Annotated in this window: 93 protein-coding genes and 4 tRNA genes; 25 read left to right on the plus strand and 72 right to left on the minus strand. The window is 55.2% G+C overall.

Annotated features, from left to right (window positions below; genetic code table 11):
* Positions 1-241: 241 nt before the first annotated feature.
* The 4 genes from hemG to pepQ are packed head-to-tail and all read right to left on the minus strand — an operon-like array spanning position 242 to position 4,226.
* Complete coding sequence (gene hemG, locus ACPUC8_RS00005; protein ID WP_039329285.1) at positions 242-778, minus strand: menaquinone-dependent protoporphyrinogen IX dehydrogenase; 537 nt, start codon at positions 776-778, stop codon at positions 242-244.
* Positions 779-799: 21 nt separating this feature from the next.
* Complete coding sequence (gene trkH / locus ACPUC8_RS00010) at positions 800-2,251, minus strand: Trk system potassium transporter TrkH (RefSeq protein WP_039329284.1); 1,452 nt, start codon at positions 2,249-2,251, stop codon at positions 800-802.
* Between the two features lie 26 nt (positions 2,252-2,277).
* Entirely contained in the window at positions 2,278-2,895 is a 618-nt protein-coding gene (locus ACPUC8_RS00015; protein ID WP_039329282.1) for an IMPACT family protein, read from the minus strand.
* Complete coding sequence (gene pepQ, locus ACPUC8_RS00020) at positions 2,895-4,226, minus strand: Xaa-Pro dipeptidase (protein ID WP_039329281.1); 1,332 nt, start codon at positions 4,224-4,226, stop codon at positions 2,895-2,897. The genes ACPUC8_RS00015 and pepQ overlap by 1 nt, the downstream gene beginning before the upstream one ends.
* A 186-nt stretch (positions 4,227-4,412) precedes the next feature.
* Between pepQ and fadB the strand changes: the two genes are divergently transcribed.
* Positions 4,413-6,596, plus strand: a complete 2,184-nt coding sequence (gene fadB, locus ACPUC8_RS00025; protein ID WP_494925388.1) for a fatty acid oxidation complex subunit alpha FadB — start codon at positions 4,413-4,415, stop codon at positions 6,594-6,596.
* A gap of 10 nt (positions 6,597-6,606) precedes the next feature.
* Entirely contained in the window at positions 6,607-7,770 is a 1,164-nt protein-coding gene (gene fadA / locus ACPUC8_RS00030) for an acetyl-CoA C-acyltransferase FadA (RefSeq protein ID WP_039329296.1), read from the plus strand.
* Positions 7,771-7,841: 71 nt separating this feature from the next.
* Here fadA and fre read toward each other — a convergent pair whose 3' ends face one another.
* From fre to pepE, 3 genes are read right to left on the minus strand one after another with little or no spacing between them, the layout of a single operon-like run.
* On the minus strand, positions 7,842-8,543 hold the full coding sequence (gene fre / locus ACPUC8_RS00035; RefSeq protein WP_039329278.1) for an NAD(P)H-flavin reductase: 702 nt from the start codon (positions 8,541-8,543) through the stop codon (positions 7,842-7,844).
* A gap of 30 nt (positions 8,544-8,573) precedes the next feature.
* Positions 8,574-10,058: a 4-hydroxy-3-polyprenylbenzoate decarboxylase gene (gene ubiD, locus ACPUC8_RS00040; protein ID WP_039329276.1), complete on the minus strand. Its 1,485-nt coding sequence runs from the start codon at positions 10,056-10,058 to the stop codon at positions 8,574-8,576.
* A gap of 49 nt (positions 10,059-10,107) precedes the next feature.
* Positions 10,108-10,839 (minus strand): dipeptidase PepE, encoded by a 732-nt coding sequence (gene pepE, locus ACPUC8_RS00045; RefSeq protein WP_494925389.1) that lies wholly within the window; start codon positions 10,837-10,839, stop codon positions 10,108-10,110.
* 215 nt (positions 10,840-11,054) lie between these two features.
* Between pepE and rfaH the strand changes: the two genes are divergently transcribed.
* Positions 11,055-11,543, plus strand: a complete 489-nt coding sequence (gene rfaH, locus ACPUC8_RS00050) for a transcription/translation regulatory transformer protein RfaH (protein WP_039329275.1) — start codon at positions 11,055-11,057, stop codon at positions 11,541-11,543.
* On the opposite strand, the gene tatD is transcribed toward rfaH, so the two are convergent.
* The 10 genes from tatD to udp form a co-directional block, all read right to left on the minus strand.
* Positions 11,540-12,322 carry a 3'-5' ssDNA/RNA exonuclease TatD gene (gene tatD / locus ACPUC8_RS00055; protein ID WP_494925390.1) on the minus strand — a complete coding sequence of 261 codons (783 nt, stop codon included), beginning with the start codon at positions 12,320-12,322 and terminating at the stop codon, positions 11,540-11,542. The two genes, rfaH and tatD, sit on opposite strands and share 4 nt — an antisense overlap.
* 83 nt (positions 12,323-12,405) lie before the next feature.
* Positions 12,406-13,167: a Sec-independent protein translocase subunit TatC gene (gene tatC / locus ACPUC8_RS00060; RefSeq protein WP_039329272.1), complete on the minus strand. Its 762-nt coding sequence runs from the start codon at positions 13,165-13,167 to the stop codon at positions 12,406-12,408.
* Positions 13,168-13,169: 2 nt separating this feature from the next.
* A complete protein-coding gene (tatB, locus tag ACPUC8_RS00065; RefSeq protein ID WP_039329271.1) occupies positions 13,170-13,700 on the minus strand; it encodes a Sec-independent protein translocase protein TatB in 531 nt (176 codons plus the stop codon).
* 9 nt (positions 13,701-13,709) lie between these two features.
* A complete protein-coding gene (gene tatA, locus ACPUC8_RS00070; protein ID WP_038643775.1) occupies positions 13,710-13,955 on the minus strand; it encodes a Sec-independent protein translocase subunit TatA in 246 nt (81 codons plus the stop codon).
* Between the two features lie 110 nt (positions 13,956-14,065).
* The gene (gene ubiB / locus ACPUC8_RS00075) at positions 14,066-15,703 is read right to left on the minus strand and encodes a ubiquinone biosynthesis regulatory protein kinase UbiB (protein WP_039329269.1); all 1,638 of its coding nucleotides are present in this window, start codon (positions 15,701-15,703) and stop codon (positions 14,066-14,068) included.
* On the minus strand, positions 15,700-16,305 hold the full coding sequence (ubiJ, locus tag ACPUC8_RS00080) for a ubiquinone biosynthesis protein UbiJ (RefSeq protein ID WP_039329268.1): 606 nt from the start codon (positions 16,303-16,305) through the stop codon (positions 15,700-15,702). Before ubiJ ends, ubiB begins: the two co-directional genes overlap by 4 nt.
* 6 nt (positions 16,306-16,311) lie before the next feature.
* Positions 16,312-17,070 carry a bifunctional demethylmenaquinone methyltransferase/2-methoxy-6-polyprenyl-1,4-benzoquinol methylase UbiE gene (gene ubiE, locus ACPUC8_RS00085; RefSeq protein ID WP_039329266.1) on the minus strand — a complete coding sequence of 253 codons (759 nt, stop codon included), beginning with the start codon at positions 17,068-17,070 and terminating at the stop codon, positions 16,312-16,314.
* Positions 17,071-17,145: 75 nt separating this feature from the next.
* Positions 17,146-18,657, minus strand: a complete 1,512-nt coding sequence (gene rmuC, locus ACPUC8_RS00090) for a DNA recombination protein RmuC (protein ID WP_494925391.1) — start codon at positions 18,655-18,657, stop codon at positions 17,146-17,148.
* Between the two features lie 115 nt (positions 18,658-18,772).
* Positions 18,773-20,053: a tetratricopeptide repeat protein gene (locus tag ACPUC8_RS00095; protein WP_494925392.1), complete on the minus strand. Its 1,281-nt coding sequence runs from the start codon at positions 20,051-20,053 to the stop codon at positions 18,773-18,775.
* Between the two features lie 98 nt (positions 20,054-20,151).
* Complete coding sequence (udp, locus tag ACPUC8_RS00100; protein WP_494925393.1) at positions 20,152-20,913, minus strand: uridine phosphorylase; 762 nt, start codon at positions 20,911-20,913, stop codon at positions 20,152-20,154.
* A gap of 286 nt (positions 20,914-21,199) precedes the next feature.
* On the opposite strand from udp, the gene ACPUC8_RS00105 reads away from it, so the two are divergent.
* Positions 21,200-22,036 (plus strand): dienelactone hydrolase family protein, encoded by an 837-nt coding sequence (locus tag ACPUC8_RS00105; RefSeq protein ID WP_494925394.1) that lies wholly within the window; start codon positions 21,200-21,202, stop codon positions 22,034-22,036.
* Between the two features lie 37 nt (positions 22,037-22,073).
* Here ACPUC8_RS00105 and metE read toward each other — a convergent pair whose 3' ends face one another.
* Complete coding sequence (gene metE / locus ACPUC8_RS00110; RefSeq protein ID WP_494925395.1) at positions 22,074-24,344, minus strand: 5-methyltetrahydropteroyltriglutamate--homocysteine S-methyltransferase; 2,271 nt, start codon at positions 24,342-24,344, stop codon at positions 22,074-22,076.
* Between the two features lie 205 nt (positions 24,345-24,549).
* On the opposite strand from metE, the gene metR reads away from it, so the two are divergent.
* Positions 24,550-25,482 carry an HTH-type transcriptional regulator MetR gene (gene metR, locus ACPUC8_RS00115; RefSeq protein WP_039329256.1) on the plus strand — a complete coding sequence of 311 codons (933 nt, stop codon included), beginning with the start codon at positions 24,550-24,552 and terminating at the stop codon, positions 25,480-25,482.
* A gap of 92 nt (positions 25,483-25,574) precedes the next feature.
* The gene (locus tag ACPUC8_RS00120) at positions 25,575-26,057 is read left to right on the plus strand and encodes a YehS family protein (protein ID WP_494925396.1); all 483 of its coding nucleotides are present in this window, start codon (positions 25,575-25,577) and stop codon (positions 26,055-26,057) included.
* Between the two features lie 70 nt (positions 26,058-26,127).
* Here ACPUC8_RS00120 and ACPUC8_RS00125 read toward each other — a convergent pair whose 3' ends face one another.
* Positions 26,128-26,988: a carboxylate/amino acid/amine transporter gene (locus tag ACPUC8_RS00125; protein WP_039329253.1), complete on the minus strand. Its 861-nt coding sequence runs from the start codon at positions 26,986-26,988 to the stop codon at positions 26,128-26,130.
* Between the two features lie 344 nt (positions 26,989-27,332).
* On the opposite strand from ACPUC8_RS00125, the gene glpT reads away from it, so the two are divergent.
* Positions 27,333-28,673, plus strand: coding sequence for a glycerol-3-phosphate transporter (gene glpT / locus ACPUC8_RS00130; RefSeq protein ID WP_039329252.1), 1,341 nt, complete (start codon positions 27,333-27,335; stop codon positions 28,671-28,673).
* A gap of 29 nt (positions 28,674-28,702) precedes the next feature.
* Here glpT and yigL read toward each other — a convergent pair whose 3' ends face one another.
* Together yigL and pldB are read right to left on the minus strand one after the other, a co-directional pair.
* Positions 28,703-29,503 carry a sugar/pyridoxal phosphate phosphatase YigL gene (gene yigL, locus ACPUC8_RS00135; RefSeq protein WP_494925397.1) on the minus strand — a complete coding sequence of 267 codons (801 nt, stop codon included), beginning with the start codon at positions 29,501-29,503 and terminating at the stop codon, positions 28,703-28,705.
* A gap of 32 nt (positions 29,504-29,535) precedes the next feature.
* Positions 29,536-30,528 carry a lysophospholipase L2 gene (gene pldB, locus ACPUC8_RS00140; RefSeq protein WP_039329249.1) on the minus strand — a complete coding sequence of 331 codons (993 nt, stop codon included), beginning with the start codon at positions 30,526-30,528 and terminating at the stop codon, positions 29,536-29,538.
* 104 nt (positions 30,529-30,632) lie between these two features.
* Here pldB and rhtB point away from each other — a divergent pair, with 104 nt between their 5' ends.
* Positions 30,633-31,256, plus strand: a complete 624-nt coding sequence (gene rhtB / locus ACPUC8_RS00145) for a homoserine/homoserine lactone efflux protein (RefSeq protein ID WP_039329247.1) — start codon at positions 30,633-30,635, stop codon at positions 31,254-31,256.
* Between the two features lie 148 nt (positions 31,257-31,404).
* On the opposite strand, the gene rhtC is transcribed toward rhtB, so the two are convergent.
* The 3 genes from rhtC to pldA are packed head-to-tail and all read right to left on the minus strand — an operon-like array spanning position 31,405 to position 34,763.
* Complete coding sequence (gene rhtC, locus ACPUC8_RS00150) at positions 31,405-32,028, minus strand: threonine export protein RhtC (RefSeq protein WP_039329245.1); 624 nt, start codon at positions 32,026-32,028, stop codon at positions 31,405-31,407.
* A gap of 12 nt (positions 32,029-32,040) precedes the next feature.
* Complete coding sequence (gene recQ, locus ACPUC8_RS00155) at positions 32,041-33,864, minus strand: ATP-dependent DNA helicase RecQ (RefSeq protein ID WP_039329244.1); 1,824 nt, start codon at positions 33,862-33,864, stop codon at positions 32,041-32,043.
* A 20-nt stretch (positions 33,865-33,884) separates the two neighbouring features.
* The gene (gene pldA / locus ACPUC8_RS00160; RefSeq protein WP_039329242.1) at positions 33,885-34,763 is read right to left on the minus strand and encodes a phospholipase A; all 879 of its coding nucleotides are present in this window, start codon (positions 34,761-34,763) and stop codon (positions 33,885-33,887) included.
* 166 nt (positions 34,764-34,929) lie between these two features.
* Here pldA and ACPUC8_RS00165 point away from each other — a divergent pair, with 166 nt between their 5' ends.
* Together ACPUC8_RS00165 and rarD are read left to right on the plus strand one after the other, a co-directional pair.
* The gene (locus ACPUC8_RS00165; RefSeq protein ID WP_039329240.1) at positions 34,930-35,400 is read left to right on the plus strand and encodes a thioesterase family protein; all 471 of its coding nucleotides are present in this window, start codon (positions 34,930-34,932) and stop codon (positions 35,398-35,400) included.
* A 21-nt stretch (positions 35,401-35,421) separates the two neighbouring features.
* Positions 35,422-36,321 carry an EamA family transporter RarD gene (rarD, locus tag ACPUC8_RS00170; RefSeq protein WP_494925398.1) on the plus strand — a complete coding sequence of 300 codons (900 nt, stop codon included), beginning with the start codon at positions 35,422-35,424 and terminating at the stop codon, positions 36,319-36,321.
* Here rarD and ACPUC8_RS00175 read toward each other — a convergent pair.
* The 9 genes from ACPUC8_RS00175 to ACPUC8_RS00215 all read right to left on the minus strand — a co-directional run bounded on the left by ACPUC8_RS00175 (position 36,292) and on the right by ACPUC8_RS00215 (position 47,120).
* Entirely contained in the window at positions 36,292-37,344 is a 1,053-nt protein-coding gene (locus ACPUC8_RS00175; protein WP_039329236.1) for an AbrB family transcriptional regulator, read from the minus strand. The genes rarD and ACPUC8_RS00175 overlap by 30 nt on opposite strands.
* A gap of 94 nt (positions 37,345-37,438) precedes the next feature.
* Entirely contained in the window at positions 37,439-38,392 is a 954-nt protein-coding gene (gene corA / locus ACPUC8_RS00180; RefSeq protein WP_039329235.1) for a magnesium/cobalt transporter CorA, read from the minus strand.
* A gap of 320 nt (positions 38,393-38,712) precedes the next feature.
* Entirely contained in the window at positions 38,713-40,875 is a 2,163-nt protein-coding gene (gene uvrD, locus ACPUC8_RS00185; RefSeq protein WP_039329233.1) for a DNA helicase II, read from the minus strand.
* 168 nt (positions 40,876-41,043) lie between these two features.
* The gene (gene yigB, locus ACPUC8_RS00190; RefSeq protein ID WP_039329231.1) at positions 41,044-41,760 is read right to left on the minus strand and encodes a 5-amino-6-(5-phospho-D-ribitylamino)uracil phosphatase YigB; all 717 of its coding nucleotides are present in this window, start codon (positions 41,758-41,760) and stop codon (positions 41,044-41,046) included.
* On the minus strand, positions 41,757-42,668 hold the full coding sequence (xerC, locus tag ACPUC8_RS00195; RefSeq protein ID WP_039329229.1) for a tyrosine recombinase XerC: 912 nt from the start codon (positions 42,666-42,668) through the stop codon (positions 41,757-41,759). The genes yigB and xerC overlap by 4 nt, the downstream gene beginning before the upstream one ends.
* Positions 42,665-43,369 (minus strand): DUF484 domain-containing protein, encoded by a 705-nt coding sequence (locus ACPUC8_RS00200; protein WP_039329228.1) that lies wholly within the window; start codon positions 43,367-43,369, stop codon positions 42,665-42,667. The genes xerC and ACPUC8_RS00200 overlap by 4 nt, the downstream gene beginning before the upstream one ends.
* Positions 43,366-44,190, minus strand: coding sequence for a diaminopimelate epimerase (gene dapF, locus ACPUC8_RS00205; protein ID WP_039329293.1), 825 nt, complete (start codon positions 44,188-44,190; stop codon positions 43,366-43,368). Before dapF ends, ACPUC8_RS00200 begins: the two co-directional genes overlap by 4 nt.
* A 29-nt stretch (positions 44,191-44,219) precedes the next feature.
* On the minus strand, positions 44,220-44,423 hold the full coding sequence (gene lptM / locus ACPUC8_RS00210; protein WP_039329226.1) for an LPS translocon maturation chaperone LptM: 204 nt from the start codon (positions 44,421-44,423) through the stop codon (positions 44,220-44,222).
* A gap of 135 nt (positions 44,424-44,558) precedes the next feature.
* Positions 44,559-47,120 carry a class I adenylate cyclase gene (locus tag ACPUC8_RS00215; protein WP_494925399.1) on the minus strand — a complete coding sequence of 854 codons (2,562 nt, stop codon included), beginning with the start codon at positions 47,118-47,120 and terminating at the stop codon, positions 44,559-44,561.
* Positions 47,121-47,432: 312 nt separating this feature from the next.
* On the opposite strand from ACPUC8_RS00215, the gene hemC reads away from it, so the two are divergent.
* From hemC to ACPUC8_RS00240, 5 genes are all read left to right on the plus strand, one after another.
* Positions 47,433-48,374, plus strand: coding sequence for a hydroxymethylbilane synthase (gene hemC, locus ACPUC8_RS00220; RefSeq protein ID WP_494925400.1), 942 nt, complete (start codon positions 47,433-47,435; stop codon positions 48,372-48,374).
* Positions 48,371-49,111, plus strand: a complete 741-nt coding sequence (gene hemD, locus ACPUC8_RS00225; protein WP_039329221.1) for a uroporphyrinogen-III synthase — start codon at positions 48,371-48,373, stop codon at positions 49,109-49,111. The genes hemC and hemD overlap by 4 nt, the downstream gene beginning before the upstream one ends.
* A gap of 23 nt (positions 49,112-49,134) precedes the next feature.
* Positions 49,135-50,265: a uroporphyrinogen-III C-methyltransferase gene (gene hemX, locus ACPUC8_RS00230; protein ID WP_039329219.1), complete on the plus strand. Its 1,131-nt coding sequence runs from the start codon at positions 49,135-49,137 to the stop codon at positions 50,263-50,265.
* 2 nt (positions 50,266-50,267) lie between these two features.
* Positions 50,268-51,464, plus strand: a complete 1,197-nt coding sequence (gene hemY, locus ACPUC8_RS00235) for a protoheme IX biogenesis protein HemY (RefSeq protein WP_039329217.1) — start codon at positions 50,268-50,270, stop codon at positions 51,462-51,464.
* 500 nt (positions 51,465-51,964) lie between these two features.
* A complete protein-coding gene (locus ACPUC8_RS00240) occupies positions 51,965-52,099 on the plus strand; it encodes a hypothetical protein (RefSeq protein ID WP_267886290.1) in 135 nt (44 codons plus the stop codon).
* Positions 52,100-52,176: 77 nt separating this feature from the next.
* Here ACPUC8_RS00240 and ACPUC8_RS00245 read toward each other — a convergent pair.
* The 18 genes from ACPUC8_RS00245 to trxA form a co-directional block, all read right to left on the minus strand.
* Positions 52,177-52,253: transfer RNA gene (locus tag ACPUC8_RS00245), tRNA-Pro, on the minus strand.
* A gap of 36 nt (positions 52,254-52,289) precedes the next feature.
* Positions 52,290-52,376 (minus strand) — tRNA-Leu (locus ACPUC8_RS00250).
* A 15-nt stretch (positions 52,377-52,391) separates the two neighbouring features.
* Positions 52,392-52,467 (minus strand) — tRNA-His (locus ACPUC8_RS00255).
* A gap of 88 nt (positions 52,468-52,555) precedes the next feature.
* Positions 52,556-52,632: transfer RNA gene (locus tag ACPUC8_RS00260), tRNA-Arg, on the minus strand.
* A 158-nt stretch (positions 52,633-52,790) separates the two neighbouring features.
* On the minus strand, positions 52,791-53,525 hold the full coding sequence (wecG, locus tag ACPUC8_RS00265; RefSeq protein WP_039329215.1) for a lipopolysaccharide N-acetylmannosaminouronosyltransferase: 735 nt from the start codon (positions 53,523-53,525) through the stop codon (positions 52,791-52,793).
* Positions 53,526-53,543: 18 nt separating this feature from the next.
* Positions 53,544-54,887, minus strand: coding sequence for an ECA oligosaccharide polymerase (gene wzyE, locus ACPUC8_RS00270; RefSeq protein ID WP_494925401.1), 1,344 nt, complete (start codon positions 54,885-54,887; stop codon positions 53,544-53,546).
* Entirely contained in the window at positions 54,884-55,954 is a 1,071-nt protein-coding gene (gene wecF / locus ACPUC8_RS00275) for a TDP-N-acetylfucosamine:lipid II N-acetylfucosaminyltransferase (protein WP_039329210.1), read from the minus strand. Before wecF ends, wzyE begins: the two co-directional genes overlap by 4 nt.
* Positions 55,951-57,204 carry a lipid III flippase WzxE gene (gene wzxE, locus ACPUC8_RS00280; protein ID WP_494925402.1) on the minus strand — a complete coding sequence of 418 codons (1,254 nt, stop codon included), beginning with the start codon at positions 57,202-57,204 and terminating at the stop codon, positions 55,951-55,953. Before wzxE ends, wecF begins: the two co-directional genes overlap by 4 nt.
* Complete coding sequence (gene rffA, locus ACPUC8_RS00285) at positions 57,204-58,334, minus strand: dTDP-4-amino-4,6-dideoxygalactose transaminase (RefSeq protein WP_494925403.1); 1,131 nt, start codon at positions 58,332-58,334, stop codon at positions 57,204-57,206. Before rffA ends, wzxE begins: the two co-directional genes overlap by 1 nt.
* Positions 58,331-59,029, minus strand: a complete 699-nt coding sequence (gene rffC, locus ACPUC8_RS00290; protein ID WP_494925404.1) for a dTDP-4-amino-4,6-dideoxy-D-galactose acyltransferase — start codon at positions 59,027-59,029, stop codon at positions 58,331-58,333. Before rffC ends, rffA begins: the two co-directional genes overlap by 4 nt.
* Positions 59,007-59,888 carry a glucose-1-phosphate thymidylyltransferase RfbA gene (rfbA, locus tag ACPUC8_RS00295; RefSeq protein ID WP_039329201.1) on the minus strand — a complete coding sequence of 294 codons (882 nt, stop codon included), beginning with the start codon at positions 59,886-59,888 and terminating at the stop codon, positions 59,007-59,009. Before rfbA ends, rffC begins: the two co-directional genes overlap by 23 nt.
* 23 nt (positions 59,889-59,911) lie before the next feature.
* Entirely contained in the window at positions 59,912-60,988 is a 1,077-nt protein-coding gene (rffG, locus tag ACPUC8_RS00300) for a dTDP-glucose 4,6-dehydratase (RefSeq protein ID WP_494925405.1), read from the minus strand.
* A complete protein-coding gene (gene wecC, locus ACPUC8_RS00305; protein WP_494925406.1) occupies positions 60,985-62,244 on the minus strand; it encodes a UDP-N-acetyl-D-mannosamine dehydrogenase in 1,260 nt (419 codons plus the stop codon). The genes rffG and wecC overlap by 4 nt, the downstream gene beginning before the upstream one ends.
* Positions 62,245-62,246: 2 nt before the next feature.
* The gene (gene wecB, locus ACPUC8_RS00310; protein WP_039329195.1) at positions 62,247-63,371 is read right to left on the minus strand and encodes a non-hydrolyzing UDP-N-acetylglucosamine 2-epimerase; all 1,125 of its coding nucleotides are present in this window, start codon (positions 63,369-63,371) and stop codon (positions 62,247-62,249) included.
* Positions 63,372-63,381: 10 nt separating this feature from the next.
* Entirely contained in the window at positions 63,382-64,431 is a 1,050-nt protein-coding gene (wzzE, locus tag ACPUC8_RS00315) for an ECA polysaccharide chain length modulation protein (RefSeq protein ID WP_494925407.1), read from the minus strand.
* A gap of 35 nt (positions 64,432-64,466) precedes the next feature.
* Positions 64,467-65,543: a UDP-N-acetylglucosamine--undecaprenyl-phosphate N-acetylglucosaminephosphotransferase gene (gene wecA, locus ACPUC8_RS00320; RefSeq protein ID WP_039329289.1), complete on the minus strand. Its 1,077-nt coding sequence runs from the start codon at positions 65,541-65,543 to the stop codon at positions 64,467-64,469.
* Between the two features lie 278 nt (positions 65,544-65,821).
* Entirely contained in the window at positions 65,822-67,081 is a 1,260-nt protein-coding gene (rho, locus tag ACPUC8_RS00325; protein ID WP_039329193.1) for a transcription termination factor Rho, read from the minus strand.
* Between the two features lie 344 nt (positions 67,082-67,425).
* The gene (trxA, locus tag ACPUC8_RS00330; RefSeq protein ID WP_039329191.1) at positions 67,426-67,758 is read right to left on the minus strand and encodes a thioredoxin TrxA; all 333 of its coding nucleotides are present in this window, start codon (positions 67,756-67,758) and stop codon (positions 67,426-67,428) included.
* A gap of 116 nt (positions 67,759-67,874) precedes the next feature.
* Between trxA and rhlB the strand changes: the two genes are divergently transcribed.
* A complete protein-coding gene (gene rhlB, locus ACPUC8_RS00335) occupies positions 67,875-69,170 on the plus strand; it encodes an ATP-dependent RNA helicase RhlB (protein ID WP_494925408.1) in 1,296 nt (431 codons plus the stop codon).
* Positions 69,171-69,177: 7 nt separating this feature from the next.
* Positions 69,178-70,662: a guanosine-5'-triphosphate,3'-diphosphate diphosphatase gene (gene gppA / locus ACPUC8_RS00340; protein ID WP_039329189.1), complete on the plus strand. Its 1,485-nt coding sequence runs from the start codon at positions 69,178-69,180 to the stop codon at positions 70,660-70,662.
* Positions 70,663-70,819: 157 nt separating this feature from the next.
* Here the strand turns inward: gppA and rep are convergent, their stop codons facing one another.
* Positions 70,820-72,841, minus strand: a complete 2,022-nt coding sequence (rep, locus tag ACPUC8_RS00345; protein WP_494925409.1) for a DNA helicase Rep — start codon at positions 72,839-72,841, stop codon at positions 70,820-70,822.
* Positions 72,842-73,022: 181 nt separating this feature from the next.
* On the opposite strand from rep, the gene ppiC reads away from it, so the two are divergent.
* Positions 73,023-73,304: a peptidylprolyl isomerase PpiC gene (gene ppiC / locus ACPUC8_RS00350; RefSeq protein WP_034827827.1), complete on the plus strand. Its 282-nt coding sequence runs from the start codon at positions 73,023-73,025 to the stop codon at positions 73,302-73,304.
* On the opposite strand, the gene ACPUC8_RS00355 is transcribed toward ppiC, so the two are convergent.
* Positions 73,305-75,365 (minus strand): AsmA family protein, encoded by a 2,061-nt coding sequence (locus ACPUC8_RS00355; protein WP_494925410.1) that lies wholly within the window; start codon positions 75,363-75,365, stop codon positions 73,305-73,307. It abuts the gene before it with no gap.
* A 62-nt stretch (positions 75,366-75,427) separates the two neighbouring features.
* On the minus strand, positions 75,428-76,201 hold the full coding sequence (gene pdeH / locus ACPUC8_RS00360) for a cyclic-guanylate-specific phosphodiesterase (RefSeq protein WP_058970334.1): 774 nt from the start codon (positions 76,199-76,201) through the stop codon (positions 75,428-75,430).
* Positions 76,202-76,485: 284 nt separating this feature from the next.
* On the opposite strand from pdeH, the gene kdgK reads away from it, so the two are divergent.
* On the plus strand, positions 76,486-77,421 hold the full coding sequence (kdgK, locus tag ACPUC8_RS00365) for a 2-dehydro-3-deoxygluconokinase (RefSeq protein WP_039329181.1): 936 nt from the start codon (positions 76,486-76,488) through the stop codon (positions 77,419-77,421).
* Between the two features lie 475 nt (positions 77,422-77,896).
* Positions 77,897-78,766: an alpha/beta hydrolase gene (locus ACPUC8_RS00370; protein WP_039329180.1), complete on the plus strand. Its 870-nt coding sequence runs from the start codon at positions 77,897-77,899 to the stop codon at positions 78,764-78,766.
* A gap of 173 nt (positions 78,767-78,939) precedes the next feature.
* Here the strand turns inward: ACPUC8_RS00370 and ACPUC8_RS00375 are convergent, their stop codons facing one another.
* The 6 genes from ACPUC8_RS00375 to bcsE form a co-directional block, all read right to left on the minus strand.
* The gene (locus ACPUC8_RS00375; RefSeq protein ID WP_039329178.1) at positions 78,940-80,454 is read right to left on the minus strand and encodes a M16 family metallopeptidase; all 1,515 of its coding nucleotides are present in this window, start codon (positions 80,452-80,454) and stop codon (positions 78,940-78,942) included.
* 245 nt (positions 80,455-80,699) lie between these two features.
* Complete coding sequence (locus ACPUC8_RS00380; RefSeq protein WP_058972856.1) at positions 80,700-81,980, minus strand: dicarboxylate/amino acid:cation symporter; 1,281 nt, start codon at positions 81,978-81,980, stop codon at positions 80,700-80,702.
* A 231-nt stretch (positions 81,981-82,211) separates the two neighbouring features.
* Complete coding sequence (gene hmsP, locus ACPUC8_RS00385) at positions 82,212-84,224, minus strand: biofilm formation regulator HmsP (RefSeq protein WP_494925500.1); 2,013 nt, start codon at positions 84,222-84,224, stop codon at positions 82,212-82,214.
* A gap of 242 nt (positions 84,225-84,466) precedes the next feature.
* Positions 84,467-86,107, minus strand: coding sequence for a cellulose biosynthesis protein BcsG (gene bcsG, locus ACPUC8_RS00390; RefSeq protein WP_494925411.1), 1,641 nt, complete (start codon positions 86,105-86,107; stop codon positions 84,467-84,469).
* On the minus strand, positions 86,107-86,295 hold the full coding sequence (gene bcsF, locus ACPUC8_RS00395; protein ID WP_494925412.1) for a cellulose biosynthesis protein BcsF: 189 nt from the start codon (positions 86,293-86,295) through the stop codon (positions 86,107-86,109). Before bcsF ends, bcsG begins: the two co-directional genes overlap by 1 nt.
* Complete coding sequence (gene bcsE, locus ACPUC8_RS00400) at positions 86,295-87,842, minus strand: cellulose biosynthesis protein BcsE (RefSeq protein WP_494925413.1); 1,548 nt, start codon at positions 87,840-87,842, stop codon at positions 86,295-86,297. The genes bcsF and bcsE overlap by 1 nt, the downstream gene beginning before the upstream one ends.
* Before the next feature lie 193 nt (positions 87,843-88,035).
* Between bcsE and bcsR the strand changes: the two genes are divergently transcribed.
* The 5 genes from bcsR to bcsC are packed head-to-tail and all read left to right on the plus strand — an operon-like array spanning position 88,036 to position 97,340.
* The gene (bcsR, locus tag ACPUC8_RS00405) at positions 88,036-88,230 is read left to right on the plus strand and encodes a cellulose biosynthesis protein BcsR (protein ID WP_039329169.1); all 195 of its coding nucleotides are present in this window, start codon (positions 88,036-88,038) and stop codon (positions 88,228-88,230) included.
* Positions 88,230-88,961, plus strand: a complete 732-nt coding sequence (bcsQ, locus tag ACPUC8_RS00410; RefSeq protein WP_494925414.1) for a cellulose biosynthesis protein BcsQ — start codon at positions 88,230-88,232, stop codon at positions 88,959-88,961. The genes bcsR and bcsQ (ACPUC8_RS00410) overlap by 1 nt, the downstream gene beginning before the upstream one ends.
* Complete coding sequence (gene bcsA, locus ACPUC8_RS00415; RefSeq protein ID WP_494925415.1) at positions 88,958-91,573, plus strand: UDP-forming cellulose synthase catalytic subunit; 2,616 nt, start codon at positions 88,958-88,960, stop codon at positions 91,571-91,573. Before bcsQ (ACPUC8_RS00410) ends, bcsA (ACPUC8_RS00415) begins: the two co-directional genes overlap by 4 nt.
* A 15-nt stretch (positions 91,574-91,588) precedes the next feature.
* Positions 91,589-93,886, plus strand: a complete 2,298-nt coding sequence (gene bcsB / locus ACPUC8_RS00420) for a cellulose biosynthesis cyclic di-GMP-binding regulatory protein BcsB (protein WP_494925416.1) — start codon at positions 91,589-91,591, stop codon at positions 93,884-93,886.
* Positions 93,879-97,340 (plus strand): cellulose synthase complex outer membrane protein BcsC, encoded by a 3,462-nt coding sequence (gene bcsC, locus ACPUC8_RS00425; protein ID WP_494925417.1) that lies wholly within the window; start codon positions 93,879-93,881, stop codon positions 97,338-97,340. Before bcsB (ACPUC8_RS00420) ends, bcsC begins: the two co-directional genes overlap by 8 nt.
* 110 nt (positions 97,341-97,450) lie before the next feature.
* Here bcsC and ACPUC8_RS00430 read toward each other — a convergent pair whose 3' ends face one another.
* From ACPUC8_RS00430 to dppA, 12 genes are all read right to left on the minus strand, one after another.
* Positions 97,451-98,455 carry a family 8 glycosyl hydrolase gene (locus ACPUC8_RS00430; RefSeq protein ID WP_494925418.1) on the minus strand — a complete coding sequence of 335 codons (1,005 nt, stop codon included), beginning with the start codon at positions 98,453-98,455 and terminating at the stop codon, positions 97,451-97,453.
* A 9-nt stretch (positions 98,456-98,464) separates the two neighbouring features.
* The gene (gene bcsD / locus ACPUC8_RS00435; protein ID WP_494925419.1) at positions 98,465-98,911 is read right to left on the minus strand and encodes a cellulose biosynthesis protein BcsD; all 447 of its coding nucleotides are present in this window, start codon (positions 98,909-98,911) and stop codon (positions 98,465-98,467) included.
* A complete protein-coding gene (locus ACPUC8_RS00440) occupies positions 98,911-102,717 on the minus strand; it encodes a cellulose biosynthesis protein BcsC (protein ID WP_039329156.1) in 3,807 nt (1,268 codons plus the stop codon). The genes bcsD and ACPUC8_RS00440 overlap by 1 nt, the downstream gene beginning before the upstream one ends.
* Before the next feature lie 11 nt (positions 102,718-102,728).
* Complete coding sequence (bcsB, locus tag ACPUC8_RS00445) at positions 102,729-105,257, minus strand: cellulose biosynthesis cyclic di-GMP-binding regulatory protein BcsB (protein ID WP_494925420.1); 2,529 nt, start codon at positions 105,255-105,257, stop codon at positions 102,729-102,731.
* Complete coding sequence (gene bcsA / locus ACPUC8_RS00450) at positions 105,254-107,359, minus strand: UDP-forming cellulose synthase catalytic subunit (protein ID WP_052205981.1); 2,106 nt, start codon at positions 107,357-107,359, stop codon at positions 105,254-105,256. Before bcsA (ACPUC8_RS00450) ends, bcsB (ACPUC8_RS00445) begins: the two co-directional genes overlap by 4 nt.
* A gap of 57 nt (positions 107,360-107,416) precedes the next feature.
* A complete protein-coding gene (gene bcsQ, locus ACPUC8_RS00455; protein ID WP_039329151.1) occupies positions 107,417-108,217 on the minus strand; it encodes a cellulose biosynthesis protein BcsQ in 801 nt (266 codons plus the stop codon).
* Positions 108,208-108,945, minus strand: a complete 738-nt coding sequence (bcsO, locus tag ACPUC8_RS00460; protein WP_494925421.1) for a cellulose biosynthesis protein BcsO — start codon at positions 108,943-108,945, stop codon at positions 108,208-108,210. The genes bcsQ (ACPUC8_RS00455) and bcsO overlap by 10 nt, the downstream gene beginning before the upstream one ends.
* A gap of 474 nt (positions 108,946-109,419) precedes the next feature.
* Positions 109,420-110,430, minus strand: a complete 1,011-nt coding sequence (gene dppF / locus ACPUC8_RS00465) for a dipeptide ABC transporter ATP-binding subunit DppF (RefSeq protein ID WP_039329147.1) — start codon at positions 110,428-110,430, stop codon at positions 109,420-109,422.
* Positions 110,420-111,406, minus strand: coding sequence for a dipeptide ABC transporter ATP-binding protein (gene dppD / locus ACPUC8_RS00470; protein WP_494925422.1), 987 nt, complete (start codon positions 111,404-111,406; stop codon positions 110,420-110,422). The genes dppF and dppD overlap by 11 nt, the downstream gene beginning before the upstream one ends.
* Before the next feature lie 12 nt (positions 111,407-111,418).
* Entirely contained in the window at positions 111,419-112,321 is a 903-nt protein-coding gene (gene dppC, locus ACPUC8_RS00475) for a dipeptide ABC transporter permease DppC (RefSeq protein ID WP_058972841.1), read from the minus strand.
* A gap of 9 nt (positions 112,322-112,330) precedes the next feature.
* Complete coding sequence (dppB, locus tag ACPUC8_RS00480; RefSeq protein WP_039334996.1) at positions 112,331-113,350, minus strand: dipeptide ABC transporter permease DppB; 1,020 nt, start codon at positions 113,348-113,350, stop codon at positions 112,331-112,333.
* A 322-nt stretch (positions 113,351-113,672) separates the two neighbouring features.
* On the minus strand, positions 113,673-115,283 hold the full coding sequence (gene dppA / locus ACPUC8_RS00485; protein ID WP_039335000.1) for a dipeptide ABC transporter periplasmic-binding protein DppA: 1,611 nt from the start codon (positions 115,281-115,283) through the stop codon (positions 113,673-113,675).
* Between the last annotated feature and the right edge of the window lie 60 nt (positions 115,284-115,343).

The following is a 115,343-nucleotide window of genomic DNA, read 5'->3' on the forward strand; positions in this document are numbered from 1 at the left end:
CGCCTTAAGCTGCTGTTGCGAGGTGGCGTATATTACGCTTTCCTCCTTCAGAGTCAAACACTTTTTTCAGCGTTTTTCTCCGGCGGGGTGAATCACTTCACACCCTGCTGAGCCGTCTGCGTTGCCGCTTTGCCGCTTTGCCGTCTCAGTGGTGGCGCATTATAGGGAGTTAATTCTGGCTGACAAGGGTTTATTGCAAAAAAATGATCGTTCGACCTAAATTTAGCCACAACGCTCTATTTCACAACGATTTGCCTGGTAACTGTGCAAAATCCTGGGCAAAAACTGCGACTTTATCCCAATCGGTGTACTCCACTTCTTTAGATGTGTCCGTCTCACCTCCAGTCATACGCATGATCAGTTGAATCATGATGCGATCAAACCAGCGATAACGTGGATAACGCAGAGCGCCAGCAAACACAGCACAGCAATCGGGCTGCCACGGTGACTGTTCCAGAAACTTACGAGTATACGCATTGGTCACAGGCGTGCACTTCTCTGCCTTACGCGCCGTCAGGTTGACGCTAAAGAAGCCGCTAACACGCTGCTGCAACTCGGCCTTGTGCTGCGAGACAAACTTAATCAATGCAGGATGGAAATGACCGTAACGAATGGATGCGCCAATCAACACACGATCATACTGTGACCACTCCACCTTCTCAGCCTCAAGCAGGTCAATCACATCACACAGCTGCTGTGGCGCTAACGCCTGCGCCATACGTGCCGCGATCTCACGGGTTTGCCCATCGCGACTGGAATAAAGAATTAATGCTTTCATCAAATAATCCTGTTTCTCTTTTTATTCACGCCAGAAAGTCGGCGTAAACAGCACCAGCAGTGTGAACACCTCAAGGCGGCCAAACAGCATGGTCAAAATCAAAATCCACTTAGCGACATCATTCATTGAAGTGAAGTTATCGGCCACCACCCCCAACCCCGGTCCGAGGTTATTCAGCGTTGCCGCCACCGCCGCAAAAGCAGAGAAGTCATCCACGCCGGTCGCAATAATCGCCAGCATACTCAGTAGAAACACCAGCGCGTAAGCGGAGAAGAATCCCCATACCGCTTCAAGAATGCGTTCCGGCAGTGCACGATTGCCCAATTTGATGGTGTAAACCGCGTTAGGATGCACCAGGCGCTTCAGTTCACGTGAACCCTGCTTAAACAGCAGCAGGATACGAATCACTTTCAAACCACCACCGGTTGATCCCGCCATGCCACCGATAAAAGCCGAGCAAAGCAGCAGCACCGGTAAGAACAGCGGCCAACGTGCGATGCTGTCAGTAGTAAAGCCTGCCGTGGTGGCCATCGACACCACCTGGAAAAACGCCTGATTCAGAGTTTGCCAGCCGCTGGCGTAGACGTTGTGGAACCACAGCACTATCGTACAGATCAGCACTAACGTCAGTTGTACGCCAATAAACATGCGGAATTCGGGATCGCGCCAGTAAACTTTAAGGCTGCGCCCGCTTAACAGAGAGAAATGCAGGCCATAGTTACAGCCCGAGATCAGCAGGAATACCGCCACGATGGTATTAATAGTGGGGCTATTGAAGTAACCGATACTCGCATCATGTGTCGAGAAGCCACCAATGGCGATGGTGGAGAAACTGTGGCCGATAGCATCAAACACCGGCATCCCCGCCAGCCATAACGCTACCGCGCACGCCACGGTCAGCAGGACGTAGATCAGCCACAATGTTTTAGCCGTTTCAGCAATACGCGGACGCATTTTATTATCTTTCAGCGGTCCTGGCATTTCAGCGCGATACAACTGCATACCGCCGACGCCCAGAATAGGCAGGATGGCGACGGCCAAAACGATGATCCCCATACCGCCAAGCCACTGCAGCATCTGACGATAAAACAGAATCGCTTTGGGCAAGGTATCCAGCCCGACTAAGGTGGTTGCACCCGTGGTCGTCAGGCCAGAAAAGGACTCAAAGAACGCATCAGTCACCGACAAATGCGGCTGCTCGGCAAAGATAAAAGGCATGGCCCCCACGCTGCCCAGCACGGTCCAGAACAGCACCACAATCAGGAAACCTTCACGCGGTTTGAGTTCGGTTTTCTTTTTGCGGTTAGGCCACCACAACAGCGATCCAATCACAATCGCCATCATAAATGTCTGGCTGAATGCGCGTCCGGCACCGTCGCGGTAAATTAAGGCCACCAGCCCCGGCAGGATCATGGTCACCGAGAATAAAATCACCAACAGGCCCACGATGCGGGTAATGGCGCGAAAATGCATTCAGCCGTTTCCTTTAACAGATGCTTTTAATGGTCCAGCGGGATCAGCGTCAGCGCGCCCCGGCTGTAATCAGAAAGGTTTTGCCGAAAGCCATCAATCTGTGGATGCGGCAGCGCTAACCGTAGCGCAATACGATCCTGATAATGGCTCTCTTCGATGATGCCGTCAAAACGTTGCAGCAAGCGCTCGATATCGCTCAACTGGGCATAGTCACATTGCAGAGTAAAAGATTGCATCGGCACTTTACGTTGACGCGCTAACTGCTTCAGACCCTGTTGCACGCCGCCACCGTAAGCTTTTACCAGCCCACCCGTGCCCAGCATAATGCCGCCATAGTAGCGCACCACCACGGCGGTAATTTCACCGACACCGCTACCCATCAACTGGGCCAGCATAGGTTTGCCTGCGGTACCTGAAGGTTCTCCGTCATCAGAGAAGCCCAGTTGCTGCGAATCTGACGGAGAACCCGCGACCCACGCCCAGCAGTGATGGCGGGCCGCGGGATGCTCCTGCTTCACCTGCTGCACAAAAGCCCGCGCCGCCTCAACGCCATCGGTATGCGCCAGCAACGTAATAAAGCGGCTCTTCTTGATGGTTTCCTCGCTGAGGCTCACGGTCTCAGCGGGAATATCGTAAGCATCCATTAGGCCAGATGCAGATCGCGCGTCATATTTTCAACACGATTGGCGTGAATCACCACATTATCCTCAATACGAATACCGCCGTACGGTTTCAATGCGTCAATCGCCTGCCAGTCAAAGTATTGGCTGTACTTGCCGCCGCGCAGCGCGGCCAGCAGCGAATCAATGATGTAGAAGCCAGGTTCGATGGTCAGCACCATGCCCGGCTCCAGCACGCGGGTGCAGCGCAAATAAGGATACTGGGCTGGCGCAGCCAGATGCGTGCCGTTGTCGTCCTGCATAAAGCCCGCCACGTCATGTACCTGCAAGCCTAACGGATGGCCAAGACCGTGCGGCATAAATGGACCGGTTAAATCTTCCGCCACCAGCGTCTCTTCGGTCAGCCCCTTCACCAAGTCAAACTTCAGTAACAGGCGCGCAATGCGCTGGTGCATCTGCAGGTGATAATCGGTGTAGCGCACACCGGCTTTCAGCGTGGCAATCAGCGCCAGCTCTTCTTTATTCATCGCGTCCACCATTTCGGCATAGCGAGACTTACTTTGCGCCGCATAGCTGCGCGTCAAATCAGCGGCATAGCCAAGGTATTCTGCACCTGCATCAATCAGGAAACTGTGGCGCTTCGCCGGTGGCTGATGGTCAAGTTTGGTGTAATGCAGCACGGCGGCGTGTTCGTTGAGCGCGATGATGTTGCCGTAAGGCACATCGGTGTCGCGATGACCGGTAGCCGTCAGATAGGCGATGTTGATATCAAACTCGCTCATACCCGAGAAAAAGGCCTCTTTCGCCGCACGATGGCCCGCGACGGCCAGCTTCTGCGCTTCACGCATACAGGCCAGCTCGTACTCAGTTTTGATACTGCGATGGTAATGCAGGAAGTCGATCACGCCTTTGGGATTGACACGATCGCTATTGATACCCAGTTGCGTGGCACGCGATGGCACCGGACCAATGTAAGCCACATTATCGCGCTGAGCAGGCAGAAGCTGGGCAATCTCATCGGCATTTTTCAGGCCAATAACATCCACATCGTGGGTCCAGAAGCTATTAGGTAACGGCTCGACGTTATGCCAGTAATCCACCGGAGAGTAGAACCACAACTTGGGTTTATTGACGCCATCGATCCATAACCAGCAGTTGGGCACCTGCGTGACCGGCACCCAGGCTTTAAATTGCGGATTAACTTTAAACGGATAGTCGTGATCGTCGAGAAAAACGGTCAACAGCTCGCCAGAATGAATCAACATGGCATCAAGTTTAAAGCGTGCCAGCACCTGTTGCGCCCGCTGTTGCAGCGTATTGATATGCGCGTGATACAGGGTTTTCAGTGAATCCATGGACTTGTCTCCGATGTCGCGAAATTGGCGGCAGTGTAGCACAGCCGCGTCTGGGTTGCCGTGCTGCACACGCTGTGATCGGCGTACCAAATAAGCAAAGACTCGTTTGCAAAAAATTAACATGCCGCCCACACTCCCATTCATCTGGTATGACCAGATCACCTTTCGCGGTTTCAGGAGACGGACATGCTCTACCAAGGCGATACCCTTTCAGTTCACTGGCTCGACGATGGCATCGCCGAGTTGGTGTTTGATGCACCCGGTTCAGTGAATAAACTCGACACCAAAACAGTAGCTTCATTGGGCGAGGCCCTCGCCGTGCTGGAAAAACAGCCGGATCTGCGCGGCCTGCTGCTCACGTCGGCCAAACCGGCGTTTATTGTCGGTGCTGACATCACCGAATTCCTGTCGCTGTTTGATGCGCCAGAAGAGAAATTGAGCCAGTGGCTGGCGTTTGCCAATAGCATCTTTAATCGCCTGGAAGAACTGCCCGTCCCGACCGTGGCAGCGATTGATGGCTATGCGCTGGGCGGCGGCTGCGAGTGCGTGCTGGCAACCGATTTCCGTGTTGCCACACCAACCACACGTATCGGCCTGCCAGAAACGAAACTGGGTATCATGCCTGGATTCGGCGGCAGCGTGCGTTTGCCACGCCTGCTGGGTGCCGATAGTGCACTGGAAATCATTGCGGCCGGAAAAGATATTGATGGCACCAGCGCACTCAAACTCGGTCTGGTCGATGCCGTAGTGAGTAGCGAGAAACTGCGCGCTGCCGCACTCACCGTGTTGCAAGATGCGATAGCACAAGGCAGTTGGCAGGCCCGCCGCGCACCAAAACTGGCCCCCTTGAAACTCAGCCCGATTGAAGCGGCGATGAGCTTCACCATTGCCAAAAGCATGGTGATGCAAACCGCAGGCAAGCACTATCCCGCACCGATCACCGCAGTGAAAACCATTGAGGCCGCAGCGGGTTTGGGCCGTGATGATGCACTGAAACTGGAAACGGCCGCCTTCGTCCCGCTGGCGCAGAGCGATGTGGCACGCGCGTTGGTTGGCATCTTCCTCAATGACCAGTATGTCAAAGGGTTGGCGAAGAAACACAGCAGTGCAGCCGGTGCTCCGCAACAAGCGGCGGTATTGGGTGCCGGTATCATGGGCGGCGGCATTGCTTATCAGTCGGCATGGAAAGGCGTGCCGGTGAAAATGAAAGATATCAACCCACAGGCGCTGACGCTGGGCATGACGGAAGCCAGTAAACTGCTGAACAAGCAACTGGAGCGCGGTAAAATCGACGGCGCTAAGCTGGCGAGCGTACTCACCACCATTCAGCCCACGCTGGATTACGCCGGATTTGAACGGACGGATGTGGTGGTTGAAGCCGTGGTAGAAAACCCGCAGATCAAAGCCAAAGTGCTGGCCGAAACTGAGCAGCATCTTCGTGACGATGCCATTCTCGCCTCCAACACCTCCACCATTCCGATTAGCCACTTGGCGCAGTCGTTGCAGCGCCCAGAGAATTTCTGTGGCATGCACTTCTTTAATCCCGTGCCACGCATGCCGTTGGTTGAAGTGATTCGCGGTGAGCAGACTTCAGAAGCCACGATCAGCAAAGTGGTGGCTTGGGCCAGTAAAATGGGCAAAACGCCGATTGTGGTAAATGATTGCCCCGGCTTTTTCGTTAACCGCGTGCTGTTCCCCTACTTTGCCGCGTTCAGTCTGCTGCTGCGTGATGGCGCTGACTTCCGCCAAATCGACAAAGTGATGGAGAAACAGTTTGGCTGGCCAATGGGCCCGGCCTGGCTGCTGGATGTGGTGGGTATTGATACCGCTCACCACGCGCAACAAGTCATGGCGCAGGGTTTCCCTTCTCGCATGCAGAAAGATTACCGCGACGCGATTGATGTGCTGTTCGAGGCGAAACGTTACGGCCAGAAAAACGGCCTGGGCTTCTATCAGTGGGAGCAAGACAAAAAAGGCAAAGCACAGAAGAAAACCGATCCGGCTGTTGATGCCCTGCTGGAGCCGATTTGCGAACCCAAACGCGTATTCAGCGATGAAGACATCGCTAACCGCATGATGCTGCCGATGCTCAACGAAGTGGTGCGTTGCCTGGAAGAGAAGATCATCGCCTCACCCGCTGAAGCCGATATGGCACTGGTGTACGGTCTGGGGTTCCCTCCTTTCCGAGGTGGCGCTTTCCGCTACATGGACACGCTCAGCACCAGCAACCTGGTCGATCAGGCTAAACGTTACACCGCGCTTGGCCCTCTCTATGCCATACCCGAGCTGTTAGTACAGAAAGCCCATCAGCATCAGAGCTGGTATCCAGCGGCCCAACCGATTGACGAAGCAGCACTGCAAAGTGCCTGAGGTGAACAAAATGGAAAATGTAGTGATTGTTGATGCGGTACGCACACCCATGGGCCGTTCCAAAGGCGGTGCGTTTCGTCAGGTGCGCGCGGAAGATCTCTCTGCGCATCTGATGCGCGAACTGCTGAGCCGCAATCCTGGTGTCGATCCCGCAGCGCTGGACGACATCATCTGGGGCTGTGTCCAGCAAACGCTGGAACAGGGCTTCAACATTGCACGTAACGCGGCGTTGCTGGCGGAGATTCCTCACCGCGTCCCGGCCAGCACCGTCAATCGTCTGTGCGGTTCATCGATGCAGGCACTGCACGACGCCGCGCGCGCCATTATGGTCGGCGATGCGCACAGCTGTCTGATCGGCGGCGTCGAGCATATGGGCCATGTGCCGATGAATCACGGCGTTGATTTCCATCCTGGCTTAGGCCGCACCGTTGCGAAAGCGGCGGGCATGATGGGATTAACTGCTGAAATGCTGGCACGTATGCACCACATTAAACGTGAGCAGCAGGATGCCTTTGCCTTGCGTTCGCATCAGCGCGCCTGGGCTGCTACACAGCGCGGTGACTTCAAACGTGAGATTGTGCCCACATACGGCCACGATGCGGATGGCGTACTGAAGCGCTATGACATCGATGAAGTGATCCGCGAAGATACCACGCTGGAAGGATTAGCCGCGCTGCGTCCGGCATTCGATCCGGTCAACGGCACTGTGACAGCGGGCACCTCCTCTGCACTCTCTGACGGCGCTGCCGCGATGCTGATCATGAGCGAAAGCCGTGCCAGAGAACTCGGCCTGACACCACGTGCACGCATTCGCAGCATGGCCGTGGTGGGTTGCGATCCCTCCATCATGGGTTACGGTCCGGTTCCCGCCAGTAAGCTGGCGCTGAAACGGGCAGGATTAAGCGTGCAAGATATCGACCTGTTTGAGCTTAACGAAGCCTTTGCCGCGCAGACGCTGCCGTGCATTAAGGATTTGGGGCTGCTGGATCAGTTGGATGAGAAAGTGAATCTGAACGGCGGCGCCATTGCTCTGGGCCATCCGTTGGGATGCTCTGGCGCGCGAATCAGCACCACGCTGCTGAATCTGATGGAACGCCGTGATGCGCACTTTGGTCTGGCGACCATGTGCATTGGTCTAGGTCAGGGCATTGCGACGGTGTTTGAACGGGTTTAATCAGTTGCCATCAGCACGATGAATCGCGCCGCTACAGGGTGAGCGGCGTGATTTATCGTACGCTGATGACTTTAGATAAACGCAAACGCATCGCCGAACATCTGCGCTTCTACCGCACCGCGCTCCGCACAGAAACGCTCGCGTGCAATCTTCGCCATCTCAAAACGACCAGCGATATAGATGTCGTGCTCGCTAAGGGTCGTGTAATCCTGCATCACGGCAGTCAACACCGTGCCACTGCGACCTTCCCAACCTTCCGCTGGCTGCTCGACGACCGGGATCACCTTCAGATTAGGATGCTTCACCGCCAGCGCATTCAGCTCATCCAGATCGTAGAGATGCATCAATTCACGTCCACCCCAGTAAATGGCGATATCGCGCTCTGGCTGCTGGGCCAGCGCCGTCAGCAGAATGGAACGTGCATAAGAGAAACCCGTGCCACCGGCAATCAAAATGATCGGGCGATCACTCTCTTCTCGCAGCCAGGCATCGCCATGCGGCATGTCCACGGTGATTTGACGATCGTTTTTGATGCGATCCATCACCGCCATGGCATAGAGATTGAGGTCAGATGCGCCGATGTGCAGCTCGATGATGTCCTTTTCCATCGGCGTTGAAGCCAGTGAAAACGGGCGCTTGTCACGCTCATCCATTACCACCATCAGATACTGTCCCGCGCGGAAGCTGAAATCCGCTGCTGGAATCAATCGGACGCGGAATACCGTATCCGTAATCGCTTCAACCGAAGTGACTTTGCAGCTTAACGTCGTCATAGGTGCCCTTTTTTATGGTTCTGGCCGCCGTTAGCGCTGCGGCGGCTCGGCAAAGATAGCTAACTCATCCCAAATTGCGTCAATGCGCGCGGTGACGGCCGGATCTTTGACAATCGGCGTCCCCCACTCACGGGTGGTTTCACCAGGCCACTTGTTGGTGGCATCGAGCCCCATCTTCGAGCCCAAACCGGAAACCGGTGAGGCGAAATCAAGATAGTCGATAGGCGTGTTCTCCACCATCACGGTATCGCGCGCCGGATCCATACGTGTCGTAATGGCCCAAATCACATCGTTCCAGTCGCGTGCGTTAACATCGTCATCGCACACAATCACAAACTTGGTGTACATAAACTGGCGCAGGAAAGACCAGACGCCAAACATCACGCGCTTGGCATGGCCGGCATACTGTTTCTTTATCGTCACCACCGCGAGGCGATAAGAACAGCCTTCAGGCGGCAGATAGAAATCAACAATCTCCGGGAACTGCTTGATCAGAATCGGCACCAGCACTTCATTCAGCGCAACGCCTAACACCGCAGGTTCATCCGGTGGACGACCGGTGTAAGTCGAGTGATAAATCGGGTTACGTCGCTGCGTTACGTGCGTCACGGTAAATACCGGGAAACTATCTACTTCATTGTAGTAGCCCGTGTGATCGCCGTAAGGGCCTTCAGGTGCCATGTCGCCAGGCTCGATATAACCTTCCAGCACGATTTCCGCACTCGCCGGCACTTCCAGGTCGTTGGACAAGCACTTCACGACTTCGGTTTTGTTGCCGCGCAGTAAACCGGCAAAAGCGTATTCGGACAGCGTGTCAGGCACTGGCGTCACGGCACCGAGAATCGTCGCGGGATCGGCCCCCAGCGCTACCGAGACGGGGAAACGCTCGCCGGGATGGGCTTTACACCACTCCTGGAAATCCAGTGCGCCGCCGCGATGGGACAACCAACGCATGATAACGCGATTCTTACCGATCACCTGCTGGCGATAGATGCCGAGGTTCTGGCGCTCTTTGTGCGGTCCACGCGTCACGGTGAGGCCCCAGGTGATCAGCGGTGCCGCATCACCCGGCCAGCATTTCATTACCGGAATACGCGACAGATCGACATCATCGCCGCTAAATACCTCTTCCTGACACGGCGCATTACGCAGACGCTTGGTCGGCATATTTAGCACTTGCTTGAACTGCGGCATCTTGTCGAACAGATCGCGGAAACCTTTTGGTGGCTCGGGTTCTTTCAGGAACGCCAGCAGTTTACCCACTTCTCGCAGGGCACTGACCTCTTCCTGGCCCATGCCCATCGCCACACGTTTTGGCGTACCGAACAGATTACACAGCACCGGCATGTCGTACCCTTTAGGGTTCTCAAACAGCAGTGCCGGGCCACCCGCACGGAGGGTGCGATCGGCAATTTCAGTCATCTCCAGCTCAGGATCGATTTCCTGAGTGATGCGCTTTAGCTCGCCTCGCTGCTCAAGCAACGCGAGGAAGTCTCGTAAATCCTGATATTTCATGCGGCGTTAGCTTCCGGCCAAAGTGAATCGGGAAGTATATACCCAAACATTAAACGGGCTGACAGGAGAATGGCACCAGCGATTGAATCGCCAGCACATCGTGATACGCCGCGACAGGCTCGCCATGACGGAAAACTTTAAAATCTTCACCACGTGCGCTGTAGTAACGCAGGCGGTTTTCACTCACGTGCAGGAAACTGGCTTCACGCAGCGCAATCACCGACTCATGCGGATTAACCGCGCAGAACTCGGCCAGACGCTCGTCACGGGTTTCGCCCATATGGCCACTGACGTGCGCATCCAAATAGTGCGGATTGATCTGTACCGGGAACAAGCCCAACGCAGGCAACACCACGCTGCTGCGCACCGGCATATCGTTGGTGGTGCGGATCGAAGGTGTGGCGACATTACAACCGGCGCTCCAGCCCACGTAAGGCACATCACGCTCACGTACCGCACGCTGAATCGCCACAATCAGACCTTGTTCATGCAGCATCTGATTGAGGAACCAGGTATTGCCACCGCTCACCAGGAGTAACTCCGCCTGTTCAATCGCCGCCACCGGCGAAGAGAATTCGTGCACGGTGCGCACCTGAATACCCAGAGAGTCGGATAAGTCTTGCGCGCGCTGTGCGTGATCACCACGAATGATGGCATACGGCACCAGCACCGCCGAGGTAATGCCCCGCTGCGCGATCATCGCGTGCAGTTGCGGGTGTGCGTAGCTCAGCAAAGGCGCATCATCAGCCACTTTGCCATTACTCAACAAGAACAGTTCCATCAGCCAGCCCTTTTCAAATTCATGCGAAAGATGGAGAGGGAGTCTGATACAGATGGTCATCAGCCGTCAATTTTCTTGCAAGAAAGCGTTAATAAGCCGCACCAATCGGAAAATTCGTAGTGATTTTTATTTCTCAGCCGCGTTTCCGCTGGCCGATGCGCTATAACTCTGACAGCAGGTTTGTTATTCTTAGCGTCCAATATTTGGGAGCAGTTATGGAATCCTGGTACTTACTCTATTGCAAACGTGGACAGCTATTGCGCGCGAAAGAGCATCTTGAGCGGCAAGAGGTGAATTGCCTCAGCCCAATGATCGCTCTGGAGAAGATTGTGCGCGGCAAACGCACCACGGTGAGTGAGCCGCTGTTTCCAAACTATCTGTTTATCGAGTTTGACCCCGAAGCGATTCACACCACCACAATCAGCAGCACGCGCGGCGTCAGCCACTTCGTGCGCTTTGGTGCGCAACCGGCCACCGTATCCAGTGAAGTGATCGAAGCGCTGCAAACCGATGTGCCGCAAATTATGCTGGACCCGGAAACGCCACAAAGCGGTGATGAAGTGATCATCACCGAAGGCACCTTTGAAGGGCTGCGCGCCATCTTTGCCGAACCCGATGGCGAAACCCGCTCAGTGTTACTGCTGAATTTGCTGAACAAGCAAGTGATGCGCAGCGTCGACAACAAACAGTTCCGTAAGGTCTAAGCCAGCTTAAACAGTTGGCGCGCGTTGCTATCCACCCGTAAGCCTAACGCTTCCTCCTCTTCCCCACGCCAGTTTGCCACTTGCTGCACAATATGCGGCAGGAAGCAGGGTTCATTACGGCGTGAAGGGGGGCGTGGATGCATATCGCGCGGGAGCAAATACGGCGCGTCGGTTTCCAGCAACAGACGATCAGAGGGAATCAGCGGTAACAATTCACGCAGTTCCATGCCACGCCGTTCATCGCACACCCAGCCGGTAATGCCCACCGATAAGCCCAGAGCCAGGCAGGATTCCAGTTCCTCGCGCGTGCCCGTAAAGCAATGCACCACTGCTCCCACTAATTTTGGCAGCCACGGCTCCAGCACAGCCGCGAAACGGTCGTGCGCTTCCCGACAGTGCAGAAATACCGGCAACTGCAATTCTGCCGCCAGCGCCAGCTGTGCATCAAACGCATACTCTTGTTGATCGTGAGCGGCCAGGTTGCGATTAAAATCGAGACCGCACTCCCCAATCGCCACCACCTGCTCGCTCTCGGCCAGACGACGTAGCGTATTCGCTGTCTCTGCCGACCATTCACTGGCGTGATGAGGATGCACCCCGGCCGTGGACCAGCAGTAACCTGGATGCAGTGCCGCTAACTGGCGCGCCTGTTGGCTCTCCAGGGCATTAGTTCCGGTAATTAACAGGCCGGTGACGCCTGCTTCGCGCGCACGTTTCACAACCTGCTCGCGATCTTTTGCGAATTGCGTGCTGGTCAGGTTTACACCGATATCAAACATGTTTTCTCCCAAATAAAAACCGCCCAGAGGGCGGTTTCGATTGATTCACCCGCTCGCTGACGGGAAGCCCTGCTCAAAAGACATCAGGATTCAGTGTTCTGTTCCTCGTCCTCTGACGCTTTGCGACCTTTTCCCACATAGTAGCGGGAGAAGAATACGCCGACTTCAAACAGGCAGTACATCGGAATAGCGAGCAAAGTTTGCGAGAAAACATCCGGCGGTGTGAGCAACATTCCAACCACGAATGCGCCAACCAGCATATAAGGACGTTTCTTTTTCAAATCTTCCGGTGAGGTAATACCCGTCCAGCAAAGCAGCACAATCGCAATCGGGACTTCAAACGCCACGCCAAACGCCATGAAAATGGTCATAACGAAGTCGAGGTAGTTGGTGATATCGGTCGCGATAGTCACACCTTGCGGTGCGGTCTTGGCAAAGAAGCCAAACGCCAGCGGGAAGACGATGAAGTAGGCAAAGGCCACACCCACGTAGAACAGCAGCGTACTGGAGAACAGCAACGGCATGACCAGCTTACGTTCATGGCGATACAGCGCAGGCGCCACAAATGCCCATACCTGATAAAGGATCACCGGCACGGCAAGAAAGACCGAAACAATGATGGTGAGCTTTATCGGAGTAAAGAACGGTGATGCCACATCAGTGGCGATCATACTGGCACCGGCCGGCATTTGGCTGATCAGCGGTGATGCCACCAAGTGGTAGATGTCGTTAGCGAAGTAGACCAGGCACAAAAAGATAGCAAACACCGCAATAATGCAGTTCAACAAACGCTTACGCAGCTCAATCAGGTGGCTGATGAGCGGTTGGGTATCTTCAACGGCCATGTTTATCGTTCATCTTTTACGGTGGGTGTCGGCGTCGTATTGTGCGGAGCACTGGCGGGTGCCGCTGTCTCCGCTGGCGCCGTTGTCACAGGTTGAGGTGCCTGCGCCGGTGCGCTGGCCTGCTGCTCTGCGGATGCCGGGGTCACCCCAGGTTGAGGAGAGGTAGCAGGTTGCGCGGCAACAGGCTGCGATTGATGAATGGTGTTGGCTTCATCTTCCGCTTTCTCGATATCGATACTTTGCTGCACAGAGCGTTTCATCGAGTCCGCAGTTTTACGCAGTTCTTCCATGGACTCTTTCAGCTCCGGCGACAACGAGCCGCGGCCTGCTTCTTCGACTTTTTTCAGGCTGTCCTGCAATTCCTGCAGTTTCAGCTCCTGCGCCAGTTCGTTTTGCACGTTAGCAGCCAGGGAACGAATCGCTCGAATCCAGCCCACGACGGTTTTCACCGCAACCGGTAATCGCTGTGGGCCCAGTACGATCAGCCCAATAACGAACACCAATACCAGTTCACTAAAACCAATATCGAACACAGTTAACCCTTACTTGTCTCGGGCGTCGTCTTTGCTCGCCGAGGTTTGCTGTTTGTCTGCCAGAGTTTTGGCGTTGAAGTCAGCGTCCTGCTCTTTCGGTTGATCCTTTTTATCGTCTTCATCGCCCATGGCTTTTTTGAAGCCACGAATGGAAGAACCTAAATCCGAACCCAGGTTGCGAAGTTTATTGGTACCGAACAGAAGTACAACAATGACGGCAATGATTAACAATTGCCAAATACTGATACCGCCCATGAGATATGCCTCTAATATTCTGTGAAAAACTATTGAATGTAACGCACAGAAAGCCCGTATGAATTCGGGCTTTAGCTTGCGACATTACGCGATTTGCACCAGGCAGACAATCAGTTTGTCTTACGCCAGCCGATAAGCCAGGTCACGATGCCAGCGGCCATTAAAAGCGCGGGGAAGAAATCCCAGTCGGGTCGACTTAACAGCACTGCGGTGCCACTTAATAACAGTGTAGCCCCTACCCCAAACAGATAACGTGCCTTGTGATGACGCGTGCGCTGTGCGTTCATGTCGCTCACCAGCTTATCGACACTGTGCTGCAATAATTTATGCTGACGCATGCTGTCATAGAACAATTCAGGCAACTCAGGCAGCTTCTCAGCCCAGAAAGGCGCCTTGTCTTTGACTGCGCGCAAAATGGCCGGAATGCCAATCTGATCTTTAATCCAGTCTTCAAGAAATGGCTTAGCGGTTTTCCACAAATCCAGCTGCGGATAAAGCTGACGACCAATGCCTTCGATATACAGCAAGGTTTTTTGCAACAGCACCAGCTGGGGCTGCACTTCCATGTTGAAGCGACGTGCGGTGTTGAACAGGTTCAACAGCACGTGTCCAAATGAGATCTCTGCCAGTGGCTTCTCGAAAATCGGTTCGCACACCGTTCGGATAGCGAATTCGAAATCTTCGACATTGGTATCTGGCGGTACCCAGCCTGAATCCACATGCAATTCGGCGACTTTGCGGTAGTCACGATTGAAGAAGGCGATAAAGTTTTCTGCCAAATAACGTTTATCTTCTTTATTTAGCGAGCCGACGATGCCGCAATCAATGCCGATATATTGCGGATCTTCAGGATGGTCATAACTGACAAAGATGTTGCCCGGATGCATGTCGGCATGGAAGAAGCTGTCGCGGAAAACCTGGGTGAAGAACACCTGCACACCGCGTTCTGCCAGGATCTTCATATTGACGCCATGCTGCTCCAGCGCCGCCACATCGGAAATCGGGATGCCGTAAATACGCTCCATCACCATCATGGATTCGCTGCAGTAATCGGAGAAGACTTCCGGCACATACAGCATGTGGCTCTGTTCAAAGTTTCGACGCAGCTGAATCGCATTCGCTGCTTCGCGCAGCAGATTGAGTTCATCAAGCAGCGTTTTTTCGTAATCGCGCACCACTTCAACCGGGCGCAGACGACGACCATCCGGCAACAGACGCGGCACCCAACGCGCCATGCGATATATCAGCTTCATGTCCGCTTTGATCACCGGCAGGATGTCAGGGCGGATCACTTTGATCACCACTTCGCGACCGTTGGATTTCAACGTGGCGGTGTGCACCTGCGCAATTGAAGCGGAAGCCAGCGGCTTAATGTCAAAATCATCAAACCAGGTCTCTACCGGGCCACCAATCGAGCGCTCAATCTGCTCTTTCGCTTTCAGGCCATCAAAGGGGGCCACTCGGTCCTGCAATACCGCCAACTCATCGGCAATCGCAGGTGGGAAGAGATCCCGGCGCGTTGAGAGCATTTGACCAAATTTGATCCACACCGGACCGAGCTGCTCCATCGCCAGACGAATGCGCACGCCAGTTGAATCATTTTTGTGTTTGTTGGGGATCCAGAAAATACAGCGTCGCCAGATTCGCAGCGGCAACGTGATGCGCATGTGGGGGATCAGTTCATCAAGACCGTAGGTAAGGAAGATCTTGATAATGAAGTATAAGCGCCGAATTTCTCCCAGCGTCATTTCGCCTCCAGCTGTGCTAAACGCGTTTCAAACGCATTAAGCGAACGTTCCATCGCTTCGACCTCCTCGCAGAACCAGGCAAGTTCTAATGCGCCCGGCGCGACACGCCACTCTTCAGTCAATACCTGGCCAAGATAGTCCTGCCGACGCGTAACCTGCTTCTGCACGAATTTCAACGCATGCTGTGCAGCCTGGCTCACGCCCTGCGCTGCAATATCGCCAATCCAGGGTGCGAGATACTCTGCTGGGTCGAGTTCAGCAAGATCCATCAATGCAGAAAACTGCTGCACCACCTGCAGATCGCCTTCTACGTCCAGCTCACCGCTGCGGATCAGGCTGGTGAGTTGCTGACGATCGCGCAGCTTCGGCAGAGTGCTCAAGCGCAGACTGACGCTGCAATCGCTGCTGTCTTGCCAGTCACTCAGCACATCCAGCTGTGATTCGCTGAACACCAGCACCAGCGGGAAATCCAGCTCTTGCAGGCGCAGCGTTAACACTTTGCCCGCCAGACGCTGGCGCGCAGCTTTCAAACTACGATCGCGATAGAGAACACGATTGAGGGCGGTCTCAAGACCGCCGGTAATAATCGGGGTAAAAGTCATGATTAATCAGAACTTAAAGCCGCGATGCAGCGCCACAATACCGCCGGTCATGTTGAAATAGGTGGTATTTTCAAAGCCGGCATCGTTCATCATCGCTTTCAGGGTTTCCTGATCGGGATGCATACGAATGGATTCTGCCAGGTAGCGATAGCTTTCCGCATCCTGCGCCACCAGTTGGCCGATACGCGGCAAAATGTGGAATGAATAGGTATCGTAGGCTTTGCTCAGCGGTTCCAGCACCGGTTTAGAGAACTCCAGCACCAGCAGACGACCACCCGGCTTCAGCACGCGGAACATCGATGCCAGCGCCTTCTCTTTTTCGGTGACGTTACGCAGGCCGAACGAGATGGTGATGCAATCGAAATAGTTATCCGGGAACGGCAATGCTTCAGCGTTAGCCTGCACATAGCTGACGTTGCCTGACACGCCCATGTTGCGCAGCTTCTCACGGCCCATTTTCAGCATCGAGCTGTTGATGTCCGCTAACACCACCTGACCGGTTTCACCCACCAGGCGGGAGAATTTCGCCGTTAAATCACCGGTGCCACCGGCCAGATCCAATACACGTTGACCACGGCGCACGCCGCTGCTGTCAATCGTAAAACGCTTCCAGACACGATGGATGCCAAACGACATCAGATCGTTCATCAGGTCATATTTTGCCGCTACGGAATGAAACACGTCCGCGACTTTATCGGCCTTTTCGCTTTTCGCGACGGTCTTAAAGCCAAAATGAGTAGTTTCCTGCTGTGATTCATCTGCCATCGGGTTTACCTGTTCCACAAACAATTCTTGCCGAAGTGTATCAGAGTCACGCTACGCGAGCACGTGACCACCGTGCTATTCGTTGATGCGGCGCAGCGAAGCAGGTGAAGAATCTGCTGGCTTTTCATCGGGCTCACTGTCATCGGCCCAATCCTCGTCCGCCTCCTCCGGCTGCGCTTGCTCTACCAACTGAGGATTAATCGGCCGTTTGATCTCCACGCCGAGCGTTCGGAAAGCCTCAGTTTGCGCAATCAGGTTACCGCGCCCTTCCGCCAGCTTCTTCATCGCCAGCTGATAACTTTGCTGGGCTTTATCGAGGTTGTGGCCAATGCCACTCATATCATCCACAAACAGTCGCATCTTGTCGTACAGCCGCGCTGCGCGGTCGGCGATACGTTGGGCGTTACGGCTCTGATGCTCATAACGCCACAAGTTGTTGATGGTACGCAGCGCCACCAGCAAGGTTGTTGGGCTGACTAACATGATATTTTGCTGCAGAGCTTCGCTGATCAGCTCTGGCTGGCGATCGATTGCTAACAAGAACGCCGGCTCAACCGGAATAAACATCAACACATAATCCAGAGAGCGTAAACCGGGCAATTGTTGATAATCTTTTCGCCCCAGCAAGCGGATATGACCACGCATGGCGCTGACGTGTTCCTGAATGGCCTGCTCGCGCGTGGCTTCATCTTCCGCGTTGAAATAGCGTTCATAGGCGATCAACGTCATCTTGGCATCAATCACCACATCTTTGCCCTGCGGCAGCCGCACGATGACATCCGGTTGCATCCTGCCCTGCTGCTCCAGCTGCACGCTGACCTGCGTCTCATACTCGTGGCCTTCACGCAGCCCTGAGGCTTCCAGTACCCGGGCCAGTACCACTTCGCCCCAGTTCCCCTGAATTTTGTTATCGCCCTTTAATGCTTTGGTCAGGTTCACCGCTTCCTGTGCCATCTGCACATTCAGCTGCTGTAACTGACGGATTTCATGCGCCAGCGTATGACGTTCACGCGCTTCCTGGCCAAAGCTGTCGTGTACCTGACGCCGAAAACCATCCAGCTGTTCGCGCAGCGGGCCGATCAGGCTGTTGAGGCTTTGGCGATTTTGCTCGTCAACGCGGCGCCCGCTGTTTTCAAAAATGCGATTGGCGAGATTTTCAAACTGAGCGCTGAGACGCTGCTCGCTGTTGGTCAGCAAGCGCTGCTTCTCCTCCGCGCCATAGCGCGTCTCTTCCAGACGTATAGTGACTTCGCGCAATTCTGCTTCCTGCGCACTGTTCACTTCCAGCTGATTACGCAACTCCCGGCTAAGCTGCTCGCTTTCACCGCGCCAGTAATCAAGCTGTTGCAGTCTTTCCTGTGCTCCGCTGAGCGCACCGTGCAGTTGGCGCAACTCTTGTTCGCGCTGCTGGATTTGCTGCTGCAGATGCTCATGCTGTTGCTGCTGACGCTGCTGCGCCTCTTCCAGCAGGCGCCGCTCGGTGGTGAAGCTGGCGTGCTGCTGACCGGCACGCAATTGGGCCAGTATCCAGCCAATACCCAATCCGGCCAGCGCCAGCGCGCCGCTAATGATAAGTTGCTGATCCATAATTCCCCCGCGGATCGATTCGCTGGGGAAAAGGTAAAATGCTACTGTATTAATGTCCAGACCGATTTACGCCTTCGGTTTCGAGTCGCAGGCGCGTTGGCTTGATTGACTGGCTTCAGTCACTGACTGGCAGTGCTTTTACCGTCAATTCCCCCGCTTTCCATGCATCAATCAGGAAAAATGGCATTGGCAGCATCCATTCGCTGTCTTTGACCTTGGCGGGATAGCGCCAGCTTTGCCCATCACAGGTCAGCTCAACCTGCTGCCAGCCGTCGATCATGTTTTCGACTTTACCCGCCATGCTGGAAAATCCGGCATTACTGCCAACATGGAAGCGGTCGGTCTGCCAGCGAATCGGCAGATGCGCGGGCCAAGCCTGTGCATGATGAAACTGGAACAGATCATCATGATTCAACACACTTTCTCGTACCGTCGGCCACAGCGCCACTTTGAGGAAATACTGATCGGTGAAACGTTCACTGCCGCTGTACTGCGCAATAAAATCCCGCATCTGCTGCTCAACGTTGTGGAACACGCCGTGACAGCCGCCCCACATCCCCGCCAGCAGTAGTTCGGTATGGGTGAAATAGTCGCGCATATGGTGGAACCAGTAAGGCGAGGCAAGCCAGGCATCCACTGCCGCCACTTCACGTTCAGAGAGCAAAGAGTCCGCGTCACGCACGATATAGCGTTTGACGCTGGGGTCATCCATTACCAGGAAGCGCCATAGCGTCGGGAAAATGGTTTTCTCGTGCGACATATCCACCAGCTGGGTATTGGGCTGCTTCAGACGCTGCCAGACATGCGGCGGCACGCTATCGTCGAGATAAACCCGGCAGATCCAGCTGGGATACAGCTCGCGGGCGACGTCGATATTTTTGATCAGCGTTTCGCAATAGCGCGGCTGCCCACCATACAGGCTGAAAGAGATGATGTTTTCGTTGGGACTGCCAGGATTATACGGCGGTGGTGTTTCCACAGGAAAAGCCACCTTGTTGCCTTGGCGGAAAATCGCATCTGATTTTTCCAGCGATTCCCGGCCATAACGGGCCACTTCTTCCGGTTTTCCCAGCCATCCACACACTTCAGTTAAGCCGTCGAGCCAGGTTTCAGAAGCCTGCGCACGCTGCGCGGCTGGCGCCTGGTAGATTTTTTGATAGGTCTTGTAGGATTTTTTGTAATCCCCGATCCGCATCAGCGTTAGTGCATAGTCGCTCAGCACCTGCATGTTGTGGGGCATGACGCGCAGCACTTCTTCACAGCACCGGCATGCAACGGGAAAATCAGAGGCCGCCATGGCCTGACGAAAACGCGCTGCAACGCCTTCAATACGTGATTGCGCCGCAGCGGCAGGGTTTACCAGGGCAGGACGAGGAGCAGAAACCGTTTTGCGCATAGTTTGTTCTCAGAATCAGCTGAAATTGTGCGCATTTTAATCAGGCAATTGCTGAGATCCCTATAAGTCCGGTCTCGAATCATCCCTTGCCTTGCGCACTAAATTAAGCGACGCGCTGCTTCAACTACAATCTTCACCGCATCACTTTCGGTCTGTTTCATGGTCGCCGCATCCGGGATCTCTTTTTGCGTACGGTTAACGATGACACCCGCCACCATGCCCGCTCTCAGCCCCTGACTGGCGCACATCGTTAACAGTGTAGCGGATTCCATCTCATAGTTGAGCACGCCCATTTGCTGCCACTCTTGCATTGAGCCCTGGAAGCGATTCACCACACGTCCTGAGAAGGTATCGTAGCGTTCCTGGCCCGGATAGAAGGTGTCGGAAGAAGCGGTAATACCGATGTGCGTTTTAGCGCCACAGGCTTCTGCTGCAGCCACCAGCGCGGTGGTACAGGTGAAATCTGCCACCGCCGGGAACTCCATCGGCGCGAAGTGCAAGCTGGCCCCGTCAAGACGCACCGAAGCGGTGGTGACCAACACATCACCGACGTTGATATTCGGCTGGATCGCACCGGTGGTGCCGACGCGTAAGAAAGTACGTACACCCAACTGCGCTAACTCTTCCACCGCGATAGAGGTGGACGGACCGCCAATGCCGGTTGAGCACACCACCAAAGGCTTGCCATCCACTTCCGCCAGGTAAGTGGTGAATTCACGGTGCGAGGCGAGGTGCTGTGGGTTATCCATCAGCGCTGCGATTTTTTTCACGCGCTCTGGATCGCCGGGAACGATAGCCAATGTGGCTCCTTTCAGATCGGCTTTAGTGATACCAAGGTGAAAAACGTCAGACTGGGCCATAACAGACTCCTGATAGAGAGAGGATATGCGCGCCACTCTACGTCAGCGAGTGGCATAAATATGTGACTAATTTCACTATAAATTATGAAAGTTACATTATCAGAAAATAATAATGTGATATGCATCACACATTAGCAGTTGGCAATTCTGAATTGCTACAAGCGGTGCTGTGTTCGTTCGGTTGGCAGTGTTAATAGAGAAGAAGAACACATCAACCCTACATCAGCCTGGCTCCTGAAGCAGGCTATAGTTACGTGATTGCGCATTTGCTAGCACGGAGAGAACAATGAAAACCGAAGACAATATGGCACAAAAATCTGCCGCCAGTGGTTTCGCCCCTGCGGTTCAGCCCATCGCAAGCAGTACGATTACTACCTCCAGTGACACGATTCACAGCGGTGAGACATCGGTGCCGAGCCAGGGCGAAAATCTTCCGGCTTATTACGCGCGCCCGAAAGTGTATGAGGGGACGCTACCGGTCGTCCTGGTGGTGCAGGAGATTTTCGGTGTGCACGAGCATATTCGCGATCTGTGCCGCCGACTGGCACTGGAAGGTTATCTGGCCGTGGCGCCGGAACTCTATTTCCGTGAAGGCGACCCAAGTGACTACAGCGATATCCCCACCTTGTTTAAAGAGTTGGTGAGCAAAGTGCCTGATTCGCAGGTGCTGTCGGATCTTGATCATGTGGCTAACTGGGCGGCACGTCATGATGGCGATATACGTCGCATGGCGATTACCGGTTTCTGCTGGGGTGGACGAATTAGTTGGCTGTTTGCCGCGCACAATCCGCAGGTACGTGCCGCCGCCGCCTGGTATGGACGCCTGGAAGGTGAAAAAACCCTGAAGCAGCAGAAGCATCCGATTGATGTCGCAGTGGATCTCACCGCACCGGTACTGGGTTTGTATGGCGGTAAGGATGAAAGTATCCCGCTGGAGAGCATTGATAAGATGCGTCAGGCGCTGCACGCAGCCAATGCCAAAGCAGAGATCGTGGTTTACCCAGAAGCGGGCCACGCTTTCAACGCGGATTATCGACCAAGCTATCACGCCGATTCTGCCGCCGATGGCTGGGCGCGCATGTTAGCGTGGTTTAAGCAGTATGGCGTAGCACCCAACGCCTGATCAGTCAGGGGCGCACTCGCGCCCCCAAATGCCCCTGTTAAACCTTTTCACCCCGCAGGTTTTGCGCCGCTTTGACCATGTTCGCCAGAGCCTGACGCGTCTCCGTCCAGCCACGGGTTTTCAAACCGCAATCAGGATTCACCCACAAACGCTCTTCAGGGATACTCAGCGCCGCTTTGCGGAGCAGGTCTTCCATCCAGGCCACACTTGGCACGTTAGGAGAGTGGATGTCATAGACGCCGGGGCCGATTTCGTTCGGGTATTCAAACGCTTTAAACGCCTCCAGCAGATCCATATCAGAACGCGAAGTTTCGATGGTGATGACATCGGCATCCAGTGCGGCAATCGCATCCATGATGTCGTTGAACTCGCAGTAACACATATGGGTGTGGATCTGGGTCGCATTTTGCGCCACCGCGGCGTTGAGGCGGAAGGCATCAACCGCCCATTTCAGATAGGCCGCCCATTCAGACTGGTGCAGTGGCAGGCCTTCACGCAGCGCCGGTTCATCAATCTGGATGATGCCGATCCCGGCTGTTTCCAAATCTTCCACTTCATCACGCAACGCCAACGCAATTTGTTTGGCGATGGTTTCACGCGTCACGTCCTCGCGCGGAAATGACCAGCACAGAATCGTGACGGGGCCGGTGAGCATACCTTTAACCGGTTTGTCGGTCAGTGACTGCGCATACTGCGCCCACTCAACGGTGATGGCTTGCGGACGGCTGATGTCGCCAATAATGACCGGTGGTTTCACGCAACGCGATCCATAGCTTTGTACCCAGCCGTTTTGCGTGAACACGAAGCCATCAAGGTTTTCGCCAAAGTATTCAACCATGTCGTTACGTTCCGCTTCACCGTGTACCAGCACGTCAAGCCCCAGCCGCTCTTGTTCGGCAATTGCCTGTTTGATGTGTTGGGCGATACCCGTGCGGTAGTTTCCGCTGTCGATGTTGCCTTTTTTGAAGTCGAGACGCAGGCCGCGGATTTCAGTGGTCTGCGGGAATGAGCCGATAGTGGTGGTTGGCCAGGCTGGCAGGTTGAAGCGCTGACGCTGTGCCTGGGCACGTTCACGATAGTGGCCCGGACGTTCCACGTCTTTAGCCTGAATTTTTGCCAGACGCGCCTCGACGGCGGCATTGTGAACACGCGTTGAGTGAGCACGGGCACGAATCGGTGCACTCCACGCCGCCAGTGAAGCGGCATCTCCATTATTCAGCGCGTTGCTCAGCAGTGACAGCTCAGCACACTTTTGCAGGGCAAAGGCAAACCAGCTTTTCACTTCCTCATCCAGCCGGGTTTCCACACTCAAATCGATCGGGCTATGTAGCAGTGAGCACGATGAACCCACCCACAGCTGCTGGCGCAGTCCCACCAGCGGCTTCAGGCATTCAAACCAGCGACTCAGGTCAGCACGCCAGACGTTACGACCGTTAATTACGCCGACGGACAGTAGCCATTCAGCGGGCAGCTGTTGGTGAATGTGTTGGATGTCATCTTTACCCTGCACAAGGTCAACATGCAGGCCCTGTACGGGCAGGGTTTTGATGACATCAAGGTTCTGACCAATGCTGTCGAAATAGGTGGTGAGCAGCAGTTTGACGTTGCCTTGCAGCGCTGCGTAGGCCGGTTTGAAGGCATCACGCCACGCTGACGGCAGTTCCAGCGCCAGGGCAGGTTCGTCGATTTGCACCCATTCGATACGGCGTTTTTTCAGCTCTGCCAGGACTTGCTGGTAAACCGGCAGGATCTCTTTTAGCAGTGTCAGGCGATCAAACGATTCACCTTTGACTTTGCCCAGCCACAGATAAGTGACCGGCCCCAACAACACAGGCTTAATCTTGTGACCCAGCGCCAGCGCTTCGTCCACTTCATCCAGCAGTTGGGTCCAGCTGAGCCTGAACTGCTGACCTTGGGTGAACTCGGGCACCATGTAGTGATAGTTGGTGTTGAACCATTTGGTCATTTCAGCCGCTGCCGCGGGCTCACCGCTGGGCGCACGACCACGACTAATGCGGAACAGGGTGTCGATATCGATAGAACCGTCTTGATTTTGGTGGCGTGCGGGCACATTGCCGAGCAGCAGGCTAGTACTTAGTACGTGATCGTACCAGGCGAAATCGCCGACCGGCAATAAATCTACGCCCGCCTCTTTTTGCTGTTGCCAGTGTCGGGCCCGCAGTTCACTCCCTACGGCCAGTAGCGCTTGTTGCGAGCTGAGGCCTGCCCAGTAACTTTCCAGTGCTTTTTTGAGTTCACGACGCAGACCAACGCGAGGGAAACCGAGTGTGTGGTTCAGAATGCTCATTGGGTGTACTCCAAACGATGCGAACCCTTTATCTTCATCCAGCAAGCATGATGGCGGTCCGCTGAAGGCTTATACTGGACAAAAAGAGAGTGGCCGTATCGCTTGCTTGAGATGTTTAGCCGTCCAGATGTTTACACCGCTATCTTCTGCGGGTACTGTATGTTCCTCAAGCGCAATCTGTTCAATCTCGATGTGAAGGACTCTCATGATCGAACTCAAACACCTGAGAACGCTGCAGGCGTTACGGAATACCGGCTCTTTAGCTGCCGCCGCCGCCCAGCTTCATCAGACACAATCGGCGTTATCTCATCAGTTCAGCGACCTGGAACAGCGGCTGGGCTTTCGCCTGTTTGTGCGCAAGAGCCAGCCGTTGCGGTTTACGCCGCAGGGGGAGATTTTGCTGCAGTTGGCCGAGCAGATTTTGCCGCAGATTCAGCAGGCATTGCAGGATTGCCACGAGCCACATCAAACCACGCTGCGCATTGCCATTGAGTGCCACAGTTGTATTCAGTGGCTGACACCCGCCTTGAGTAATTTCCGTAAGAGCTGGCCGCAAGTGGTGATGGATTTTAAATCTGGCGTGACTTTTGATCCCCAGCCAGCGTTGCAGCAGGGGGAGCTGGATGTGGTGTTGACCTCAGATATTCTGCCGCGCAGCGGGTTGTTCTATACGCCAATGTTTGATTTCGAGGTGCGTTTGGTGTTGGCACCGGATCATCCGCTGGCGCAGCGTGAACATATTTCGCCGGAAGATTTGGCTGATGAAGTGTTGATGATTTATCCCGTTCAGCGTCAACGTTTGGATATCTGGCGTCATTTTCTGCAACCCGCTGGCGTGACCCCCGCCTTGAAGAATGTGGATAATACGCTGTTGTTGATTCAGATGGTGTCGGCCCAGATGGGCATTGCCGCGTTACCCCATTGGGTGGTGGAGAGTTTTGAGAAGCAGGGCCTGGTGGTGACCAAGACGCTGGGTGATGGTTTGTGGAGCCGCTTATATGCTGCGGTTCGCGATGGCGAGCAGCGTCAGCCGGTGTTAGAGGCGTTTGTACGATTTGCCCGTCAGCACGCCTGTGACCATTTGCCCTTTGTCCGCGATGCCGCGCGTCCGGGTTCACTTCAGTCCGTTTCTTTATGATCCCGCGGGCGGCGTGTGTCGCCCGTGCTGTTATCCCTGCCCTGCCTGCTCTATAATGCGCCGCCTCAATCCGCGACCAAGAGAGTTTCACCATGACGAGTAACGATGTTCTGCGCAGCGTGCGCTATATGCTTGATTTGAGCGATAGCAAAGTGGTGGAGATTTTTGCCTTAGCGGGCAGCGAAGTGCCATTGGAAGATGTGCAAGCGTGGATGAAGAAGGATGATGATGCTGCGTTTCGTAAATTGCCTGACGTGCTGATGGGCTATTTTCTGAACGGGTTGATTTTCTATCGCCGTGGCAAGAGTGAAGATGCGCCTGCACCGTCGGTAGAGCGCCGCATGAATAATAATATTTTTATCAAGAAGTTGCGTATTGCCTTTGCTTTGAAGACAACGGATATCACGGAAGTGTTGCTGAAAGCGAACTTCAAGGTGTCTCAGGCAGAAGTGGGCGCGATTTTCCGCAATCCGGATCATAAGAATTACCGCGAGTGCGGTGACCAGATTCTGCGTAACTTTTTGAAGGGACTGACGATGATTCATCGTCTTGCGGCGCCAGCGAAAAAGGCGTAGTCGCTTGGAGATCGGAGCAGGGTCGGATATAGGCCGCTCCGATCATGAAGGAATCTCACATCCCTCTGGCTTAAGCGCTGCTTTTTCCTAGCACCCAACGCTTATGAACGTAGAGTGAAGCAAAAATCACGATGGCTCCGGCAATAAAGCTTGGCCAGTGTGGTTTTTCCTGCCAGATGGCCAGATTGACCAGCAAGCCCGCCGGTACGTGCATGTTGTTCATGATACCCAGCGTGCCCGCATCCACCTGAGTGGCACCGTAGTTCCACATGAAGTATCCCAGTCCCGATGCCGCCACGCCCAGCCACACCAGAATGCCCCACTGCAGTGAGGTGGTAGGTAGTTTGTTCGGATTACCCCACAGGCTCCAGGCAATGATGGCGATGATCACCGCGCCAAGATAGAACCATGAGAATGCGGTGTGCTGCGGCATCGGACGGGTTTCCTGCAGGCGCTTGTAGCCGACCATGCCAATGGCAAAGCAGATGTTGGCGGCTTGAACCAGCAGCAGGCCAAACCAGAAATGGTCGCTGACTTTGTCGTAACGGATGATGGCTGCCCCACCGACTGCCAGCAGCGCACTGAATGCATAGCCAATTCGCAGCGGACGTTTGCTGAGCAAGTCGTAAATTAACGTCACATACAGCGGCGTCATCACCGTGAACAGCAGGAACTCTGACACGCTGAGATAGGTGTAAGCCTCAAAACTCAGCAGATACATGACGCCCAGCTGCAGCATCCCTACCAGCATATACAGCAGGATGGTGGAGGCGCGATAGCCTTTCCAACGCAGGAAAGGCAGGAAAACGATGGCCGCAAGTGCCAGGCGCATCAGCACCGAGAACCAGGAATCAACCTGGCCGGCGAGGTATTCCCCGATCAAACTAAAGGAAAAAGCCCACAAAATGGTGGTAACGATCAGTAACAGCACGGTATTGATCCCAAAATGAACAGTGGCGCTAGTGTAAACAAACTGTCGTCATGGGTTTGAATTATTTGGTTTACAACAGACCAAAATACAGACAAACAATGTAAGGCAAGAATAAGTGGCCTGTCTCGCCAGACATCATGCGCGAATACCAACATTTCCTGGTTTATTTCGCTCTTTAATGTCATCAAACTGTAACAAATGTGTCACGCGTCACAGTAACGTGACGAAACCATCACTATCCTGTGCGCGAAATGGAACCTTTTGGTGCTGTTTTAACGCCACACGGCGCTTGACCCAACCTGCTGGGAACACATAACAATATCGCGCCCTGGAGGGCCACACTCATGTTGAGTATCTTCAAACCGGCACCGCATCAGCCGCAAGTCGCTGATGATCGTGTTGATCCGCTCTACCGTCGGCTACGCTGGCAAATCTTTATCGGTATTTTCTTTGGATACGCGGCCTACTATCTGGTGCGTAAAAACTTCGCGCTGGCGATGCCTTATCTGGTGGAACAGGGCTTCTCACGCGGCGATCTAGGCTTTGCGCTGTCCGGGATCTCCATCGCGTACGGCTTCTCCAAGTTCATCATGGGCTCGGTTTCCGACCGCTCTAATCCGCGCGTGTTTTTACCCGCTGGGTTAATTCTCGCTGCGGCCGTGATGTTAATCATGGGATTTGTGCCTTGGGCGACCTCAAGCATCATGGTGATGTTTGTTCTCCTGTTCCTGTGTGGTTGGTTCCAGGGCATGGGCTGGCCGCCTTGTGGACGAACGATGGTGCACTGGTGGTCGCAGAAGGAGCGCGGCGGGATTGTCTCCGTGTGGAACTGTGCGCATAACGTGGGTGGCGGCATTCCACCGCTGCTGTTCTTGCTGGGGATGGCATGGTTTAACGACTGGAAAGCGGCACTCTACATGCCCGCGTTCGGGGCGATCATCATCGCCATCATTGCCTTCGCCCTGATGCGCGACACACCGCAGTCTTGTGGCCTGCCGCCGATTGAAGCCTATAAGAATGATTACCCGCCAGATTACAACGAGAATCATGAGCAGGAGCTGTCGGCAAAGCAGATTTTCATGCAGTACATCCTGCCGAATAAGTTGCTGTGGTACATCGCGTTGGCTAACGTCTTCGTCTATCTGCTGCGTTACGGCATTCTCGACTGGTCACCCACTTACCTGAAAGAAGTGAAACACTTCACGCTGGATAAATCCTCCTGGGCATACTTCTTCTATGAATATGCGGGCATTCCCGGCACCTTGCTGTGCGGCTGGATGTCAGACAAGGTCTTCCGCGGCAACCGTGGCGCGACCGGCGTGTTCTTTATGACGCTGGTCACCATCGCCACCGTAGTTTACTGGCTTAACCCACCGGGCAACCCAGGCATCGATATGCTGTGCATGATCGTTATCGGTTTCCTGATTTATGGTCCGGTGATGCTGATTGGTCTGCATGCGCTGGAGCTGGCACCGAAGAAAGCCGCGGGTACGGCGGCGGGCTTTACCGGCCTGTTCGGTTACCTCGGCGGTTCCGTTGCGGCCAGTGCGATTGTCGGTTACACCGTGGATTACTTCGGCTGGGATGGCGGCTTTATGGTGATGATCGCGGGGTCAGTGCTGGCGGTACTGCTACTGCTGCTCACCATGATCAATGAGCATAAGCACAAGAAACAAATAGCATAATTAAATGGGCCGGTTAACCGGCCCACTTTTTAAGCCAGGAACAGCTTACGCAACGTGTGCGGAACCGCATCCTCAGCATTACTGCCAATCACTTCCAATGCTGGCAAGGTATCTTTCAGGCGCTGGTGCGCATTACGCATGATGCAGCCCTTACCCGCCATGCTCAGCATTTCGACATCATTCATACCGTCACCAAAAGCGATGCACTCTTTCAGTGAATATCCGAGCTGTTTGGCGACGGCTTCCAGCGCGTGACCTTTCGATACGCCACCGGCCATCACTTCCAGGCAGGTTGGCAGTGAGAAACTGACGTTGACGCGATCGCCCCAACGCGCTTCGATCGCCAGTTCCAGCGGAGCCAGGCGTTCGTGTTCATCACAGGTGAAGAAGACTTTACTGATCCCATCCGTTGGCAACATACCCGGTTGGTAAACCTGATAGTTAAATACGGACTCACGAAAATAGTCCTGCTCGTCTGGGCGATGGCGGCTCATAAACCACTCGTCGTCACGGTAGACGTGCGTAAGGATATGCTCATCATGGTACTGCAAGCCGTAAAGCTCGCTGGCGATGTCGCCATCAAGGTTGTGGCTGAACACCAATTCGCCGTCAGCGTTGTGCACGCGCGCACCATTCGAGGTGATCATATAGGCCGGGATGCCGAGGCTATCGCGCATCTGGCCCACGTCGATGTAATGACGTCCGGTGGCGAAGACAAAATGCACATCACGTGCCACCAGCTCCTGCAATGTGGTACGAGAGAAAGGCGTCAGGCGATGTTCCGGCGAAAGCAGCGTGCCATCCAGGTCGGATGCGACGATGTGGTACATGTAAACCTCTGGTATTGATATCGGATAAAAAATTAAACTTGGCGCTCGAAGAAATCGACCACCAGGTTGAGCGCTTCAGCGCGCATGGCGTCTGTTTCAAACAAAATCTCATGACGCGCGCCTTGGATCACATACGGCACGGTGCCTTCGCAGGGATGGCCTGCCTCGGCCATCGCCGAGCAAAAAGCCCCTTGCGAGCGGTTATCCACCACATCGTCTTCACTGGCCTGCAGCACCAACGTGGGAGTGGTGATTTTCGCCACCTGGCTAATGATGCTGCGCCCCGCCTGCACACCTTCACGGACCCAATGGTAAGTGGGGCCACCCACGCGCAGCGCGGGATCGTCGGCATAGAAACGCAGGTTACGACGATAACGCTCCCGACTGTGCGTCAGGCGATTGATGCCAAACGGACTGGCACGCCAGCGGCCCGTTCCCAGCGCATAACGTTCGCGCAGCGCGGGCAGTTTCTCCGCCCAGTCCAAAATCGGATGCGCCATCCAATCGGGAAGCGGCAGCACAATGCCAAACATCGGTGCTGAAAATACCGCCGCGTGGAATGCCTGAGGCTGACGCGCCAGAAACAGCGCTAAGATCGCGCCGCCCATCGAGTGCGCCAACACATATCGCTGTTGATAGTTGCTGTTAGCGATCTCTTTCTCATAGAGCGTTTCCAGATCGTCAACATAGTGGCTGAACTCCACCACGTGGCCGCGGTGTGAATCGGCCAGTAAGCGATCGGAACGACCCTGACCACGATGATCAATGATCACCACGTCATAACCACAGTGGAAAAGATCGTAAGCCAATTCCGGATACTTGATATAGCTTTCGATGCGGCCCGGCACAATTAAGATGACACGGCGATGTTGCGGTGAGGTGAAACGAACATAGCGAATAGTCAGATTGCCGACGCCGGTGAATTCGCACTCTTCACGACGACGCCAGAAGTCGAGCAGCGGGCCAGTGGCAAACGCAGAAAAGCCACGCTCACGCCCGAGCCAACTCTGTTTATGTTGCTGCATCCGTCCCCCAGAAAAAAAGCCTCATCGCGCGCATGCGCTCCGTAGCGTGCCGCGATGTTCTGGCGTATTGTGTCACACTTCGCTAACTTCAGGGAATGTCACACATGACCATTGAATGGTGGTTAACCTATCTGCTGACCACAACTATCCTCAGCCTTTCACCCGGTTCCGGCGCGATTAACACCATGAGCACCGGCATCAGTCACGGCTATCGTGGCGCTGCGGCTTCCATTACCGGTTTACAGCTTGGCCTCGCGATTCATATCGTGCTGGTCGGTGCCGGCCTGGGCGCGCTGTTTTCGCAATCTATTATGGCGTTTGAAGTGCTGAAGTGGGCAGGTGCGGCTTATCTGGTGTGGCTGGGTATTCAGCAGTGGCGTTCCGCCGGTGGCATTGACCTGAATGCGGTGGCGAAAGCGATGCCACGTCGTCGTTTGTTCAAGCGCGCCATTCTGGTGAACCTCACCAACCCGAAAAGCATCGTGTTTCTTGCCGCGCTGTTCCCGCAGTTTATTCAGCCACATCAGCCGCAGCTGGCGCAGTATCTGGTGCTCGGCGTCACCACCATCGTGGTCGATATTATCGTGATGATTGGTTACGCCACCCTGGCTACGCGCATCGCAGGCTGGATTAAAGGCCCGCAGCAAATGAAGCTGCTGAACCGTACCTTTGGCGGATTGTTTATGGCGGTCGGTGCGTTGTTAGCCAGCGCGCGCAGAATCGCGTAAGAGGTTTTTCAAACCAACGGCATCAATTTTAAAGCCGTTGGTTGCGCAGCCAGTTCGGTGCCGGCCAGCGCACAGCCCCCGGAGCGTACACGTAGTACGTGAGGAGGGCGAGCACTGCCCGGTGCCGAAATGGCCAGTAAACCAGGCTTTATCGCGAGATAATGAGGTGAATGCCGAATCCGGCAAACAACACCCCCGCCATACCATCGACCCATTTCGCCATACGCTGATACTTATCACGCATCCACGGCAGCGCGAAGATGGCAGCTACCAGCGTAAACCAGGCAAACGTCTCACCGATAATCAGCAGGAACAGACCCCAGCGCTCCATCGCACCCACGTCATTACCCACAAACAGCGAGAACACGCTACCGAAATAGATAATGGCTTTTGGGTTAGACAGATTAGTCAGGAACCCTTTCAGGAAGCTCATGCCGCTCTTAGGCAGTTCAACCACCGGTACATCCACCTGCGGTGACTTGTGGCGTTGACGCGCCGAACGCAGCAGCTGCCAGCCCATCCACAGCAGATATAAACCACCACCCACCATGATGATTTCATGCAGCCAGGCCATTTTTTCGAGAATCAGATGCAGGCCCATCAGCGCCACGCCCGCCCAGATAACAATCCCCAGCGTAATGCCGAAAACGCCCATCATCGCCTCTTTACGCGAACGGCTTGCGGCAGTTTGCGAGACGAAGAAGAAGTCCGGTCCTGGGCTCATCAGCGCAACAAGATGCACCAGCGCGACGGTGGCAAATAACATCAACATGGTTTCTTTCCTTTACTCTTCATCGACATGTTCTTTGATCATCACCAGGAAGGGTTTACCAAACCGTTCGAGTTTGCGATGACCGACACCGTTCACGCTCAGCATTTCTGACGCGGTAATCGGCATTTGTTCCGCCATTTCAATCAGCGTGGCATCGTTAAACACCACGTAGGGCGGAATGTTCTCTTCATCAGCAATCGCCTTACGCAATTTGCGCAGTTTGCCGAACAGGGTGCGATCGTAATTTCCACTGTGAACTTTGGGCGAACTGCTGCGGCTTTTGACAGTAACGATACGCGGCACGGCAAGCATCAAAGGCACTTCCGCACGCAGCACAGGACGCGCGGCTTCGGTCAGTTGCAGCGCCGAATGCATGGCAATATTTTGCGTCACCATACCCAAATGGATAAGCTGACGCAGCACGCTAACCCAGTGCTCCTGGCTCTGTTCACGACCAATGCCGTACACCGGCAGTTTGTCGTGCCCATTATCGCGGACACGGTGATTGGTCGAGCCACGCAACACGTCAACAATATAGCCCATACCAAAGCGCTGACCGGTACGATAGATGCTGGAGAGCGCCTTTTGCGCTTCTACCAGACCATCATAACGGCGCGGCGGATCAAGGCAGATATCGCAGTTACCGCACTGCTGCTGACGCCCTTCGCCAAAGTAGTTGAGCAGCACTAAACGACGGCAGGTCTGCGCTTCGGCAAATGCTCCCATGGCATTCAGCTTATGGCGTTCAATATCCTGCAGTGGACCGGGTGCTTTCTCTTCCAGACACTTACGCAACCAGGCCATATCCGCTGGATCGTACAGCATCATCGCTTCTGCGGGCAGCCCGTCGCGTCCGGCGCGCCCGGTCTCCTGATAATAGGATTCGATATTGCGCGGAATGTCGAAATGCACCACAAAGCGCACGTTGGGTTTGTTGATGCCCATACCAAACGCCACGGTGGCGACCACGATTTGCAGATCGTCACGCTGGAAGGCTTCCTGCACGTGCGCACGTTGCGCGCTGTCGATACCGGCGTGATACGCGCCCACACTCAGCCCACGGCTTTGCAAACGCGCGGCGGTGTCTTCCACTTTCGCGCGGCTGTTACAGTAAATAATGCCGCTTTTGCCCCGTTGCTCCTGCACGTAGCGCAGCAGCTGATCGGTGGGTTTGAATTTTTCCACCAGCGTGTAGCGGATATTGGGGCGGTCAAAGCTGCTGATTTGAATCAGCGGATCGTCCATCTGCAGCAGATGCGCGATGTCATTACGCGTGGTTTCATCGGCCGTCGCGGTTAGCGCCATCACCGGCAGTTCCGGGAAGCGCTGACGTAACTGACCAATCGAGCCATATTCCGGACGGAAATCGTGGCCCCATTGTGAGATACAGTGCGCCTCATCCACCGCCAGCATCACCGGATTCCACTGGTGCAGGCTGTCGAGGAAGTTGTCCATCATCAGACGTTCAGGGGCGATGTACAGCAGCTTCAGCTTGCCGGTACGGCAATCCGCAAACACCTGCTGCTGTTGCTCGCGCGTCTGGGTGGAATTCAGGCACGCCGCCGCCACGCCGTTGGCCAGCAACTGATCAACCTGATCTTTCATCAGTGAAATCAGCGGCGAGACCACCAGCGTCAGCCCTTCACGCACCAGCGCCGGGATTTGATAGCACAGCGATTTGCCGCCGCCGGTTGGCATCACCACCAGACAATCGCGCCCTGCTAGCGCGGTTTCAATGATGGTTTGCTGACCGGGACGAAATTGCTGGTAGCCGAAGGTGTCTTGTAAAACCTGCTGCGCCAGCATTTCCTGATTAAGCACTGCCGATGTTGCCACGGTAATCCTGTTTTGACTTGTTAGAACAGATCGTTAAGTGTTACGCCCACGCCAAAGCGGGTTTGACGGTGGTTATAGTCGATAAGCGATTCACCATACCCGCTGAACAGCTGGGTGTAAAAGCGCACGTGTTCGGTGATGGGGTAGCTCCAGGCGAAAGTGGCCCCGCCGTAACCGCTGTTCCAGTTGTAGTTACCTTCCACGCTGAAAATACTCTCGCCCACTTCATAACCGAGCTTGGCGCGATAGTAGCCCATGTACTTGGTGATGTCGGGGTTATCATCGTTATTTTCGTTTTCTGGAATGCGATACCAGGGTTTGATTTCCGCAAGGAAGTTACCGTTCTGCGCCATCAGTCGCGCATAAACGCGGTTCCAGCTGCGTGAAGTCGGATCGCTACGTCCGTTCGACTCGTGATTCAGACCGGTTTCGATGTCGCGCAGTGTCCAGCCCGCAAAGGTGTAATCCGTTGCCCAACCGAGGAAAATCTGCGGCTCGTAGTTAGTTTCACGGAACGGTGACGATGCGCCACGGTTGGAAAGCTGCCACCAGGAACGCTGGGTATAAGAGGCGGCCAACACTGAATTGTCGCCCAGGATGCCACGCCACAGCGGAAACGCCAGGCTTAGCTGGAATTTCACTTCGTCATTTTTTGCTTTATCTGCCCAGTTATAAGAGGAGATGGCCTCTTTATTCATGTCACTGGTATAGGTGTAAAGCAGGTAGTTATTCTCATAAGGATACAGCACGAACGGGTTATCGTGTTTTTCCAGCAGGTTAGCGATAATACTGCCCTTTACTGCCGGGGCGTCATGCACCTCTTTTATCGTGGCTTCATCAGCTTGAGCCAGCACAGGAAGCGTCAATGCCGCGGCCAGCAAGGCGTAATGCTTACGCATAAAATTCTCCAGAGAACTGCGTGTCGTAATCGTCAGGGCGACGGTTCAAAAAGCAGGCCATTCTACACGCAAAGCCAGTGGTTGATCAGTGCCGATTTCTGAAACTGGAAAGCAGCGCGAACGCGGCATAATATACACAATTCTTTAACATCTTAAGGCAGGAACTATGTCATCCCCGTTGCTGACACAGCAGGAAGCTCGCCGCCTGATTGGCGAAATCTTTGTTTATCACATGCCCTTTAATCAAGCCCTGGGCCTCGAGCTGGATCGACTGGAGGCGGATTACGCCGAGTTGGGCTTTGCCAACAAAACCATGTTGGTGGGCAATGCTGCGCAGCAGATTTTGCACGGCGGCGTCATTGCCTCGGTGCTGGATGTCGCCGCTGGGTTGGTGTGTGTCAGCCATGCGCTGTCGCGTCAGGAGAGTATTAGCGAGGAAGAACTGCGTCAGCGCCTGTCACGCATGGGCACTATTGATATGCGCGTCGATTACTTGCGTCCAGGACGCGGCGAACGCTTTATCGCCACCAGTAGCCTACTGCGCGGTGGCAACAAGGTCGCAGTGGCGCGCGTTGAGTTGCACAACCAACAGGGCGATTACATCGCCACCGCTACCGCTACCTATTTGATTGGTTAACCTGCTTTTTTGGATGAAATAATGGAATCGCAACACACGCGTCAGGGCATTGGTTATGCGCTTGGCGCTTACTTTATTTGGGGCATTGCACCGGCTTACTTCAAGTTGGTGAAGGAAGTGCCGCCCACGGAGATCATGACGCATCGTGTGATTTGGTCAGCGCTGTTTATGCTGATTCTGATTACGCTGAGTCGCAGCTGGAAACAGGTACGCACGGTTCTCGCCCAACCGAAAAAAGTGCTGCTACTGGCACTGACCGCCGTCACCATCGGCGGCAACTGGCTGCTGTTTATCTGGGCGGTGAACAATCAGCATATGCTTGAAGCTAGCCTCGGCTACTTTATCAACCCGCTGATCAACGTGGTATTTGGCATGCTGTTCCTGCGCGAGCGCTTCCGGCGTTTGCAGTGGCTGGCTGTGATACTGGCCACGACTGGGGTATTGGTGCAGCTGTGGCAATTTGGTTCGTTGCCGATTATCGGCCTCGGCCTGGCGTTGAGTTTTGCGCTCTATGGTTTGATCAGAAAGAAGATTCAGGTGGATGCGCAAAGTGGCATGCTGATCGAAACTGCCTGGTTATTTCCGCTGGCTGCCATCTATCTGTTTGGCTTTGCCGACAGCGCCACCAGTCATCTGAGCGCCAATCCGCTGAGCCTTAACCTGAAACTGGTTGCCGCGGGCATCATCACCACCATTCCGTTGATGCTGTTTGCTGCGGCTTGTGCGCGTCTGCGTCTGTCAACCGTGGGGTTCTTCCAGTATCTCGGCCCCACATTGATGTTCCTGCTGGCCGTGCTGTTCTATGGCGAGAGCCTGACGCCGGACAAAATGGTTACCTTCGGCTTCATCTGGCTGGCGCTCGCCATCTTTATTGTTGATGCTGTTGCGTTCTCAGCTCGCACTCGCGTGCGCGTAGCGTGAAATAAAGCGTGCTATCGCCGGGCCGGTGAGCAAGATAGTGAACAGGCGTAGCGTCTGCAACGCCATCACAAAAGCGATATCGACCCGGCTGCCAGCAGCAATAATTGCCACGGTATCCAGCCCGCCGGGGCTGGTTGCCAGGTAAGCGGTCATCAGATCCACATGCAGCACGCGCGTCAGCATCCAGGCTAATCCTCCGCACAGCAGCATCAAACCAAAAATCGAGACCAGCATTTGTGGCAGCGTGCGCAGTGCCAGCAGGAAAATCGGACGGGTAAAACGTAATCCTACGCTCCAGCCAATCAGTGCATAAGCCAGCGCCAGCAACCATTCTGGCACCTGCAACGTGGCGACATCCGTACCGTGCAACGTTGCGCCAATCAGCGCAGGCAACAGCAGTGCACCGGAAGGAATGCGCAATTTCTGTCCCAGCCAGGCACCGGCTAACATCACTACGATGGTCAGCAGGAAACTGCTTTGTAATGCCGGAAACCACTCCAGCTCCACCGCGCCGCCACTGGTCCCCAATCCAATGCGCGCCACCACGGCCGCCGCGGTAGCCACAAACAGCACGCGCAGATACTGCATAAAGGCCACCAGGCGAACGTCAGCACCAAAATCACCGGCCATCGCCACCATCGCGGAAGCACCGCCGGGTGAAGATCCCCACGCACCCGTCGGTCCGGGCAAGTTGCTAAAGCGCACCAGCAAAAATCCTGACAAGCCACTGGCCGCCAGCGTCAGCACCAACACGGCCAGCACCACCGGCCAATCCTGCAACAGTGGCGAGAGAATCGCAGGGGAAAGCGTTTGCCCAATCATGCAGCCCAGCACGGCTTGTGCCAGCACGAAAAAACGCTTGTCGATGCGCACAGTGGCGCCTGACAGGCCCATGATGGTGCCGACGATCATCGGTCCTAACAGCAGTGCAGCGGGAAGGTGAAACAGCTGGAGGATAATCCCCAGTACTAACGAAGCAATCAGCAGAATGGTCCACTGCTGTCGCAAAGAGAGACGCGCCATAAGGTGGAAATCAGAAAGTGAGAAGTGACAACAGCCTACGCAGAATTGTGATGCGGCGCCAGTTTAAAGGGCCGCAAATGCGGCCCCGAAATCGTTACAACCAGTTTTTACGTTTGAAGTAGAGATAAGGTGCCAGCCCGGCAAGGATCATCAAGGTGATCGCCCCCGGATAACCAAAGCTCCACTTCAGCTCAGGCATAAACTCGAAGTTCATACCATAGCTTGAAGCCACCAGCGTTGGCGGCAGGAACACCACTGATACCACCGAGAAGATCTTGATAATGCGGTTCTGCTCGATGTTGATAAAGCCCATCGCCGCCTGCATCAGGAAGTTAACTTTCTGGAACAAGGATTCGTTATGCGGCAACAGGGATTCGATATCGCGCAGGATTTCACGCGCCTGCTCCAGCTGGTTACCCGGCAAGCGCGCTTTGCGCACCAGGAAATTCAGGGCACGCTGCGTATCCATCAAACACAGACGCACTTTCCAGCCGATATCTTCCAGCTCTGCCAGACGCGACAGCGCCTGATCGTACTCTTCACCCTGCTGGCCTTCCATAATGACTCGGCTCAGTTTTTCCAGCGCGCTGTAGATGTTCTCGATCTCATCCGCCAGCTGTTCGATTTTGGTCTCAAACAGATCCAGCAGCAGCTCGTAAGCATTGCCATCCGTCAGCGTTTGGTTACGCGCGCGCATGCGATAGAGACGGAAAGCAGGCAGCTCACGTTCACGCAGCGTATAGAGGCGATCTTCACGAATGGTAAACGCCACGGTGGAGTTACCGGCGTGGTCTTCCGCATCTTCAAAGAAGAAGAAGGAGTGAATGTGCAAGCCATCTTCGTCTTCGAAGAATCGCGCTGAGGCTTCGATGTCCTCCAGCTCCGGACGGGTTGCCAGGCTTTGGCCCAGCTCAGACTGCACACGATCACGTTCGCTGTCGTCAGGCTCGATCAAATCGACCCAAACCGACGTATTCAGTTTGTCGTTATTTTCTTCCAGCTCGATGCGCGTCAGGCGATCGCGTTCGAGTTTAAAAGCGCTCAGCATAGCAATACTCCCCATTGCAGACGGAATGGGACAAGGCGGCACTCCGTGATGCCAGAGGCAAAACGGGCACGGCAAAGCCTGAACGCGGAAACTTTCGCTTCAAGGGTAAATCAGTGCTGACTCGTGCGACGAGAGTGTAAAGGGAGGTCGCTGATAACCGCTAAGGCTACCCGCAATGAGAGGTGACCTTAGGAGTTGTTCCTGTTAAACAGGCGGTTGAGCCAGCATCGACTGGGCGCGTCCAAGGCATTGTCCTCTCATGATAATAGTGCGCGCATGTTACGCTGAGACGAAAAAGTCGTCAAGGTAGCGCAACCGCGCTACACCGTTTCCAGACGGGCGTAAGCCGCCACCAGCCACTTGATTCCCTGGCCCTGAAACGCCACTTGCAAGCGGCTATGCTCGCCACTGCCTTCAAGGTTGATGATGGTGCCTTCACCAAATTTGGCATGGCGCACGCGCTGTCCGAGCGCAAAGCCACTGTCATTTTGCGCGATGGGCGTGCCCATACGTTGATGGCTCACCGGGCGGCTGACGCTGGCGCGCAGACGCACCTCTTCCACACACTCTTCCGGTAACTCACCAATGAAGCGCGAAGGACGGTGATACACTTCCTTACCATAAAGGCGGCGGGTTTCGGCGTAGGTCAGCGTGAGTTTTTCCATCGCACGCGTGACGCCGACATACGCCAGGCGACGCTCCTCCTCCAAACGACCGCCCTCATCCAGCGACATCTGGCTCGGGAACATGCCCTCTTCCATACCGACGATAAAGACCTGGCTGAACTCCAACCCTTTGGCGGAGTGCAGAGTCATCAATTGCACTGCATCCTGCCACTTATCGGCTTGCCCCTCACCCGCTTCCAACGCAGCATGTGAAAGAAACGCCTGCAATGGCATCAGGTCTTCATCTTCGTCCTGATAACTGAACTGGCGCGTTGCCGTCACCAGTTCTTCCAAGTTTTCGATGCGTGCCTGGCCTTTTTCACCCTTCTCCTGCTCATACATGATCCACAGGCCCGAGTCTTTAATCACCCGATCGGTTTGCACGTGCAGCGGCATTTCAGCGGTTTCCGTGGCCAGTGAATCCACCAGCTCGCAGAAGCGTTGCAGCGCAGAAGCGGCACGTCCCGCCAGGGCTTTGTTTTGCAGCAGTTCCCGCGTGGCTTGCCACAAGGTTAATTGCTGATCGCGCGCCGTCTGACGCACCACATCCAACGTGCGATCGCCCACGCCCCGTACCGGCGTGTTCACCACGCGTTCAAACGCCGCATCATCATTGCGGTTAGCCATCAGACGCAGATAGGCCAACGCATCTTTGATCTCCTGGCGTTCGAAGAAGCGCATACCGCCATAAATGCGATACGGCATGCTGCCCTGAATCAGCGCCTCTTCCAGCACACGAGACTGGGCGTTGCTGCGATAGAGAATGGCGCAATCCTGCAGCGCATTGCCGTTCTCATGCCAGGTTTTGATGCGATTAACCACAAAGCGCGCTTCGTCTAATTCGTTAAAGGCGCAGTAGATCGAAATCTTTTCGCCATCGCTGCCATCGGTCCACAGCTCTTTACCGAGGCGCCCATTGTTATTGGCGATCAGTGTGTTAGCGGCTTTAAGGATATTGTTGGTCGAGCGGTAGTTCTGCTCCAGACGAATGGTTTCCGCGCCGGGGAAATCCTGCAGAAAGCGCTGGATGTTCTCGACCTGCGCACCACGCCAGCCGTAGATCGACTGATCGTCATCGCCCACGATAATCACCCGACCGGTATCACCCGCCAGCATGCGGATCCAGGCGTACTGAATGTTGTTGGTGTCCTGGAATTCATCCACCAGCACATTGCTGAAGCGCTCGCGATAATGATTCAGGATATGCGGCTTGTTGAGCCACAGCTCATGGGCACGCAGCAGCAGTTCAGCGAAATCCACTAAGCCCGCGCGATCGCAGGCTTCCTGATACGCCTGATAAATGCGCAGCCAGGTTTGCTCAACGGGATTGCCGTAACTTTCAATATGCTTCGGACGTAAGCCCTCATCTTTTTTGCCGTTGATGTACCACATGCCCTGACGCGCAGGCCACTGTTTCTCATCAAGGTTCATGGCTTTGATCAGACGCTTCAGCAGACGCAGTTGGTCATCGCTATCGAGAATCTGGAAGTCCTGCGGCAAGCCGGCATCAAGGTGATGCGCGCGCAATAAACGGTGCGCCAGACCGTGGAACGTTCCGATCCACATGCCGCCCTGGCTGGTGCCGATCAGTTGATCGATACGATGACGCATTTCCGCCGCGGCTTTGTTGGTAAAGGTCACCGCCATAATCGAGTAAGGCGAGCAATTTTCTACCGACAGCAGCCAGGCAATACGATGCACCAGCACGCGGGTTTTACCACTGCCTGCTCCGGCCAGCACCAGCAGGTTGCTGCGCGGTGCGGCGACCGCCTCGCGCTGTTTGTCATTCAAGCCGTTAAGCAGATCAGAAACGTCCATAAGCACCGTTTGAAAAATAAGAGAGGTTCCAGAATGCCGTTCTCCGGCACTCCATCAACGCACCATTTGTAGCGGCGCGATTTATCGCGCAATACATTGCGCCGCTACGATTTGTGCGTCAGGAAATGACTGTAATCACCCAGTGATTAGCTGGATGAACATACAGCATTATAGCAGCGAGGTTAGCGATGCCAACTGATGAATTTCCACATGCGGCACCAGGCGCGCATCGTCAATCTTCATCAGGTTACCGTCACGCAGGTTTATCCAGCAGGCTTGCATGCCCGCACGCAGTGAACCCACCACATCGGTGGTCAGATCGTCGCCGACGTGCAAAATGTGCTCAGGTGCGATACCTAAACGATCGGAGGCCAACTGATACATATCCTGCCAAGGCTTTGCACGGCCATGAGGACCGGCGCGCAGGGCAAACTGGAAATAGTGGTCAATGCCCAGTTTCTCTGGGCAGGCGTTGCCATTGGTGATCGCCACTAACGGCACGCGCTCGCCCAGCCACGTCAGCGTTTGGTGTGTCTCTTCGGGCATCTCAACTTCGCTGCGCCACTGGTGGAACACACTCATCACTTCACTGGCCCCGGCGGTGGCTTCAGCGGCTGACAACCCCACATTGATCATCGCCAGCTCAACCGAGCGGCGACGCCACTCAGACACGTCGTGATAAATCTCCGGCTCACGCGCCAGCAATTCGTCACGCAGCGCCTGATAGTCCGCAGGGGTAAATTCACGCAGCGCAGGATGGAAGGCCTGCAACGCGGCATGAGATTCTGCGGTGGTTTTGCGGATCACGGGATGGTTGTCATACAGCGTATCGTCGAGATCAAAGGTGATCGCTTTGATCGGGCCCAGCGGGCGGTAAAACTTCATTCAGGCTTTCCTCGTTTAGCACGTGGATGTGCTGCGTCATAGACCGTTGCCAGATGCTGGAAATCGAGATGGGTATAGATTTGCGTGGTCGACAGATTGGCGTGACCCAGCAACTCCTGCACCGCGCGCAGATCGCCGCTGGACTCCAGCAAATGGGTGGCAAACGAGTGACGCAGTTTATGGGGATGAATATGGCTGGCCACGCCCTGCTTAATACCCCACTCGGCAAAGCGTTTTTGCACATTTCGCGCCGAAATACGGCTGCCCCGGCTAGAGACAAACACCGCATCATCCTGTGGCGCAAAGCTGGCACGCAGCGGAAGCCAGTGTTGCAGCCAGGTCACGGCGGTGCCACCAATCGGCACGCGCCGCTCTTTGCTGCCTTTACCCAACACCCACACTTCACCGGCATCTAAATCAACATGACGACAATCCATGCCCACCAGCTCGGACAGACGTAATCCGCCGCCGTACATGGTTTCGAGCATCGCGCGATCGCGCACCGCCAGCGGATCGTTCATGTCAATCTCCAGCAGTTGGTTGACTTCATCAACGTCCATATTTTTGGGCAGATGGCGCGCATTGCGCGGTGTGGATATCCCTTTTGCCGGGTTGGCACTCAACATGCCCTGGCTGACCTGCCAGTCGAGAAAACTGCGCAAGGCTGACATACGTAGCGCCAGACTGCTGGCCCCTAACCCTCCACGACGACTGCGCGCGGCAAGCTGGCGGACTTGGGCGGGTTCCAGCTGCGTCCAGGCAACAATCTTCATCTCATCAGCCATGGCGACCATCGCCTGCAGCTGACGGGTGTAATTTTTTTGCGTAAGCGGGCTAAGCTGGCGTTCGACTTTCAGATAACGCAGAAAGCCCTCAACGGTGGGCCACAGCGGGCTGACGTCGCTCATGCACGTTCAATCCAGCGTGACAGCAGATCCGGCAACATTTGCGCCAGGTGCTGTAACAATAAGGTGCCCATGCCCGCCTGATAGTGCTGGTTATCGCGGCTGCTAAACATCAGCACGCCCAGTTCTCCGCGTTCACCCATCAGTGACATAGCGACAGAACCAATCGCTTTGGCCTGCGGTAACAGCAGCAACAATTCCGGGCCGTTCAGGCTCCCCAGATAATGATGTTCGTTGCCAAAGCGCTGGATACGCAACGGCTCAAATGCCTGGCGCGATAAGCCCAGTTGCGTGAAATCAGAAGGCGCACCGATATGCCATTTGTCGTTGAAGACACGCACGTTGGCACCTGCAAGGCCAAGATCGCGCGCCCAGCGATGCAGGCGTGTGAGCATCTCTTGCAGGCTGTCTGCTGAAGCGAGATGTCCCTGCAACGACAGCAGGCGATCAAACAGTTGATGGTTGGCCGTCGCCTGCTCCATCAACAGGGTGATCTCCTCTTCCAACTGTTGGATATGGTTGCGCTGACGCGCCATATGCCACTCCACCAGGGAAACGCTGCCGCGCACCGGGTGCGGCACCATCATCTGTTCGACCTGGCGCGCATTGCGAATAAAGAAGTCGGGATTCTGGCGTAGGAATGCGCTAACCGACTGATCGTCCAGCAAAACCGCGCTGTCGGTTTGCTCTTCGATATTTTTCATAGATGAATAAACCCATCATAGACGTGTGTGGCTGGACCGGTCATCAGCAGCGGCTGACCCGCCCCTTTCCAGGCAATATGCAGTGTTCCGCCGGGCAGATCGACGCGCACTTTCGCGGCTAAAATGCCCTGCTGAATACCACAAGCCACCGCCGCACAGGCGCCGCTGCCACAGGCCTGAGTTTCGCCTGCGCCGCGTTCATACACGCGCAGACGGATATGTTCAGGATTGACCACTTCCATAAAGCCAACGTTGACGCGCTCCGGGAAGCGCTCGTGGCTTTCGAGCAGCGGGCCGAGCGTTTCCACCGGTGCAGTTTTCACGCTCTCAACCTGAATCACGCAGTGAGGGTTGCCCATCGATACCGCACCAAACATCACGGTTTGCTCGGCAACACGTTGCAGGTAAAGGTTTTCGGCTTTGTTGGCACGTAACGGCACCTGTTGTGGGTCGAAATTGGGCTCGCCCATGTTGACGCACACCAGTTCATCGTTCGTCACGCTGAGCACCATGCGGCCGGTTTGCGTGCTGACGCGAATGTCACTTTTGTTGGTCAACCCTTTCAGACGCACAAAGCGGGCGAAGCAGCGCGCGCCATTACCGCACTGCGCCACTTCGCTGCCATCGGCGTTGAAAATTCGGTAGTGAAAATCGAGATCCGGATCGTAAGGCGGTTCAACGATCAGCAACTGATCAAAACCGATCCCCAGATGCCTGTCCGCCAGACGGCGAATCAGCTCCGGCGAAAAAAAGACGTTTTGCGTCACGGCATCGACAACCATGAAATCGTTGCCGAGACCGTGCATTTTCGAGAACTGCATTTTCTGCTCCGCCGGATGACTCATAGGAATTAGTTCGCCTGTACACCAGGTTTGCTGGTCACCAAACCATTCACATCAGCATTCTGAGCGGCTTTTTGCTGCTGCTCGGTCACTTGCTGATTGCTTTTGGTCGGCTGATCTTTCGGCGGGAAATACAGCGGTCCTTTCAGTCCACAACCTACCAGGCTGACCAGTGCCAGCCCCATGCCTAGCTGACTTATCATTCGTCTCATTCTGTCTGCTCTTTCTGTCCTTAAGCCATTGCTGCTTATCATCGCAGTTGACGTTGTAAAAGCAACAGGAAATACCCGCAAATCCGGGAGCGAGTCAGAGGAAAAGCCAATCCCACCGCGCGAACGCAGGCGGGATCAGTGCATTTGGTAGCGTGGCTGGAAGTCGCCGTTATCGTTATCGGGCTGCGTGGCGCAGAGCTGTGTCAGCGTCTGGCTGCGGAACGGAATCACCTGGAAGCGATCGCCGGTGTTCACAATCTGATAGAACTGCGGCAGGTTGAAGTTGATAAAGCTGGAACCGTAGGTGAAACGGTCATGCGATGACGAGTAGAACCGGCTGACATCGCGCACCAGCTCTTCTTTGCTACCTTCGCAATGATGATAAACCTCAACGCGGTTGCTCTCGTCGAGGATATAGATGTTGAAGCCACGATCGTCATTAGTATCTTCAAAGAAGAACTGAATAATGCCTTCGCTGGCGTAACCATTCACCACCGGCGGTAGCGGCGTCTGGTTGGATTCGACTTTGATCGATAGCCCATGCAGTTTGTTGTTGGAAATCGCACCGTAGAACTCCACTGCGTTTTCCAGTTTCTGCACCGAGACGCTCATGCGCTCAAAGAACAGGCCCCAGGTTTGCCCTGCCATACGCAGCGCTTTAAAGCGGCCTGGCTCCTGGCGCGTGCTCGACAAACGCAGCTCAATGCATTCGGAAACCAGTTGCTGCACGCGAGTGCGGATCAAACCACGCAGGTGCTGGCTGTAGCAGAACACTTCGACCGTATCGGGCGGTGCGGCATCCTGATGCATCTTGCCGAGAATGGTTTTCAGGCCTTCAATCATCGCCTGTTCGCCACTGAAGTGCAGCGTACGCACCTCATTCCACGAATTACGGTACAGCAGATCGATGCTGCCAATCAGGCATTGCTGCTGCTGACCAAAGCTGAACACATCCAGCTTGCGGAAATCGAAATGCACTACCTGATTGCGGAAGGCCGAGGTCGGATCGTGCTCAAGATTGACGATAATCGCCAGGTGACGAATTTCACACGGACTGTACAACGCCTTGGGCGTTGGCGCAGGCACACGCAGCGGGAAGTGGCTCGACACGTCGTTCACCAGCTCCTGCAAACGCGGCAGATCGCAGAGTTCATTACCTTTCATGTGCAGACGGGTTTTGCTGGTCAGCAACCCGTTGAACCACGCCCACGCCACTAACTTGTTCAGGTAGCGGTTATATTCCAGCGGCTGATGGCTGATGATTGAACTCATGTCCGGCGACTGGTTGTACAGATACCAACCCGCACGATTGGCACGACCTTCCGGCACATGAATAAAGGTCAGATTATCTTCCGAGAGGTCGGGCGAAATCTGTGGGTTCACCAGCGTCACTTTACCCGGCAGCGCTTCAAACGCGGCATACAGTTTACGCGTCAGCACGCCGATATCCTGCGGGCTGGCACTGACGCTTAAATTGTTACGACGGGCAAAACGGATCAGGTTGCGATAACTCTGCATCATCGCATCCAGCAGTTCATTGTGCGCTTCACGCACGCGCTCGATTTTCCACTGCGCGCGGTTATCTAATACCGCGAGCTTGTCATCATCCCAGCCCCACTCTTTGACCAGCTGCGACAAAATTTCACGGCGCCAGCCTGAGCGTTGATGGTGGTGATCTTCGCTAGAAAGCTTCTCACACACTTTTAAGTAGAAACATCGACGCACCAGATCGAGGCGCGCCATGTCATCGACGCTGGTCAAATAACGCGTCACACGTTCCAGCATCATGCAGTAAGGATCGAGACCAAAGCAGACAATTTCGCCATCGTGCAAGCGCTGTTTGATATCCATCGCCAAAAGTTGCGTGTTGGGGTATTCCCAGCTGTAGGCTTCCAGCAGCAGGGTTTTCAGCACCGCTTTGTAGGGCGAATCGATACTTTTATATAACTGCCACAGGCTGGCACCAAAATACTCTTCTGCCGATAGCGTGCCGAGGCCGCCAAGATCAAGCCACTCATTCGGCGTCAATACACCTTGTGAGTAGAGTGACATGACGTATTCGTCGTAATGGTGCTCCTCTTCGCCGGGCACCATGTTCCACAGGATGCGTTTGCCCGCCATACGCACAGCGGTACGGTAAAACTCATCCAGCAGTAAAATATGTTGGGTTGAACCGCAGTCTTCACCGCCGAGGTTGCCGCTCTCATTATGGCGGAAACGGTTCTCATCGATCAGGAAGAAACTCACTTCCACACCCATCGACACACACCATTTCTGCAACAGCGTACACTTACGTTGCAGATTGAGGCGCTCTTCATTATCCAGCCAGGACTGGTGGCACACCCAGATGTCGAGATCAGACACACTGTTCTGACCCACGGATGAGGTGCTGCCCATCGAGTAAATACCGGTGATGGGGCGCTCGCCTTTCACGGCAGTGCTGAGATCCAGAGACTGGTCACCTGCAAGATGTTGCAGGAGCTGCTGTTGATTTTCATCAGGCGTGAAAAAGCTGACGCCATGTGGAACGCTACCCTCAAGGTAGCCCGGCATCAGTGGATGATGATAATGCAGTAATGTTGGCAGCAGACTGTAGACTTGCTGGAAAGCAGGCCCCATGGCAGCCAGCGCACGATCAACGCGCAGCTGGTTAATTGCATCCAGTCTCTGTTTCAGTGTCTCAATGTAGAGGTACAAGACGTTTCGCCTGATTGTCCCAGTGTTAAGCACCCTGTTTCCACAACCTGCCGCTTAATAATAAAGATGTCGGGCAAATTATTGCTGGAAACGTGATCAATCTAACACCTGGAGGATTGACCGTAAAGAAAGTTGCGCTACCTAACAGTTTAGCACGTTCCGTTGGCAGCCCTGCTTTTTCGGACTTCGACCTCAGAATAAGTCGCAATCGCTGACACATTCTGACATCGAGGCCTTTTCAATCCGTTGAAACTGACAGCATTCCCCTATCAATGATAGGATAATCGATGAACGATCAAAATGGTTAACAGCATGTTAAACAAAATTTTCAGAATTGCTACCAGACAAAGTCCTCTTGCTTTATGGCAGGCACAATATGTCCAACAGCGTCTGATGGCGGCACATCCAGGACTGCAAGTTGAGCTGGTTCCGATGGTGACCAAAGGCGACATCATCCTCGACACGCCACTGGCGAAAGTGGGGGGTAAAGGCCTGTTTGTTAAAGAACTCGAACTGGCGATGCTGGAAAATCGTGCCGACCTCGCGGTGCACTCCATGAAAGATGTGCCGGTGGATTTCCCCGAAGGTTTAGGGCTGGTGACCATCTGCGAGCGCGAAGATCCGCGTGATGCCTTTGTCTCTAACCGTTACAACTCTATTGATGAACTGCCACAGGGTGCGGTGGTGGGCACATCCAGCCTGCGTCGTCAGTGTCAGCTCAGTGCGCGTCGTCCCGATCTGATTATTCGCTCATTGCGTGGCAACGTCGGGACGCGTCTGGGCAAGCTTGATGCCGGAGAGTATGACGCGATCATCCTCGCGGCGGCAGGCCTCAAGCGTTTAGGGCTTGAAGACCGTATTCGCCAAGCCATGCCAGCCGAGATCTCTTTACCTGCCGTTGGCCAAGGCGCGGTGGGTATTGAGTGTCGCCTGGATGACCACACCCTGATTACCTTGTTGGAAGCGCTCAATCACAGCGATACTGCGGTTTGCGTACGTGCTGAACGCGCCATGAATACGCGCCTCGAAGGCGGATGTCAGGTACCGATTGGTAGCTTTGCGGTGCTGGAAGACGATCAACTGTGGTTGCGTGGGTTAGTCGGTTCGCCAGATGGTCTACAGATGGTGACGGCTGAACGTCGCGGTCCACGCGATCAGGCCTTACAAATGGGCATCTCACTGGCGGAAGAGCTGCTGGATGGCGGTGCGCGTGACATTCTGCGTGACGTCTATCAAGGACAACCGCCGGTATGACCATCCTCGTGACCCGCCCGGAACCCGCCGCCAGTGAATTGGCTTCGCGTTTGCGAACCCTCGGCAAGCTGGCGTGGACGTTACCGCTGATTGAGTTCACGCCGGGTCGCGACCTTGAACATCTGCCGCAGAAATTGGCGGCACTGCAGCCGGGCGATTTGGTCTTTCTGCTGTCACAGCAGGTGGTGCTTTTTGCTCATCCTGCCCTTGAGCGCCAGGGCATCACCTGGCCCAAAGCGCTCGACTATTATGCCATTGGCCGCAGCACTTCTTTGGCACTGCACACCGTCAGTCATCTGAAAGTAGACTATCCTCATGCGCGGGAAACCAGTGAAGAGTTGGTACGCCTGAACCGTCTGCAGCAGGTGAAAGGTAAACGCGCACTGATTCTGCGCGGCAGTCCTGGCCGCGAATTGCTGGCAGAAACCCTGATCGCACGCGGAGCCGAAGTCGAGTATTGCGAGTGCTATCAGCGCTGTGAAAAGCAATACGATGGCGCCATAGAGGGTCGCCGCTGGCGCGATCGCGGCATTACCACTCTGGTGGTGACCAGCGGTGAGATGTTACAACAACTGTTTGCACTGTTTCCGCCAATCGATCGTCGGGAATGGTTATTGCACTGTCGGCTTGTGGTCGTCAGTGAACGTTTGGCTACACAAGCCGCCGAATTAGGCTGGCAGGACATTGATGTAGCCGATGGTGCCGATAACGATGCGCTGCTGCGTGCGTTACGCTGAACTTAACAACGGGATGAGCCATAATGACGGAACAAAAAGCCTCCTCCGCCATGGTTGAAGAAACCACCCCAGCGGACACTTCCCCTACGCCAGCCGGTAAAAAGCCTCGCGATAAAAAAAGCGATGGCAAAGTGCTGAGTGCAGTGGCGATTGTGATTGCGCTGGCGATTGGCGCAGGACTTTACCTCAATGGGAAACACCAGGCCGATTTACAGGCTCAGACTAACCAAAACCTGAGCGAGCAGCTGAGCGCGTTGCAGCAGCAACTGGGCAGTGACAAACAGCAGTTAACCCAACAGCTGGATGCAGCCAATACCGCCTTAAATGAAGCGCGTACCCAGCAAGATAACAGCGCAAAAGAGCTGGAAACGCTGCGGGATAAAGTGGCGACCATCTCCGGCAACGACACGCGCACCTGGCTGTTGGCGCAAGCGGACTATCTCGTCAAGTTAGCGGGCCGTAAGCTGTGGAGCGATCAGGATGTCACCACGGCGGCAGCGCTGTTAAAAAGTGCCGACACCAGCCTCGCGGACATGAACGACCCTAGCGTCATGAACGTCCGCCGCGCACTGACCCAGGACATCAGCTCCTTGTCTACCGTGAGCCAGGTCGATTATGACGGCATCATTCTCAAGCTTAATCAGTTGTCGAACGGCGTAGATAACCTGCGTCTGGCCGACAATGACAGCGATGACGCACCAATGGATGCTGATGGCGGCGAGCTGTCCAGCTCTCTGCACGAATGGCGTCAGAATCTGGTGAAGAGCTGGCACAACTTTATGGATGATTTCATTACCATCCGTCGCCGTGACAACACCGCACAGCCGTTACTGGCGCCGAATCAAGACGTGTATCTGCGTGAAAACATTCGCTCGCGTCTGCTGATTGCAGCACAAGCCGTACCGCGCCATCAGGATGAGATCTACAAACAGTCGATTGATGCCGTTTCAACATGGGTGCGTGCCTGGTATGACACCAACGATGCTGCCACCAAAGCGTTTCTTGCCCAGTTAGATGAACTCAGCCAGCAGAGCATCGCCATGGATGTGCCTGATACACTGGAAAGCCAGGCGCTGCTGGAAAAACTGATGCAAACACGCGTCAGAAATCTGCTGGCGCAGCCGTCGGTTCCGGCTGATCAACAGGGAGGCTAAGCATGCTGAAAGTATTGGTGCTTTTCCTGCTGTTGATTGCAGGTGTGGTGTTGGGGCCAATGATCGCCGGCCACCAAGGCTACGTGCTGATTCAGACCGATAACTGGAATGTTGAAACCAGTGTGACGGGCCTGGTGATCATCTTGATCCTCAGTCTGTTAGTGATTCTGTTCATTGAGTGGGTTCTTCGCCGTCTGTTCCGTACCGGCGCACGTACGCGTGGTTGGTTTACCGGCCGCAAACGCCGCAGTGCGCAGCGTCACACGCAAAGTGCGCTGATGAAACTGGCGGAAGGTGACTACAAACAGGCAGAAAAACTGCTGTCGAAGAATGCTGACCATGCGGATCAGCCCGTCGCTAACTACCTGCTGGCCGCCGAAGCGGCTCAACAGCGCGGTGACGAAGTGCGAGCCAATCAGCATCTGGAGCGCGCGTCTGAGCTGTCTGAAAACGACACCATTCCGGTTGAGATCACTCGCGTTCGTCTGCAACTGGCGCGTAACGAAGATCATGCCGCACGCCACGGTATTGACCGTTTGCTGGAAGTGGCTCCACGCCATCCTGAAGTTTTGCGCCTGGCTGAACAGGCTTATATTCGCACCGGCGCATGGGGTTCATTGCTTGATATTCTGCCATCAATGCAAAAATCGCAGGTGAATGACGAAATCCAGCGTGAAGCCTTACAGCAACAAGCCTGGCTGGGGCTGATGAATCAAGCGATGGCCGATCAAGGCAGCGAAGGCCTGAAAAAATGGTGGCAAAACCAGAGCCGTAAAACGCGTCAGGAAACGGCGCTGCAGGTGGCAATGGCTGAACATCTGATTGAGTGCGACGATCCTGATACGGCACAAAGCATCGTATTGGAAGGGCTGAAACGCCAGTATGACGATCGTCTGGTGCTGCTGATGCCGCGCATTAAAAGTGGCGATCCGCAATCGCTGGAAAAAGCGCTGCGTCAGCAAATTAAACAGCATGGCGCCACACCGCTGCTGCATAGCACGCTGGGCCAGATGTTGATGCGCCACGGTGAGTGGCAGCAAGCAGCAGAAGCCTTCCAGCAGGCGTTGGCGCAGCGCCCGGATGCCTTTGATTACGCCTGGTTAGCCGATGTCTATGACCGTCTGCATCGCCCGGAAGACGCCGCTAAAATGCGCCGTGAAGGGTTGTTGCTCACGCTGAAGACCAATCCTGCACCCTGATTTAACGATTGTTACTTTTGTGCACGCCGGGCTTGTCCCGGCTTTTTTTTGCCTGTTGCTGGGAGAATCGCAAAAAAAAACACCTGCCAAAAGCAGGTGTAAAGTCAGGTCGTTCAGACAACTGATGGTATCCGACTCAACGTAATGTCCTTCTTACTGCAGTAAAGCGTGCGCAAATACTGCCAGGCTGGACAACGGATACCGTAAGGGGCTCTGCATCATTCCCAGGTTTATGTAGCATCAGCAAACATAAGAGGTGGAATGAGCATCTACAGAACAATTATTGCATAACGCGTGCCAGAATTGCAGACGCCGAGGTAAGTTATTTTAAATCAGCAAGATAGAATGGGATTAACGGCGCGAGGTGCCAGCAGTGTCGTGATTTCACAACAATCACGTCCGCGGTTGTCGCTGATGAACGACACGCTGTGCAAGGTAACGTAAGGCCGTTTAATATCAATAAGATAGGCGTCTCAGAATAGCGACAAATCGATATTCAAATGAATACGTTCTACCGTATTGTAGCGGCGCAATTCATTGCGCGTCCGGTCAGCAGCGGCTCCGCTCTATACAAGCGCGATAAATCGCGCCGCTACGGTTATTTTGTCGGGGCGCGCCCGATGGCGGCAAGGTGAGCCCTATACAGAATGACGTATGAGACGGGAAATACAGACGAAAAAAAACCTGCTTTTTCAAGCAGGTTTCTTAAATATGGTCGGCGAGAGAGGATTCGAACCTCCGACCCACTGGTCCCAAACCAGTTGCGCTACCAAGCTGCGCTACTCGCCGATTTTTTACTTCTTCACGCTACCGCGTAATTTTGCCTGGTGCGAAGGGAGGGACTTGAACCCTCACGTCCGTAAGAACACTAACACCTGAAGCTAGCGCGTCTACCAATTCCGCCACCATCGCATGTCCAGCAAAATTTGGGGTGGCTAATGGGACTCGAACCCACGACAACTGGAATCACAATCCAGGGCTCTACCAACTGAGCTATAGCCACCATAATTCTGGTGCGTAAGCATCTCTGCTTACTAATCACTGCATAACGCGGTCAAACCAACCACCGAAGCTCTTGCGCACAAACTAAATGGCGCGCCCGACAGGATTCGAACCTGAGACCTCTGCCTCCGGAGGGCAGCGCTCTATCCAGCTGAGCTACGGGCGCGTAGCGCCGTTGCGGATGGGCATACTACGGATTTGGCCTCACACTGTCCAGAGCTTTTTTATAAAAAAAACGCGTTTGCTTACGCTTTGTGCATTCCGTCGATAAATAGCGCAGTTTTGCTACTGAACAGGATGTAATTGCTGCAAAAATCAGCAATATCAAAGATCGCCACGCCAGTGGTAGCGTAAATATTTCAGCAGCTTTAACTGCCTGCGCCAGCGCGAAGGCTGACGAATCAGACGATAGAGCCACTCCAGCCCCAGATTCTGCCAAATACGTGGCGCACGCGCGACGTGACCGGTAAAGACGTCGTAGGTGCCACCCACGCCCATATAAAGGGCATGTGGCCAGCGCTCACGGCAATCACGCATCAGCAGCTCCTGGCGCGGTGATCCCTGCGCGACCGTGACTATCTTCGCCCCACTGGCGGCGATACGTGCAAACAGTGCCTCACGCTCAGCGGGTGCAAAATAGCCATCCTGGCGGCCAACGATATTCACATTCCACTGGCGACGCAGCTTGTCGCAGGTTTCATCCAGTACCGCCTGTCGGCCACCAATCAGAAACACCGGAATGCCCGTCCGCCCTGCGCGCTCCATTAACGCTTCCCACAGATCAGCACCGGCTATGCGATTCACCTGTAAGTCTGGGTACTTCTTACGTAATGAACGCACAATGCTGATGCCGTCAGGGTATTTAAATTCTGCCTCAGCAATCAGCGCGCGTAACTGCGCGTCCTCTTCCAGAGTCAGCATCTTCTCCGCATTCATCGCCACCAGCGTGCCGCTGCGCGGCTGCCCCTCAGGCAGCAGGAAATGCAGGAAGCTTTCCATATCATTAAACGCGTGAAGATCGACGCCGCGCAGGTTATAGCGCGGCTTATCGGTTTTCATGAATCATCTTCCCAAAGGTTAAGAAAGGCTGTGAAACACCGGCTCGCTGCGCGCACGAATCAGTCCCGCACGCGCTAACAGCCAGTACAGCATTTTCGCCACTGCCATACAGGCAGCAAAAATCACACAAAAGAACACCACGCGAGAGCCAAATGCATCCAACCCTTCGCGAGCCAGCACGATCATGTTAAAGACTGCACCGAAGCAGAAGCTCTGCAGGATTGCGCCACTGTAACGGTTTGGCGTATCGCGACCTTGCAGATAGAGGCTATCGAACCCCTTCATCAGCCAGCCCACGGCAACCGCGCCCAGCGGAATAAACCATACGCCGCCCATCACCAGCAACGAACCGATCAGCGTGGGGGAAATCGCCAGGCCCGAGTGGTTATTCAGTACTTCCCAGGTAAAGTAGTTGGCACTGTTTAGCACAATCGATGGGCGACCAGGCCACAGCCAGCTGGGGATAAAGACATAGAAGTCACGCCAGATCGGTGCCAGCCCCTGGAAATCAATCTTGTCGTAGTTCTGCAACAACAGCGCCAGATTCTCCCAGGGTGAGAAGGTATCGCGCGTCAGATACAGGAAGGTATAGAAGGCTTCATCCCCCACCACGTCGAGGTTGTAACGGCGCAGCGCCAGCCAGAACATGCCCGCAATCGCCATCACGCCCGCCCCCACCAGCATCCACAGCGTAATCCAACCGCGCGTAATGCCAATAAACAGGAACAGAGCAAAAGCGATAATGATATTCGCGCGAGTGCCCCCCACCAGCGCGTAGGTCAGCAGCCCAAACGCCACCGACACCAGCAAAAACCACAGCCACTGACGCTGCGTCGGATTGAGGAAATAGCGAATCAGCATCGCCGGAATGAAGAAGTAGAAGAAGCGCTTCAACGCCACGCCCGACACTTCACTGGAGAAAATCTGGTTGTAGGCTGAAAGCCTGAACAGTAGCAGGCCATTGTGCATAAAGAACACCGTCACGGTGCCGATCGCCACCAGAGCCAATAGCAAACAGGTGAGATGGGTTTCAACCCGATTAATCTGTAGCAAGGGTTTACGCGGCGGCGCAGTGACCGGACGTAATCGCACTTTGTAGCTGACGTAATAGATGGCGTAAAAACTGGTGGCGGCCAGCAGGGCCTGCAGCAAGAATTCCGGCGGCACCACTTCCACATTGAAGCGGAAAACCAACACGCAGGTGAGCGGAAAACCGAAGTAAAACGTCAGCAAAAACAGGATGGTAAAAAACAAGTGGAAGTTAAAGCGCACCCGTTTAAATTCCCGCCAGGTTAAGGTCAAGATAAAACCCAACGAAAACAGGTAAACCACCAGCAGACCACTAAACTGCATCAGGCTCATGTTCTCTCCCTTTCACTCAGGGTCAGCGCGTGGCGCCAGCCTGCCAGATAGCCAGGGGCGAAAAAGGCAATCAAGGATTTATCGCAGTGCGTCAGTTGTCGCTGCGCTTCCGCAACGCGGGCTGCATCCAGCACATCCTCACTGAACAACACCGGCAAGCCCTGCTCACTGAGATCGCGCCAGAACGGGTTCTTGCGGTTAAGCACAAACGGAATATTGGCCTGGATCAGCAAACAGAGCGTGCCAATCCCCTGCTGGCGCTCGAACATAAAATAGCCGAGCTGACAGCCACTGAGCAATTGCAGATAGGTGTCAAAATCTATCTTATCGCGTAATAAGCTCACCTGACCTTGTGGGAACAGGCGCTGCGCGGCGGTAGCAATCTCTGCGATATACGCGTGATTGTTATCCGGGTAACCGAGCGGCACCAGCACTTTCACCTTATCGCCAAACTGAGCATGAATCGCCTGTAAACCCTCAATATGGCGATTACTGCGATCGCCAGAGTTGCCTAAAAGCACCGTAAAATCATCGCTATGCGTTCCAGCGGGGACTGCAGCTTCTGGCATACGTGTCGGAAAATAGAGCAATGATGTTGGCACGCGGGGGTGACGTTGTTGGAAAGCGTGCAAATCGCCGCGCGTGGCGAACACATGTGCCAGACGGCGCTGGGCCAGACGGCGCAGCAGATAAAACAGCTGATACTTGATGCCGCGTCCTTCTTCGTACAGATCAGCGCCCCAGATATGCCAGAACGCCTGTTGACGCCGCAGTTTGCCACTCAGCAACGCCAGCCAGATTTGCGGATTAAACTGGCCGTGAAAGAAAAAGCGCGTTGCGCGGTCAGCCGCGCGCTGAATCACTGCCTGCGCCAGCGCGCGCTTGCTGGTGAAGGTTTCAATGTGCAGCGCAGTGTAGACTTGCAAGGCCTCTGGCGTTGTAGTCACCACCATAAACTGACGCGGCACATCAGTTGGCAGCTCGCGGCTCATCACCTCATTAAAGAAGCGCAGCACGGTATGGTTGTGATGCGGGATATCCGATCCCAGCACGTGAAATAAAGTCATTTTTTCCGGCAATAAATCATAAATACGCCACAACAAAGGGCGAAATAGAGCACGTAGGTCGCCATATAGGCTTGTGCAGCTCCGGCTGTGCCATGTAGTGGGATCAGCCAATGAGAAAACGCGGTCAGCAGCACAAACTGGCTGATTTCCGTCAATATATAGAAACGCAGCGACGCTTTGGCGATCACCAGGTATCCGAAAACATAGGCGCCGACTTTAAAGACGTCGCCACACAACTGCCAGACAAAAAGGTCGCGCATTGCGGCAAATTGCGGCGAAAACAGCAGCCAGATAGCGACATCGCGCAGCAACCAGACACAAAAACTGGCCGCCGCCACCGCAGGTAAAACAAAGCGCAGTGCGCGCCCCATCTCACGTGCAATCTGTGGTTTGCTCTCCAGCCGTGCCAGCGTAGGCAGTAACCAGACGCTGAAAGTAGCGGTGATGAACTGCAAATAGGCGTCAGAAATACTGGTGACGCCCTGCCACAACCCCACTTGCGCCCATCCCTGCTGTTGCGCCAGCAAATTACGCATCATTACCCATGCCACCGGTAAGGTGACCGAGGTGATCAGCGCCATCAGGGTAAACTTCGCCAGATTCCGCGCCAGCTCAGGCTGCCACGTCGGTTTGAGCCAGCGCAGTGGCAGCACCTGTTGATGACGCCGCAGCATCAGCAGTGCCGGGAACACCAGCAGTGCCGGAACCAGGGCCAACCCCACCAGCGCACCGGGATAACCGCCAAGCCACCAGCACAGCACATAGCCCAGCACACCCACCAGGCTTCCCGCAATCAGCGCCAGCGCATTGCCGCGCGCATCGCGAAAACCTTTCAGCAACGCCAGTGTCAGATTGGCCCAGGCAATACCGAACTGCAGAAACGCCACAATGCGCACCACATTCGCGTATTGCTCATGGCCAAACAGCGCATGGCTTATCGGCCCTGCTGCCAGCAAAAACACCAGCGCCACCAGAGTGGAAAAGCCCAACACCATGGCTGATGCCGTGCCCGTCACGGCCCGCAGTTGCGCGGGCTGCTGCTGAAACTGCGCGACATAGGTGGTCACGCCATTAAAAATGCCTGCCCCGGCTAATACGCCCAGCACGGTGACCAACTGACGGAAGTTACCCGCCTGCCCTATTCCCTCCGGCCCAAAGCTCACCGCCAGCAGTTTCACCACCAGCAAACCGGCGACAATTTTGACCAGCGTAGAGGAGGCGGTCCAGACCGAGGCTTTTGCTAACGACATCAGGCAAAGAAGCTCAGCAACGAACTGATCACCGTACGCTGATTGTTGTCTGATAGGTTATAGAACAGCGGCAGGCGCAGCAGGCGCTCGCTCTCTGAAGTGGTGAAGACATCATCGCCCAGGAAGCGGCCAAACCGCTCGCCAGCAGGTGAAGAGTGCAGCGGAATATAGTGGAACACCGTGAGGATCTCGGCCTCTTTCATCCAATTAATCAGAGCCTGACGATCGTCGCTATCGCGCAGTTTGATATAGAACATGTGGGCGTTGTGGCGGCAGTGCTTCGGCACCACCGGTAATTCGATACGCCCTGCCGCTGCCAGCGGTTGCAGCGCATCGTAATAGCGCTGCCACAGTCGCAGGCGCTGCTGGTTGATGCGCTCAGCCGCTTCCAGCTGTGCCCACAAGTAGGCGGCTTGCAGATCCGCCATCAGATAGCTCGAACCGATATCGCGCCAGGTGTATTTATCCACCTGCCCACGGAAGAACTGGCTACGGTTGGTGCCCTTTTCACGGATAATCTCGGCACGTTCGACCAACTTCGCATCGTTGATCAGCGTCGCGCCCCCTTCACCCCCGGCAGTGTAGTTTTTGGTTTCATGGAAGCTAAAGCAGCCAATGTGACCAATGGTGCCCAGCGCACGCCCTTTGTATTGGGACATCACGCCTTGTGCCGCATCTTCAATCACAAACAGCTGATGCTTCGCCGCCAGCGCCATGATGCTGTCCATCTCGCAAGCCACGCCCGCGTAATGCACCGGGACAATTGCGCGGGTCTTGGCAGTAATCGCCGCTTCGATCAGGGTTTCGTCGATATTAAGGGTGTCAGGGCGCACATCCACAAACACAATGGTCGCACCGCGCAGCACGAAGGCGTTGGCGGTTGAAACAAAGGTATAGCTCGGCATGATCACTTCATCACCGGGCTGGATATCGATCAGTATCGCGGCCATTTCCAGTGAGGCAGTGCATGACGGCGTCAGCAGGACTTTTTTACTGCCAAAATGTTGCTCCATCCACTGCTGACAGCGTCGGGTAAAGCCACCATCACCACAGAGTTTGCCGCTGGCCATCGCCGACTGCATATATTCAACTTCGCTGCCTACAACCGGAGGCGCATTAAATGGGATCATGAGGCATTCCTGTAAAACCAGTAAGCGGTGCTTTCAAGCCGGGCACCGCTGCGTAAATAGAGGCGCATCGCCGTGAGATTACTGAGTTGCGTGGCCACACGCAGGCGCTCAAGTTGGCGCACACGGCCCCAGTCTGCGGCAGCCAGTAACAAACGTTGTCCGATTCCCTGGCCCTGGGCATGCGGCAATACGGCCAGCAAGCCAATGCGCGCATCGCCTTCTACTTCTCGCATTGAGACAAATCCCTGCAATGCGCCACTCTCATCGTTGGCCACCAGGCATTGATGATCAAAGGTGCCGCGCACAGCATTCTCAATCCATTGCGCGTAGAAGCGTCCGCTGTCCTCGGGATCGAACCAGGGTGCACGAAAACGACTCAGCCGAAATGCCTGCGAGGCCGCCTCACGTAATGCCGGGATTTGCGCTTCACGCGCAATACGCACCCCCATTTGCCGTTCGGTGCGTTTGATATTGAGCGCGAGGTCAGCTTCCCCCTCAACCAGCTGGAACCCCTGCTGGCTCAGAGCATCAATCACCTCAATGCGCTCGGCAGGCACTTTGGCCTGCCACAGCGTAGCAGGCTGCTGCAGCGCTTCCTCAAGGGAGAGTTCGCCATCCAGCATCACGCGGGCGCTGTTTACGCCAAAAAAATCGCTCTCCCACGCAAGGGGATTAATACTGACGCGGACGGGCATGGAGAACATCCAGCAGATATTGGCCGTAGCCGGTTTTAGTCAGCGCCTGGGCAGCCGCAAGCAGTTGATCGTCACTGAGCCAGCCATTGCGCCACGCAATCTCTTCCAGGCAGGCAATCTTAAAGCCCTGCCGTTTTTCTACCGTCTGCACAAACATACTCGCTTCAATCAAGCTGTCATGCGTACCGGTATCCAGCCAGGCGAAACCGCGCCCGAGTAACTCAACCGACAATTCACCCTGCTCAAGGTACATTTGGTTGATGGCGGTAATTTCCAGTTCTCCCCGTTCAGAGGGCTGCACCTGTTTGGCAAACTCCACCACGCGGTTGTCGTAGAAATAGAGACCTGTCACTGCCCAGCGAGATTTGGGTTGCTTTGGCTTTTCCTCAATCGAAAGCGCGTTAAAGTCATCATCAAACTCAACGACACCAAAACGTTCAGGATCCATGACCTGATAAGCAAAGACCGTGGCGCCCGTGCTACGCGCAGCCACTTTCTTCAGTTTTGGGCTGAAGCCTTGACCAAAATAGAGGTTATCGCCCAGCACCAGACAGCAGCTATCATCGCCAATGAAAGCTTCACCGATAATAAATGCCTGCGCTAATCCATCCGGGCTGGGCTGTTCCGCAAACTGCAGTTGCAGCCCGAATTCACTGCCATCCCCCAGCAGGCGCTCAAAATGCGCTCGATCTTCCGGGGTCGTGATGATCAGGATCTCGCGGATACCCGCCAACATCAGCACCGACAGCGGATAGTAAATCATCGGTTTGTCGTATACCGGCAGCAATTGCTTCGAGATTGCACGCGTGATGGGATGTAAACGCGTGCCCGATCCCCCTGCCAGAATGATACCTTTCATCGATGCTTCTCCTGAATGACGCTTTAGCGCGGAATGGCTAAACCCAACCGCTCACCACGATAGCTGCCGTTGAGAATCGCCTGCCACCATGACGGATTGGCCAGATACCACTGCACGGTTTTACGAATGCCACTTTCAAAGGTTTCCTGTGGCGTCCATCCCAACTCACGCGCAATTTTGCTGGCATCAATAGCGTAACGTTGATCGTGACCCGGCCTGTCAGTGACAAAGGTAATCAGATCGCGATAGCACGTCAGATGCGCCGCTCGCTGCTGCGGTGCCAGTTCGTCTAGCAAATCGCACAGCGTTTCAACCACCTCAATATTACGGCGTTCGTTGTGCCCGCCAATATTGTAGGTTTCCCCGACTTTGCCGTTGCTCACCACGCTATAGAGCGCGCGCGCGTGGTCTTCAACGTACAACCAGTCACGAATCTGGCTACCATTGCCATACACCGGCAGTGGTTTGCCCGCCAGCGCATTGATGATGGTGAGCGGAATCAGCTTTTCTGGAAAATGGTAAGGACCATAATTGTTGGAACAGTTGGTGACGATAATCGGCAAGCCATAAGTGCGTAGCCAGGCCCGAACTAAATGATCGCTACTGGCTTTGGTGGCGGAATAAGGGCTGCTCGGTGCGTACGGTGTCGTTTCAGAAAAGAAATCATCACTACCGTGCAAATCGCCAAACACTTCGTCGGTGGAAATATGGTGGAAAATGAAGCCTTTTTTGCGCTCATCGTCCATTTGATTCCAGTAATGGCGTGCCGCTTCCAGCAACTGATAGGTGCCGACAATATTGGTTTCGACGAAGGCAATTGGCCCATCAATCGAACGGTCGACGTGACTTTCAGCCGCCAGATGCATAATGCAATCAGGCTGATGCTGTGCCATGACGCGATCCAGTTCAGCACGATCGCAGATATCAACCTGTTCAAAAGCAAAACGCGCACTCTGCTGCACAGGTGCCAGAGAGGCTAAATTCCCGGCATAACTGAGTTTATCCACCACCACGACACGATGGTTAGTCTGCTCAATCAGGAAACGCACCAGCGCAGAACCGATAAATCCGGCGCCTCCGGTGACCAGGAACTGTTTCATCGCCAGACACCTTTAGTATCGACGACCCACGGCTGCGCGATGCGACTCGTGTCAATCGCGCGGAACTGAGCGTGATCGACCAACATCACCAGAATATCCGCCTGTTGCAGCGCATCTTCGGTGGAAACCAGCGTGGCCTCTTGCGCCAGGCGTGCGGGGATCTCTTCGATATGCGGCTCCACCACCAGCGTCGGGCCGCTGTGCCATTCCGCAATCAGATGCGCCACCGTCATGGCTGGGCTTTCGCGCAAATCGTCAATGTTGGGTTTGAATGCCAGACCAAAGCAGGCAATCGTCACTTCGCTCGCGCGCTTGCCGCTGGCGGTCAGGCATTCGGCAAGCTGCTGTTTGACTTGATCCAGCACCCAGGTCGGCTTCGCATCATTCACTTCACGCGCCGTGCGGATTAAGCGCGCCAAATCCGGGTTCTGCGCCACGATAAACCAAGGATCGACCGCGATGCAGTGGCCGCCAACGCCGGGGCCGGGTTGCAAAATATTGACGCGAGGATGGCGGTTCGCCAGCGCAATCAGCTCCCACACATTAATCGCCTGTTCTGCACAAATCAGCGACAGCTCGTTGGCGAAAGCGATGTTCACATCGCGGAAGCTGTTTTCGGTGAGTTTGCACATCTCGGCGGTACGGGCGTTGGTTTCAACACATTCACCACGCAAGAAGATTCGATACAGCTCACTGGCACGTGCCGAACAGGCAGGCGTCATGCCGCCGATCACCCGATCGTTTTCCAGCAGTTCAACCATCACTTTGCCGGGCAGCACGCGCTCGGGGCAGTAGGCGATAAACACGTTGCAGTCATCACCGTGCTGCGGAAAACGCAGATCGGGGCGTGACTCAGCCAGCCATGCTGCCATTTGTTCCGTGGTTCCCACCGGAGAGGTGGATTCCAGAATAACGAGATCACCCGCTTTCAGTACCGGTGCAATCGACAGCGCCGCCGCCTGCACATAACTGAGATCGGGCTGATGATCGCCGATAAAAGGCGTGGGCACGGCGATCAGGAAGGCATCGGCGGCTTCAGCCTGAGTTGTCGCACGCAGATGACCGGCCAGCACAGCGTCACGCACCACATCACCCAACTCGGGTTCAACAATGTGGATGTCACCGCGGTTAATGGTGTCGACCGCGCGGGCATTGATGTCCACGCCGATCACGCGCTTTCCCTTTGAGGCAAAAACAGCTGCCGTTGGCAGCCCAATGTAGCCCAGTCCGATAACGGAAATGGTATTAAAACTCATCATTATGCTCTGTATTGTTTGAGTGCCTGCAAGATGCGCGCGCAGGCCTGACCATCGCCGTACGGATTATGTGCACGACTCATGACCTGCCAGGCTTCATCATCCTGTAGCAACACGCTGACTTCTGCGACGATACGATTAACGTCAGTGCCAACCAGCTTCACCGTACCGGCATCCACCGCTTCCGGACGCTCAGTGGTGTCACGCATCACCAGCACCGGTTTGCCCAGCGAAGGGGCCTCTTCCTGGATGCCGCCGGAATCGGTCAGAATCAGCCAGGAGCGGTTCATCAGCCAGACAAACGGCAAATACTCTTGCGGCTCAATCAGGATGATATTGTCGATACCGCTGAGAATGCGGTTTACCGGCTCACTGACGTTAGGATTGAGATGGACAGGATAGACAATCTGCGCCTGCGGATGCTGACGCGCAATCTGCGCCAGTGCGCTGCAAATGCGTTCAAAGCCTCCACCGAAACTTTCACGGCGATGGCCAGTGACCAGAATCAGTTTCTTATCCGCATCCAGGAACGGATAGCGTGCCGCTAAACGCGCATTGAGATCGACATCATCCAGCACGCGATCGCGCACCCACAGCAACGCATCAATCACCGTATTACCGGTGACAAAAATACGTGCATCGGGGAGATTTTCGCGCAGCAGGTTCTGTCGTGAATTTTCCGTTGGCGTAAAGTGGTAGCTGGCTAAATGCCCGGTCAAGGTGCGGTTGGCTTCTTCCGGCCAGGGCGACATCAGGTTGCCGGTGCGTAAACCCGCTTCCACATGCCCGACCGGAATCTGATGGTAAAACGCGGCCAGGCTGGCAGCGAAAGTGGTGGTGGTATCACCGTGCACCAACACTAAATCGGGCTGAAAATCGGCCAATACCGTTTTCATACCTTGCAAGATACGGCTGGTAATCTCTGTCAGCCCCTGCTCGGGGCGCATGATATTGAGATCGTAATCAGGTTGCAGCTTGAACAGCCGCAGCACCTGATCGAGCATTTCACGATGCTGCGCCGTCACGCACAAGCGTGCGTCAAACGCAGGATCGTCCGCCAGTGCCTGCACCAGCGGAGCCATTTTGATCGCCTCAGGACGCGTGCCAAATACGGTCAGAACTTTCACGTGGCTTCTCTTAATGGCTGGTTGGTAACGTTGAACGAGGACGGCGCACCAGCGTGACACCTGAACCCACCAGCGCACCGATCACGCCCCACATGATCATCATAAACACCCGGCGCGGACTATCGCGCGATACCGGTTCTTCCGGGGTGCGCAGGTAGCGATAAGTCTGGAACGGTTTGTCCAAACGCGCGCCCGCCTGCAGCGTACCCAGCATCGCCCTGTTTTGATCATAGCTTAAATCGTAAGCGGGACCGCTCGCCTGCAGCGTATCCAACTGCGCCTGCAGCATTTGCTGACCCAACAGGAATCGGTCGCTATCGGGCAGCGCTTCACCGGTGGCAGGTGCGCGATTCTCTTTAATCCCCTGCTGACTGGCCACTTTCAATGCTTGTTCAATGCGTTGACGCTGGCGGTCAAACACCGACTGGGCCACTTCCTGTTGACGATTCACCTGCGCCAGCAGTTGTACAGTGCGCGCCTGCCATGCACCTTTCAACTCGGCATTGAGATGACGCGCCGCACGCTCGCTGGCATAGGCGATATATTGACGCAGCAGATTGTTGGCGTCGCTGGCGGTTTCAGCAATCAGTTTGATGTTATCCAGCGTGTTGTGCGCCGCATCCGCCGGCGTGAACTGGATATTGGTGATCATGTCGTCGAGCAGTGCTGCATCATTGTGGGCGTTGCCACTTTTGCGGCTTTTGTAATACTCGGTTTGCTGCCAGAAGTCACGACGCGTATCCCAGGAGGCCAGCTGCATGGTGAACTCCTGATACACCTCATCCATCACCGTAGGGGCAGGCGTATTAAGATTGAGCGTATTGGTGCGCACATCAAGATTATTGAGAAACTGCTGCTGCACGAAGAAATCGCCCAGCATATTCACCGTTGGGCGATCGGTCACCGCCGTGGTGCTCCACGCTTGTCTCATCAACATTGAGGCCAGCCAGGCCAGCAGGGCAAACAGCAGCGCGCAGCCGATAATCCAGCGCTTGCCGCGCCATAACGTGCAGCCCAGGCCGCGCACATCCAGTTCGTTCTCCACAACGACAGAGGTCATAACAAAAGTCCTTATCCGGGTACTGATCGGGTAATTTATTTTTTATCTTCGCTGCTACTTTGCCAGCGACGTTTTATGCGACGGATTTTGCGTGCCACACGCCAGGCGTGTTTCAGGCAATAGCCGTAAAGGAAGAATGCCATCAGGAATAACACCAGCATCACCCACTCGGGGATGAAGGCAAGATATTCACCTAATACGCCAATGCCCGCCAGAATCGCTGCGGCTACAGTGATCAGGACAAACGCCTGACGTGAAGTAAAACCTGCGCGCATGATCAAATGGTGAATGTGCTGGCGGTCAGCCGAAAACGGGCTCATGCCTTTACGTAAACGGCGATACATGATGGCCACCATGTCCATCAAAGGAATGGCAATCAGCCACAATGCTGTGACAGGGGTAATCGGGTGACTCAAGCCCTGGGTGGTTTCCAGCAGAATCCAGATGATGGTGAACCCGATCATAGTGCTGCCGGCATCGCCCATAAACACCTTATAGCGGCGACCAATCAGACCAAGGTTCAATAAGATATAAGGAATAGTGGCCGCGATCATGGCGAAGCACCACATCGCGAGGCTGGTCTGGCCGTCGAAATAGAGGATGATGCCCATCGCCGCAAAGGTGACGCTGGCAAGGCCTCCCAGCAGGCCGTCAATCCCATCAACCATATTGAAGGCGTTGATCGCTGCCCAGACGGCAAACAGCGTGAGCACATAGCCAAAAGGCCCGACAACCAACTCCACAGGGCCGATGATAAAGCCGAGGCTCAATAGATAAAGCTTGGCACCGACCATCATCACAATGGCGACGGCTGCCTGCACTAACGCGCGAATTTTAACGCTGATGTCGAAGCGATCGTCTAGCGCACCGACCAGCACCAGCACACCTGCGCACGCAAGATAGAGTGAGGCATGGGGCAAATAATAATCTGAAATAGCGAAAGCAAAGCAGATCCCCGCATAAACGGAAATCCCGCCCACTAAGGGAATGGCGCCATGGTGTCGTTTTCTTGAATTAGGCGTGTCCACCAGCCCAATTTTTTTAGCTGCTTTGCGAGCAAAAAATAGGAACACTAAGGTAAAAAGAAAAACTAAACCCAGCTCAGTACTCATAGTGAGTAAATTCACGTTAACGCTCTCAGCTAAAATCATCGACAACAATAAGCAAGATCCTTGCCATTGCCGTATATCCTTTGTCCGAATTCTGCCTGCGAAAAGTCTGATTGCTGAAAAAAGCAGCACCTTTCTGGCACAATCATCATAATGCTTCCTGACTGGGCTAATCCTAATGCCCATAAATGAAAAACGCCACGTTAAGACGTGGCGTTAGCAATAAATCCTGGCAAAGTGTGCGACCGAATCGCTTCGCTTAGCGATTCACTTGCGCCAACTTATGAACGCTTCATCATGTCGAAGAATTCATCATTGGTTTTGGTCATCGCCAGTTTATTAATGAGGAACTCCATCGCGTCGATTTCACCCATTGGATGGATAATTTTGCGCAGGATCCACATCTTCTGCAGTTCTTCCTGAGAAGTCAGCAGCTCTTCTTTACGGGTACCGGAGCGATTGTAATCGATGGCCGGGAACACACGTTTTTCAGCAATTTTACGCGACAGGTGCAGTTCCATGTTACCTGTACCTTTAAATTCTTCGTAAATCACTTCATCCATCTTCGAACCGGTATCAACCAGCGCGGTGGCGATGATGGTCAAGCTGCCGCCCTCTTCCACGTTACGTGCCGCACCGAAGAAACGCTTTGGACGGTGCAGGGCGTTAGCATCCACACCACCGGTCAAGACTTTACCGGAAGCTGGCACAACGGTGTTATAAGCACGGGCCAGACGAGTGATGGAGTCAAGCAGGATGATAACGTCTTTTTTATGCTCAACCAGGCGTTTAGCCTTCTCGATCACCATCTCAGCAACCTGAACATGGCGTGATGCTGGTTCGTCAAAGGTAGAAGCAATCACTTCACCTTTTACCAGACGCTGCATCTCGGTCACTTCTTCCGGACGCTCGTCAATCAGCAGCACCATCAACACGCAATCCGGGTAGTTGTAGGCAATGCTCTGCGCAATGTTCTGCAGCAGCATGGTTTTACCGGCTTTCGGTGGTGCCACGATCAGACCACGTTGGCCACGGCCAATTGGCGAAGCCAGGTCGAGTACACGTGCGGTCAAATCTTCGGTTGAGCCATTACCGCGCTCCATACGCAGACGATTGTTTGCGTGCAGTGGCGTGAGGTTTTCGAACAGAATCTTATTACGCGCGTTTTCCGGCTTGTCGTAGTTAACTTCGTTAACTTTCAACAGTGCAAAATAACGTTCACCCTCTTTTGGTGGGCGAATTTTGCCAGAAATGGTGTCACCAGTGCGGAGGTTGAAGCGGCGGATTTGGCTGGGAGAAACGTAGATATCATCGGGACCGGCGAGGTAGGAGCTGTCTCCAGAACGGAGGAAACCAAATCCGTCCTGCAATATCTCCAGCACACCATCACCAAAGATGTCTTCGCCACTTTTGGCATGCTGCTTCAGGATAGAGAAAATAATATCCTGCTTGCGCATACGTGCCTGGTTTTCCAGACCCATATTTTCGCCGAGGGTAATCAGCTCAGAAACCGGCGTATTCTTTAATTCGGTAAGATTCATAGTGAGGGTTCTTAAACTCGGGGTAATTCTCGAAATGATTGTCGTGAGTGGTATGGCAAAAATTCCATGCCTGTTAATGGCTCTTTTTCAACTCTACTCGACGATTATCGTCAGGTGTGGCGATAGGAAACGAAGAGACGGTCGAAAGGTGATGCCGAATGTGCTAGTCATCAGATTGCCAAACCACGATAACGTTCAATGCGAGCAGGGTCTGACAAGGGAAAACTTTAGATGCAAACTACAAGGTAAGTGCGTAATGCAGTAAGGTCAACTTAACACGCCTGAAAGAGGACGTCCAGCAGTGGCGAAAAAATTCACCACTGCGGAACAACACCGCGCTGGACTTAGGCCAGGTTAGCGTTCAGGAACTCTTTCAGCTGACCTTTAGACAGGGCGCCGACTTTGGTCGCAGCCACTTCGCCGTTCTTGAACAGCAGCAGTGTCGGGATACCACGAATGCCGTATTTAGGCGCAGTGCCCGGGTTGTCATCAATGTTCAACTTGGCGATGGTAAGCTTACCTTCGTACTCTTCTGCGACTTCGTCGAGAATGGGGGCGATCATTTTGCAAGGACCACACCATTCAGCCCAGAAATCTACCAGAGTGACACCTTCTGCTTTCAACACGTCGGTGTCGAAACTGTCATCGGTCAAGTGAACGATTTTATCGCTGCTCATGTTTAACTCCAAAGATTGTGCCTGGCGAATTGGCGTAAAATATACCAACGTAGGATGACTTTATTTCATCGGATACGCTTTCGTAAAGCGCTAGTAAGCTGATATTCTACCACACTATGAGCAAAACACACTTAACTGAACAGAAGTTTTCCGACTTCGCCCTGCACCCACAGGTAGTGGAAGCCCTTGATAAAAAAGGCTTTCATAACTGCACGCCTATCCAGGCGCTCGCATTGCCTTTTGCGCTTTCAGGGCGTGATGTTGCGGGTCAGGCGCAAACCGGTACGGGCAAAACGATGGCGTTCCTGACGTCAACGTTTCATCATCTTCTTTCTCATCCAGCCGCCGAAGGCCGCCAGATCAACCAGCCGCGCGCGCTGATCCTGGCCCCTACGCGTGAACTTGCGGTGCAGATTCACGCCGATGCTGAGCAACTGTCGCAGGTGACAGGTCTGAAGTTGGGCCTTGCCTACGGTGGCGACGGCTACGACAAACAGCTGAAAGTGTTAGCGGAAGGCGTCGATATTCTGGTGGGCACCACGGGTCGCCTTATCGATTATGCTAAACAGAATCATGTCAGTCTCGGTGCGATTCAGGTCATGGTACTGGATGAAGCCGACCGCATGTTCGACCTCGGCTTTATTAAAGACATCCGCTGGCTGTTCCGCCGCATGCCGCCGGCCACCCAGCGTCTGAGCATGCTGTTCTCCGCGACCCTTTCTTACCGCGTACGTGAACTGGCGTTTGAACACATGAACAACGCCGAGTACGTTGAAGTTGAGCCTGAGCAGAAAACCGGCCACCGCATCAAAGAAGAACTTTTCTATCCTTCTAATGAAGAAAAGATGCGCCTGCTGCAAACCTTGCTGGAAGAAGAATGGCCAGATCGCGCCATTATTTTCGCCAACACCAAACACCGCTGTGAAGATATCTGGGGCCACCTGGCCGCTGATGGTCACCGCGTGGGCTTGCTGACAGGGGATGTGGCTCAGAAGAAACGTCTGCGCATTCTGGATGATTTCACTAAAGGTGATGTCGATATCCTGGTCGCAACGGATGTTGCCGCACGCGGTCTGCACATTCCTGCCGTCACCCACGTGTTTAACTACGATCTGCCTGACGACCGTGAAGACTATGTTCACCGTATTGGCCGTACCGGTCGTGCCGGTGCCAGCGGACACTCAATCAGCCTGGCTTGTGAAGAGTACGCCCTGAACCTGCCTGCAATTGAAGAGTATATCGGCCACGGCATTCCGGTGAGCAAGTACAACAGCGAAGCACTGATGAGTGAACTGCCTCCGCCAAAACGCCTGCAGCGCAGCCGTTCAGGTAATGGCCCACGCCGTGGCGGAAACAACAGTAACCGTCGGAGCGGTGCACCGCGTAATAACAACCGTAAACGTTCGAGTTAAGCACACCATGCTGAGCGCATCGTCACTTTATGCTGCGATTGATTTAGGTTCTAACAGCTTTCATATGTTGGTGGTGCGCGAGGTATCCGGCAGTATTCAGACCGTTGCGCGGATTAAACGCAAAGTGCGTCTGGCTGCCGGGCTGGACAAAGCCAATCAGCTCTCCATCGAAGCGATGCAGCGCGGATGGCAATGTTTAAAGCTTTTCTCCGAACAATTGCAGGACATCCCGCCTGAGCAAATCCGCGTGGTGGCAACCGCGACGCTGCGTATTGCCGAAAATGCACAAGATTTCCTGACCACTGCTGAAGAGATTCTGGGCTGCCCGGTGAATGTCATCAGCGGCGAGGAAGAAGCGCGTCTGATTTATCAAGGCGTTGCCCATACTACCGGCGGTTCCGATCAGCGCTTGGTGGTGGATATCGGCGGGGGCAGTACCGAACTGGTCACCGGTGAAGGTTCGCACGCGACCACGCTGTTTAGCTTGTCGATGGGCTGCGTCACCTGGCTGGAACGTTACTTTGGCGATCGCCATCTGGCGAAAGAGAATTTCGAGCAGGCCGAACGGGCTGCGCGCGAGATTATTCGCCCTGTCGCTGCCGCCCTGCGTGAAAAAGGCTGGCAGATCTGCGTGGGCGCCTCCGGCACCGTGCAGGCACTGCAGGAAATCATGGTGGCGCAGGGGATGGATGAACGCATCACCCTGAGTAAGCTGCAGCAGTTAAAACAGCGCGCCATTCAGTGCGGGAAGCTGGAAGAACTGGAAATTGAAGGATTGACGCTGGAGCGTGCTCTGGTGTTCCCAAGTGGCCTTTCCATTCTCATCGCCATCTTCCACGAACTCAATATCGACAGCATGACGTTGGCCGGCGGTGCGCTTCGCGAAGGTTTGGTGTACGGCATGCTGCATCTGCCGATCGATCGCGATATCCGCAGTCGGACATTGCAGAACGTCCAGCGCCGCTTCTCCATTGATGTGGAACAAGCAGGCCGCGTGCGTCAGTTGGCAGAGAGCTTTTTCCGCCAGGTGAGCAGCAGTTGGAAGCTGGATAACCGATGTCGTGACCTGCTATTAAGTGCCTGTTCTATCCACGAAATTGGCCTGAGCGTCGATTTTCGTCAGGCGCCACAACACGCCGCTTATCTGATTCGTCATCTCGACCTCCCTGGCTTTACTCCCGCCCAGAAAAAAATGTTGGCCTGTATGCTGCAGAACCAGAGTGGCAGTATTGATCTGGGCTTGCTGACGCAACAGAACGCCGTACCTCCGCGCATGGCAGAACGGTTAAGCCGCTTGTTACGTCTGGCGATTATCTTCTCCAGCCGCCGTCGTGATGACACGCTGCCCGCGGTACGTTTGCAGGCCGATGATGATGCACTGCATTTGACACTGCCTGCTGGCTGGCTGGATGCGCATCCGCTGCGAGCTGAGCTGTTAGAACAGGAAAGTCACTATCAGTCCTACGTACACTGGCTACTTACTATTTCTTGATCGAACCGACTGCGCTTGCTGATGCTGGGTTGAAAAGCTCCCGTCAAATGCGCATTTACGGCCTGGCGACAGAAGATCTCGTGATTTCCAGGTGCGCATGAATGCGCACCCTACAGGTTTTTTGCGTAGGGTCGCCATTCATGGCGACCGCCAACCATTAACCCTTTTTCGCCTTATCCAGCATCGCGCGTAATCCAGCGACTCGCGATTGGCCGGTCTTCATGCGCTCTTCCGCGCTCACCACTTTTTTCTCGTGCTCCCACATCACATCATCCTGCGGTAGCTCCAGCAGGAAACGACTCGGCTCCGGGCGCACCAGCTCACCGTACTGGCGGCGCTCGCGGCACAGGGTAAACGTCAGCTCTTTCTGCGCACGGGTAATGCCCACGTATGCCAAACGGCGCTCTTCTTCGATGTTGTTCTCGTCAATGCTGCTCTGATGCGGCAATAGCCCCTCTTCCATACCGACCAGATACACATACGGGAACTCCAGCCCTTTCGATGCGTGCAGCGTCATTAGCTGCACCTGATCGCTCTCTTCGTCACTTTCACCGCGTTCCATCATGTCACGCAGCGTAAAACGGGTGACAACCTGCGCCAGCGTCATCGGCTCATTCAGTTCGTCACCTTCCAGCATTTCCGTCATCCACTGGAACAGCGTGTTGACGTTCTTCATGCGCATTTCAGCCGCTTTGGGGCTTGGCGAGGTTTCAAACAACCAGCTTTCGTAATCGACACCGCGAATCAGGTCGCGCACGGCATTCACCGGTTCACGCTCGGTCAGCTGAATAATGTCATTCAGCCAGTGTGTAAACCGCTGCAAGTGCTCAAGACCGCGTCCACTCAGCGTCTGCTCCAGTCCCATATCGAAACTAGCGTTGAACAAACTCTTACTGCGCAGATTGGCCCACTCACCCAGCTTTTGCAGCGTGGCGGGGCCAATTTCACGGCGCGGCGTGTTGACGATACGCAAGAAGGCGCTGTCATCTTCCTGATTCGTCAGTACTCGCAGATAAGCGAGCAAATCTTTAATTTCCGGGCGCGAGAAGAACGAGGTGCCGCCAGAGATACGATAGGGAATACGGTTCTGCATCAGCTGCTTTTCAAACACGCGCGACTGATGGTTGCCACGATAGAGGATCGCGTAATCTTTGTAGGCGGTCTTATTAATGAAGTGGTGGGCAATCAGCTCCCCTGCGACCCGCTCCGCCTCATGGTCCTCATTGTTGGCACTCAGCACTTTCAACTCGCTGCCTTGTCCCAGTTCGGAAAACAATCGCTTCTCAAACACGTGCGGGTTGTTGGCAATCAGGATATTGGCAGACTTCAGAATGCGCTGCGTCGAGCGGTAGTTTTGCTCCAGCTTCACCACTTCCAGCGCCGGGAAATCCTCTTTTAATAACACCAGATTTTGCGGACGCGCACCGCGCCATGAGTAGATCGATTGGTCATCATCACCCACCACGGTAAAGCGCGCACGGCTGCCGACCAGCAGCTTGACCAGCTCATATTGACTGGTGTTGGTGTCCTGATATTCATCCACCAGCAAGTAGCGAATGCGCTGCTGCCAGCGTTCGCGCACTTCCTGGTTGCGTTGTAGCAACAGCGTGGGCAGCGCGATTAAATCGTCGAAATCCAGCACGTTGCAGGATTTCAGGTGCTGATCGTAAAGCTGGTAGCAATGGGCGAAAATCTGATCACGCTGCGATTTCGCCAGCCCTACCGCACCCTGCGGATCCACCAGGTCATTCTTCCAGTTGGAAATAGTGGAGATCAGCTGCTGTAACAGGGTTTTGTCCTCTTCCAGCCACTGCTGGGTGAGGTCTTTCAACAGTGCCAGCTGATCCTGGTCGTCGAACAGTGAGAAACTGGCTTTCATCCCCAGCGCTTTGTATTCGCGTTTGATGATCTCCAACCCCAATGTATGGAATGTCGAAATCATCAGGCCGCGCGCCTCTTTGCGCCCCAGCGTTTGTGCCACACGCTCTTTCATCTCACGCGAGGCTTTATTGGTAAAGGTTACCGCCGCGATATGCCGTGCCTGATAGCCGCATTCGCGGATCAGGTGGGCGATTTTATTGGTGATAACACGGGTTTTACCTGAGCCCGCACCGGCCAGCACCAGGCAAGGACCGGTGACAAATTCGACAGCACGTTGTTGGCCGGGGTTTAAACGCATAACGGAATTTCACTCAGTTGAATCAGAAGAATGGGGAACAAAAAGCCTGCCGCTATCCCGGAGGGGGCACATTCATGCGCACCTCACTACCAGGTCGCCAAAAATGGCGACCCTACAGCAGATAGCAGCCGCATTAGGCTATAATGCGCCGGACATTATACATACATACAGAGACTCCATCATGGCGAAAACCGCGGCGGCTTTGCACATCCTCGTCAAGGATGAAGCGCAGGCCAAATCATTGCTGGCACAACTGGAGAAAGGCGCAAACTTTCAGCAGCTGGCCAAAAAACACTCCACTTGCCCCTCGGGCCGCAACGGCGGCGATTTAGGGGAATTTCGTAAAGGGCAGATGGTCCCCGCCTTTGATAAAGCGGTCTTCTCTTGCCCGCTGCTGCAACCTTACGGACCGGTGAAAACCGCTTTCGGCTATCACATCATCAAAGTGCTGTGGCGTAACTGATCACTTTTTACTTTTCATCTGCTGCAACACGTTACTGCACTGATTCGCATCCGTATCGCTGGGCGAAATCAGTGCCAGCAGCGCCGCAGCCGGTGCCACCACGGCACCCAGCGCAACGGCTGCCGCACCGCGTGCAATCAACGGCCCCGCTTTCACGCCCGCATCAGGATTTTTAAAGGTGCCGCGCACATAGAGCGGCGAACGCAAGGTGATGATACGAATGCCTTTACTCTCCGGATTAATCGACAAATCCATCCGCTCATTGGCGAAGTTGACGTTGCCGGTAACGTTGATCACCGCATTCTCGGTATCCAGCACAAACACCTTCGGTGTGGCCAAGCCCTGACGGATATTCAGATCGGTGGCCGCGCAGTTGATGCGCACTTCATCGTCACCGAACAACTTACCGACCACATAATTGCCGACGTTTAATCCGGCAATCTCCATCAGGCTGCGGCTGATCAAGCCATCGTTCATTAACAACTTCAGCTCACCGTTACTGGTACCCAGCAAATCCGCCACCGAATTCCCGGTACCGCTCAGGGTCGCATCACCATTCAACTGCCCCAGGCTACGCTGCATCGCGGTGACATTTGGGAACAGCTGACGCAATTGCAATTTACGCGCGTGCAAATCAGCTCGACCGCGCATCGGACTTTTATCCCCTTCCAGATGCAAGGTGGAATTGATACTGCCGCCCGCCATGCCAAAGCGCAGCGGATCTAACAGCAGATCGCCGTTCTTCAATTGAAGATGGGTGTAAAGATCGCTGAGCGGCAGCTTGCTGCTGTGTTCGATGCGTTTGCCGCTGAACTTCACATCGGCATCCATCACATCCCAGCTTTTGGTATCGAACTTATCGTGTGGCAGCACACGGTCCGCTGGTTGCGTAGAGGCGTCGCCGCGCTGTGCTTTGGCCTGCTGGGTTTTCTCACTGCCTTTGCCTGAGTTAACCCCGATCAGCGGCCCTAAATCCGCCATACGCAGCTGATTTGAACTCAGCTCACCGGTCAGGCTCGGGCGCGGTTTTGCCTGACGATAGGTTAACGAGCCATGAATATCACTGTCACCAATATGGCCGTTAAACTTCTCATACTGGAACAGCGGACCTTTTTCCTCATTAAAGCGCGCAATCAGGTGACCATCCGTTTCATAAGGCGGCGTATCCGGCAACAGCACGCCGGTCAAACCATACAAGTTCGCCAGGGTGTCGCCAGAAAAACGCAGGCGCACATCTAAGCCACCGAGATTGAGCGGATCCTGCAAAGTGCCATCAACACGCACCCGCGTCGTGCCGTTACGCACATCGACCTGCAGCGGGAAAGGAGTCGTTTTGCTGCGCAGCGATAGCATGCCGCCAATTTTGCCCTCACCCTCCAGCTTCTGGTTGTTATAGGTGCCGTTTGCCTGCCAGCCGAAAACAAAATCACCCGCGCCTTTTTGCTGATCGTTACCGCCAGCGACTTGGGCATAAGGCAGCGGTTTACCTAACGGGTTGATAATGACCGTGACATCAGCCTTATTGATGGCATCGCGATAGCGCACTTCCCCCTTATCAAACAGGATGTTATCGAGACGGAATGACCAGGCTGAAGGCGGTGCGTTGGCATCGCTGTTGGCGCTACTGGCTAGGTTGAAGGTCCAGTTATTCTTTTTATCGGCGGTTTGTACCAAGCGCGCGTCTGGCAACTGCAACTTGATCCACGGCAGATAAACCTCTTGATGCAGCAGCGCCAGCGGCGCAAGCGTGGCTTCAACGCGCTGCAAGTGCACCATGGTGACATCAGGAATATTGGGAGGGTTACCGAGCATAATGTCGTCGGCATGCACCTGTGGCCAGGGTACCCAACTGCGCCAGCCAGGCTCTTCGCGATTGCGCACCCAGTCAACGCCCAGGTCGCCGCGAATGGCGAAAGGTCGATTCAGTTCAGCCGAGACTTTTTGATTGATAGTCGGTTTGAGGCGGTTCCAGTCGAAGGTGGCGATTATCACCACGACCACCACAATTAATAATAATAAAATCCCGAAAACCCAACTCAGGATCTTTCCTGTGCGTGACATTATGCTTCCTCCTTGCCCTTCCACGTCTCAACTAACTGTAGTCGAGACGCCACGGAACGGGGTCAGGGAAGCTCAAGTGCCATATTTTCCAGTTCGCTGAATGGAACCGGGCGCGAGAAGAAATAGCCTTGCGCGGCCATGGCGGGCGAATTCTGCACCTGCTGCCATTCCTCTTCTGTTTCAACGCCTTCCACGATCACACCGTTGCAATAACGGTTGATGAGCGCCAGTAACATCGAAAACAGTGAGCGGCCTTCATCGGTTGAACGCAGCAGCATAAACAACTCGCGAGACAGCTTAATATAGTCATAGCGCAGTTCGGTGAGCGCAGAGAAGTTCGCCATGCCAGATCCAAAGTCATCCAGCCACAACGGCCCAAGCTCGGGCATCTTCGCCACCATCTCCTCCTGCGGCAGCGCATGGTGTTCGGTCAGTTCGAAGCGCATCCACGGCAGTTCAGAGATTAATTCACGAATCCCAGCATGTTGCTGTATTGCCATCAACGTCGGGCCATCGATATTAACGGACGCCACCAACTGACGCTGGGTGAAAAAGTGTGACCACTGTAATAACAGCTCAAGCTGTTCCTCGACGACGTCGAGACGCTGCGCGATATTCAGCGCATCAAAATAGGTTTCGGGCGACAACCTTTTCTCTGGTGCGGAGGGATGAGTCACCGCAGTCAGTAATTCAATGGCCAGTAAACGGCCGGAGACCTGGTAGATCGGCTGGAAAGTATAGAATCGTTGGCACTGCTGCCAGAAGAGACGCGTTTCCTGTTGTTGCTCCAGTTCAATTGAAATAGGCAGCCGATGACTTAAATTATTCATCACCATGGTTTTTTCCTGGTTGGTGGTGGGTGCCTGCAAATAACATCCCAGCGGCAAGTATCGGCTATTAACGGGATAACTTTATGTGTCTCAGCAACCACACGAGCAGTTGAGTGTATCAGCGCGTTTCAGGCTTAATCGGCAAAACAAACGGCGCTTTGGCCGCTAAATCACCGTTGACGGGGCCATTCACCACCTTAAGCTAAATTAAAACATCGTTTTAAAAACCATTGACAGCTGCCATACCAGGCGCGAGACTCGTCAGCAGAATTCACTACAGGTTAAAGATCATGACGCAGAAGACCATCGCCATCATTGGCGAATGTATGATTGAGCTGTCTGAAAAGGGTGAGAATATTAAACGCGGTTTTGGCGGTGATACGCTGAATACCGCGGTCTATCTGGCGCGTCAGTCAGATAGCCAGCGGTTACGGGTAGATTATGTCACCGCACTCGGCACCGACAGCTTCAGCGATCAGATGATCGCCGCCTGGCAGCAAGAGCAGGTGCAAACCCAGCTGATTCAGCGCCTCGATAACAAAATGCCGGGCCTGTACTTCATTGAAACCGATGAACATGGTGAACGCACCTTCTGGTACTGGCGTAACGATGCGGCCGCACGTTTTTGGCTGGATAGTCCGGAATCTGAGGCGATCTGCCAGCAACTCGCCCATTACGATTACCTCTATCTCAGCGGAATTAGTCTGGCGATCCTGCCTGCGGCCAGCCGCGAGAAGCTGATGACCCTGCTCAGCGCCTGTCGTCAAAACGGCGGAAAAGTGATTTTCGATAACAATTACCGTCCGCGCCTGTGGGCTGACCAAGCCAGCGCACAGCAGGCGTACGCTGAGATGCTGCGACACACCGACATGGCCTTCCTGACGCTTGACGATGAACATCTGCTGTGGGGCGAACAGCCGCTGGAAGCGGTGATTGCGCGAACGCGTGAGGCTGGCGTGCAGGAGATCGCCATTAAACGCGGTGCCGATTCCTGCTTAGTGGCGATAGGCGACGATGCCCTGTGCGAAGTGCCGGCGATTAAGCTGGCAAAAGAGAAAGTGATCGATACCACTGCCGCAGGCGATTCGTTTAGCGCCGGTTACCTGGCCGTGCGTTTAGCCGGTGGAAGCGCGGAAGATGCCGCAGCGCGTGGTCATCTCACCGCCAGTACGGTGATTCAGCATCGTGGCGCGATTATCCCGTTGGAAGCCATGCCAAATCATTAATAAATCCGCTACGCTGGGTAGTGGCGTGCCATGGCGCGCCCGATGGCGGCAACGGGCGGCCTAAAGGCCGCACCCTACAAAATCCGTCGCGGCGCAATTTATTGCGCGATAAATAGCGCCGCTACCAAATTGACCTGCGCCCCTGAAAAAATCATTACCCCGACTTACCGAAGTCACAGGGAAATTTGTATTAACAACACATTTTTCACTACTAATTTTCATCATCATCGCCAGTCATCCCCATCCGACAGACGCCCCTCAAAACCACTTCAGCCTTACTAATAAGATCAATTTAAATTCAATCGATTACGGCAAGAAAACGGGCCGCCAGGCATAGTCCGAAACTGATGAAATCGGCGGTTTTCGGCTGGACGCCAGCGGGAAAACAGACCATGTTTTAATCAATAACAGCAGGACGCTGTTACTCCGGCCGCGAACAGAATAACGACAACATGACTCGCTCAGGACTGATTGTATGCACACAGAAATTATTAATATCTGGCCGCACGGTGATGCGCCAGGCGCGAGCGATTCGCGCGCTCAACCGCAAATCGTCGATCTTGCTAAAGAATATGAACCCTATGACCGCGCCGCCACCGGTGTGCGTTGCCCGGAGATGGCAATCTGGCATCCGGAAACCTCCAACGGGATTACGCTGCTGGTTGCGCCTGGCGGGGGCTATCAGCGGGTACTGATTGACCGTGAAGGCAGCGCGCTCGCCACCTTCTTCACTTCCATGGGCTATACGCTGGCGGTGATGACCTATCGCCTGCCCTACGATGGCCATCACGAAGGCCCGGATGCACCGCTGGCCGATGCGCAGCGTGCGGTTCGCGTGCTGCGAGATCGTGCGCAGCGCGGCATGAATGGCAAATATATTGTGATGATGGGCTTCTCTGCCGGGGGACACGTGGCCGCCAGCCTGGGCACGCGCTTTGGCGAGAAGGTCTACCCGGTTCAGGATCAGGCCGACAGCTTCTCACCGCGCCCGGATGCGATGGTGCTACTTTATCCGGTAATCAGCATGCGTGACGGGCTGGCGCACGAAAGCTCGCGCACCCGCTTGCTCGGCGCGTGGCCTGATCAAAAGCTGATTGAAGCCTATTCACTGGAAACGCGTGTGCATGCGCAAACGCCACCTACGCTGCTGATTCACGCCACTGATGATGAGTCGGTTTCCGTAAATAACAGCATGGTGTTCTTCAGCGCGCTGCGGGAGCACAAAGTGCCGGTGGAGATTCACTTCTATCAGAAAGGCGGCCACGGATTTGGCATCCGGGGCGTGGCGGATTTACCGCTAGCGAGCTGGCCGATGCTCGTGACCGAATGGCTTCGCGCCAAATGATCCCCTTCATACTTTGAGCTGCAGCGGCGTTGGCTGCGCGCGTTCACCCCAGTCACTTACTGATGTAAGCTCCTGGGGATGAACACCCTTGCCGCCTTGCTGCAGCTCAAATTATTTTGGGGATGACATGTGCCAAGATGATTAAACTTGGGCCATGAATCATAAATTATTTGTCATGACGACGGTTGCGCCGGGTCAGTGGCGCTCGCGCTGCCATTACTTTCCGGTTTGGCATCATCTGGCGCAGCCGGTGCGGCAGGCGCATCGGGTACCTTCATCACCTTGTCCCAACTGTCCTGCAGCATCTTCACGTTGGTTTCCGGTTCGCCCTGCGGCTGAATCAACACCATCGTCAGTTCCTGCGTCAGCTGCTGGCGCAGTTCCTGGTTGAGCTGCTCACGTGTCAATTCGCTGAGAAACGCCTGACGCAGCTTCTGGTACTGCTCCGGTGCGATATCCACCACCGCATTCTGCTGTGAACGCAAACGCTGCCCCATCAGAATATCGGTATCAGTACGTGCGTAAGTGGCGAACAGCTTGTTCAGCTCTAACAGCTTTTGCGCCATCAGCGCATCAAACTCTTCCTGCGGTAAGCCTTTATCACGCACCACCGCCAACTCTTTCGCCACCTGATTCATGTTCTGCGCCAGCGAGGCATTAGGACTGTCCATATTAATGGAACACTGTGCGCGCTGGTACAGCACACGGCAGTCAAAACCGACCTGGACGTTCTGCGCTTTGCTGTCCGCCAGCGAGCGCTGCACATGCCAGAACAGGGCTTCACGCGCCAGATCGCTCTGCCAGTAGTGTTGCAGATTTTGCGAGTCGCGAATCGGTTGCCACGGCGTATCCCACACCAAAGACAGACGATCCTGGTTCATACCGCCGTTGACCAGGTTAACCGCCTGATGCGGCAGCGGTGACAGCGTCGGCAGTGCAGCCGGAGCCACGCGCTTGCCCTTCAGCGGTGAGAACGCTTTATTGATCTGCTCGGCCATACTGCGACTATCCACGTTGCCCACCACGTATAGCGTCATGCCATCCGGGGTGTACCACTGCTGATAGAAGCTATTAAGTTGAGCGATATCCACCGGTGCACGCGGCTGTTCGCCAGGATCGTGCGCCAGCATCGCTGAGCCTTTCAAACGATAACGCCACCACACGTCTTGGGTGTTAGGTGGCCAGGTGGCAATCGGGTCGGTCGCGGTTAACGCGGTCGAGATCACCTGCTCATTAATGGTCATTTTGCCTGCGGTCGCCGCCAGCCAGCTCAGCGCTTCTTTCAGCAGCTCAGGGCGGTTATTCGGCAAGCTCAGGTTGTATTGGGTGTAATCGTATGACGATATCGCCGGTGGCAGCGGTCGCTGCGGGTCCATCGCCTGCTGCCACAGTGCGCGTTGCTGGTTGGTGTCCAACGCGGCGTTATGTACCATCGCCATACGTGGAATCAAGTGGCTAAAGCCCGTTTGCTGCGCGCTCTCCACCAGCGAGCCGGTGTTAACGATCAGGCGCAACTCAATGCGATCGCTCGGACGCTGTGGCGTTGTCAGAAGCTGCCAGCTAAAACCATTGTCCAGTTTACCTTCCTGCCAGGCGGGATCGGGCTGGAGTGTTTCAGCGTGTGCGCCAAAGCCGGATGCCGCAAGGATCAATCCGCCAACCAAAAGCCGAATTCTGGTGCCCTGCATGTGAACCCCTACTCAAACAGATCAACGCTCGTTATCGCGACATAAACGGTCACAACAGGGGTGACCGACGCGGCATTTCGCCGCCACGTTTATTGAAGAACAGACTCTTTGACCACAGGATGGCCAGGATGTCGCGCAACGAGGTAAAAAATCGGGAAAAAAATCAATGGGGTTTATTATGCAAATGCCCGCTGTCAGGGCAAGCGACAGCGGGCATTTCTCGGGAAATTAACGCAATTAGCCGATTAGATGCTGGTTTGTGATGCGTTATTCACCTTTTTCCCTGAAGAAAGCGTCGCTTTCATCTGCTCTTCATCCAACTGACCGACCCACTTCGCCACGACAACGGTCGCCACGCCGTTACCCACCAGGTTAGTCAGTGCACGCGCTTCGGACATAAAGCGGTCGATACCGAGAATCAGCGCCAGACCCGCCACCGGCAGATGTCCCACTGCAGATAAAGTCGCTGCCAACACGATAAAGCCACTGCCGGTCACACCCGCAGCCCCTTTAGAGGAGAGCAGCAGCACCACCAATAACGTGATCTGATGGAAGATATCCATATGCGCGTTGGTGGCCTGTGCGATAAACACTGCCGCCATGGTGAGATAGATAGAGGTACCATCAAGGTTGAATGAGTAGCCGGTCGGGATAACCAACCCCACTACCGACTTCTTACAACCCAGCTTCTCCATCTTATCCAGCATACGCGGCAGCGCGGATTCCGAAGAAGAAGTGCCCAGCACAATCAGCAGCTCTTCTTTGATGTAAGCGACGAACTTGAAGATATTGAAGCCCGCCCAACGCGCAATCAGCCCCAGCACCACCACCACAAACAGCACACAGGTAATGTAGAAGCAGATAATCAGCTGCCCCAACTGCACCAGTGAACCGACGCCGTATTTACCGATGGTAAAGGCCATGGCACCGAAAGCACCGATTGGCGCGAGGCGCATAATCATGTTGATCACGCCGAAGATCACTTTCGAAAAGCTCTCAATGACGTTGAACATCACGGTACCGGCGTTACCCAGGCGATGCAGGGCAAAACCAAACAGAATGGCGAACAGCAGCACCTGCAGGATGTTGCCGCTGGCAAAGGCGCCGATCACGCTATTCGGGATGATATCCAACAAGAAGGCGATAACACCCTGCTCTTGCGCCTGCTGGGCGTAAACCGCCACGGCTTTAGCGTCAAGCGTTGCAGGGTCAACGTTCATGCCCGCACCCGGCTGCACCACGTTAACCACAACCAGACCGATAATCAGCGCGATGGTGCTGACCACTTCAAAATAGAGCAGCGCAACAGCGCCCGTACGTCCAACGGCTTTCATGCTCTCCATGCCGGCAATACCGGTCACCACCGTACAGAAAATCACGGGGGCGATGATCATCTTGATCAGCTTAACGAAACCATCACCAAGCGGCTTCATTTGCGCGCCTAACTCAGGATAGTAGTGGCCCAACAGGACGCCGATGCCGATGGCAACCAGCACCTGAAAGTAGAGGCTTTTGAACAGTTTCATAACAGGTGTCCAGGTATAGACGGAATTCACCGCCGTTATTATGGAGAACGCATGCGGCAAGCCGCCTGGAAGCGAAAAAACCTTACCGATTGCGGGAAAATAACACCCCGTTAACAGGATTAATATACCCTTACATTCCTTACAAAAGTTACAAAACTCTAACTATGAACTGAAACGCTTCAGCACACGGTACATCAGCGTTTTATCAAGGAAAATCAATAAATCAGGTGATTATTCAGGATGTGACGAAGGCGCAAGCCAGCGTTGATTAAAGATGTGTAAAGGTAAGGCTTCTGCGTATAAGTAGCCTTGCCCTATGGTAATTCCGCGCGCCAGCAGCCAGTCACGCTGCTCTTCCGTTTCAACACCCTCGGCAATCACGTCAAGGTGAATGATGTCGGCAATGGCTGACACAATACGCACCATGGTGTCGTCATCGGGCAGTGCGGCAACGAAGCTGCGATCCATCTTCAGCTTGTTCACTGGCAGCGCTTTAAATTGATGCAGATAGTTGAGATTCGAGTAACCCATACCGAAATCGTCGAGCGCGACTGCCACGCCGGTTTGCTGCAACGCGCGCAGCAGGGATATCGCCTGCTCAGCATCACCTATTTGCGCGGTTTCAGTAATTTCCAGTACAAAGTTACCCGGTGCAATGCGATGGCGCTCCAGCAGCCCCTGCAAATGGCTCACCATGCTGGCGTCACGCAACTGCACGGCGGAAATATTAACGCTGAGTGGGATATTGATGCCTTGCTTCTGCCAGGCGGCGAGAATGCGGCAGGCTTCTTCAAATACCCAGCGGCCTATCGCCGAAATCACGCCAATCTCTTCGGCGCTGGCAATAAACTCTTCTGATAATCCGTAACTGCCATCCGGCATACGCATACGCAGTAACGCTTCGGCACCGGCCAGTTCACCGGTTGCCATGTTGATTTGCGGCTGCAGATAGAGTGCAAACTGATCGTCCTGTAAGCCCTGCAAGATATCGTGCTCCTGCGTCAGACGTTTTTGCGCCCGTTCAGTGAGTGCCGGATCAAAGAACAGAATCTGGTTTTTACCCTGATGACGCGCCGACATCATGGCGGAGGTGGCGCGATCAAGCTGCTCGCCCGCGCTGACGACGCTATCGTCATACAACGCCAGACCGATACTGGCATTGGGACGCAGTTGCAGTTGATGAAGATTGACGGGCTGATTGATGCGGATCATCAGGTTGCGGGCCAGCCGCATCGCCCGGAACGGGTTATGGGCGCGCTTCATCAATAACGCAAAATCGCTCGGTCCGGTTTGCGCCAGCAAAGTGTGATCGTCCACGGTGCTGCGAATTTTTTCCACCAGCGTCAGCATTAAGGTATCGCGCTGCTCATCACTCAGGACGCCGTTGGCTTCCTGCAAGGTCTCAATGCGGATCACCATCAACCCCCACGGCTGACGACGATGGCGATGGCTGGCGTGCTGATCGAGCAGGGCCAGGAACAGTGCGCGATTGGGCAAATCGGTGACGGCGAAATGGGTGGTCATACGGCTCATTTCATCATGAATCGACTCCAGCACCTGCTGATTGCGGTTGTAGCTACGGATCAGCATGCCGATTTCATCGTCGCGATGGTTGTGCGGCAAATCCAGTTTGTGGGTGAGAATCGCTTGTGGCGGTAGCTCCTGCAAGTCACGCGACAGGTTACGCAAGGGATGCACGATAAGACGGTTGATGCACCAGCTGATGGCCACTGAGAGAATCAGTGCCAGCAGCAAATAGGTGGTGATCATGGTTGAAAGCGTACTCAACAGGAATTGATACACCCGTGAGGAGTCGGCCTGTAGCACCAGATAAGCGATCGGCTTCGGCAGCCCGGTTCGCTCAACCGAGTAGAGCGGCAGAGTGATTTGCACCGGCAGCTCAAACAGGCGTGCAACAAAGCGTGGCACCGGTTTTTCCGGCACGAAATCGGCATGCAGCGCCTGGAACGCGTTTGGCAGTACCACATCCGCCCGAGACAAAATACCGGCAGGTTTGAGGGTATTGAGAATGCGTTCCGCCTGCGGAATATCGCCTTTGAGCACCGCTTCAGACAGCGGCTGACGCACCGTGTGCGCGATATTCTCCATCTGCTGGGCGTAGTCAATCCTGCGCTGCTGCACAAAGTGGAATAACTGGATGACGATAAAAATGCTGATGGTCACCATCGCCACGGCGGACACCGTTGCCATCTGCTTTATCGTTAACGAGCGGCTAACGCGCAACAAAACCTCTCCCGGCGTCTCACGCCGTGTCTTTAGATGAAATGCGCAGCGAGTATATCGCAGGTCAGTGATTTTTTGCGCCGGGATAAGGTCGAAAAGTGGCTGAGAGAGGCAGATAAGTGGGTGAATAGGAATTGTTCAGGTTGCCGAACCGATTTAAACCAGCAAGAAACCGTAGCGGCGTGATTTATCACGCAGATTTGCAGCGCAATAAATTGCGCCGCTACGGTTCACATTGACGATTACTGCGGATACGCGACCCAATCCCCACCATTGAGACGTATCCAGGGTTTACCCTGATACATCATCACCACGGCGTTATCGTTTTCTGACACCACTGGCGATTGCGGTAAATTATCTGCCAGTACCGACATATTCACGTTGGGTGCGTTAAACACCTGTCCATCCACCACGCGGGAAATAATCTCGGAAATCGCCAGCAAACTGGTCGGCGTATCAATGGTCAGCGGTTGGCCTTGATGCGGTGCCTTCATGCCAACAAACTTAATGCCCACCGGCACATGGGTAATGCTTGGGCTGGGGATATCGCGCAGACCTGACATCTGCATCTTATCGCCCTGCAGCGCAGCACCGTGTTCGGGCACCACCAGCACCATCACACGACGACCAGATTTCTCCAGATTAGTCAGGAAAGTATCAAGCTGATCAAACAGTACTTTAGCGCGCGGCTGCCAGTCGGCGGTGCGCGTGCTGCCCAGCTCACGCGTGCCATCATGCAGCGGGATCAGGTTATAGAAAGTGGCACTGCGCGCATCGCTGCTCTTGGTGCGATCGTCAAGCCAGCGCTGCATAAGCTGCCCATCATTAAACACCGTCGAACCGTCAAACGAGGTTAGCTCCGGCGCAATTCCCGCCTGCGACATCAGCGGTGCTTGCAGATTGCCATCTTCGCGCAACTCTTTGAGGTAGTTACCAAACACGCCGGTGTGGTCCATCATCAGCTCTTGCTTAAAGCCGAGCTTCGCCAGATTATCAAACAGATAGCAGCGTTGATCGGTGGCTTTATACAGATTGGTATGCGACGTCTGGCCGCAGCTGGCACGCAGCAAACGAATCCCTGCCGGGCCGCTGTAGCCGGTGGCGGAGTTGTAGTTATTCAGCACGATATCAAAATGCTTCCACAGCGGATGGTCTCGCAGTTGCGCCACATCCAGATCTGACCACGACAGGGAGCAGATATTGATCACCAGGATATCAAACGGCTGCGAATCCGCAGGCAAGGCATCCGGGAAGTGGGTGACGCGTTGGCGCTCACTGTCGTAGAAGCGATTGAGCCACGAGGTCAAATTGGCACTGGTCGGTGGCGCCGATTGATCCAGGCCATCCGGCGCTTTAGCCGTGGACGGTTTGTCATTCAACGCCACTTCGGGCGTGGCGGCCTTGGTCGGCAACAAATTCATCGCCGGTCCGGCTATCGTCAGCACGTTCAACCAGATCAACATCAGCGATACCAACACGGTGACGCGAATCCACTGGGCCACGAACAGGTACAACACCAGCAGCACAAAGCCGGTGCCGATCATCTCCCAGTTAATAAAGCGATTCACCAGGTCGAGCAGGTAAGCCGATGAGAATCCAGCTAGCTGACTGCCCTGGCTCATGATCGATTCTGGCCCTGGCAGCCAGGTATCGTGCCAAAACAGCGCAAAGCCAATCGGCAGCGAAACCCAGTGTCGAATGCGATGCAGACGGCGTGACGGCAGCGGGAACAGCAACCAGGCCAGAAACACCAGATTGCTCAGCGCGTGAAAATTAAGATAGCCGTACCACAACAGTCCAAATTTGATCAGGAAGTAGAAGTTCCAGCCGCCGAGACCGCGCCACCACGAACCGTGCAGCGTCGAAGGTTTAGTATCACTCATTACGCTTTGGTATCCGTTTTAGCGGGTTTGCGTTGCCACTGCCCTTCCGATTTCAGCGCACGCGGCGGCAGCAAACGCATCAGCAAGCTGGTGCTGCTGCGCGGTAACCAACGCACAAACAACGATTTCAGGAACAGCAAAATTAATAACAGCAGGATCGCCACCTGCACCCAATCCATCATTGTCATCAGTGGCGATCTCCATCGAGGTTGAGAATAATTGGTTGTGGTGTTTGCGCACTGCGCCTCTCAGCAACCTCCTTCGGACGGGTCGAGGGTAAATCCACCGAAGCCATCTGCACTTCACGTTGCGCCACCGGGGTCAGCTGGCGAATCTTATTCACCTCAGACAGGATCTGATTGTCCTCAAACCACACCACGCGGTTACTGAACAACTCATCATGTGGCAGTGAGAAAATCGACTTCAGCGCAATATCCAGATCGTTAAAACGACAGGAGGATAAGAACAAATAGATGCGGTCATTAATCAACGTCACCAAATCACCAAAGCGGCGCGGTTTGCACAACGTCAAAACCTGCTCCGGTTTCAACTGAGGGACGGGACGCAGCGCCACCATCAACCCTTTGTCATTTTCTGGCAGCAGCGTGTTGCCCATTAACTGCTGCACGGCGGTGCAGAAGTTGTCCAGCGGCAGATAGCCTTTCTGCTGGAGCGGTTGCAACGCCTGCATTAGTGCCGAGAGATTGGCCGGCACGTGACGGGTAAATTGCTGCCCCTGAATCCCCTCCAGCGTGGTGAGAAAACGCGATAAGCTGGCTGCCGTTGGCACAATGGCATTCACGCCGCAGGCCAGCAGCAGGCGTTCATCACTGTATCTCAGACTGGTACTGATTTCGCGCACTACAATCTTCAAGGTATTACCGCGTGAACGGCGCAAACTGTGGACCATCTTCGCTAAGGTATTGATATCCTGATTATGGGCCAGGCTAAAAATGACAGTTGCCGCATTCGCCTGCTGAGCACGAGAGAACACCCCTTCATTGTCGCTAAACAGTTGCCACTGGCTGGACAGCGGCGGTGCACCTTCTAACACCCCTTCTTGCGCCAGGAATTGATTTTCATCATTCAGGCTGAGCGGAGTATGTTGTTCCGTTTCATTGGCGGCACAGAATTGATTATCCGTACAACTGAGTCGGATAGCGCGGTCCGCCAAAAGTTTGTCTGCGGAGTACCACCAGTTAATTCGGTATTGCCAGCTATCTTGTTGAAATTCTAAATGCGCGACACCATCAAGCTGGCGAAAATAACGCTGAAGATGATTACGCAAGTGAATAATTGCCGTTCCCGAGGTGATCAGTAACAACGTGATTTGTTTTTTTATTAACAAACGACGCATGCGTTTCACCCATTGCGTCAGCTCATCCTCGGATAATTTACTCCACAGCGCGGCGTTGCTGTAAAACAGCACTAACCCACTGCGGCTATTCAGCACGCGGGCAAAATCATTCTCAAGGTGCTGTAGGCTGGCTTTATTAGCTGGTAAAGAAAATAGCGGGATACGCGCTGGGCCAGAAACAGGATCGGGAGTGAGCAGCGCTTGTGGCTTCTCATCTGCGCTGACCAGTGTTGCCGCCTGCTGATGGCTAACCACTTGACGCAGCAGTAATCTGGCATCTTCCTGACGCTGACTGGTGATCCAATAAAACCCTGGATTCTGTAGTGTAATTAATTCCTGCTGAACCTGTTGTAGGCCAAGCGCGTAGCGATTTTTCATATTTGTTTCACGATCAGAACAATCCAGGCTAGTTTAATATAGACGACGACGATTGGAACTGCTGAAATAAATAAAACCTGCGCTATCTCAAATCACATTGATTTTTGCATGGTGCCTGCTTTTCTTCCGGTCTAGACTTTACAAAAAATAAAACCACAATTCATCCGTTGCTGTTTTTGGTGGCAAGAAAGTAATGAAAACTGAGAATGCCTTTTCGCTGATCGCTTCCACCAGTGAGGATCAGGATGACATTAATGCGTTGAGCGAAGCCTTTTCTTTAATGGCCTTTCGTTACATTGATATTGCCCGCGAAGAGCGCCTCAATTCTCTGCTCACGCGCTGGCCGCTATTGCATGAATTAACTGCCTTACAGGAACCTGAACGCTAATGCCGGTTATTGCCTTACAAGGATTGCGTGGTGGTTGCGGTGCAACCTCGCTCAGTGCGGCACTCGGCTGGGCACTCAACGCGTTGCGGGAATCGGTGTTAGTCATCGATTTTTCTGCGTCAAATCAACTGGCTGCCCATTTCAACTTGCCTCTCACTCATCCACAGGGCTGGGTGCCCGCCCTGCTGGAACAGCAGCCGTGGCAGCAGTGTGCGCAGCGTTATCAAACCGGGCTCGATTTTCTGCCGTTCGGCACGTTAAGTGATCACCAAACGTTAACCTTGCAAGCGGCGGATGAGCACTTTGCTGCACCACTGCTTAACGCGCTCCCGGCCCTGAAAGCGCACTACCGTTGGGTGATCCTCGACCTTCCGGCGGATCTGCTACCCTGGCAGCGATCTTTTGCCCATGCAGCCGATCGTCTACTGCAGGTGCTATCGCTGGATGCCAACTGCCAGTTGCGTTTGCATCACCCACGCTTCCTGCCGCACACCCTGTTTTTGATCAACCAGTTCAACGCCAACAGCCAGCTACAACAAGATCTGCATCAACTGTGGCTGCGCACGCTGAAGAATCTTATTCCACAGGTCATTCATCGTGATGAAGCGCTGGCCGAGGCGCTGATGATGAAGCAGCCGGTGGGCGAATATCGCCCCCATGCGCTGGCGAGTGAGGAGATCAATACCCTGGCGAACTGGCTGCTGCTGAATGTTGCGGGTGGTCACGCGTGAATCCGTTGCGCTGGCTTTTGGTTCCGCAGGCATGGCAGGCGCTGCAGCGTCGCGCCCGTACAGCACGTCAGCACGGCGCAGGGCGTTTAACCGTGGCGTTGCACCTGCTGTGGTGTGTGCTGGCCTGGTCGCTGCTGCGACTGGAAACGCCCGGCTGGCAACGTATTCTGCAACAGCGTCAGCGCTACTATCCGCAAATCTCAGCGCAGCGCCCGCGTCCGTTAGATGCGCTGCGCTACGCGCTGCAGAGTCTGTGGCTGCTGCTGGTGTTGCCACTCGACAACAGCGCGCGCAGTGAACGTAAACGCTTCAACGCATTCAGTTCACTGTTTCGCTGGCGTCAGCAGTTTTATCAATGGTTGGGCACGCTGCCTGCACGGGTAGCGAAAACCGGTTTGCATCTGCGCACCGAGCAACAACTGCAAAAACTGCCCGTGCGCGTGCGTCAGTTGCTGTTTATCACCGCTGCGATTGTCGCCAGTCTGCTGGCGTTACTCTGTATTTCACAGCCGTTTGGCATCACCACCCAGTTTGTTTTTGTGCTGCTGTTGTGGGGTCTGGCGATGATGGTGCGCCGCGTGCCGGGCCGCCTCTCGACTATCATGCTGATTGTGTTGTCGCTGACCATTTCCTGTCGCTATTTGTGGTGGCGTTACACCGAAACCCTGAACTGGGACGATCCGCTGAGCCTGACCTTTGGTCTGCTGCTGATTGGTGCCGAAACTTATTCGTGGTCGGTACTGGTGCTGGGTTATTTCCAGACGCTGTGGCCACTCAATCGCCAGCCGGTGTCAATGCCCCCTGAAATCACCACCTGGCCCAGCGTCGATATTCTGGTGCCGACGTATAACGAGCCGCTGAGCGTGGTGAAACCGACCATCTACGCAGCCATGGGCATCGACTGGCCGCAGGACAAACTCAATATCTACATTCTTGATGACGGCACACGGGAAGAGTTCCGCGAGTTTGCCGCCAGCGTAGGCGTCAATTATGTGGTGCGTCCCACTCATGAACACGCCAAAGCAGGCAACATCAATCACGCGCTGAAAGTCGCGTGCCGCAGTGACTACGTGGCGATATTTGACTGCGACCACGTGCCGACACGCTCCTTCCTGCAACTGACCATGGGCTGGTTCCTGAAGGATCACCGTCTCGCGATGCTGCAAACACCGCATCACTTCTTCTCCCCTGACCCGTTCGAGCGCAACCTCGGCCGCTTCCGCCAGACGCCCAACGAAGGCTCGCTGTTCTATGGCCTGGTTCAGGACGGTAATGACACCTGGGATGCAGCGTTCTTCTGCGGCTCCTGTGCGGTGCTGCGCCGTACAGCATTAGATGAGATTGGCGGCATTGCAGTGGAAACCGTGACCGAAGATGCCCACACCTCGCTGCGCCTGCATCGTCAGGGTTACACCTCAGCGTATATTCGCATTCCACAAGCCGCCGGCCTGGCGACCGAAAGTTTGTCCGCACACATTGGTCAGCGCATCCGTTGGGCGCGTGGCATGGTGCAGATTTTCCGTCTCGATAACCCGCTGTTTGGTAAAGGGTTAAAGCTGGTGCAGCGCTTATGCTACGCCAACGCCATGCTGCACTTCCTCGCCGGGATTCCACGCCTGATCTTCCTGCTGGCGCCCTTGGCCTTCCTACTGTGCCACGCCTACATCATCTACGCCCCCGCGCTGGCGATTGCGATTTATGTGTTGCCGCATATGGTGCACACCAGCCTGACGAACTCGCGCATTCAGGGACGCTGGCGTCACTCGTTCTGGAGTGAAGTGTATGAAACCGTGCTGGCATGGTACATCGCGCGCCCGACCACCGTGGCGCTGTTTAATCCGCACAAAGGCAAGTTCAACGTCACTGCCAAAGGCGGTCTGGTGGAAGAGCGCCATCTCGATTGGGTGATCACCAAGCCTTACATGATGCTGGTGCTGTTGAATATCGCAGGCATCGGCATGGCCTTCTGGCGCATGGCCTACGGCCCCGCCAACGAAATGCTCACCATTTGGGTCAGCCTGGTGTGGGTGGTGTACAACATGATCATCCTCGGGGGGGCCGTGGCCGTCTCGGTGGAAGCGCGCCAGATTCGCGAAGCGCACCGCGTGGAGATCGCCATGCCGGCGGCCATCGCCCGTCAGGACGGCCATATGGTGCCCTGCACACTGCGTGACTACTCCGATGGTGGCGTGGGCGTCGAACTGCGTGAAGCAGATGCCCTGAAGGAAGATGAACCCGTCTGGCTGCTACTGCGCCGTGGTCAGCAGGAGTTCAGCTTCCCCTGCCAGGTACAGCGCGTGTTTGGCCGCCGTGCCGGTATTCGCCTGCATCAACTCTCGACTCGCCAGCATATTGAATTTATTCAGTGTACCTTCGCCCGCGCCGATACCTGGGCGCTATGGCAGGACGGCTTCCCGGAAGACAAACCGGTGCAGAGCCTGGCAGACATTATGATACTGGGCTTCAAAGGCTATTTGCGCCTGGCGGAGTATGGCCCTGCCCCGCTGCGCCGACTTTTCCGGATACTGACAGCGTTAGTCAGCTGGCTGGCTTCACTGTTACCGCAGGGTATTCGCCACACCCCTGCGGCAATCAAAACCGATTTCACTTAAGTTGATGATAAGACCATGACGAGAAAACTGAGCTGGTTTACCGCCCTGTTGCTGGGCACTGCCACGCTGGCGCAGGCTGCGCCACAGCCTTCAGCGCCCGAGGCACCTCGTGCCGCCGCACAGACGCCGCTCCCGGTGGTTGCTCAACCCCTGGATGTGAATGCGCCGCTGCGCGACAGCCAGCTGCTGTTCAATCAGGTCGCGCCGCCACCCGGCAGCATGACGCTGCGCGGCACGGAACCCACCAGCCAGATCGAGTTTGGGGTGCGCAGTGACGAAGTGGTGACGCGTGCTTTGTTGACGCTCAGTTATCGTCCCTCTCCGGCGCTGATCCCCACGCTGTCGCAACTTAAGGTCTATCTCAACGATGAACTGGTCGGGCTGATCACCGTCACCGCTGACCAGTTGGGCAAAGAGAATCAAACCCAGCTGCCGATCGATCCGCGTTTTATTGGCGACTTCAACCGTGTGCGCCTTGAGCTGGTTGGGCATTACGCTAACGTGTGTGAAAACCCCGCCAACAGCACCATCTGGATGGATATCGGCAAAGAGAGCAAGCTCGATCTGACGCTGCAAAAACTGCCGCTGAAGAACGACCTCTCGCACTTCCCGGAACCCTTCTTTGACGCGCGTGATAATCGGCCTTTGCAGCTGCCGATGGTGTTCAGCAGCCAGCCAAATCTGGTGCAGCAGCGCGCCGCCGGTATTCTGGCTTCATGGTTCGGTAGCAAAGCCCAGTGGCGTGGACAGTCGTTCCCGGTGCTGTATAACCAGTTGCCGAAAGATCAGCATGCGGTGATTTTCGCCACTAACGATCATCGCCCTGACTTCCTGAAAGACCTGCCGCCGGTGGACAAGCCAACGGTGGAGATGGTGAGCCAGCCCGACAATCCGTACGAAAAAATGCTGCTGGTGCTGGGCCGTGATGATAACGACCTGCTGACCGCCGTCGAAGGTATCGCGCAAGGTGAACTGCTGCTGCGCGGCGATACGTCCACCATCGACAGCGTAAAACTGCTGGCTCCACGCCAGGCCTACGATGCGCCAAACTGGGTGCGCACCGACCGCCGCACCACCTTTGCCGAGCTGACGCAATATCAGAACCAGCTGCAGGCCGACGGCTTGCAGCCGAACCCCATCAGCCTGACGCTGAACCTGCCGCCCGATCTGTTCCTGGTGCGTGCACGCGGCATCGATATGGATCTGATTTACCGCTATACCTCGCCGATTCAGCAAGACGGCTCGCGTTTAGCTGTACACCTGAACAATCAGTTCATGCAGGATTATCCGCTGACGGTAAAAGATACCGCCGGTCAGCAGCTGATGCGCATTCCGCTGATGCAAGGGCTGCAAGACAGCAACCGCCAGTTGACCATTCCGGCACTGCGTCTTGGCGTGGTGAACCAACTGCGCTTCAGCTTTGACTATGCCAATACCTTTATTGGCGGCACCGCCGATGGTCGCTGTGAAACCGTCACTGCCGTTGGTCACCACGTGGTGATCGACGATCACTCCAGCATCGATTTCTCCGGCTATCGCCACTACATCGAGATGCCGTCGCTCGGTGCCTATGCTAACGCCGGTTTCCCTTACAGCCGCTACGCCGATCTCGCGCAAACCCTGGTGTTAGTACAGCCGAAGCCGAATAACGGCGAAGTCAGCACCATGCTGAATGCCTTGGGTGCCATCGGCGCGCAAACCGGTTACCCGGCACTGCGCGTGCAAATGAGCGATAACTGGCAGCAAGCCAAAGACAAAGATGCTGACCTGCTGATGATCGGCGGCATCCCGCAGGATCTGCAGGATGATAAGAAGATCAACTTACTGGTCGAGGCGGCACGTAGCTGGATCAACATGCCTACGCGCCCGATCACCGCGCAGAATGTGCCGGTCTCAGACAGTGACCGCAAAGTGGAAAGCCAGACCGGTATCAGTTCACGCGGCCCGATGGGTGCGATTGTTGGATTCCAGTCGCCGTTTAACGATCAACGTAGCGTTGTCGCCTTGCTGGCTGACAGCCCACGCGGCTGGGATTTACTGAATAACGCGCTGCTCGACAGCGGAAAACGTGCTGCCGTGTTCGGCTCTGCCACCATCGTGCGGGAATCGGGCGTCACCAGCGTGCGCGTGGGCGACACCTACTTCGTCGGCCATCTGCCATGGTGGGAACGCTTGTGGAATATGCTGGCAACTCATCCGGTGTGGCTGGCGATTTGTGCCGTGGTGGTGGTGATTCTGTTTGCACTGATGGCATGGCGTCTGATGCGCATGGTCAGCCGTCGCCGTCTGGCCGAGCTGGATGATGATGAATAAACTGCCACTTGGGCTGCTGATTGCCAGCATCCTCGCGGGCCCCGGCGTGGCAGCCGATGGCCCGCAGGTTTCGCCGGTCGCGTGGCTGCTGATGCAGATCCGCACCGGTGAATCCACCAACAAATACGACCTGGTGCGGCAGTCACTCTATCGTCTGGAAAAAATCGATCCGGACAATCCGCAGGTGCTGGCGGCGCAAATCCGCATGGCACTGCGTCAGGGCGATCAGGCCAAAGCGCAGACGCTGCTGGATGAATTGAAGAAAGTGGCACCCAATGACATCGCCACACGGGAATCCGAAACCGGCCTGCGCTTGATGAGTGCGGAAGGTCGCCAGCAGTTGCAACAGGCACGCTTGCTGGCCACCGCCGGACGCGTAGAGGAAGCCAAAACGGCGTGGGATGCGCTGTTCCATGGCGTCTTCCCGGACGTCAACACCGAGCTGGAATACTGGCGTCTGGTGGCACGTTTACCGGGCCAACAGCTCACCGCTTATCGTCAGTTGCAGGGGCTGGAGCAGCGCTATCCCGGCAATATCGGCGTAGAACTGCAGCTGGCACGCATGGCGTTTGATAACAATCAGCCGAATGAAGCGCTGAAGCAACTGCGCAGCCTGGCCAATCGTGATGGCGGGCGTGATGCGGCTTCAGAGCTGTGGCTCCAGCAGATCCAGAATCAACCGGTCAGCGACCGCACTGTGGCCAGCCTGCAGCAATATCTGCAGGTGTTCACCTCGGGTGATGCCCAACAGCGCGGCCAGGAAGAGCTGGCACGGCAGCAGAAATTGCTGGCCGATCCAGCCTATCGTCAGCGTATGCGTGGCCTGGCGCTGGTGGATGCGGGCGGCGGGGCCGGTGCCATTGCCTCATTGAGCGCAGCGCTGAAAGCCAACCCCAATGATGCCGAGTTAATGGGTGCCATGGGCCAGGCGCAGGCGCGTGCCAACAACCGTGCGGCAGCCATCAGCTGGCTGCAAAAAGCCATTCAGGCCGGGCAAGCCAGTACCCAAATTGGCAAATGGCAGTCGCTGCTGCAAACCAACCGCTATTGGCTGGCCATCAATAATGGCGATGACGCGCTGAAAAAAGGCGATCTCTCTGGCGCAGAACGTCAGTATCGCAGTGCGCAGGCCATCGATAATCGCGACAGCTGGGCGTTGATTGGCCTGGGCGATGTGGCTCAGGCACGCAAAAATGAGGCGCAGGCGGAACAGTTCTGGCAACAGGCGCTGCGTCTGGATCGCAGCAATACCACGGCGGTGAGTCGGTTGGCTGGGCTTTATCAAAGACAATCTCCCGCACGCGCCATGGCGTTTATCAATTCCCTGCCTGCCGCACAGCAGCGCTCCCTCGCCGATACCCTGCGTTCGCTGCGCAGTGACAGCCTGCGTGCGGAAGCCGATGCGCTGGCACAACAAGGCCAGTGGCATCAGGCGGTGGTGAAATATCGTCAGGCGGCGCAGGACAACCCTAATGACATCTGGCTCTCTTACCGCTTAGCCGGGGCGCTGCGTAACAGCGGCGCAGAGGCACAAGGCGCACAAGTGATGGACGCCATGGTGCGCCAGCATGCGCAGGAACCCGCCGCACTCTATGCGTGGGCGCTGTGGCTCTCCTCTGGCGATCAGGATGATGCGGCATTAGCGGCACTGCATCGCCTGCCTGAAGCGCGCTGGGACAGCAATATGCATGAGCTGGCCGATCGCTTAACCCAAGACAAAGTCTTCGCCCAGGCCAGCGAACTTCGGGCCAATGGCAAGGAACACGCGGCGCTGGCACTGTTAAACCAGCAGCCCGCCTCACAGCGACGTGACATCACGCTGGCCGACTGGGCGCTGGAGCGGGGTGATGCCCAATCCGCGCTGAACGGCTATCAACGCGTGCTGCAACAGGATGCGCAGAACAATGATGCGGCATTAGGCCGCATTGAAGCGTTAATCGCCCTTAAGCGCACGCAGGAAGCGCGGCAGGCACTGCACGCCCTGCCGCCAAGTGTGGCGCAGCAAAATATCAACAGCGGAAGACGCGTGGCACTGGCCTGGCAAAACAGCGGCGACAGCGTGCGAGCGCAGCAGCTGCTGAATGATTTAAAAAACCGTGTGGCCAAAGAGCCGCCGTCGCAGAGTAAAGCGCTGGTGTACCGCGATGCCGCACGGCTGGAAACCCCTGAGCTGGCGCAGCAGGATTATCGCAAGGCGATGGCCGCCAGCGGCATCAGCCATGATGTACCGATGAGTAATGATGACTACACCCGCCTGACGCGCAATGACGACCAGGATGACTGGCTAAAACGCAGCATTCGCAGCGATGCGGCCGACCTGTATCGTCAGCAGGACACCACCTTCACGCTGGAGCAGGATTACTCACGCGATAAGGGCAACGGCGGCACGTCTGATTTTACCGCGCACACTACCATGATGCAGGCGGAGACGCCTTTCGCTGACGGACGCAGCTTTGTGCGTGTCGATCACGTATTGGTGTCAGCGGGGACTTTTTCCACCACCGACGGCAGCCACAGTGAACGGTTCGGCAGCTGTAATGATGATAATTCAGGTGGCTGTAGCCGCGACTTCACCCAGCGCGATGAAGGCACGTCAATTGGCGTCGGCTGGCACAATGACCGCTGGTCAGGGGATATCGGCACCACGCCGCTCGGTTTTGAAGTGACTAACTGGGTGGGCGGTTTAAGCTGGAAAACCGATGTGAAAGATATTGGCGTGACCTTCACCGCTTCGCGCCGACCGATTTCCAGTTCGCTGCTGGCATACGCGGGTGCCCGCGATCCGTCAGCCAATGGCGGGAAAACCTGGGGCGGCGTCGTGGCGACCGGTGGCTCCATTGGGCTGAGTTACGATCAGGGCGAGGCCAATGGCGTGTGGGCCGATATCAGCGCCCATCAAATTACCGGTGAGAACGTCGCGGATAACAGCCGTGAACGTTTGATGGCGGGTTATTACTACAAGCTGATCAACGAGAACAACCGCCGCGCAACCATTGGCCTCAACAGCATGCTGTGGCATTACCAGAAAGACCTCAGCGACTACACCTTCGGCCAGGGCGGCTATTACAGCCCGCAGCAATATTTTTCGCTGTCGGTGCCGATTACCTATCGTCAACGCACCGAAAACTGGTCCTATGATCTCGGTGGCTCGGTGTCCTGGTCGCAATCGCAAACCGACGGTCAGCAGCGCTATCCGGTCAATCCTGGCTTTACGCTGGCATCCAATCCCACCTCTGACAGCAGCTCAGGTAACGGCTTCGGTTATACCCTGCAAGCGGTGGTGGAGCGCCGTCTGACGCCGCACTGGTCGGTGGGCCTGGCGATGGATATCCAGCAAGCCAAGGATTACACCCCAAGCCATGGGTTGATTTACATGCGCTATTCCATGGCAGGCTGGAACGGGGATATGGACATGCCGCCACAGCCATTGGAGCCGTACGCGGATTTTAAATAAGGGTCTGCACGGGGAATGAAACCGGTCGGCATGAATGCCGACCCTACGCGGATGACGATTGTAGCGTCGCCATTTATGGCGACCGGTACGTCATCCGCACGCTGTGATTGTTAACGCTTCTCTTGATACGCCAACCACGTCAGCAGCTGCAAACTGGCCGAGAAGTAGTTCTGATCCGGCGCTAAACGGTCGCTAAGATAACCGGTTTGGTTCAGAGTCAGATCGCGGATAGCCAGTAGCCCACCGTCCATATTGTATGGAGCAGGTGTATTGGCGAGCACATCAAACCAGGCTGGTGTGGTCATGCGACCATAGCCCTGCCAAACACGTTGGAACGGCACCAGACGTAAGCTTTGCGGATCGTACCACCAGATATTCAGCGGGATACGAATCGCGTCATAGCTGAAGCGGTTGGAGTATCCCACCGCAGGTGCGACTGAACCATCCGCGTTCAGCGCCACCCAATCCAGCGGCAGGCCGGTTTTGCCGAAATGCATATCGCCCAGCAAATCCATCCCGTCATCAATCAAGCTGTTCCACACGCGCAGATGGCTACGATCGGCAAACTCTTTCCATGCCGCAAACAGGAAATAAGAGGGATTCAGCACCACATAGCTGTTTTTGTTGAACCCTTGTGCGCCAGGCAACATCACCGTGCGCCCACCAAAGGTGATCACGTTCTGTTTGACGATAGCCCGCTGAATACGGTCAGAGGTGGACTGATAATCACCGCCCCACTTCTGCCCTGCACGTTGCAGCGCCCATGCAATCAACACATCGCCATCGGACGCGTTGTTTTTATCCGCAATCGGATTGGCTGCACCTGGCGTGTAACGCCAGTAGAACAGATCATTCTGTGGATTGCGTAAATGGCTACGCGTCCACTGCCACAGCTTATCAAAAGTGGCACGATCGTCGTTTGCCACCGCCAGTAACATGCCGTAGCCCTGACCTTCGGTGTGGCTGACATTGTTGTTAGCCGTATCGCTGATACGGCCATCGCTGCTCATAAAACGGCTTTTAAAGGTACTCCAGCCGTCTGCGGCCGCCTGGGCGCTAAAAAACATCACCATGAAACACAGCATCCATTGACGCCAGAACCGCATCACTTTCATCACAGCATCCTATTGATATCGATAATGCAACGTACCGCCGTCGTTCTTCTCGAACGTGACCGGCACCGCCGCACTGCCACCTTGCGCCTGTAACCACTGGGCATAAACGCCCGCCAGCACGGCGCTTAAAGCCAGTTGCCAGCGCTCAGCATCCACATTGCTGTCGCCCTGTGGCAGCGCATGGTGCTGAATGAGAATCGCATTTTCCTGCGGTTGCAGTTGGCTGAAACCCCAGTTGAAACGGGCCAGCTGCAGATTCATTTCGCGCTCCAGATCCTGCACGGTGCGCGCTTCTGCTAAAGGATAGCGTTTTGCCAGCGATGCGCCCACGTCGATGAGAAAACCTTCCGCTTCCTCACCCGCATTGTTCAACATGCTTTCAATCATCACGCTGACCAGGTCGAACCAACCTGGCTGATGTGGATGGCTGACGCGCGCGGTTACTTGCTCACTCATTAGTTGTCTCCGAACATGTAACGGAAGTACAGATTCGCTGTGCTCTCGTTGTAATCGCCAAAGGTGTCGTAGCCTAACTGGCCGCCAATGGTGACATCTTTGTTGATCTTGTAATCGGCACCGGCATGCAGGTTGTAACCGATACCGTTTTTGCTGTCGCCGCTGTAATAGGCACTCTTCACATAACCCTGATCGGCCAGGCTCTGCATTTGCGCCTGGTATGTCGGATCATTCGGGAAGTAGGCGCTCTTATCCTGGCTGTACGACTGATAACCCACCGAACCGCCGACGTTCACTTTCAGGTCGTCAAACTTGCGGGTGAATTCGATAGGGAATGACACCGACGCATAGTTTTGCGGGCTGAAGTAACCGCCCTGGCCGTAGCTGAAGTAGCTGAGGTTTTTCGAGAAGTCCATCCACGACAAACTCATCCCGGCTTTCAGTTCGCGGTCATCGGAGTGGAACGGACGCACATAGGCACCGGCGGTCGCCTGCACGCTATTGTTGCTTGCCACGTTTTCACCGATGTAGCTGTACGCACCACCGCCCACATAGAAACCGGCATCGCCGTTATCGTAGCTCAGTAAAGCGTTACCGCCGTTTTTGGTGACGCGGCCCCAGCGCTTACCGCTGGTTTTGTCTTCGACGCCAACGTAAGAGAGCAGGCTGTCAGTCATCGCGCGACGTTCACCGGTGAGGATCAACGTCAGGAAGTCAGTCAACTTCGGCGACCACTGCACACCACCGACCAGCGTGCTCAGATCCTGCCCGAGCGGGGTACTGCCGAGGTCAATCTTGTAGCTGTCGCCTTTCAATGCCAGGTTCAACTCAACGCCGGTGGCCTTCTGCGAATCGGTGGACGAGGAAGGCACATCGTCAATTTTGGCATCGCCCGAGGCCACCACATTCCCCTGCACCAGGGCGTTGGTGCCGAAGCGACGCCATGCGTCACCGGCCGCACTGCCTGCCGTCAGAGAAACCGGGGTCATAGTGAAGTCAAAGCGTGACTCGCCAAACGGCACGGTGGAGAAAGTCAGCGGCGCTTTGGCTTCGGTCAGTTTACTCAGACCCGATTCGCCATCACGACCGCGCACCTGCATTTGCCCCTGCACCCAAGTACCGGTTTTTTCTTGCAAATCGTCCATCATGTTGTCGATTTGACGCAGCGTCTGGCTCTGCTGCACCGCTGGCGTATTACTTGCCAGCGTCACGCCTGCGGCACTACTGGTGGAGGCATCCGGTGCTGACTGCCAGGGCATGACGGCACCATAGGCAGAAGGTGAGCCTGAAACCGGCGATGTGCTGCGGTTGATGAACGGGTTGTCGGCCAAGGCCAGACCACCGACGCTCGGCACGCTGCCCGTCTGTGCACCTTGCAGGCCAATCAACTGACCGCGTGCGGTGCGCAAGTAACTCATCGCCTGGCTGTGCTCGCCGTTAGCTTCTGCCACACGCGCCAGCAGCAGCAGACGGTCTGGCGTCTGCTCGTTACGCAGGCCACGCGTTAAGGTATTCGCTTTATTCACATCATTATTGGCCAGCGCCACATTGATGGCTCCGGTACGCGCGTCTTGCGTTGGCGTATCCTGGGTCATCAGGTAGTCATACACCACGCCGGCTTCTTTGTTCATCTTGCCGGACTGATAGAGGCGCGCCATCGCGAACATCAGATCGCGGTTTTGTGGATCGTGCTGCAGTGCGCCCACCAGCTTGTCGTAAGCGGCGGCGTACTGTTTCTGCTCGCGCAGGCGATCCACTTCATTGATCACGTAACCGTTACGAATACTCGCCAGCTGAGTCGGTGTACTGCGCGACTGCAACTCTGGGCTGCTGAGGAAGCTCTGCGCTTCGGTATTCAGGCCCGCCTGGTTCAGCACCGCCACCTGGGCGGCATAGTCACCGGCGTTACCCTGAATGCCACGCTGCATATTGCTGCGCACCACCGACACGGCAGTGGTGAGATCGCCCGCTTTCGCCAGCTTCTGCGCCAGATTACCCGCATCCACCGGGTTGGCTGGCGGGGTAGAGGCCAGCGCACGCAAGGTGTTAGCCGCTGCCGCATTTGAACCCTGCGCCAGATACTGATCGGCGGTTGCCATTTGCAGGTTGAAATTCACACGCTGCGCCAGTTCGCGCATGTCGCTGCTCTTGCTGCCGTTCGGAATGCGCGACAACAGTAAACTGGCCTGCTGCCAGGCACCGCTTTCGCTGGCGTTCAAGGCGCCGGCATACAGCTCATTGGTGCTGGCCCCGCTGCGCATGGCAGGCTGCATAATATTGGCGGCCATCATGTTATCGCCCTGGGCGCGATAAATACGCGCCAGATCAAGACGCAACCAGCCGTCGTTCGGGTAGCGCTGGATACCGCTGTTGAGTGTGGCAATCGCTGCACTGTTGTTACCGGCAGCCAGTTCACGTTTGGCCTGCGCACGGATCGGATCGGTGCTGCTGCCGCGCGGTGCCACGCTCTGACGCACGCTGTCTGGCAGTGATGCCAGCAAGGTATTCGCCTCTGCGCTGCGGTTTTGCTGACGCAGTACGTAGAAGAGACCTTCTTTGGCATTACGGTTATTGGCATCCGTTTGCAGGATAGCGCGATAGGTCTGCTCTGCCTGATCAAGTTGATTGCTGCGACGCTGGACGTCCGCGCGGAACAGCTTCGCCGCAATGCCTTTCTCACCGTCGGCCTGCGCCAGCGGTTCACTCAGCGCCAGCGCCTGGGCGCTGTCACCGTTCTTCAGCGCCTGCTGGGCAGTCGCCAGCTGGGCATAAAAGCGCGCATCCGCCGCCTGTTTCTGGCGTGTATCACTCTGGTCGCCGCCCAGCTGCGCGGCGCGTGTCAGGTAGTCCGCCGCTTCGGCGTAACGCCCAGCACGCTGAGCCACATAGCCCATACCGGCCAGCGCATCGGCATCCTGCGGGTTGGCCTGCAGCACCTTTTCAAAGTTGTTCTGTGCATTACTGACATCACCGCTGTTCAGCGCGGTAAAGCCAGCGCCTTTCTCAGCTCCACCGACGTTTTTACGGTAGTAATCCATCACCGCATTATCCTGCGGGTGGCGCTGCTGCCAGGTTTGATACAGCGAAGCATCGGACGCCTGTGGCCCCAACCACAGCAGCGCCTGACGCAATGAGCGGTCAGCATCTTTATTGCCATCGGCGAGGGACGCGAGCAAATCGATCCCCTGACGACGGGTAGATTCCTGATAGGTCATCGCCTTACCCAGCGCCAGTTTCGCGCCGGTATCCTGCGGATGGTCGGCAGAGAACTGACGCAGCGCTTCTACCGCCTGGGGCAGCAGCGCGCGGTCACCCGCCATCGTCAGGTAATACTCTGCCGCCACGCTCGGGGGTGGCTCATTACCGTTAAAGGTATTACGCCAGGTTTGCAGTGACGCCGCGATGTTGCCGCTGCGCGCCTGCTGACGCGCCAGCGACAGCTGCGCCTGTGGAATGGTTTGCAGCTGACGCGCGTTATCCAGTTCGGTGAGATGCGGATCGTTGGGTGATGCCGCGCTCAGGCGTGCACGCCATTGCGCCGCTTCCGCCGTGCTACCGCTCTGCTGCGAATAGAGCGCCAGCAGATAAAGCGCCTGAGTGTTGTTTGGCTCCACCATCAGCACTTTCTGCAGCGAAGATTTGGCTAAATCGTCATGCGCTTTCTGATGCCAGTAAGCCGCCTGATCGAACAGCGCTTGTAACGCAGGATTGGTACTCTCTGCCGCGAACAGCGGCTGAGAGAGCGTCAATGCCCCACCCAGAATCAGGGCATGACGAATACCGGCACTTAACAGATTTTTTTTCATTGTTTTTATCCTTACTTCTTGCCGGACTTGCTATCAGCTTTCGGGTTGAGACGTCGCCACGCATGACGTTTCAGCATCGCCCAGGCGCCACCGCCTACCAACGCTGAGAGCAGCAGTGCCGCCAGCGCCATCAGCACGGAGTGCTGGTTGGCATACCACACCACCATCATGTACCACGGCATTTCACCGCTCGGGAATTGCGGTCCGACACGGAAGCTGCGAATGCCGTTCTCATCGGTGATGATGGCGGTATCGCCACGAATACCGGCGTTGATGCGTGAAGAGTTCAGGTCCTCATGCAGGCGCAGCAACTGTTGGTCACTGGTCGCCACGGTCATCACCACCAGACGATCCGCATTCCATGGCGAGCGATAGCTGACAAAGCCACGCCACGCTTCGTTCGAGGAGAAGTAACGATCGGCATCCAGCTGCTGGCGATACCAGTCACCGGTCAGCCAGCCGCGCAGTTTGTCCCAGGTGGTCGGGTCTTTCACGCCCAGCGTATTGCCACTGGTTTCATACGGCGTATTCGCCAGCATCTGCTGGTTAAACTCGCTGTTCTGCGTGGTGCTCACCGCCAGCAGATCGCTCTGCTGCAGACGCGTCAGATTGGTGCCGCCATTCGGCAGACCAAACAGCACCTGGTTCTGCACCAGCGGCACGCCTGTGGCGTTACCGGCGCGTGAGGACATATCCAGCAGCGTGGAGATCTCGGCATCGGTAGGTTTTTCTGGCAGTAGCAAGGTGGTCTGCGAGAAGTCCGCCAGCCGTGAGAACGGGAACGACGCGCCCACGAAGTACGACAGGTTCGGCAGCATGGTGAAGTGGCGCGTGTGGCTCAGGTCAATCCACGAATCATCTTCAATGCGGCTCTTGATGTTGTTGTTGAGCAACACACCGCAAGGTGCATCCGCTTTCGGTTTGATGTTGAAGTACAGCGCCAGCTGGTTGTCACCGTAAATCAGATACGGCTCCAGCTTCAGGGTGTAATGCTCCTGACGCGCGTCGCCACCCAGACGATGCCAGGCGCTCTCCAGCAGACCGACTTTATTTACCGTCAGGTTGCGCAGGAACGTGCCGTTAATCATCACGTTAAGGAACGATTTGTTCTCATCAATCCAGCTTTCTGATGGGAAACGGTAGTGCAGTTCCACCGGAATGGTGTCGCCATCCCACATGAACAGATCCGGTGCCGCGCGGAAGTTGACGCTCAACGCATCGTGCCAGATACCGGTGGTGGTCAGGCTTTGATCTTTACGCAGCAGCTCGCTCAGGCGCACTGGACGGCTGGTATTGATCCAGCGTGGCGCGTCATAGGGCTTACGCACACCAATCTGCTGTGGCTGAACGTTCAGGCTGCTGGCATCCGTGGTCAGCGGCTGGGTGGTTAAACGGTTTGCCGCCTGCCGTAACTGCGCGTCGTCCGCCCCTACCACTAACAGCAGTTTGTAGACCGGGTTGTTCGGGTTATCGATCACTTGCAACAGTGGGCCATTGGTGGCCGGCAAGGTCACCGAACCAATCTTGTCACCCGGATGACCGACCAGGATGCCGTTGTGCTCTGGCAGATCGCCACGCACCACCGGGAAACGGATACCGCGATAATCAGACTGAATCCCCATCCAGGAAGCCACTAAAGCCGCAGCGCTCACGCTGTCAGGTGCCACATTGGCGGCAAAACCAAAGGTCACGCTGGCGGGCGTCATGCGTTGCGCATCAATGAACGGACGCGGGAAGTTGCGCAGACTGGTGCCAATATTCAACTGCTGCCCTTCGAGGCTCAGCGTGGTTTTCGGCAGAATTGAGACCTGATACTGCTGCGCACTCTCTTTTTCGCACAGCAGCTTATCCGCATCGTTGATTTTGAAGCTGAGGTTGTTGCTCGATACCACCATCGCCGCAGGGATATCCAGCTGATAGTCGCTAACATCACTGTCGCTGGAGCCCAGCGGCAAGGTGCCCAACGGCTGGCCGTTGAGCATCAACTGCAGTGAGGTATTGCGCGCCGCCAGCGCTGCAGAAACACGCAGCGACAGATTAAGGTGTGCGTTGGTGATCACCTCATCACTTGGCAGGGTGAACACGATACCGGATTGCAGCTGACCACCGGTCAAGGTAATGCCCTGCGGCTGGCCCATCTGAGCCACCGTAATCGTGCTGCTTACCGGCTGGTTCAACATCGCGGTAGTTGGCGCGGCGGCTACCGGCGCAACAGGGGCAACGTTCGGCAACACCATTTCCGGTGCAGGAGCCATATTGTTGTTCGTTGGCGCACTATCAACCGGTGCAGGCGCCGCGCCCGTCGTATCGGCTGGCGCAGCGTTCTCAGTGGCGGGCGCGTTGTCTACCGGTGCGTAAGGCGTGGCACCGGCGGCTTGTTGTAACTGCGTATCCGCTTCACTCTGAATCCCTTGCGGTGGCGGCACGTCAGACAGCGCCGAGCTGTCTTGGGTAACCGCGGGCGTTTCCGCCCAGGCAGGGGCGAGCATCAGCGCCGTTGCCAGCGAGCTCGCCAGCAACGTTTGAGTCAAGTTCTTCATGCAGCGCTGTCCTCTTTTACGGCGGCCTGGTTGTCACGCTTATGCTTCTGACGGCGATCTTTCCAGGTCAGCCAGAACAGCTCAAACACGGTACGAATAATGGTGCCCAGTGAAACCAGCGGGTTGTCCTGCTTGTACTCGGGCTGAATCCACGCATCGGCACGCGCCAGTACCACGCGCACCAGTTCACGGCGGCGCGAGAGCGGCATATCGCCAAAGCGCAGACGAATGGTTTCGTCATCGCCGGAGATTTTGCTCACCGGGATAGTGATAGCACCCGATTTCAGCAGCAGGTCAATCTCTTCGATTTCATCGGTCTCGTGGCGATTGTCTGGCGCATCCAACTGCGCACCACCCATCGACAAGTCGCTGGTTTGGGTACGTGAAGAGATGCCGCTCGCATAGTGAATCACCGCCGGAATCTGCACTTCGATACGAATGGTTTTACGTACCTGCTTGGTTTCACGCGCCACGGCAATGGCCGCCATCAGGATGATCAGGCTGAACACCGCCCAGCCGACGTTGAGCGCGATAACATAAGGGTCAACACCAAAGTAATCATGCGCCGTGGCGCGCACCACGCCCGCCACAATGCCGATAGTCAGCAGCACGGCGACAATCACATGTGGACGCACGATGTGGAAGTCGAAGAAGCCCTGATCCAGCAAACCGCCTTTATCCGTTACGTTAAATTTCCCGCGCTTAGGGGCCAGCATGGTCAACAGCGTCGGAATCACGAGGTGGAAACACATCACGGTTTCGTAGATTTCACCCCAGAAGGTGTAACGGAACTTGCCGTTCATGCGGGAGTTGACGTACAGCGACATCACCAGGTGCGGCAGCACGTAGGCAAAAATCAGCGAGGCTGACGAGTGAATGATGTTCAGGTTGAACAACAGATACGCCAGCGGTGCCGTCAGGAAGGCCACGCGTGGCAGTCCAAACTGGAAGTGCAGCATGGCGTTGAGGTAGCACAGGCGTTGCTGCCATTTCAGACCGCGGCCAAACAGCGGGTTATCAACACGGAAAATCTGCGTCATGCCACGCGCCCAGCGGTTACGCTGTATGACGTGCAGGCCCAGACGTTCGGTGGCCAGGCCGGCAGCCAGTGGAATCGCCAGGAAGGCGGAGCCCCAGCCCAGACGCTGCATTTTCAGCGCGGTATGCGCATCTTCGGTGACCGTTTCGACAGCAAAACCACCGATTTCTTCTAACGCACTGCGACGGATAACCGCACAGGAACCGCAGAAGAAAGTCGCATTCCAGTTATCGTTGCCCTGCTGCACCGGACCGTAGAACAGTGCACCTTCGTTTGGAATGCTGCGCGCAGCGCGCAGGTTACGCTCGAACGGGTCCGGAGAGTAGAAGTAGTGCGGCGTTTGTAACAACGCCAGCTTAGGATCTTTCAGGAACGGGCCGACCGTTGCTTGCAAGAAAGTACGGGTGGCAACGTGGTCACAGTCAAAGATGCAGATCAGCTCACCTTTGGTGATTTTCATTGCATGATTGAGGTTACCGGCTTTCGCATGGCTGTTGTCGTCACGGGTGATGTAACCCACGCCCACATCCGCCGCAAACACCGCAAACTCACTGCGCTTGCCATCATCCAGCAAATAGACTTTCAACTTGTCGCGCGGATAATCGATGCACTGGGCCGCCAGCACGGTATCACGCACGACATCCAGGCTTTCGTTGTAGGTCGGCACGTACACATCCACCGTTGGCCACAGGCTGGTATCCTCCGGCAGCGGTTCAATGGTGCGTTTCAGTGGCCAGGTGGTCTGCAGGAAGCCCAGAATCAGGATCAGCCAGACATACAATTCGGCCAGATATAAACCGATGCCGAGAATGGCTTCGATCTCTGAATTAAATTGCAGCGTCTCTGTGGTGCGCCACCAGATATATCGGGTCGACATCAGCGCAGAAAGAATAACCATCACAACGGTTATTTTGCGGCTTTTGCTGAAGCCCAGTAGAAACATCATCCCGATGCTGATTAAGCCAAAAATATATTGTTTTTGGCTGTCCATAGGCGTGATGACGATTACCGCGGCGACCGGTGCAAGCACCAGTAGCAGCAGGTAAAACCCGAGTTTACTCATGATTCACCCTAAAGAAGCTGTGTTGTTATTATTGCGCCAGGCAACAGCCTGGCTTATTTAATAATGACTGCGAATGGGCGCCTGAACTTCACCGTTACCCACGGTAATATTCAGGATATTTGCCACACGTTTGGCCACCAGTTCGATATCAAACGCGGCCGCAGAGGCAGGGCTGAAATCAAACACCGACTGTTGTGAAGCATTGGCTTCCGCGACGCTTTCATCGCGGTGCACCACACCCAATAAGTTCTCACCCAGACGCTGCTGCATAAAGCCGGTGACTTCACGGCTAATATTGCGGCGGTTGTCGCTCTGGTTAAGCACAAAATAATGACCACGTTTATTATTCAGTGGCTGACCTATCATGCGGTCATTTTCTATTTGCGGCAGAAGCGAGACAGAAGCGGTATCTGCAAGCATCACCACTAAATGCATATCGGCAAGCGCGGTCATGGCTTTAAGCGCCGGACCTGGACCTGGAGGAAAATCAGCAATAATCACCAGTCCCGGATAATTCAGCACGGTATCCAGACCGCGTTTAAGGAAATGTGGATCTTTAACCAGATTCTCTTCGAAACGCTCACGCTGATCTTCAGTGACGTCACCGTACGGCATAACAAAAATATTACCGCCGGTGGTGAGAATGGACTGGCTCCAGTCGGCCTGCTCTTCAGAGCGAGCAACAAAACCACGGCCGTCGTGCAGCGGTACACCAAAATGCAGACGCAATGCGTTCTGGACATCGAAATCGATTGCCAACACCTTGCTGCCGGCACGCGCCAGACTCCATGCAAGATTGGCCGCCATGGTGGTTTTCCCTACTCCCCCTTTAGGCGAGCACACACAAACTAACGGCATAGCGCGATTTTCTCCAGTAACGGTTTTAGTAGTGTTTCTTTAGAAATATTAGCAGGTTCCGCGGGGCGTGAACGGAACAGCGCACCAAAGCGAGACGGTGCAGCAGGAGCCGGCTGTACCGGTGCGGCAAAAGTCGGTGAGGGTACAGGTGTCGCAACCGGGCCAGCGCTAACCACAGTGTGTGGGGCGGGCGCAGGTGTGGCCGCAATCGGTGCGGGTGCTGCCACGAGGGGCGCAGGTGCTGCGACAGGTTCAGCAACCGGTTTCGGCGGCGGCGGCGGAAACAGCGAAGTGGTCGCCTGGCGCTCAACCACGGTCGCTTTCGGCGCTTGCGCGATTGCTGAAGGTGCGGGTTTCGCCGCTGGAGCCGGTGGGAATAAGGAAGAAACACCACTCGGCGGTGCAGCGGGCACGGATTCTACCGGCGCAGTCGCGGCCAGGCTATCGAGAATCGATCCGCGCGTAGTGCTGCCAGCGGCAGCTATTGGCGCCTGCAGAGGTGCAGGTTGCGCAGGTGCGTCAAACTCATCGCCACGAATCGGTTGGGGTTGCGGCAGGTCAATGCGCTGACCGCTGCCTAATTCCGGCTCATTATTCGTGGCCAACTGGCGAATAATGGCCCATTGGCTGTGATCCGCGTCCTGCGATTGCCCAGACATATCCTTAAAAGCGATATCAAGCGTGTGCGTTTTTTCTTTGAAACGCTGCAGATCGTCGTAATTCTTCATGATCAGAGCCTGTAAAAACGGGAGGGAATTTGCCTGGAATATAACACACACATTAAAAGACGGTGAGAGAAATCTGATTATTAAAACAACATGTTCAATAAAAGAGTTTTATCTTCCTGATTGAAATTCTACATATGCAAATAGCATGCTGTTATTTATGACCGGAGATTAATTAATATCGATTAACTGAAATAATAACGGGGTTAACATTAACCTAACTTACTGAAAAACCTTCAAAGTGGTTCAAGTTACGGATTTTACACCTGTGTGATAACACTCACACAATCCTGACATTATTCAGAATTTGCCTTAACGATTTATATCGTAATCAGGACCAATTTATTACTGATTCACTGGCGTAATACATTTCAGACCTCTTTTTTTTCTCCGCACTCAGCCGTTAATTTTACTGAAGTATGAACCAGCAAAAAAGAAAGGCTCCCGAGGGAGCCTTTAGCTATTTTTGGCGGTAATTTACGGAACGCCCACTGGCTGATTCTCATCCTGATCAACCGCAAAGCAGGCGATTTGCTGTTCGCCATACTGTTTTAGCTTGGGCTGCAATTGTACACAGCTGCCAAAACGACGGCGGCAGCGCGCGTTAAAGGCACAGCCCGGCGGTGGATTAAGCGGGCTGGGCAACTCACCGGTAAGTTTGATGCGCTCACGGCGCTCATCTGGATTGAGTCGCGGCGTGGCAGACAGCAATGCCTGAGTATAAGGATGGCGAGGATTGCTGAAGATCGCCTCTTTGCTGCCTTTTTCAACGCAGCGGCCCAGATACATCACCATCACTTCGTCGGCTATGTGTTCAACCACGGACAGGTCGTGAGAAATGAACACATACGACAAACCCAAATCCTGCTGCAAATCCATCATCAGGTTGAGTACCTGCGCACGCACCGAAACATCCAGCGCCGAGACAGGTTCATCGGCAATCAAGACGTCTGGGTCGAGCATTAAACCACGCGCAATGGCGATACGCTGACGCTGCCCACCGGAGAACATATGCGGGTAACGGTCATAGTGTTCGGTTTTCAGACCGACCTTCGCCATCATCTCCAGGGTTTTTTCCCGGCGTTCCGCTTTGCTCAGCGAGGTGTTGATCACCAGCGGCTCTTCAAGAATCTGGCTGATTTTTTTGCGCGGATTCAGCGAGCCATACGGGTTCTGGAAGATAATCTGAATTTTCTGGCGACGCAGCTTCTGGGCCTGCGGATCGTGCTTCAGCAAATCCTGACCGTGCCAATAGAGCTGCCCTTCGGTTGGCGTTTCAATCATGGTTAACAGGCGACCCAGCGTGGATTTACCACAGCCAGACTCCCCCACCACCGCCAGCGTTTTGCCACGCTCAAGGTTAAACGAGACGCCATCCAGCGCTTTGACCAGGCGCTCCTGGCCAAACAGCCCTTTCTTCACCGGGTAGTGTTTTTTCAGGTCAATCGCCTGCAGCAGGTAATCCTGCTCAGTGTTATTAAGACTCATAAGTCGGTCTCCCGGCATCATCCAGTGGGAAATGGCATTTAGACTGGCGGCCCGGAATGTCGCGCAGTTCAGGTTCTTCACGGCGGCAGCGGTCGGTCACGTACGGACAGCGTGGGTTGAGCAGACAGCCGGTTGGGCGGTCATATTTGCCCGGCACCACACCTGGCAGCGAAGCCAGACGCGCTTTATCGGCGGCAAACTCCGGCAGCGCACGCAGCAGCGCCTGGGTATACGGATGACGCGGCGCTTTGAAGATATCCACCGCTTTACCGCTTTCCACCACCTGACCTGCATACATCACGATGATGTGTTGCGCGGCTTCCGCCACCAGCGCCAGATCGTGGGTAATCAGGATCAACGCCATGTTTTCTTGCTTCTGCAAATCCAGCAGCAGTTCGATGATCTGTGCCTGAATGGTGACGTCCAGCGCGGTGGTCGGCTCATCTGCAATCAACAGCTTCGGTTTGCAGGCAATCGCCATGGCGATCATCACACGCTGGCTCATACCGCCCGACAGCTGGTGAGGGTAGACATCCAGTCGCGAAGCCGGGTCGGGAATGCCCACCTGCTCCAGCAGGTCGATGGCACGCTGACGACGGGTGCTTTTGCTGCCGCCCTGATGCACCTTCAGCGCTTCCATAATCTGGAAACCGACGCTGTAGCACGGGTTAAGGCTGGTCATCGGGTCCTGGAAGATCATCGCCACTTCAGCGCCCACCAGTTGGCGGCGCTCTTTTTCGGAGATGCGTTGCAGGTCACGCTGGTTGAACTCCAGCTTTTCGGCCTTCACACGGCCGGGGTAATCAATCAGCCCCATGATCGCCAGTGAACTGACAGATTTACCCGAGCCGGATTCACCGACAATCCCCACCACCTGGCCTTGTTCAACCTGGTAGCTGATGCGGTCTACGGCGCGGAACGGTGTTTTTTCGTCGCCGAAATGCACCGATAATTTTTCTACATTTAATAATGCCATCTCGGTGCCTCTTTACTGCTTGAGTTTCGGGTCGAGTGCGTCACGCAGACCATCGCCCATGAGGTTGAATGCCAGTACAGTGAGCAGGATGACGACACCAGGGAACGTCACCACCCACCAGGCACTTTGCGCATACTGCAACACGTCTGAGAGCATGGTGCCCCACTCTGGTGTTGGCGGCTGCGCCCCCATTCCGAGAAAGCCCAACGCCGCCATATCGAGGATGGCATTGGAGAAACCTAATGACGCCTGCACGATCAGCGGTGCCAGGCAGTTAGGCAGAATATTGACGAACATCTGGCGCAGGGTACCGGCCCCCGCCACGCTAGAGGCGGTGACGTAGTCGCGGTTGACTTCCACCAGCACCGCAGCACGGGTCAGACGGATATAGTGCGGCAAGGCGACGAAAGTGATCGCCAGCGAGGCGTTGACAATCGACGGGCCGAAGATCGCCACCAGCACCAGTGCCAACAGCAAGCTTGGCAGCGCCAGCATGATGTCGACCAGACGCATGATCACGGCATCCACCACTCCGCCGAGGTAACCGGCCATCAGGCCAAATATCACCCCGAGCACCAGTGACAGCACCACCACCAGGCAACCCACCAGCAGAGACAAGCGCGCACCGAACATCAGACGCGAAAGGACATCGCGGCCAACGTCATCGGTGCCGAGAATAAATTTCCAGCTACCGCCTTCCTGCCACACTGGCGGGTGCAGCAGTGCATCGCGGAACTGTTCGGCAGGCGCGTGCGGCGCCAGCACATTGGCGAACAGCGCGATCAGCAGCATCAGAATGATGTAAACCAGGCCAATCACCGCGCCTTTGTTACGTTTGAAGTAGTGCCAGAATTCCTGAATGGGGGTCATCGGCTTGGGTGCAGCGGTCACGCTTGCGGGATCAACAGTAGACATGATTCCCCCTTATTTCTTATGTCGAATGCGCGGATTAACCACGCCGTACAGCAGATCAACCAGCAGGTTGACCACGATAATCAGAATCGCCACCAGCAGCACGCCGCCTTGCACCACCGGATAGTCACGGCGTTGCAGCGCTTCAATGAGCCAGCGACCAAGTCCCGGCCACGAGAAGATGGTTTCGGTCAGAATCGCACCGGCCAATAAGGTGCCAACCTGTAAACCGATAACGGTGACCACCGGCAGCATGGCGTTACGCAGCGCATGCACCACAATCACGCGCATGCGCGTTAAGCCTTTAGCGCGCGCGGTGCGGATGTAGTCTTCACCCAGCACTTCCAGCATCGAGGATCGCGTCATACGCACAATCACCGCCAGAGGAATGGTGCCGAGTACGATGGCCGGCAGAATCATGTGCATCACGGCATCTTTGAAGTCACCCGGTTCGCCCCAGATCAGCGTATCAATCAGCATGAATCCGGTCAGAGGATGGCTATCATCAAGGAAGATGGTGTCACTGACACGCCCAGAGACCGGCGTGAGGTTCCATTGGACCGACACCAGCATGATCAGCATGATGCCCCACCAGAAAATCGGCATCGAGTAACCGGTCAGTGAGATACCCACCGCAGTGTGATCGAATACGGAACCGCGCTTCACCGCCGCCAGAACCCCCACAGGAATCCCCACGGCCACGGCAAAGATCATGGCGCAGATACCGAGTTCCAGCGTGGCTTTGAAACGGGGAACGAATTCATCCCAGACTGGAATGCGGCTTTTCAGCGAGATACCGAGATCGCCATGCAGCACACCATTGATGTAGGTGATGTACTGTTTCCACATCGGCTGGTCGAGACCAAACTGGGCCATCAGTTGGGCATGACGTTCAGGAGAGATACCGCGCTCGCCCGCCATGATCAGCACCGGGTCACCGGGGATCAAATGGACAAACGCAAAGGTCAGTAAGGTAATACCGATAAACGTTGGGATGACAAGGCCCAGACGTCGGAGTATGAATTGCAGCATAAGCCGGGTTCTCAGTCTTTTCCCGTGGCGTTGCCGCCAGGGTCTACATTGCTCACAACACGCAGCCGGCATGGCCGGACGCGACGCAAGAAGCGCTTCAAATACCCGTCAACCTTCACGCTGCAACTGCGTTGGCTTCATTCGCTCACCCCAGTCACTTACTTGAGTAAGCTCCTGAGGATTCACCAATTCGCCGCCTTGCTGCAGAGTGAATTATTTAGGGTATGCATTAATTTAGCCGGAAAAAAAGTGCGGAGTTCGGGCGACGAAGGGGCCGCCCGAGGGCCAGCAGCGCTGGCCCTACCCGCGATAATCCGAAAGGTTATTCCTGGATATCGACGTTTTCGAAGTGATGTTTGCCTAATGGATCAACCACATAACCGGTCACTTTCTTACTCACTGGCTCATAGACGGTTGAGTGAGCGATGATCAGCGCTGGCGCCTGGTCATGCATCACTACCTGAGCCTGCTTGTACAGTTCAATACGTTTGTTGTGATCGGCTTCAGCACGTGCAGGCTGAATCAGGTCTTCAAACGGCTTGTAGCACCAGCGAGAGTAGTTAGAACCGTCTTTCGCCGCTGCACAGCTGAACAGCGTGGCGAAGAAGTTATCTGGGTCCCCATTATCACCGGTCCAGCCCATCATGACGGTCTGGTGTTCACCGGCTTTAGCACGCTTGAGGTATTCGCCCCATTCGAAGGTGACGATTTTGGCTTTGACGCCAATTTTCGCCCAGTCAGCCTGAACCATTTCGGCCATACGGCGCGCGTTCGGGTTGTAAGGACGCTGTACCGGCATTGCCCACAGGTCGATGGAGAAGCCATCTGGCATGCCTGCTTCTTTCAGCAGTTCTTTCGCTTTAGCAGGGTCGTAAGCGTAGTCTTTAACAGCATCGTTGTAGCCCCACATGGTCGGTGGGATCAGGTTTTTCGCGGCCTGGCCAGCGCCCTGATAAACCGCATCGATGATGGCTTGTTTGTTGACCGCCATGGTCAGTGCCTGACGCACTTTGACGTTATCCAGCGGTTTTTTCTCGGTGTTAAATGACAGGTAACCGACGTTCAGACCAGGCTGTTCCATCAGGTTGATTTTGTCATCTTTTTTCATGCTGGCGATGTCAGCCGGGTTTGGATACGGCATGACCTGGCACTCACCTTTCTGCAGTTTGGCGTAACGCACAGACGCATCCGGGGTGATGGAGAAGACCAGGCGATCAATCTTCGGCTTAGTGCCCCAGAAGTCTGGGTTCGCTTTGTAGAGAATGCGCGAGTCTTTCTGGTATTGCTGCAGCACGAATGGACCGGTGCCCACTGGGTTGAGGTCCAGTTTTTCTGGCGTGCCGGCTTTGAGCATGTTGTCCGCATACTCTTTAGACAGGATTGAGGCGAAGTCCATGCCAAGGTCAGCAATGAACGGCGCTTCAGGACGGGTCAGGGTGAAGCGTACGGTGTAGTCGTCAACTTTGTCGATTTTGGCGATCAGCTTAGGCATGTCCATGCCTTCGAAGTATTCGTAGCTGCCGCCAGAAACACCGTGATATTTGTTGTTTTTGTCGAGCTGGCGCTCGAAGGAGAACACGACGTCATCGGCGTTGAATTCACGGGTTGGCTTGAAGTCTTTGGTGGTTTGCCACTTCACGCCTTTACGCAGGTGGAAGGTATAAGTTTTACCGTCCGCGCTGACGTCCCATTTTTCTGCCAGGCCCGGCTGCAGCTCAGTGGTACCGGTTTTGAACTCAACCAGGCGGTTGTAGATCGGTACGGAGCTGGCATCGTAAGTGGTACCCGATGTGAAGAGCTGTGGGTTAAAGCCTTCCGGCGAACCTTCTGAACAGTAAACGAGGGTTTTCGCCTGGACACCCGCGGCAACAGTCATAGCAATCAGGCTAAGACCGACCTTCAGCATCCTGGATTTAGCCAGGGAGTTGATCATGTTTTGCTCCATTGTGATGTGATGTTGTGTGCGTCGCCCGACCTCTGAATTTTTTTATGC

This window comes from Pantoea sp. CFCC18177, assembly GCF_059412425.1.

Bases quoted from the DNA above. Each gene is read 5' to 3' on its own strand.
- hemG (WP_039329285.1), bottom strand. From the start codon at position 778: ATGAAAGCATTAATTCTTTATTCCAGTCGCGATGGGCAAACCCGTGAG.
- trkH (WP_039329284.1), bottom strand. From the start codon at position 2,251: ATGCATTTTCGCGCCATTACCCGCATCGTGGGCCTGTTGGTGATTTTA.
- ACPUC8_RS00015 (WP_039329282.1), bottom strand. From the start codon at position 2,895: ATGGATGCTTACGATATTCCCGCTGAGACCGTGAGCCTCAGCGAGGAA.
- pepQ (WP_039329281.1), bottom strand. From the start codon at position 4,226: ATGGATTCACTGAAAACCCTGTATCACGCGCATATCAATACGCTGCAA.
- fadB (WP_494925388.1), top strand. From the start codon at position 4,413: ATGCTCTACCAAGGCGATACCCTTTCAGTTCACTGGCTCGACGATGGC.
- fadA (WP_039329296.1), top strand. From the start codon at position 6,607: ATGGAAAATGTAGTGATTGTTGATGCGGTACGCACACCCATGGGCCGT.
- fre (WP_039329278.1), bottom strand. From the start codon at position 8,543: ATGACGACGTTAAGCTGCAAAGTCACTTCGGTTGAAGCGATTACGGAT.
- ubiD (WP_039329276.1), bottom strand. From the start codon at position 10,058: ATGAAATATCAGGATTTACGAGACTTCCTCGCGTTGCTTGAGCAGCGA.
- pepE (WP_494925389.1), bottom strand. From the start codon at position 10,839: ATGGAACTGTTCTTGTTGAGTAATGGCAAAGTGGCTGATGATGCGCCT.
- rfaH (WP_039329275.1), top strand. From the start codon at position 11,055: ATGGAATCCTGGTACTTACTCTATTGCAAACGTGGACAGCTATTGCGC.
- tatD (WP_494925390.1), bottom strand. From the start codon at position 12,322: ATGTTTGATATCGGTGTAAACCTGACCAGCACGCAATTCGCAAAAGAT.
- tatC (WP_039329272.1), bottom strand. From the start codon at position 13,167: ATGGCCGTTGAAGATACCCAACCGCTCATCAGCCACCTGATTGAGCTG.
- tatA (WP_038643775.1), bottom strand. From the start codon at position 13,955: ATGGGCGGTATCAGTATTTGGCAATTGTTAATCATTGCCGTCATTGTT.
- ubiB (WP_039329269.1), bottom strand. From the start codon at position 15,703: ATGACGCTGGGAGAAATTCGGCGCTTATACTTCATTATCAAGATCTTC.
- ubiJ (WP_039329268.1), bottom strand. From the start codon at position 16,305: ATGACTTTTACCCCGATTATTACCGGCGGTCTTGAGACCGCCCTCAAT.
- ubiE (WP_039329266.1), bottom strand. From the start codon at position 17,070: ATGGCAGATGAATCACAGCAGGAAACTACTCATTTTGGCTTTAAGACC.
- rmuC (WP_494925391.1), bottom strand. From the start codon at position 18,657: ATGGATCAGCAACTTATCATTAGCGGCGCGCTGGCGCTGGCCGGATTG.
- ACPUC8_RS00095 (WP_494925392.1), bottom strand. From the start codon at position 20,053: ATGCGCAAAACGGTTTCTGCTCCTCGTCCTGCCCTGGTAAACCCTGCC.
- udp (WP_494925393.1), bottom strand. From the start codon at position 20,913: ATGGCCCAGTCTGACGTTTTTCACCTTGGTATCACTAAAGCCGATCTG.
- ACPUC8_RS00105 (WP_494925394.1), top strand. From the start codon at position 21,200: ATGAAAACCGAAGACAATATGGCACAAAAATCTGCCGCCAGTGGTTTC.
- metE (WP_494925395.1), bottom strand. From the start codon at position 24,344: ATGAGCATTCTGAACCACACACTCGGTTTCCCTCGCGTTGGTCTGCGT.
- metR (WP_039329256.1), top strand. From the start codon at position 24,550: ATGATCGAACTCAAACACCTGAGAACGCTGCAGGCGTTACGGAATACC.
- ACPUC8_RS00120 (WP_494925396.1), top strand. From the start codon at position 25,575: ATGACGAGTAACGATGTTCTGCGCAGCGTGCGCTATATGCTTGATTTG.
- glpT (WP_039329252.1), top strand. From the start codon at position 27,333: ATGTTGAGTATCTTCAAACCGGCACCGCATCAGCCGCAAGTCGCTGAT.
- yigL (WP_494925397.1), bottom strand. From the start codon at position 29,503: ATGTACCACATCGTCGCATCCGACCTGGATGGCACGCTGCTTTCGCCG.
- pldB (WP_039329249.1), bottom strand. From the start codon at position 30,528: ATGCAGCAACATAAACAGAGTTGGCTCGGGCGTGAGCGTGGCTTTTCT.
- rhtB (WP_039329247.1), top strand. From the start codon at position 30,633: ATGACCATTGAATGGTGGTTAACCTATCTGCTGACCACAACTATCCTC.
- rhtC (WP_039329245.1), bottom strand. From the start codon at position 32,028: ATGTTGATGTTATTTGCCACCGTCGCGCTGGTGCATCTTGTTGCGCTG.
- pldA (WP_039329242.1), bottom strand. From the start codon at position 34,763: ATGCGTAAGCATTACGCCTTGCTGGCCGCGGCATTGACGCTTCCTGTG.
- ACPUC8_RS00165 (WP_039329240.1), top strand. From the start codon at position 34,930: ATGTCATCCCCGTTGCTGACACAGCAGGAAGCTCGCCGCCTGATTGGC.
- rarD (WP_494925398.1), top strand. From the start codon at position 35,422: ATGGAATCGCAACACACGCGTCAGGGCATTGGTTATGCGCTTGGCGCT.
- ACPUC8_RS00175 (WP_039329236.1), bottom strand. From the start codon at position 37,344: ATGGCGCGTCTCTCTTTGCGACAGCAGTGGACCATTCTGCTGATTGCT.
- corA (WP_039329235.1), bottom strand. From the start codon at position 38,392: ATGCTGAGCGCTTTTAAACTCGAACGCGATCGCCTGACGCGCATCGAG.
- uvrD (WP_039329233.1), bottom strand. From the start codon at position 40,875: ATGGACGTTTCTGATCTGCTTAACGGCTTGAATGACAAACAGCGCGAG.
- yigB (WP_039329231.1), bottom strand. From the start codon at position 41,760: ATGAAGTTTTACCGCCCGCTGGGCCCGATCAAAGCGATCACCTTTGAT.
- xerC (WP_039329229.1), bottom strand. From the start codon at position 42,668: ATGAGCGACGTCAGCCCGCTGTGGCCCACCGTTGAGGGCTTTCTGCGT.
- ACPUC8_RS00200 (WP_039329228.1), bottom strand. From the start codon at position 43,369: ATGAAAAATATCGAAGAGCAAACCGACAGCGCGGTTTTGCTGGACGAT.
- dapF (WP_039329293.1), bottom strand. From the start codon at position 44,190: ATGCAGTTCTCGAAAATGCACGGTCTCGGCAACGATTTCATGGTTGTC.
- lptM (WP_039329226.1), bottom strand. From the start codon at position 44,423: ATGAGACGAATGATAAGTCAGCTAGGCATGGGGCTGGCACTGGTCAGC.
- hemC (WP_494925400.1), top strand. From the start codon at position 47,433: ATGTTAAACAAAATTTTCAGAATTGCTACCAGACAAAGTCCTCTTGCT.
- hemD (WP_039329221.1), top strand. From the start codon at position 48,371: ATGACCATCCTCGTGACCCGCCCGGAACCCGCCGCCAGTGAATTGGCT.
- hemX (WP_039329219.1), top strand. From the start codon at position 49,135: ATGACGGAACAAAAAGCCTCCTCCGCCATGGTTGAAGAAACCACCCCA.
- hemY (WP_039329217.1), top strand. From the start codon at position 50,268: ATGCTGAAAGTATTGGTGCTTTTCCTGCTGTTGATTGCAGGTGTGGTG.
- ACPUC8_RS00240 (WP_267886290.1), top strand. From the start codon at position 51,965: ATGAATACGTTCTACCGTATTGTAGCGGCGCAATTCATTGCGCGTCCG.
- wecG (WP_039329215.1), bottom strand. From the start codon at position 53,525: ATGAAAACCGATAAGCCGCGCTATAACCTGCGCGGCGTCGATCTTCAC.
- wzyE (WP_494925401.1), bottom strand. From the start codon at position 54,887: ATGAGCCTGATGCAGTTTAGTGGTCTGCTGGTGGTTTACCTGTTTTCG.
- wecF (WP_039329210.1), bottom strand. From the start codon at position 55,954: ATGACTTTATTTCACGTGCTGGGATCGGATATCCCGCATCACAACCAT.
- wzxE (WP_494925402.1), bottom strand. From the start codon at position 57,204: ATGTCGTTAGCAAAAGCCTCGGTCTGGACCGCCTCCTCTACGCTGGTC.
- rffA (WP_494925403.1), bottom strand. From the start codon at position 58,334: ATGATCCCATTTAATGCGCCTCCGGTTGTAGGCAGCGAAGTTGAATAT.
- rffC (WP_494925404.1), bottom strand. From the start codon at position 59,029: ATGCCCGTCCGCGTCAGTATTAATCCCCTTGCGTGGGAGAGCGATTTT.
- rfbA (WP_039329201.1), bottom strand. From the start codon at position 59,888: ATGAAAGGTATCATTCTGGCAGGGGGATCGGGCACGCGTTTACATCCC.
- rffG (WP_494925405.1), bottom strand. From the start codon at position 60,988: ATGAAACAGTTCCTGGTCACCGGAGGCGCCGGATTTATCGGTTCTGCG.
- wecC (WP_494925406.1), bottom strand. From the start codon at position 62,244: ATGAGTTTTAATACCATTTCCGTTATCGGACTGGGCTACATTGGGCTG.
- wzzE (WP_494925407.1), bottom strand. From the start codon at position 64,431: ATGACCTCTGTCGTTGTGGAGAACGAACTGGATGTGCGCGGCCTGGGC.
- wecA (WP_039329289.1), bottom strand. From the start codon at position 65,543: ATGAGTACTGAGCTGGGTTTAGTTTTTCTTTTTACCTTAGTGTTCCTA.
- rho (WP_039329193.1), bottom strand. From the start codon at position 67,081: ATGAATCTTACCGAATTAAAGAATACGCCGGTTTCTGAGCTGATTACC.
- trxA (WP_039329191.1), bottom strand. From the start codon at position 67,758: ATGAGCAGCGATAAAATCGTTCACTTGACCGATGACAGTTTCGACACC.
- rhlB (WP_494925408.1), top strand. From the start codon at position 67,875: ATGAGCAAAACACACTTAACTGAACAGAAGTTTTCCGACTTCGCCCTG.
- gppA (WP_039329189.1), top strand. From the start codon at position 69,178: ATGCTGAGCGCATCGTCACTTTATGCTGCGATTGATTTAGGTTCTAAC.
- rep (WP_494925409.1), bottom strand. From the start codon at position 72,841: ATGCGTTTAAACCCCGGCCAACAACGTGCTGTCGAATTTGTCACCGGT.
- ppiC (WP_034827827.1), top strand. From the start codon at position 73,023: ATGGCGAAAACCGCGGCGGCTTTGCACATCCTCGTCAAGGATGAAGCG.
- ACPUC8_RS00355 (WP_494925410.1), bottom strand. From the start codon at position 75,365: ATGTCACGCACAGGAAAGATCCTGAGTTGGGTTTTCGGGATTTTATTA.
- pdeH (WP_058970334.1), bottom strand. From the start codon at position 76,201: ATGGTGATGAATAATTTAAGTCATCGGCTGCCTATTTCAATTGAACTG.
- kdgK (WP_039329181.1), top strand. From the start codon at position 76,486: ATGACGCAGAAGACCATCGCCATCATTGGCGAATGTATGATTGAGCTG.
- ACPUC8_RS00370 (WP_039329180.1), top strand. From the start codon at position 77,897: ATGCACACAGAAATTATTAATATCTGGCCGCACGGTGATGCGCCAGGC.
- ACPUC8_RS00375 (WP_039329178.1), bottom strand. From the start codon at position 80,454: ATGCAGGGCACCAGAATTCGGCTTTTGGTTGGCGGATTGATCCTTGCG.
- ACPUC8_RS00380 (WP_058972856.1), bottom strand. From the start codon at position 81,980: ATGAAACTGTTCAAAAGCCTCTACTTTCAGGTGCTGGTTGCCATCGGC.
- bcsG (WP_494925411.1), bottom strand. From the start codon at position 86,107: ATGAGTGATACTAAACCTTCGACGCTGCACGGTTCGTGGTGGCGCGGT.
- bcsF (WP_494925412.1), bottom strand. From the start codon at position 86,295: ATGACAATGATGGATTGGGTGCAGGTGGCGATCCTGCTGTTATTAATT.
- bcsE (WP_494925413.1), bottom strand. From the start codon at position 87,842: ATGAAAAATCGCTACGCGCTTGGCCTACAACAGGTTCAGCAGGAATTA.
- bcsR (WP_039329169.1), top strand. From the start codon at position 88,036: ATGAAAACTGAGAATGCCTTTTCGCTGATCGCTTCCACCAGTGAGGAT.
- bcsQ (WP_494925414.1), top strand. From the start codon at position 88,230: ATGCCGGTTATTGCCTTACAAGGATTGCGTGGTGGTTGCGGTGCAACC.
- bcsB (WP_494925416.1), top strand. From the start codon at position 91,589: ATGACGAGAAAACTGAGCTGGTTTACCGCCCTGTTGCTGGGCACTGCC.
- bcsC (WP_494925417.1), top strand. From the start codon at position 93,879: ATGAATAAACTGCCACTTGGGCTGCTGATTGCCAGCATCCTCGCGGGC.
- ACPUC8_RS00430 (WP_494925418.1), bottom strand. From the start codon at position 98,455: ATGAAAGTGATGCGGTTCTGGCGTCAATGGATGCTGTGTTTCATGGTG.
- bcsD (WP_494925419.1), bottom strand. From the start codon at position 98,911: ATGAGTGAGCAAGTAACCGCGCGCGTCAGCCATCCACATCAGCCAGGT.
- ACPUC8_RS00440 (WP_039329156.1), bottom strand. From the start codon at position 102,717: ATGAAAAAAAATCTGTTAAGTGCCGGTATTCGTCATGCCCTGATTCTG.
- bcsB (WP_494925420.1), bottom strand. From the start codon at position 105,257: ATGAAGAACTTGACTCAAACGTTGCTGGCGAGCTCGCTGGCAACGGCG.
- bcsA (WP_052205981.1), bottom strand. From the start codon at position 107,359: ATGAGTAAACTCGGGTTTTACCTGCTGCTACTGGTGCTTGCACCGGTC.
- bcsQ (WP_039329151.1), bottom strand. From the start codon at position 108,217: ATGCCGTTAGTTTGTGTGTGCTCGCCTAAAGGGGGAGTAGGGAAAACC.
- bcsO (WP_494925421.1), bottom strand. From the start codon at position 108,945: ATGAAGAATTACGACGATCTGCAGCGTTTCAAAGAAAAAACGCACACG.
- dppF (WP_039329147.1), bottom strand. From the start codon at position 110,430: ATGAGTCTTAATAACACTGAGCAGGATTACCTGCTGCAGGCGATTGAC.
- dppD (WP_494925422.1), bottom strand. From the start codon at position 111,406: ATGGCATTATTAAATGTAGAAAAATTATCGGTGCATTTCGGCGACGAA.
- dppC (WP_058972841.1), bottom strand. From the start codon at position 112,321: ATGTCTACTGTTGATCCCGCAAGCGTGACCGCTGCACCCAAGCCGATG.
- dppB (WP_039334996.1), bottom strand. From the start codon at position 113,350: ATGCTGCAATTCATACTCCGACGTCTGGGCCTTGTCATCCCAACGTTT.
- dppA (WP_039335000.1), bottom strand. From the start codon at position 115,283: ATGATCAACTCCCTGGCTAAATCCAGGATGCTGAAGGTCGGTCTTAGC.